Below are 112,060 nucleotides of genomic sequence, written 5' to 3' on the forward strand. Positions count from 1 at the left end.
GCTGCTCTCGCCCGGCATCATCGACTATTTCAACATCGGCCTGGTGGAAACGACCGAGAGCGATCCGGCCTTTGCCGCGGCGCTGCGGGTGCATGGCGGTTATGGCAAGGTCAACTGGGAGCCGATCGACGGCCTCAGCCTTGACCTGGGCGTGCGTTATGAAACGGCGTTGCAGACCGTGAACCCGATCGAGGTGTTCAAGGTACCCAGCAACTCGCTGGCCGGAACCCGGCTCGACAAGGGCTACTGGCTGCCGGCGGGCACGATCACTTGGGAAATCGCCCCGCAGATGCAGCTGCGCGCCAATGCCTCGCAGACCATCGCCCGGCCGCAATTCCGCGAGCTGATCTTCCAGCTCTACTACGATCCCGAATCCGACCGGCTGTTCCGCGGCAACCCGCTGCTGACCGACAGCAAGCTGTTCAATGCCGAAGCCCGCTGGGAATGGTATTTCGCGCGCGAACAGCGCCTCTCGCTGGCCGGGTTCTTCAAGAAGATCGACCGTCCGATCGAAGCCTTCACGGGCTTTTCCGATAACCAGCCGCAGACCAGCTTTGCCAATGCGCCGCGCGCGCGGCTCTATGGCGCGGAACTGGAAGTGCAGAAGTACTTCGATCTGGAATCGCTGGGCGGCTTCTTCGCCCTGCGCCGCCTGGTGACGATCGCGAACTACACCTACACCAAGTCGGAGATCCAGGTGCGCCCCGGCGATACCGTGGCGATTTTCGGCACCAGCGTTCAGCCGGCCAGCAACGTCTTCGTCGACGGCGTGCCGCTGACCGGACAGTCGAACCATCTGGCCAACCTGCAGCTCGGCTTCGAGCATCCAGATCGCCTGTCACAGCAGACGCTGATGCTGACCTATGCCAGCAAGCGCGTGACCAGCCGCGGCCCGGTGGGCCAGCCTGACATCGTCGAGAATCCCGGCCTGCGGCTGGATCTCGTGCTGCGCGAAGGGGTGAAGCTGCTTGGCCGTGAAGTCGATCTGAAGTTCGAAGCGCGCAACCTGACCGGGCGCAAGCGCGAGGAATTCCAGTCAAACGGCACCAACCGCGTCGAAATCAACACCTACGATGTCGGCCGCTCGTTCTCGATCTCGGCTTCGGTGAAGTTCTAGCCAGAGCTGGCCAGAGGGTGGGGCGGCCTCGGTTCGCTGCCCCGCCGTCTGGTCCTCGCGAAAAATGACCCGGCCGGGCCCTGATGGCCTGGCCGGGTCAAGTTCCTTCAGGGAGGACGGGTTCGTAAGGTCGCGGCGCGTTCAGGGCCGGTCGAAGACATAGCCCAGCGAACGCACCGTCCGCAGCAGGTCGCCTGCCCCGGCCGCGCGCAAGGCCCGGCGCAGGCGACCGATCCAGACATCGACCGTGCGTTCATCGACCGGCGGTTCCTGCTTGCCCAGCGCCGCGATCAGCTGGGCGCGGGTAAAGACCCGGCCGGGGTGCTCGGCAAAGAAGCGCAGCAGGCGAAACTCGTTGGGCATCATCGGGATCGGTTTGCCGCGCCAGCTGGCCCGGAACGCCGCCAGATCGACCGCCAGTTCGCCCAGGCTGACCGCGCGGATCGCCCCGGCATCGTAGAGGTTGCCGGCCACTGACATCACCCGGTCAAGCAGCATCGATCGGGTGATCGGCGCGATCATGTAATCATCAGCCCCGGCGCGCAGGGCGCGGCGCTTGGCCTCGGCATCGTCTTCGTCGAGCACGATCGTGATATGAGCGGGAGCCGTCTGCGGCGCGCAGCGGATCTGGCGGCAGATTTCAAGCCCGGATGTGTCGGGCAGCATCCAGTCGACAAAGGCCCAGGTCGATCCCTCCAGCAGCGGTAACTCGCTCAGCCGGTTCAGCTTGTGAAAGACCAGCTGCAATTCACCATGCTCGAAGGGTGCGAGGCCGCCCTCGATCTCACTCGTAACCAGAATATCGATTTTCCGCATGACCATGCCCCGTATTCATGGCCAACGGCTAACCGCCCCATGTGACGCATGCGTGACGATTCGGCGACAAACTCAAAAAAGGTGCGATTCAGGCCACGCTTGTTGGTGCGGCGCCTTGACTGCGAAGCCGCATGCCAGGCCGGCCGCTGCAACCAGCCTGGCGCCGGCTGACCACCTTTACGACGGATCCTGCGGGGTGCGATGCTGGCAGATCGGGCCAGAGCATCCGGTTTGAAGGTCATGGCCCGAATGAAATGCGGGATGACGCAGTCGGTCAGCGATTGCCTTGCGCGCGACGGAGCTAAAGGCCCGCAGGCGAAAATCTATTACCTCGAAAGACTGATTGGTGCGCGACGCAGTGCGAAGGGAGCCACGCTCAAGGGCCGGAATTCCCTGTTAGCAGGGAATTAACAGGGAAATTATCAATTTTTCGAAGCGCCCGAGCCGTCCATTCGGCGCGTTTCGCGCGGATTTCCGCCACTCCGCGTACGAATTCCCTAAGCGCAGAACAGGGAATTCGGCGGCGGCGAACAGGGAATTCTCCTGGCCCGAGCAGCGAATTCAGCGGCGCCGAGCAGTGAAGTCGCATGGGCGGGTGTAACACGCCGCCAGCCTGCTTCGCCGAGCGCTGCGGCCGAAAATACATCCAGCCCGGCACAGTCTGGGGACAGTTTGTTCCCGGTTTGATCTAGACAAATCAGAAGCTTTTTGCTAAGCGAGAGTTCCCCATCGCTGTGACAGCTGACGGAAGGAACACGAAGATGAGCACCACCTACCAGGTGGTCGAACGCGACATCTCTGCGCTTCGGCCATACGCGCGTAACGCGCGCACCCACTCCAAGAAACAGATCAAGCAGATCGCCCGGTCGATCGAGCGGTTCGGGTTCACCAACCCGGTCCTCGTCTCGGACGAGGGCGAGATCATTGCCGGCCATGGCCGGGTCGAGGCAGCCAAGCTGATCGGCTGGAACCAGGTCCCAACGATTGCGCTCTCGCACCTGAGCCCAGTCGAACGCCGGGCCTACGTGCTGGCGGACAACAAGCTCGCGCTGAACGCCGGGTGGGACAAGGAGATCCTTGCGATCGAGCTGCAGGCCCTGGTTGACCTGGAGTTCGATGTCGAACTCACCGGGTTCAGCCTGGCGGAGATCGACCTGGTGCTCGACGAGGCAAGCGAGGCCGATCCGGACAAGATCGAGGCGCCGGAGGATGAAGTGGAGCTGGCGACCGGGACTCCAGTCTCACGGCAGGGCGATCTCTGGCTGCTGGGCCGGCACAAGCTGCTGTGCGGCGATTCGCGCAGCGCGATCGACTTCGAAGCCTTGATGGCGGGCGAGAAGGCCGATCTCGTCTTCAGCGATCCGCCCTATAACGTGAAGATCGACGGTAACGTCTGCGGGCTGGGCTCGGTCAAGCACCGCGAGTTTGCTTTCGCTTCGGGCGAGATGAGCGAGAGCCAGTTTACCCAGTTCCTGCGCGATACGCTCGGCAATGCCGCCTCGGTGATGCGCGACGGTGCCATTGCCTTCGTCTGCATGGACTGGCGCCACATGGGTGAGCTGCTCTGTGCCGGCAGCGCAGTCTTCACCGAGCTCAAGAACCTGGTCGTCTGGAACAAGACCAATGGCGGGATGGGCGCTTTTTATCGCTCCAAGCACGAGCTGATCTTCGTCTTCAAGCAAGGCACAGCCGAGCATACCAACAGCTTCGGTCTTGGTCAGACCGGCCGCTACCGGACCAATGTCTGGGACTATGCCGGGATCAGCAGCATCAGCGGTTCGCGCAGCGAAGAGCTGGCGATGCATCCCACGGTCAAGCCGGTCTCGCTGATTGCGGATGCCATCCGCGACTGCTCGCGCCGCGGCGAGGTGGTGCTGGACTGCTTCGGCGGCTCGGGGTCGACCCTGATCGCGGCCGAGAAGACCGGGCGCTCGGCGCGGCTCATCGAGTACGATCCGCTCTACTGCGACACTATCATCCGCCGCTGGGAAAAGCTGACCGGCAAGCGTGCGACGCTTGCTGTCACCAAAGACTGCTTCGAGGATGTCGCTGAGCAGCGTCTTGGTCTCACCATCGCGGGGGAGGCGGCCTGATGAGCGACGAGCAGCTCCCGGTTCCTTACCAGGTCGGCTACGGTAAGCCGCCAGCCGAACACAAGTTCCAGAAGGGCAGGTCGGGCAACCCCAATGGCCGTCCAAAGCGCAAGAAGCCAAAGCCCGCCGAGGTCGACACCGGCTTTGGGCGCAAGGCGGCTGAGGAATTTCTGCGCAGGGAGGCCTACCGTACCGTCACCATTCGTGAGGGCGACCAGGTCATGGAGCTACCCGCGATCCAGGCCGTCTTCCGGGCGATGGGAGTTGCCGCCATGAAGGGTAATCGATTCGTCCAGAAGACCTTGGCTGAGATGGTCACAAAGATGGAAGCCGATCATCATGCGACCAAGTTCGAGCTCTTCAGCACGATGTTCGACTACAAGCACAAGTGGGACGAGGAGATTGAGCGCTGTCGTCGGTTGGGGCTGCCTGAACCCCAACCAGTGCCGCATCCCGACGATGTAATCCTCGATCCGAATACGGGCGATGTTAAGATTCTTGGACCCAGCACCAAGGAGCAAAAGCAGCGCCTCGATCATGCCCTTGCTCGTCGCTCAGAAGCGCAGGAGCTCGTCAGCGACTATGCTTCAAGATATCGCAGAACACGCGATGCATCCCGTAAAGCTCGCTGGTTAGAGGAATGGCATTACGAGCAGCGGATGTTCGACATCATTAATGACATCGTCGGGCCGCGATACAAGGCGAAGTTGCAGGACCGCTCATATGCGCGAGGCGCATCGCGCGAAGGAAAAGCGCTGGATGAAATCAGGCGCAACAAGGTCATGAGATCCGACTATGTTGAATAGGAAGTTTAGGCTCCTCCCGCCTTGATGAAGAAGGCGCTGAAGCGACTCGGGCGCGTCGAAGCCATCGCTTCTGATGGCCTACGCTCTCATCGCGCTGAGATGGGCGAGCTCGGTAACCGCGCCAAGCAGAAGATTGGTCGCTGGGCTAAGTACGGCGTTGAGAAAAGTCGCCTCCCCTTCCGGCGACGCGAGCGGGCAATGCTGAGGTTCCGGCAGATGAAATCCCTGCAGAAGTTCGCCTCAGTCCACGCCTCGCTCCACAACCACTTTGCTTCCGACCGTCACCTCATTGACCGGCGGACCTTCAAACTGCATCGCTCCGCTGCCCTGGCTGAGTGGCAGTCTCTCGTTGCTTGAGGCACAGCAGCGCAGCGGGACCCGCTTGCTCTGTCGAGACCGGGTCGCATTAAACTGACTGCACCGGAGGGTGCCTATCCTTTGCCTGCATCCATAACACGGAACCCAATGTGATCAGTCCCGAGGCCACGCTCCTGAAACTGGCGGGCAGCGGGGCGATACCGGGCGCAATAGTTGGCGGCGCAGAGGAACGAGCCGCCCTTAATGACCCCCACAGGTTCGCTGGCATCGGGACGGCTTCCGGCGGTTGTCGTCCACTCCCAGACATTGCCGATCATGTCGTAAAGGCCGAAGGCATTGGGCGCGAAGCAGCCGACTGGCGCGCGAGACATGTATCCGTCTGCGCCAGTGTTCTTGATAGGGAATACGCCCTGATAATAATTAGCTTGCGGCTTTCCGGCCTGGTCAATGGGCTCTGGCAGATTGGCACTGCCGGCACGGGCCGCATACTCCCACTGTTCCTCGGTCGGCAAGCTTAGACCTGCCCACCTGGCATAGGCTTGTGCATCGTCGTACGCGACCTGAACCACCGGATCATTGTCGCGGCCCTCGATCGTGCTGCCCGGACCCGTCGGATGCCGCCATTGCGCGCCGGGCACCCAGGCCCACCAGCTGGGATTGTCCGGGGTCGGCACCCTAAAAACTGCTGAACCCGGCTTGAGCATCTCCGGCGGAGCTCCAGGCAGCACCGGCGGCTTGCGTTCGGCCATGGTGACGTAGCCGGTGGCCGCAACAAATCGCGCAAACTGGGCGTTTGTAACTTCGGTGGTTCCAATTCGGAAATCGTCAACGGAAACGCGCTGCGGCGGGCCTTCCTCGGGATAGTGCGGGTCCTCACCCATGACAAAGGTGCCGCCCTGGATCTGCTGCAAGTTTGGCGGAGCGGGTGGCAGGCAAACGGGCGATTGCTGCTGCGGCGGTTTGCCTTCGTCCGTGACCGAACATCCCGCCAGAACTGGAAGCACAACAAGGACCGCGGCGAACAATGATGATCTTGAGCGATCGTATCGGCTGCAAGGCGGAATTTGCATCAAAGTCACCTCTGGGGAGGCTCCACAAAGATGGCTTCCAAGCCGGTCCCTGCAAGCGCGGCGTCAACAAGCTTCCTGTCGGCGCCGCTCAGCGCAGCATATTCGCTTCGCAGCCACCCAAGGCATTTGGCTTGGTAAGGAAAAGTTCTCTGAACCCAAATTTGGTCGTCGATTTGGGCCCTTACCTCTTCCTGCCCAGCTTTCACTGCTGCCTCATTCGCGATTAACAGCGGTGCGTAAACGCGTGCAACCTCGGTTAGCAGAGCCTTGATCGTCAATGGCACGTGCGCGGGATCAAGCCAGTCGGAGTCGATCGGTTCGAGGCCGCTTCGATCTTCCATCGCCCAAGTCCAAGCATAGACCCGCGGAGCACGTCCGTTCACGATCGCCATTGACGTGGGATCAACCGTTGCGAGCTGGGTAAGTTGACCGAAAATTCCAAAGTCGCTTGCTCCTGGCCTTGCACCCATCAGAAATTGATGGGTGCGCAGATGGTTTTCCATAGCGTCCAGAAAGCGCACGTAGCTCGCTTCGATGACGGCCCAGGTTTTCTCGTTTGAACCAACATATTGCAGCCGTGGAATCTGGCGGGCCGATGCCATCTCCGCTGCTCGGAGAAATTCGCCGTCATCGGGCCAGTTTTGCTGCAAGGCAGCCAGAAACTTCGCAGCATGGCGGCTATCCGCCTCAAAATGCCAGCGATAATGGAACATCGCCTTGGTCAGCCATTCGTCACCAAAATCCTCGAGAATTGAGTCGATCAGGGCAAGGGCCGGACTGGCGGGACGGACCGATCGACCAGGCACCATGGTTTCAAGTTGCCGGATGATTGGTGTAGAGTCGGTAACCGCCACGAGTTCGCCCGCTTGGTCGGGGAAATAGAAAGTAGGCAGCAAGCTGACCTTGGGCTGAGGCAAACCCGACACATTGCGTGACGACTGGATGAAGCGGTAGGGAATTCTGCGGTACCGCAGAACACTAAGCATCTTGCGTGTGTAAGGCGAGGCAACACTGCCGCTCAGGGCAACAGGATTGGTTAGGCTCGGTTCCATGTCTTGCATCCTTTTTTGCCGATAGCCATCAGATCGCCGCAAGTGTCCGCTCGATCAGCCAGTAAGACGATAATGTGCCGATAAAATAGGCGGGCGCGAGTGCTGCCCAGCGAGACTTGTAAACTGTGCCTTCGGTAAGGTGACTTGTCACCGATACGACTGCCAGGAGGGCACCGATAAACAGCAACTGGCCGATCTCAACCCCTGCATTGAACATCAGCAATGCTGGCAACTCTGCTTCGGGAGGCAGGCCAATCTCGGCAAGGGCGCCCGCGAAGGCCAAGCCGTGCAGCAAGCCGAAGACAAGCGCGACGAGCCAAGGTCGACGCTGCGTCACTCCGTTCGCCCTGCGGCGTGCTGGCAGCAGCTCGACAGCGACAAACAGGATACTGAGCGCGACCAGAGCTTCGATCGCGTCTGACGGAAAGTGAACGTAGCCCAGTGCGGCTAGGGCCAATGTAATGCTGTGGGCTGCGGTGAAGCCGGTGATCGCCTTGACCAGCTTCCAATTGAAGCCAATCAGAAGCGTAAGACCAAGAACGAACAGCAGGTGATCAAAGCCGATCAGGATGTGTTCAATGCCAAGCAATAGGTATGCCGGCACGGCCATCCCGGCAGACCGCGCTCTGGAAATGGTCATCTGCTGTTTAGTTGGCTTGAGAACCTGGTCGAAGGTTCGCCCATCCCTGAAGGACACCCTGACAACCACGTCGGTTACGGTATCCGATAGGCCTTCTACCTCGAGCGTCTGACCTTCCAGCGCCGCTGAGCCGCGCACTTGCCAGATGCGCGTCACGTAGCCTGGCGCGACCTGCTCAAAGGTGGGAGGTTTATCCAGCGCGCCTCCAGAGAGGTGCGGTTTCAGGCGGAGCGCCATATCGCCAACGACAGGACGCTTCCAAACAACGTCATAGTCGCGAGCGCCAACCTCTCTAATCTGAACCAGGGCAGGTCGAACTTCGTGGGCTGCGGCCCCATGCGCAAATGCGCCAATGGCAAGAAACAGGGCAAGCCATCGCAAGGCAAAGCGCATCATTGCGGCAGGCCCGCTATCTCTACCTTGTACCGCTTGCGCAGGGCCAAGCGAAACTTGCGGTTTTCGTCCTCTCTGCGTTCGGCAAGCCAGGCGGCTTTGACCTGCGATCTCACATCAGCGAACGGCCGGATCTCCGAAGGCATGCGACGCTCCACTCGGATCAAGTGAACGCCAAAAGCCGAGATGACCGGGCCAACCCATTGCCCCAACGGTGCCTTGTCGACAGCTTCGGCGAATTCCTCGCCATAGTCCCTAGCCAGATCTGCAGTTGTGATATCGGCGTATGCGAGCGGCAAGAGCGAGGGGTCGCCTAGTACGGTCTGACCCGCCTTGAGCCTGCGCAAGGCCAAAGTCGATGCCGCCTGGGGGGGCTCACCCAGGCGATCGCGGCTAAAGAAGACATGCTGCACTGCCACCCGGCTGGCGATGGCATAGCCCTCACGATGCTGTTCGAAGTAAGCCTGCAAGGTCCTCTCGTCCGGCTCGGGGATCGCGGCAACATCTTCGCTAGTGAAGGCCATCTTTTGCGCCAACCGTCGGCGTACAATCATGTCCTCCTTGTCCAGGCCTAGGCGAATTGCTTCGCGCGCCAGCAATTCCTCATCGACCCGCTCGTTGATAAGTGCTGCGAGTTCTACGCGGGTCGGAGCGCGTTGGTTCTGGAGCTCCCAATACTTTGCGAGTTGTTCGATGTCCTGGGCGTCGATCGTGACCACAGGCTGGCGAGCCTGACTGGCAAGCGTTATCGCCCCAAACAGCAAGGCTCCAAACAGCAAGAAATGAACCAACGGCTCACGCAGGAAGGGCGAGCGGCGCAGATTGGAAAACCTGATCACCTGCTTGGTTCATACCAGATGGGGGAAGACCAGGCGCGTTCCATGACGGTGGGCAGGAGCTTGGGATTTGGCGGTGTGCCATTGCGAATGGCATCCCAAGTCGACCAGCGGCAGGACGGGTTTTCGAGGATACGGACATAATAGAAGGCGCGCTGGCGAGGGTTGAACTCGGGATCGCGCCATAGGGTCCGAAGCTCGACATCCCCCTTCGTCCGGTCGGGCTCGCAGGTCTTGAGGTTTACTGTGGCGCCATTATCCGGGCAGCGTCCGTTCGCGCCAACCTTGAGGCCGTCCGAACAGGACACATCAAACACCTTTTCCTTCGCCTGGCCGTCTTCGATCCAGCCTTTCACGATCTGGGCCCGTTGAAGATATCCGGCCCGCGGATCGCGTTGGGCCCATACCAGAAACTGAGGTGCTCGGCCCTTTGAAGCCAACAAGTCGCCCCCCATGGGGATACCGTGGGCATAGGCTTGTCGCACCGTGTCGGGGCGGTTCAGCAAGTCCTGCGAAAAAGTGTATCCAGCAAAGAAGCGAACCTTGATGCGCGGACCCGAGGTTGCAAAGGTCTCTTTCCGGCGCAGCGCGGCGAAAATTGCGTCGCGGGAATTTTCTTCGGCCCACACCCCGGCGAGGCCCGACGCCCCCCAAGCCTGATAGGGTCTCTCGGCATTTCTATTATCCGGCGTATCGGCAGGCCAGATCTTGGCACCACCGGGAGGAACCGAGCCGCGCCTGATCGGTTCGCCGTCCGGAAGCCCGGTCTTGGAGAAGTAATTCGGCTCCTCGACGCTCCCCGGGGCACCGTTATGCGTGTCGGACGAGCCGATGAAACCCAGTTTGAACGGGTTCACGCCCAGCTTCTCACGATAGATGATTCCATCGCGCAGGGCCTGACGCACATAGCCGCCGGCAAATCTGGTGATCGGCACACTGGTGCCGATGTATCGTTCCATGATTTCGAAGTTGGCCCATTCATCGTTGGGAGAGAGTGATGGATGGGTCTCGGAGGTTCCCTTTATCTGGGTGATCTCGACAAGCGGCTCGTTCCGTGCACGCAGTTCGGCATAGGCGCGATCGACCGGCGCACCGTTTCTCCTGACCGAGTCGAACATGAGGCCATCCGAGCCATTCGAATTGTGCGGGATCGCCAGCGCATCCATCCCCTTGGCGCGCCACTCATCCATGGCATGCCAAAGACTTTCTGGGTCACCCGATTGAAGGGTGCTGAACGGCAGCGCCGGAACCCTCGCGCCACCGAAGATCACATTGCGATGGAGGTTCTGCCCGGCCGGGCCCGACCCGGTATATTCATAGCCGAGCAGGGTCGTGAAACGGCCAGGACTGTTGTGCAGCGCTGCCGCATCCTGAACTTCGCGCCATGCCCGTGAAGTAATGGCCGGGTCGGCCAATTCTGGGGGGATCGTGTTCGAACGACGAGCTGCAATGAAACGGTTGTAGGCTCTGAGGATCTCCCCGAAGTCGCGCGAGTACATCCCCTGCATCATCGGGAGTTTTGACAAGGGGCTGTTTGGGTCGTTGCCTTCCTTCCATGCACCCAGATATTCGGCGTGGTCGGTCACCGCGGTGAAATCGAGCGGACCTCCCTGAAGCCTGACATCGAACCCGCTGGCATGGCCGATGCTCTCGCCCTTGGCGAAGCGGTAAGCGTCGTTAGGTGTCGCGCGGACATTGAATATGTACGCGTCGAACGACAGGTAAGTATGAACGTGAAGATCACCGAAATAGGCGTTCCGGTCCACATTATGACCTGGCAGACGCGTGCCGCTGCCAGCGCCGCCTGTGGCGCTGCTCGAGGGCGCTGCACGCGCGGCAGCGATCAGTCCACCAGATTGCTGGCCATTGGATGCATTGATCAGGAAAGCGGCAGTCAAGGTGGCCGCGCCCCCCAAGCAAGCAATCGTGCTTGTGCGCCTAACTTTCATCGCTGGCATGGCTGTTTCTCCGCGAGCCCTTGGTCTTGAGATTCGCCAGCACTGTGTTCGTGTCGATCGTCATGACGGCGAATACCAGATGGGCGAGGTGTAGGCCCGCTCCTGCCCCTTGAGGCGCACCGATGGCGGAAGGGTCAGCCGATACTTCACGGCGTCGTAAGCCACCCAGGTTGGCGTCGGGATTTCCAGGACCCGCACGTAATAGAAAGCGCGCAAGGATCGATCGAAGTCTGGATCGGTCCAGACGGTGGTCAGCGTCGGGGCGCCGATCGTGTTGCGGTAACTCGCCCGAGCAAGATCGACTGTATCACCCACTGCCGGCACCTTGCCACTCACCGGCTGGCGCTTTGCCATGTCCGACCAGACGACATCGAAGACCTTTTCCTGAGTCCGTCCGGCCTTGTCGACCCAACCCTTTACCACCTGCACCCGGTCAAGGTTTGCTCCCCTTGAATCCTTTAGAGCGGAGATGATGAAGCGCGGGCGGGCATTGGGCATTGCGTCTAAAAGAGTACCGCCCATCGGTACGCCGCGCTTGTAGCCAGCATGGACCCAGTCACCTTTGAGGTCGCTTTCAGTGAAATCCCAACCGCCAAAGACCCTTACGGTCATGCGCGGCCCTGTGGTTGCGTAGACTTCCTTCTTCATGATGGCATCGAAGATGGCGGCGCGAGTGTTGCCGCGAGCCCAGACCGCCGCATAGCCCGAAGCAAGCGACTGCCAGTTCATCCTGACCTTGTCCAAGCCTGGCACGAACGCATCCGTAGCCCGATGGGCGCTTGGTTCCACCACTGGGCTCTTGCCGAAAAAGTTGTTTTCGTCGGCGGTTGCGAGCGAAGTGTGTGAATCTGTCGAACCAATCACGCCGAACTTGTAGGGATTAGCCCCGACACGCTGCTCGATCGCTAGACCGCGTTTAAGCGCTTCGCGCACATAGCTGCCGGCATAGTCGCCCGGCTTGGTCGGCTGCGAATTGAGCACATTGTTCAAGTCCCAGCCTTCCGTGCCATAACCGGCGAATTCATCGTTCGGTGACAGGAACGGGTGAGCTTCGCTATCGCCCTTGATCTGCGTAATCTCGACGACTGGCTCGCGCGTTGCCCGGCGACGCGCATAGGCCGCGCTCATCGGCCCGCCGCCGGGTGCAATCATTTCCCACATCAACCCGTTGGATAGATTGCCGTTGTGCGGGATGGCCAGTACGCGACCGCCCGTCGCCTTCTCGTAAGCATCCATGTAATCCCACAGTGCTTCCGGCGAGGTGTAATTCGCCTCTTCCAGGGGCACCACAGTCTTCACCCGGTCGGAACCATCGCGGAAGATCACGTTGCGGTGCAGATTGTTCCCACCGTTCATAAGCGTATATTCAAAGCCCAGAAACGCGGTGAACTTGCCCGGTTCATTGTACCGCTCGACCGTGGAAATGTGGTCATCCCAGACCGAACGCAGCCGTTCTGCCGACTTCTCCGGGTCCGGATCACTCATCTGCGCGGGTAATTTGTTGGCCAGCCTAGCCCGGATCAGCTCGCCCATTGCCTTGAGCGAACCTTGCGGACCCTCATGCATCAGATCGTGCCAGCGCCGCATGGTCGGATCGCGGATCAAAAAGCGCGGCGCATCGTAAAGCTCATTGAGCCCGCCCAGACCAGCCGAATGGTCGCTGATCACCAGGAAATCGAGAGGGCGGGCAAGCTGTGCCTCGATACCCGTGGTCGACTTGACCTTTTCCCCCCGTGCGAAACGAAGTGCATCCTCGGGCATGAGGCGATTGCCGTAACCGAAGGCGTCAGCCGAGTTGGCCGTGTGGAGATGAGTGTCGCCCCAGAAGACGCGCTCGGGCACATCGGTGAGCTGAACGTCCTGTTCGTTGGGCTTTGGCTTCATCCAGTTCCGAGCTTGATCGCAACCACCAAGCACCGATGCCATGATGCCCGCAGCCAGCAAACCAGCGCGCAGCGAGGATACTCGTGATCGAGACATTTTCATGAAGCCCGCCGATCACCATTCACCCGAATTGCCAGGCGCTTCTGGACACAAAGTGTCGTTTGAAAAGTCTGCCGGTGGCTTGAATGGCAAAGTGAGCCACCGGCAGCAGGAGTGAGCTCAGATCACATCACCAACGGAATTTGAGTTCGATCCCGTAAGTCCTCGGCAAGCTCAGCCTTTGTTGGGACAACACCGCGACTTGCTGGCCAGTCACAGTATTGGTCCCGTTGGCCGAGAACTGCGCCAGTCGGTGGGTTTCGTTGGTCAGATTACGACCGACGAACGCGATCTCCAGGCCCTCAAACTGAATGCCGGCCCGTAGATCGAGAGTTTCGAAATTGTCCATCGGAAATGCTGGTACCACCGAGACAGTTACATCCTGTCGGCCGCCCCATTGCCCATGGTAATGGAGGTTGATGAAGCCATCGAGCCCCTGGACGATCTCGCGCTTGTAATTGGCGGTTGCGTCAACCAGCCAGCTGGGATTTTGAGCGATCTCGGTATCGACGATCGGCAAGCCGTTCAGTCTCTCCCCATTTGGACCGGTCGTCGGCACGAAACTGAAGCGGGCGCGTTGGTGGGAAACCGACGTGTTGAAGCTGAACTTGCCACCTGCCAGGTTGTAGACGCCCGACACTTGGCCTTCGAGGCCCCAGCCTTTCACCGTGCCGGCGTTGACGACATAGTTCACAACAGTGTTGAGGCAGGCATTGGTCAACGCGCATCCGTCATTGACGCTCGTCAGCGCATCGGTTGTCCTGTTCCAGTAGGCAGCGACGGAGAAGAAGGTCCGTCTTCCCAGTCCGCCCTTGAAGCCCAACTCGTAGCCCATGTTATGCTCTGATCCATAAGACGGAGTTGCAGGGGCATAGGTCAAGGCGGCAACGACCCCAGGCGGATAGGGCGGCAAGATAAGCGGCGGCGAATTTGCCCCCGTGTTAAATCCACCGACGCGATAACCACGCCCTAGCTTCGCGTAGAAGAGGCTTTCGGATCCCGGGATCTTGTAGCTGGCCGTTGCCGAGTAGCTCCACTCACCGGCATCGTAATCGTAGGAGTTGTCCGGAATCGTGCCGCCGCTGAGGAACGGATAGAGCGCGCCGGTGTACAGCTGCCGGGTCTGGCTGGTTGCAGACTTTGTGTCCTTCGAATAGCGCAGCTCGCCGCCAAGATTGAGTCCTTCAACCAGCTCGTATTTGAGCGAGGCATAGGCCGCCCACGACTTGTAGCGATTGCGGTTGTCGTTGATCCGACCATAGGGACTGGCGACTGGGAAGCAGGTCGCCCCGAGCAGCGGAGTGCAAGTGGGGGCGACCGGCGTTCCGCCGCATACTCCACGTCCGATTACCAGAGCAGGCACCGTCCGACTGGCACAAGGATCCTGCGTCGCAGTCGAGTTCGCTTCCTGCGGCTGGCTGAGGTATTCGAAGCCGGCAAGCCAAGTCAGTTTGCCGTTCATCGCAGGCGCGCCAGCCAGGTGCATATCAATATAATAGCTCTTGGTTTCCAGGCGCGATGTGGTTTGCTGGAAAGGCCACAAACCGCGGTTCCCAAGCCGTTGCTGCGCGATCAAGGTTTCGACATCAAGACGATCGACATCCACATTCTGGGTAACGATTGTTTGGCGGTAACTTGCAGTGCCAACCAGATTGGCCCAGCCGAGGTCATAATCTGCCGACAGGTGCAGGTTATTCACGATCTGGCCGGCACTGTCATCGCCATTGGCCGGAATGCGGCGTGGATCCTGGAAGAACCCATTCGGGAAAGCCGGGTTTCCCGGGTAGCCAGTTGTCGTGTTGCGTGGTTCGAAGGTGTAGGATGACCATTGCGCAGGAAGATCCATGTCCTGCCGCTGGGCCAGAAGGTTGACATCGAGATCCCCCGAACGGAAGCGGATTTGCCCCCGCACGATGTATCCTTGGGTCACGTCGTAATAGGTGTCACGGGTGGGATTGTAAGCGAACCCGCCGTTCTGATCGATACCCTGGGCGCTCACCCGAACCGCCAGGCTATCGCTGACCTTGAAATTCGCGATCAAGCTGCCGATCGTTTGGCTCGTTTCAATGGTGTGCGTGCTCGCGACCTCGCCGCTGGTTTCAAATTTCGGTTTGGCCGAGATCAGGTTGATGACGCCGAATTCGGCATTTCGCCCGTAAAGCGCGCTCTGCGGGCCAGTCAGGACCTCGACGCGCTCTACGTCGAATGAGTCAATCGGGGCAAAGTTGCGCCCGCCAGAGCCACTGTAGCCGATATAGACTCCGTTGGCGTAGAGACCCACCGAAGAATCGGCACCAGTCGCGCGCTGGGTGCCCGAACCGCGGATCGAAACTTCGCTCAGTACCTGGTTGGCAAGGTTGTTAAAGCGAACGCCCGGGGTCGAGCTTACAAGATCGGCGGTGTTGGTCACCGGGCCCACAGCGGCGAGTTGCTCGGCAGTGACGACAGTCACCGAGGCGGGCACATCGCGAAGCTTTTCTTCGCGTTTGGTGGCCGTGACGACGATCTCGCCAGCTGCCGCTTGCTGGTCTTCCTCGGCTGCCAGAGCCGGCACGCTGGAAAGCCCGGCGATCATGATCGCCATTCCGGCACAGACCTTGGCAATGCCCCAAGGGGTAGGCGAAGAAAGCGCTGAAGTTGAAAGCGCTGCGATAGTGATGCCCCGGTTCATTTTTTCCTCCCAAATTTTGGGGCCAATCTATGGTTGCGGGCGGGCAAAGTATATTCTAGCTCAGGAATGATATCATGCCCTTTGAGAATGAATATGGGCCAATCCCGAGGTTGAAAAGTGATGCCAGAGCGCCGCAAATCGATAGACGGCTATGCTTTGTTACCGACCTGGAGCGATGACCTGATCGATCTGAGGCAGATCAATCAGGTCATCCAGATATGCGAAACGGGAAGCATTACCGACGCGGCCTCGCTTCTCGGAATGACCCAGCCGGCGCTGAGCAAGAGCATTGCCAAGCTAGAGGCTCAGCTGGGGGTGAAGCTGTTCAAACGCGCGGGTGTCGGCATTCAACCAACCGAGCTGGCCCGCCTGATTGTGGTCAGGGGCAAGGCTCTGCTTAACTCTGCATCGCTGCTTGATGCTGAAATCAAATCTCAAGCCGCTGGTGAAAGCGGCGTTTTGAGGATCGGTTTCACCCCTGCATCACGCATATATCCCTTACGAGCCATACCGGCCGAGATAAGCGCGAAATTTCCAAACCTGCGCCTCAATATCCAGATGCAGAGCGGAAGACGGCTTCTTGACGGCCTGATGGAGAACAGTCTCGATCTCGCCATTGTCTATCACCTCAGTGCATTGCCGTATGAAGACCTTATGAAGGTGAAGCTGATCGAATCCAGGGTGATCTGCGTGGTTCGACCGGGTCATCCGATTCTCGGACTGGAGCGGGGTCAGATGAGCAAGCGGTTGCTTGATTTCCGCATGGCATCGACTGGCCTCAACCCCAAATGGCTCAATCGCCTGTCGCAGCAGCATCGGGCAAATGCCACGGCAATCCATTGCGAAGACTTCATCACGGTCATCGACTGCGCCACGGCCAGCGACGTCATCGGGCTTGGCCCGGCTTTTGCCTTCAAGTCACAGTTGGCCGACAATACGCTGATCGAAGTACCGAATGACTTCACCGAGAAGTTTGCAGCCTGGTTGGTGGGGCGTCCGGAAGTTTGGCAAGCACCCGTGACCCGCGAAATCATCAATATCGCCAAGGCTGCGGCAGCGACTTTGGATTAGCTAGTATGCGCCAGGTTCCAGGGCAGTTCTCGGCTGTCTACCGGCGTTCCAGACCCTTGGCTTCCATCCGCCACTTCATCTGATCAAATCGGTCCTGGCCGAAAAAGGGTTCGCCATCGAACACCATCAGCGGGACGCCCCAGTGACCAGCCTCGCGCTGCGCCAGCTGGCTTTCTTCCACGATCGCCGCATAGTGCGCCGTGTTACCGGCGATAGCAGCGTCGAGTTCGGCCAGGTCCAGGCCTGCCCGTGCGGCAGCTTCAGCCAGATGATCCCCTTCATTCCAACCGTCCACTTCACCGCTCCAGATCAGGTGGCCGACTTCATTGAGGAACGGCAGGCCACGCCCGCGCTCTGCCGCTGCTACGCCGAGATAGGTCAGGCGATGAATGTAGGGCTGCGGTACGCGATAGTTGCCATTTTCCCGGTAAACCGGATCAGGCTGGGGCCAGCGGAACGGCAGGCCGAGATAACCGGCTTCCCGATGCACATCCATCATGAAGTATTGGAACCACTGCGGATCGCGGCCATCGAAGAATTCAGGCGTCCGTATGGCCAGCGGGAAAACCGGCCGAACATGGCAATCCACAGCGTACTGTTCGGTCAAGGCGAACAGCCGCGGCGTGACAAGATACGAATAGGGCGAACGAAATGACCAGTAGAGTTCGAAGCTGAGCGTCATGAACGATTACCTTTCCTGAATCCTGATCTCAGTTGTTCCGACCGGAAGGTCTATCGTCATGCCATCCTGCGCCAGCCGCCAGTCCAGCTTCTCGCCCTGGTCGATGCCGGCGATGAATGTATCGGGAAACCCCGGCATACCCGCCTGTGTCAGATGGGTCAGAACCAGCATCCGCACGTTGGCCTGGCGCGCAAGCTTGACGGCGTCTGCAGGTTCGGTGTGATAGGTTACAGTATCGGCAAGCAGCGCAGACGCTCTGGAAGTGGGGGCCGCCCGCGAGGCCGCCAGCATCATCGGATTGCTTTGCGCTTCGTGAATGAGCAGGTCGGCATCCTTGGCGGCAACCGCTAGCGGCGGCCAGGCCTTGGTATCGCCGCTGATGACAATCGAACGCCCCTTGTAGTCGAAGCGATAGCCAAATGCGGGATCGACCGGCTCATGATTGACACGGATTGCCGTGACCGTCAGATCGCCATCCTTCCAGGCGATCGTGGTTCCATCGGGCTTTGGAATGGTGACCGTTTGTGAACCGAGTCGAGCGGCTTCAAGGGGAAATCTGATCTCTCCATGTTCATGATGCGCTTTGCGGAATACCTGATCGCGCTCGTAAACTAGGTTAAATCCTTGGGCGAGACCGTCGACACCTTCGGGGCCGACAATGATCAAGGGGCTGGCCCGGCCGTTAATCCAACTTTGCTCGGACGCTTCACCCACACCAGCGATGTGATCGCTGTGAAGATGGGTGATGAAAATTGCTTTCATGTTTGCGGTCGGTGCCCCCATACGGCGCAGGTTGTCCCAACCTCCGACCCCAATATCGATCAGGTAGAGCTTGCCTCCCGCAAGGATCGCAGTGCACGATTGGGCCCGACCCGAATTGGGTAGAGGACCGCCGGTGCCGCAGAAAAGCACCTTCATGCCATCAGAGCTTGCTGCTACGGAAGCAGGAGGGGGTGCAACCGGGGCAGCAGGCGAAGGTGCCGGACTTTTAGCGCCGGCCTGACCCATACGAGCCCTCAGGGTATCGATTTCGACCGGCGTGATCTTTCCGTTCCCGTCGACGTCAACCATCCCAAAGCGGTCGGCCGGGCGACCCGCAGCAACCCACTCATCCTTGCTGACCACGCCATCGCCATTAGTGTCAGCCTGCTGCATGATTTGCGAGGTTGGCGGCATCTGTGCTGTTGCGGTCTGCGCCCAGAAACAGGCAAAGAGAGTCGAAGCGAGCAACTTGAGCTTGTTCATTTCTGGCCCTTATCGGTGGCAGGAAAAAATTTCGGAGTGTTGCGACTACGGTGTGGATCAGGGTGGTCGTCGTCTGGCGCAGATTGAATGGCTGAGGGCTGCCTATTCGGGGCCGCCGCCGTAGAGCAGGGGTCTGGGGTTCACAGCAGCGCCGTCAACGTAACCGCGTACCAGCTGCGCATACTTGCCCTTGCTCTCGGGACGCGGGGTCATCATCCAGTTTCCTGGCGGTGCCATCGTCGCCGCCCAGACCGCGAGCGCGGTCTTCATGCGCGCGACCCTTCGGGGGTGAACAGCGGCAAGATCGCGCCGTTCACCAAGATCGGAATGGAGGTCGAACAGGAAGTAGTCACCTTCCGCGCGCACGAGTTTCCATCGTCCTTCGCGCACCGCGCCAAACATCGTCGATTCCCAAAACAATTGGCGATGCGCATCGCCCGATTTTTTGCCGCGCAAATAGGGAAGCAAGTTGACACCATCTAGGCCATCAGTTGGCGCATTGGCCGCTCGCAACGCCGTTGCAGTGATGTCCATGCCGATACCAACGGTTGCCGAGGTTCGACCTTGCGGCACGACACCGGGCCAGGAAAAGATTGTCGGCACCCTGATGCCGCCTTCCAGAGTGGTTACCTTGACGCCATTCAGAGGACCGTTTGTCGAGGTCGTCTGCCAGGTCGGACCGCCGTTGTCGCTGGTGAACACGATCAGCGTATTTTGCCTCAAGCCGTTGCGCTCAAGCGCCTTGACGATCTCGCCTACGCCATCGTCAAGTGCGAGAAGCATGGCCAGATAGGTGCGCCGATCGGGATCCTTGATGCCTTTCACCCTGTCCAGATAAGCTTGGGTCGTCTGTAGCGGCGCGTGAACCGCGTTGTACGACGCATAGATGAAGAACGGCGAGCTCTTGTGCTGGTCGATGAAGTCGACCGCCTCCTTGGTAAAGGCTTCAGTGGTGTGGGCCGGCATGGTTGCGGGTTTACCGTCTCGCAACGCCGCCTTGCTGCCCGAACTCGCGTGTGCCGTATAGGCGAACGCACCCTCGAGAAAACCGAAGAAACTGTCGAAGCCGCGCGCATTGGGCGAAGATGGCGGAGTGTAACCAAGGTGCCACTTGCCCACCATGGCGGTTGCATAGCCCCGTGCCTTAAGCCGTTCCGGCAAGGTCCGCTCTGAACCCGGCAAGCCATAGCTCTCCAGGTTACGGGCGCCGGGGTTTCCGAAGAAGCCAAAGCGCTGCTGATACTTGCCCAGCATCAGCGCGGCGCGGCTGGGCGCGCAGGTAGCTTGGTTGGCGTAAAAATCGGTCATCCTCACGCCGCTTGCTGCCAGGCGGTCAATATTGGGCGTCTGGACATCACGCCCGCCATATGCGCCGACATCCCCATAACCCAGGTCGTCGGCGAGGATGACGATGATGTTCGGGCGAACGGGCGGGCGCGAAGGCGCGGCCGTCACAGGCACTGGTGCAACGATCGCGAGGCACAGCAGAGACCTGCATAGCGCCGCCCAAGCTTGTCGCATCACGCATTCCTCCATAGCTTACGACCCGCGGAGGGCCCGTCGACCCTGGACGCGGACAGAGCCCGATATCGCAGACATAAGTGGCGATTGGGCAAAGCAGCAAATTCTCCGTGGGCATGTATTCAGTCTATGATGGAATGGCTGTCGCTATTGATGACAAGCCGGTCGAGGGCCTATTGCCGAGACGCAAACGCCCAAATTGAGTCCGCACGCTGACTTGAGAATCTGAGAGTCTTGCCGAACGACTGGGCATTGGATCCAAGTTCGTCACGCCGTTCGAGAAGTTTATCGCTTTATAACAATGCATTGAACCAGAGAGATTGCTGAGCCGCAGGTCCATTGGAATGCGAATTTCAAAACCTGAGCATTTCTCACATGTTGATGCAACGAGCCGAGCGCCGTCAATCGAGGATGATGAAGATGCATGATCTGGTAATCAGGGGCGGTACAGTAGTCGATGGCAGCGGCCAGGCGCCGTACCGCGCCGATGTTGCGATTGACGCTGGACTGATCAGTGCTGTTGGCAACGAGGTTGGCAAGGGGCGCGAGGAAATCGACGCAACTGGCAAGTTCGTCACTCCGGGTTTTGTCGATGTCCATACGCACTACGACGGTCAGGCGACGTGGGACAGCGAGATGGCCCCATCGAGCTGGCACGGGGTCACCACGGTTGTCATGGGCAATTGCGGCGTCGGGTTTGCCCCTGCCGCTCCAGACAAGCATGATTGGCTGATCGGCCTGATGGAGGGCGTCGAGGATATTCCGGGAACCGCATTGACCGAGGGCCTGACCTGGGACTGGGAAACTTTCCCGGAATACATGGATGCGCTGGCGCGCAGGCCCCGCACGATCGACATTGCGACGCATGTACCGCACGCTGCGGTTCGCGCCTATGTAATGGGCGAGCGCCAGGCCCGGAACGAAGACCCGACTGAGGCGGACATCGTCCGCATGGCTGAGATTGTCGAAGAAGGCCTGCGGGCTGGCGCGCTCGGGTTTTCCACCTCGCGGACCGCAGTCCACAAGTCGATCAAGGGTGAGCCTGTGCCGGGCACCAGTGCGACCAAGGAAGAACTGATCGCAATCGGGCGGGCGATGGGCCGGGCCGGCCACGGAGTGTTCGAACTTGCATCCGATATGCGACGCGATTGGGACGAGCTTGGCTGGATGGGCGAAGTCAGCCGCGAATTCGGACTGCCCGTAACCTTTAGCGCCGTGAAGACTCCAGGGCAGGAGGTCGATCTCGAAGAGCAATTGGAGGAAATGGCAAAGCAGAACGCCATGGGTGCCAGGATCTTTGCCCAGATCGCCTTGCGCGGTATCGGGGTGATCATGGCCTGGCAGGGCACTGTCCACCCCTTCCGCTTCCGCCCGGCCTGGAAGGAAATTGAAGGCCTGCCGTGGGATCAGCAGCTAGCCCGCCTCAAGGACCCGGCCTTCAGAGCGCGCATGATCAGCGAACCGAACGTCTTCCCCGAGAGCGATGTCGTGATGCTTCTGCACATGATCGCGGGCGGTTGGTTCATGCACTACGAGATGGATCCGGACTTCAACTATGAGCCCGGTGAGGCCGATTCGATAATGGCCCGTGCCGCTGCAGCCGGGGTCACCCCTGAATCGCTGGCTTATGATCTGCTGATGCAGGATGAAGGCACCGGTTTCATCTATTTCCCGATCATCAATTACCAGGACGGCAACCTGGATTTCCTCAAGGAGCTGCAGCTGCGCGACGATACCGTCACCGGTCTTTCCGATGGCGGGGCGCATTGCGGCACGATCTGTGATGCCGCTGCAGGTACCTTCGCGCTCCAGCACTGGGTGCGCGATCGTGCGGCTGGGCGGATCCCGCTCGAGCTTGCGATCAAGCGCCAGTGCCGTGACACGGCGTTGCTTTATGGGATGGAAGATCGCGGCCTTCTCGCGTCGGGCTATCTCGCCGATATCAACGTCATCGATCTGGATGCCCTCAAGCTGGGCAAGCCATGGATGGCCTTCGATCTGCCAGCAGGCGGCAAGCGCCTGCTGCAAAAGGCCGATGGCTATTGCTATACGATCAAGGCTGGCCAAGTGACCTTCAAGGATGGCGCGATGCAAGGCCCGTTGCCGGGCGTGGTCATTCGCGGGCCGCAGGTTGCGTCGACCGCATTGGCCGCTGAATGATGGGCCGATGACACGCAAGGGAAAATGGTTGCTGGCGTTGGCCCTGCTCGGCGGAGCAGGCTATCTGGGCTACAGACACGTCTTTGATATCGCAGCCGCGATTGACCGATGGCGCAATCCGATTGCAGAAAACCGCGAAATAGTCTGGTCGAAGGGGCCGGCGGTCGCGCCTGCGGGCGAGCGGCCGCCGAACGTCATCCTTATTGTCGCCGACGATCTGGGGATGAACGACATTTCGCTTTATGGCGGCGGTGTGGCGGGGGGGGCGGTGCCAACCCCCAACATCAATTCAATTGCCGAACAGGGCGTCAGCTTCGCCAACGGTTATGCCGCCAATGCCACCTGCTCGCCCTCGCGCGCGGCGTTGATGACCGGGCGCTATCCAACCCGCTTCGGGTTCGAGTTCACCGCTGTTCCTGGCGGGACCTGGGCTGTCAAGCTGGCGGCGGGCGGTGACCCATCGCCCTACCCGGTGATCATTCACAAGACGCCTCCAGGCACGCTGGCCTATAAAGATCAGGGCGTTCCCAATTCTGAAATCATGTTGCCCGAGGTGCTCAGGGCCAGGGGCTATCACACCGTGCATATCGGCAAGTGGCATCTGGGAGAGTCCAGCCTACTGCGCCCGACCTCGCAAGGCTTTGACGAAAGCCTTGGCATCCTTGGCGGCGGCGGGCTCTACCTCCCGGAAGACGACCCTCAATCGGTCAATGCCAAGCTGGACTTCCGTCCGCGTGACGCGGTTACTTGGACGATGCTGCCCTATGCCGTGCAGTGGGACGACGATCAGCGCTTCACGCCAAAGGGTCACCTGACCGACTATTTTACCGACAATGCGCTGGCCGCCATAGAAGCCAATCGCAACCGGCCATTCTTCTTGTATCTGGCTTACAATGCCCCGCACACACCATTGCAAGCCACCAAGGCCGACTATGATGCGCTTCCGCAGATCAAGGATCATACCGAACGCGTCTATGGGGCAATGATCCGCCAGCTCGATCGCCGGATCGGGGATATCCTGAAAAAGCTGAAAGATACCGGGCTCGACCAGAACACACTGGTGATTTTCACCAGCGATAACGGTGCGGCCTGGTACACAGGCATCGCCAATTCAAACAAGCCCTATCGCGGATTCAAGGCGACGTTCTTCGAAGGCGGGATCCACGTTCCGCTGCTGATGCGCTGGCCGGGCCAAATCACGCCGGGAACGGTACGCAATGACTTGGCGCAGGGGCTCGATATGTTCGCCACCATCGCCGCGGCAACGGGGGCGCAGATGCCAGGCGACCGCGAAATGGACAGCGTCAACCTGCTTGGCCCCGGACCGCGCCGCGAAGTCACTTTCTGGCGCTCGGGCGATTACCGCGTGGTTCGCGCGGGCGACTGGAAGCTGCAAGTCTCGAAGCGGCCCGACAAGGTCTGGCTGTTCAACCTCTCCACGGATCCCACCGAGCAGGTGAATCTTGCAAGCCGCGAGCCCCAGCGGGTGGCCGCCTTGCGCAAGATGATCGAGGACCAGAACGCGAAGATGCCCCCACCGCTCTGGCCCGGGCTGATCGAGGCGCCGGTTCGCATCGACGTGCCGCTCAACGCACCTTGGAGCAAGGGTCAAGAATACATCTACTGGAGCAACTGACGGCTTCATCCGCAGCCAGGGCTACTCGGCAGCCAACATCCATTTGCCTCGAACAGGAGTGCGACAGTTATGCTGGAAGAAATCACAACGGGCCTGAACGAGCGGGTCGCGAAGGCAGACTTTCCCTATAAGGTGAAGTTCGATTTTCGCGATGATGGCAAGGTCTTCATCAACGGTCCGGCCAAAACCGTGACCAACGACGATGCTGAAGCCGATACGACGATCATCGTGAAGATCGATGATTTCGTGAAAATGGCCCAAGGCCAAATGAACCCAATGATGGCGTTCATGACCGGCAAGCTCAAGGTCTCGGGCGATATGGGAATTGCCGCAAAGATCGGCCCGCTGCTGGGCGACGGCTGATCTAGAAGACTCGGCGTGGATCAGCTTGCCCTGGAGTATAATCGATGAGCGTGTCTCGTACCCCTGAAAACCTTGCCGTTGTTGCCCGGAACATCCGCTTTGATGTTACCGCTGCGAGGGATGGTCACTGGCTTGGTGGAGATCCGGTTGGCACTGCTGTGTTTAACGCAATGTCGCTGACTTTTCCGCTTGGAGAGCGCCTGTTCATGGATGCCGTGCGCGCCTACCGACACAAGCTCTCCGGTCGTCTGGCCCAGCAGGCGAAGGACTTCATCGCCCAGGAATCCATTCACTCGCGCGAGCACCATAATCTCAATGGCACGATCGATCGGTCGCGCTATCCGGTCGAGCGGATCGAGGCGGAAATTGCGGAGCAGATCGGCCTTGCACGGTCGGCCGGACCAATGCGGATGCTGGTTGTCACGATCTGCCTCGAACACTTCACTGCGATGCTGGCAGACATCTTTGCGGCGCACGAAGATCTGTTCACCAAGACCGAAAAGCCGATCAGGGACCTGTGGCGCTGGCACGCCATGGAAGAGAGCGAGCACAAGGCTGTCGCCTATGACGTATTCCTTGTTGCGACAAAGGAGTGGTCGGGCTTGCGCCGCTGGTTCCGCCGGTCGCTCGCACTGTTGCTGATCACCTTCTTCTTCAGCCGCAACATCAGTCGGTGGGCGTCGTGGCTGCTTGAGGCCGATGGATATTCCCCCAATGGGGCGAAGAAGGCGGTGCGCGAATTCCTCTGGCGGAAGCCGGCCCTCTTCGGGTCTGGCCGAAAAATCTGGCTGAGCTGGTTCAAGCCGGGATTTCATCCCTGGGATCACGAAAACCACGAACTGATGACGAAGTGGCAGGCTGAGTTTGATCTGGCTGCGACAAACTAGACTGGGCAGACTGGGAAAGGACTTACAGCCATGATCCGAAAGATCCTGAAATTTTCGACGATCGGTCTCGTCCTTGTCGCGGCCATCGTCGGCCTTGGTCTGCCCCATATTCTCAGATCGCTGGGCTTGCACCCGCACTATGATGTTCCGGCCATCAATCTCGCCGGAATGCGAGCGCTCATCATCACAACCAGCCAAGCGACACTTGGTGAGAACGGCAAACCCACCGGCGTGTTCGCCTCGGAGATGACCGCTCCCTACTATGCGTTCCTCGACTCCGGAATGGAAGTCGACATGGCGAGCATCAAGGGCGGCCAAATTCCGATCGAACCCGCATCGCTGAACTGGCCGGTGGCTTCCGCGCCAGACAAGCGTTACCTCGACGATGCGGCGTTCCAGGCTAAGGTCTCCCATTCATACAAGATCGATCAGATCGACATAAGCAAGTACGATATCGTCTTCCTTGCTGGTGGCTGGGGAGCAGCTTACGACTTTGGGCAGTCTTCGATTTTGGGTAGCAAGATGGCAGCCTTCTATACGAATGGGGCAGTCATCGGTGGCGTTTGCCATGGGCCCTTGGGCTTGCTGCAGGCAAAGGGCGCTGATGGGCAATTGATCATCAAAGGGCGGCGAATTGCTGCCGTAACCGACAAGCAGATCAAGGAACTGGGCATCACTTTCACGCCCATGCACCCTGAGCGTGATCTTCGAGCTGCAGGCGTTGTGTTTGAGGCCAACACGGCGTTCCGAGATCTCTTTGCGAACAAAGTTGTGGTCGATGGCCGGATTGTCACCGGACAGAATCAGAACGGCGGCACGGAGACGGCCGTGAAAATGATGCAGGTCCTTCTGGCCACGCCTCGGCCTGCAGGGCAGGAAAGTAGCCAGCCAGGATAACAATGCAGCAGCCTGCGCAAATGCGAAAGAAGCCCCGGCAGGCGCGTTCTGACGCGACTGTCGAGGCGATCGTCGAGGCGGCAGCGCTGATCCTTGAGAATGATGGGGAGGCCGGGCTTACCACCGCCAGGATCGCTGAACGGGCAGGCGTTTCGATCGGCTCGGTCTATCAGTATTTCCCGAACAAGGACGCGATCGTCCTGACCCTGTTTCGGCAGGAACGCGAAGCGGTTGCTGCAACCATCACACAAACCCTCGCCGACTTTGAGGCGTTGCCCAGCGATGCCGTTATCGAAGCGACGATCGCGGCTTTCGTGGCTTACGCACGCGCAAATCGCAAACGCCGCCGCCTGATCGCATTGGCCCTGGCGCTGTCGATTGGCCTCGATGACCGGGGCTTCGAGCTCCATGATCAAATCAGCGCTCTCGTAGCCAAGTTCTCGCAGCACGACCCCAGTGTTCGACCGCTTTCACCAGCCGCCGCCTTCGTGATCACGCGCGCCATCATCGGCACAATCCGGCTTGCCATCGTCGAGAACGCGGATGTGCTCGACGATCCGGAATTCGAGGCTGAGCTCTGCCGGTTGGTGAATGGATATATCCGCGCTTGAACCGCCGCAGGCGAACCGGGCCAAGAAGCGTTGTTCCCAACACTCTCGGCCCCGATCCGCGAGCCTGCCTGGCAACCGGCAACTACCTGGACGCGGCTGCGATCGCAGCCTTGATCTGCTGCATTGTCAGGTAGCCCCGTTTGGCAGTATCGAGCCGATCGAAATTGGCGTAAACCCGGGGCATTCCTGCTTGCGCCTCAACCTTGGTCAACCTGCCGTCATGGTTGGCGTCAGCGGCTTTGAAGCGGGCCTCGACCTGCTTTTCCTGTTCGGTTGAAGCCATAGCCGCGAACGGAATAGTTGCCAGTGCTGCGGCAATAGCGATATTCAACTTCATTGGATCATCCTTTAAATGTGTTATTAATTCAGAAACTTGGATACCGTTTGTCACCTGACAATAACATGAATGATCATCCGATTGTTGGCGCATTGAAACCGTTGATGCGGTCACTTTGAATTGATACGGCGTCTCTGTCTGCGCCACCAAATAAGCCCAGCAATTACCGCAAAGAGCCCGGCTGCGACTGGCCACAGCCCCAGCAGCCGTGGGATCAGAACTGTACGCCGAACATTGGCCGCAATCTGAGCTGGTGCCGAGTACCCTACAGGCATCGGAAGGACACCATCGGCTCTGGCATATGCCGTGTAGTCCGCCTGCATGGCGGCAACACGATCGGGCTCCATCGCCGCCAGATCGCGCGTTTCACCTGGATCGCGAACGATATTGTAAAGATGCCATGCACCGTCGCCATAGGGCGGCAAGTTCTTGACCAGCTTGTATTCGCCCTTGAACAGGGCAGAATTTCCCGCAAGCTCGTATCCCAGCGGCTGGTCCTGATCATGCACCGTCGGCGCCTCTCCGGTCAGCACCGGAAACAGACTCTCACCTCGCATCGGCTCTACCGTGCGTCCTTCGAAATGGCCGGTGGGCACCTGAGTCCCTGCCATCGCCAGCAAGGTCGGTGCAATGTCGGTGACGTGGGCGAATCCCGGCGCCACGGCTCCACGCTGGAACGCTGGATTTCCCGGCCAGGCGACGATCAACGGAACGCGCAGGCCGCCTTCGCTCGCGGTGAATTTGTATCCCCGAAGCGGCGCGGCGGCCGCGCTGGCAAAACCGGCACCGATGACTGTCAGCGAACCGGGTCTACCCTGTTGCCCGAGGCTTTGATCATAACGCATCTTGACGTTGAACCGGGAAAGGGCCCCCATCGCCATCGGATCGGACGGTTCAGGGCCGTTGTCTGACAGGAACACGAAGACGGTATTGTCATACTCACCCGTCGCCTTGAGATGCGCGATCAGCCGTCCGATTTCGCGGTCCATGGCGGTCGCCATTGCGCCATAGACTGCCATCGCCCCTGCTCGCTGGTTGCGCTCAGCGGGCGAAAGCGATGACCAGTTGGTAGTCGTCGACATCTCTACCATCTGCACATCCCCCGGCATGATGCCGCGGGCGATAGCTCCTTGCCGACGCTGTTCGCGTAGTGCCGTCCACCCCGCTTCATAGCGACCACGATAGGCCGCTATATCAGCGTCCTCCGCCTGAACTGGAATGTGATTGGCGAGGAAGTTGATGGAGGCGAAGAATGGCTTTCCGCTGGAACGACCACTGTCGATATAGGCCACCGCTTTGTCGACAATCAGCGTAGAGGAATAAAACCGCTTTGGCAGCTGTGCCGGTTTGCCATCTTCGGTCCAATCCGCGCGGTCGTAGAGCAACAGGTTGGGCTTGTTTTCAAAGTTGTCGGCACCCGTCTGCGACAGCGCCAGGGACCGATCATAACCGCGTGCGCCAGGCAGGCTGGTCCTTGTGTGCCCCAAATGCCATTTGCCTGTGAAATAGGTCCGGTAGCCGGCACCGCGCAGCAGCTCGGCAATCGTCGCAACGCGATTGTTCAATTCGCCCCCGTAGCCCGGCCTTCCGAGATGCTCTGGGGGAGTGGTTTCCAGCAGGTTGCCAATCCCAGCACGATGGCTGCTCACCCCTGTTTGCAGCATTGCGCGAGTAGGAGAGCAACTGCCGGCCGCGTGGAAATTGGAGAAGCGTACTCCTAAGGCTGCGAGAGCATCCAGATTCGGCGTCGCCATCTCGCCACCGAAGGCCCCCACATCGGTAAAGCCCCAGTCATCGGCCATCAGGACGATTATGTTCGGCTGCTTCCTGGTTTGCGCCAATGCGCCGGGGATGCTGAGGGACAGTGATGACAACGAAACCAGTGCGGTGGTGATAGCCGCCTTCCACAAGGGCCTCGAATTGCGGCTCTGCATCATCATCACATTGCGTCCGGAGCAAATTCACACGATTGGCGAAAAAATATATGAGCATCCCTCAGCTTTGAAAAATCGCATTCTGATGGGTCTGGGATTCACAGATTTCGCCTCTTCAACTCTTTGTCATAACGAAACAAAATACTCGAAAGGCGCGACGAGTATGCGTCCGAAGGCCCAAGCTTCACGCACGACTCTCAGTTAATCAAACTGCCTGCGCGCTCAGACAATCGTTTTCACGAGGCAACAATAGGCCGTCATTCGGCACAACGGCAATAACGACCCTCATTCCCCTGCAGAATGAGTCTATGTCTAAGCAGAATTTGCTGCATCGCCGGGGTGCTCCATAGTGTCTGTGATATCGTTCTTGACGGCATTGACGGCGGCTGGCTCCCTGCATGCCACGAAGTATGGAGGAATGAGTGCCACCAAGACTTTGGGCAGTGCAATTCACACGGTGCTTCAATCATGAAGAAGTGTTGCGATGTCCAAAGCGACCGGCAGCCGGCATCACTCTGGCCGCAGCCTCATGGAGAAGTTGATGGCCGAAACGAGCGCGCCTGAACTGACGAACGCTGTTCGTGGATCTGAAGGATACGGGTCGCCAGGCTATCGAGCCTATGTCCTCGGTACGCTTCTCGTCGTCTATATCTTTAATTTCGTTGACCGAACGATCATCAATATCCTGACGGAGCCAATCAAGCTTAGTTTTGGCCTTGAAGACTGGCAAATGGGGTTGCTCGGCGGACCTGCCTTCGCCGCGCTTTATACCTTCATTGGTATTCCCGTGGCGAGGAGTGCAGAGCGGCATAATCGCGTGCTTATCATAGCGTCGGCCATCGCGATCTGGAGCCTGTTCACGGCGCTTTGCGGGTTTGCGATGTCATTCCTTATGCTTTTTCTCTTCCGGATCGGTGTGAGCATTGGTGAGGCCGGGTGCACTCCTCCGGCTCAGTCGCTTATCGCGGATTACTTCAGGCCATCACGGCGCGCCACGGCAATGTCGATCTACGCACTGGGCGTTCCGCTCGGCAGCATGTTGGCGTCAGTTTTTGGCGGACAGATTGCTGGTCTGGACGGTGCAGCGTTCGGTGCTTGGGTCAATTCGATGAACATGGGGATCCTGTTCGGTAATCTGGATTGGTCGCATGTCGAAGGTTGGCGCGTTGCTTTTGTCGTTGTTGGTCTCCCTGGCTTGCTGCTGTCACTGATTGTATGGCGAAGCGTCAAAGAGCCGCCGCGCGGTTATACCGATCCAGCCGCGCTCCAAGGGTTGGAGAGTGCAAGTTTTCAAGAGGCCCTCCGGGTGCTGAGCAAAAAGCCGGCCTACGTACACGTCATGATCGGCGCGATGCTTGCTTCTTTCGTTGGCTACGGGGTTGCGCAGTTCACCCCATCATTCTTTATCCGGACACACGGCCTTTCGATCCAGGATGCTTCCATGCTCTACGGGATTGTCCTGGGTGTAATGGCTGCGATTGGAGTGTTCACCTCCGGCTGGCTGGCCGACAGGATATCGAAGCGGCACCCTAATGCACTTTCATGGTTGCCCGCATTGGGAATGGCCGCATCCGTCCCGCTTTACGCGTTTGGCTTCCTGGTCGACAATCTATGGCTGGCGATGCCTGCTCTGATGATCGCCGCGATGATCCACTATTTTTATTTGGGGCCAATGTATGCGGTGTCGGGAGGGGTAGTCGACAGCAGGATGCGGGCAACATCGGTCGCGGTCACACTGTTTGTGGTAAATTTGCTAGGGTATGGCCTTGGCCCCCCGCTGATCGGGATCCTCTCAACTTCCTTGAAGACCGCGTTTCTGAACGGGCAAGGACTCGGGCTGACGCTGGATGCGTGCAAGCCACTGCTTTCGCTTGCCCCCGAAGCAAAGTTGCTTCTCGGTGGTCCGGAACTAAAAGCCCATCTCGCCTGTTCCAGCGCAGAAGCGCGCGGTTTGCAGTGGTCCATAGTCATCTTCATTTGCGGCTATGGTTGGGCTGCACTGCATTACCTTCTTGCGGGTCGTACACTCCAACGCGACATGGTCGCCAGCCCTGCGCCCTAAAAGAACGGAAGCGTTTGTAATGTTGCCTGGTTCAGTCAGTCCGCTTCGGGATTGAGAATTCAACGAAGCCAATATTGATGTCGTTGCGAAACCAACATCTGCTTTCGCGAACATAGCCGACGTTCATGTCGCTTCAGTCCGAGCTCGAAACCGGACATCATTCCGAGCGGCACGATTTGACGGCTCCTGGGCCGGAAACCGACTGGCAGCTTTCAGTGCGAGAAAATGGGAAAGCAGCCTCTCAAGTGGGCGAAGGTTTCTAGAATTTACTAGTCAGCAGTTCGTTTCCATTAGCATGAATACGGGCCTGCAAGCTCAATCACCCGGCTCTGCTACTCCCACGAGATCACGCCGTCCGCCGAACGCCAGCTCGCTGGCCGGATCATTTTCTCATGGGCGATTCGGACTGACCTTATCTCCGCCTCGATCTCGCGCCGCCAATGCGCGAGGAAATCGAACAGCACCGGAAAATCCGGTGCTGCATCGTATTCCTGCCAGGCATAAATCTGCAGGAGCGAGGGGTAATCCGGCATGAAATAGCAGATTTCTGCCGTGGTCAGCCCGTATCCTTCCAGCTGAACCAGGAAAGCGCGGTCGGTCATTGCAGTGTGGGCTGGCTGTCTGGGCCGTCGAGCGAGCGCAGTGCCGCGAATACATCGTCAACGGAAACCGGAGCTTTGAGTTCGGGAGGCTGGCGCATTGCAGGATGATTTTCGACGGCATGCCGATCGGACGCCCAGGAAGCCAGGATGGCTCGCTTCACTTCGGGCTCAAGCGAGGGATGATGCGCTACATCGAACGGATGCAGGTAGCGCGCGAATGGTTGCGACATAGGAACATCCTCCTTTCTGCCTTGCCGCTGATCACTCACTGCGGATTGCTCCGCTCACCATATTTTGTGAGTCCATTTCAGACCGTCAAGACCCTGATAAGGCGTACGGAAAGTGCCCATTGGCAGTCGCAATCGGGGAGTGCCAAAAAATTTGGTTTGGACCTCTTGAAGCCGTTTTCAGCAAAACTAGATCGCGCACTGCCTCCTGCCGATCATCCGGGGGAGGCGCTGTAAGTCATTTCGCTTTGTAATGGAGGTTATGCATGCATTTCCGACCTTTGCACGATCGCGTGCTGGTTCGCCGCATCGAGGCCGAAGAAAAGACGGCCGGCGGCATTATCATCCCCGACACCGCCAAGGAAAAGCCGATGGAAGGCGAAGTCGTCGCCGTGGGCCCTGGTGCGCGTGACGATTCCGGGAAGCTGGTGGAACCCGCCGTCAAGGCAGGCGACCGCGTCCTGTTCGGCAAGTGGTCCGGCACCGAAGTGCGGATTGATGGCGAGGACCTGCTCATCATGAAGGAGAGCGACATTCTCGGCATCATCGAAACCACCGCCGAACTCAAGAAGGCGGCGTAAGCAATCAACCCAATCTTCAGTTCAATCGAAAGAAGAGAAAGGAGCAGGCCAAAATGGCTGCGAAGGAAGTAAAGTTTGCGTCTGACGCGCGTGATCGCATGCTGCGCGGCGTGGATACGCTTGCAAATGCGGTCAAGGTAACTCTCGGCCCCAAGGGGCGCAACGTGGTGATCGAGAAGAGCTTCGGCGCTCCCCGCATCACCAAGGATGGCGTCACCGTTGCCAAGGAAATCGAACTCAAGGACAAGTTCGAAAACATGGGCGCGCAGATGCTGCGCGAAGTCGCCAGCAAGCAGAACGACAAGGCGGGTGACGGCACGACCACCGCCACCGTTCTGGCCCAAGCCATCGTGCGCGAAGGTGCCAAGGCGGTTGCTGCCGGCATGAACCCGATGGACCTGAAGCGCGGTATCGACCTCGCCGTCGGCACCGTGGTCAAGGACCTCGAAAGCCATGCTAAGAAGGTGTCGGCCAACAGCGAGATCGCGCAGGTCGCAACCATTTCCGCCAATGGCGACGAAACCGTCGGCCGCATCCTTGCCGAAGCGATGGAGAAGGTCGGCAATGAAGGCGTGATCACGGTCGAGGAAGCCAAGAGCCTCGAGACAGAGCTCGAAACGGTCGAGGGCATGCAGTTCGACCGCGGCTACCTCTCGCCCTATTTCGTGACCAATGCCGAAAAGCTGAAGGTGGAACTCGAGGATCCGTACATCCTCATTCACGAGAAGAAGCTGTCGAACCTGCAGGCGCTGATCCCGCTGCTCGAACAGGTCGTGCAGTCGGGCAAGCCGTTGCTGATCATCGCGGAGGACGTCGAAGGCGAAGCCCTTGCTACCCTTGTGGTCAACAAGTTGCGCGGTGGCCTGAAGGTCGCGGCCGTCAAGGCACCCGGCTTCGGCGATCGCCGCAAAGCCATGCTGGAGGATATTGCCATCCTTACCGCCGGTAATGTGGTCAGCGAGGAACTTGGTACGAAGCTCGAGAACGTCACGATCGGCATGCTCGGCCGGGCCAAGAAGGTCATCATCGACAAGGACAACACTACCATCGTCGATGGTGCCGGCAACAAGGCCGACATCGACGCCCGGGTCAGCCAGATCCGTGCCCAGATCGAGACCACGACCAGCGACTACGACCGCGAAAAGCTGCAGGAACGCGTGGCGAAGCTGGCTGGCGGCGTCGCCGTCATCCGTGTCGGTGGTGCCACCGAGGTCGAGGTCAAGGAGCGCAAGGACCGCGTCGACGATGCGCTGCACGCGACCCGTGCCGCTGTCGAGGAAGGCATCCTGCCGGGTGGCGGTATCGCCCTGCTGCGTGCGCTCAAGTCGCTCGAAGGGCTCAAGGCCGCCAATGACGACCAGCAGTCGGGTATCGACATCGTGCGCCGCGCGCTGCGCGCACCGGCTCGCCAGATCGCCGAAAATGCGGGCGAGGACGGTGCCTATATCGTTGGCAAGCTGCTCGAAGGTGACGATTACAACCACGGCTTCAACGCCGCGACCGGCGAATACGAAGACCTGGTGAAGTCGGGCGTAATCGATCCGGCGAAGGTCGTTCGCACGGCGCTGCAGGATGCAGCTTCAGTCGCCTCGCTGCTGATCACCACCGAGGCATTGGTGGCGGAACTGCCTAAGGACAACGCGCCTGCCCCGATGCCGGCGATGGACTTCTAATCGCGAGAGGAGAGCGCTGTATCGTACCGCGCTCTCCAATCCGCGAACACCAGGCAGTTAGCAATGCCAGTTCGGCACCTGCTCACGCGGCCTGACACCGGGCAGGTTCTGAACGGGGCTTAACGGATCAATCGGTCGAATGAGAGAGGAGGAGTCTATGGCCGACAGGTATCTGGAGTATCTTTCACGCGAACATGCACGGCTGGAGGATAAAATCCGGCAGGAAAGCAAACGACCCCGGCCTGACGAAGTTTTGATTGCCCGCCTTAAGAAGTTGAAACTGGCGCTCAAGGACCAGATGCAATCCTGGGCTGGCACTCGCCCGAGTCCCGATCGGCTGACCGCGTAAAAAGGGGCTGGGCTTACTCATTTTTTCTCCTGGAAGAGGACCAGGCGTGCCTGTGTCGGTGCGCCTGGTCCTTGTTTGCAAGATACTGAAAGAACGATTGAAAAAACTTTTTCGGGAAATCTTGAAACCGATTGAGCGGCTTCTAATTCTATCAGTGCCGGATGCCATAATGGGTCCGGCTGGACAGAGGGCGTCGGCTCTTGGTTCCCGGCGTCTCTCATGCCCAGATTGCTCAACAAGGAGGATTTGGAAATGAGAACTGCATTTGATTTGACCCCCTATCGCCGCTCGACCGTCGGCTTTGATCGCCTGTTCGATGCGCTCGAAAACAGCTTCCGCGCCGAGTCGCAGGACAGCTATCCGCCGTTCGACATCGTTCGCACCGGCGAAGACAGCTACCGGATCACCCTTGCGGTGGCCGGATTCCGTCCGGACGAGATCGACATCACCGCACAGCAAAACCAGCTCGTTATCACTGGTCAGAAGACCGAAAAGGACGAGGAAGGTGTCGAGTTCGTGCATCGCGGTATCGCGGCCCGCGCGTTCGAGCGCCGGTTCCAGCTAGCCGATTATGTCGAGGTGCGCGAGGCCAGCTATGAACACGGCATGTTGACGATCTCGCTCCAGCGGATCGTCCCGGAATCGCTCAAGCCGCGCAAGATCTCCATCGGAAGCCGCGAGCATGTCAACGACGACACGCCGCAGCTGACCGAAGACAAGGCGGCCTAAGCCGCAATAATCGGGCAAATGCTCGGCGGGGTGGGTGTGCGCACCTGCCTCGCTTGATGGGCTGTGCCCCAACCAGTCGGATGAAAGGAGGAATGTCGAGATGGCTATTCGCGATCTCATTCCCTGGAAGATCCAGGGCCAGGACATCGTTCCCCGGCAGGAGGAGCGGGTCGATCATCCGGTGATGTCGCTTCACCGGGATATCAATCGCTTGTTCGACGATATGTTTCGCGGGTTTTCCATGCCCTCGCTGCCGTCCATCGGACGCAGCATTGGCTGGCCGCGTGTGGAGTTGTCGGAGAACGACAAGGAAATCCGTGTCATGGCCGAACTGCCGGGCATGGAGGAAAAAGACATCGAAATCAGCCTAGACGATCATCAACTGGTGATCCGGGGTGAGAAGAAGTCCGAGACCAGCGACGAGGAACGCGGCTATTCCGAACGCAGCTACGGCCGCTTCGAGCGCCGCATCGGTCTTCCCTCGCAGATTGACGAAGGCAAGGTCGAGGCCGCTTTCCGCAACGGTGTTCTGACCGTTAGAATTCCGCGTACCTCAGAAGCGGCAAAAGGCCGCAAGACGATCCCGATCAACGCCAGTTAATGGCAGCCAAGAGGGCCGGTCCTGCCCATGGGACCGGCCCTTCTTTGTGCATCAACTTCCCGGTTCGAGTTCGAGCCTGACCGTTCGCACCTCGCCGCCGCGCATCAACGTCAGTTCAACGCTTTGCCCGACCCGAAAGTCGTCAAGGCGGGCGAGCAGGTCGCCGACCCGCGAAACAGGTTTGCCGTTCATAGCGGTAACGATGTCCCCGGGAGCCACGCCGCGCCTTGTGCGCTGCGCTGCGACCAGACCGGCGCGCTCGGCTACCGACCCGGGATCGACCCGCAGGACAAAAACACCCTCGATCCCTGAAGCGCGCTTGAGCCGGTCGTTGATATCGTCGTCGCTTTCGAGGCCAAGGCTGGGCCGCGTATAGCGCCCCTCGGAAATGAGCTGCGGCACAACGCGCATCACCGTGTCGACCGGCACAGCAAAGCCGATTCCTGCCGATGCCCCGGAGGGACTGTATATCGCGGTATTGATCCCGATTAGTCGGCCAGCGGAGTCGAGTAGCGGGCCACCCGAATTTCCCGGATTGATTGCGGCATCGGTCTGGATCAGGTGCCGAATGTCGGGGCCGTTTTCGTTCGGCAGCGAACGATCCAGTGCCGAGACAATGCCCTTGGTCAAGGTCCAGTCCAGGCCGAACGGATTTCCGATCGCGAAGACATTCTGTCCGACCTGCAGGTCGCTGCTCGTGCCTATGGGCACCCGGGCAGGCGCAGTGAAGCCTGCACCGCCAATTTTTAGGACAGCAAGATCGTGTTGTGGGCTCACACCGACCAGAGTGGCGGAAAACTGGCGACCGTCGGCAAGCTGTATTTGTGCTTCGGATGCACCCTCGATGACATGGAAATTGGTCACAATATGGCCGGCTCCATCCCATACGAGACCGGAGCCAGATCCGCGCGGCACGCTGTAGACATTACGTGTCCAGAAATCGGCAACTCGCTGCCGTGTCGATATGAAGACAACGGACTCTCGGGCATTGCGGAACAGGTCGATAGTGGCGCGTTCATCTGCGCCAAGGTCTCCGCGCGGAGTGACCATGCGTGGCTCGGCCACCGGACCCAATTGGCTGAAGAGTAACGATGCTGTTGCAGCTAGAAGCAGGGCGTTCATTATGATCAAAACCACTATCCACGGACGCGAATTTGACATTGGCTTCGTCAACGTTTGTCTCATCACGGATAAATAGCGCCGGTTGTGCCAGGATCAACGCAATGCCTCGTCATTATTCGATCGACAAGAATGTCGGCAAACCAACCATAATCGGACATTGGCGGTGCGCATAACCAGGGCAAAGCTGCCTGTCCGCTTTCAGGCATCGTTTGGGAGAGCCTGAACGTCCGACATGGGGCGCGTGGCTGCCATCGGACATGGCCGCGACGAAGGGCAGCTATACGCAAACTGCGCCCTAAGACCTGCCGTTCCGGAGTGTCCAACAAAGCGGACATTCCATTGGACTTCGTTCGCCTTCCAAGCATTGGTGCTGTCAGTGAATCGCGGCTGAGTTGATCGGCCGCTGCCCTGACCAGCGCGACTGGCAGGGCCTTGGGTGGTGGGAGCGGCGAAGAGCGCTGCTCCGCCAAGGAGAACCGCCCATGATTGAAGCCAATGAGCAAAAGCCTGCTGCCAAGCGCCCGCGCAAGATGGCCCGAGAGCCCCAGCCTGCCAAAGCTGCTGAAGATTACCTCCTGATCGAGGCGCCCAAACCCAAGACCAAGGCTGCCAAGGTCGAGCTCATGCTCCAGCGCGGAGATGGCGCAACACTCGATGAGCTCTGCGCAGCAACCGGCTGGCAGGCGCATACTTGCCGTGCCTTCCTCACCGGCCAGCGCAAGAAGGGCCGGACGCTGGAGCGTTCAAAGCGCGAGGACGACAAGACCAGCTACCGACTGGCAGCCCCGCTGGCCTGCGACTGATGGGCCGCAAGCCTTACCTCACCCTCGGGCGGCTGGCGGAACTGCCGCCTGAGGAGCTCAAGCATGAGTGGGCGCGCCGCTTTGGTGCGCCGGCGCCCAACCTATCGGCCGAACTGCTGCGGCTTGGAGTTGGCTACAAGCTGCAGGAACAGAAATCGGGCGGCATCAGCCGCTCGACTCGATCGCTGCTGCGACAGGTCGCAGTGCGGGCGGGGGAGGGCGCCGAGAAGAAGCCCATGCCTCGCAAGCTGACCCCAGGCACCAGGCTCGTGCGGGACTGGCGCGGGGAAGGCCACACAGTGACGGTGCTTGATGATGGCTTCGAGTACGATGGCAAGCACTGGAAGTCGCTCACGGCGATTGCCAAGGCCATCACTGGCAACCAGTGGAACGGCCCGCTGTTCTTCGGCCTGGCCGAGCGGAAGAAGAAACCGTGAAGCCGCTGCGCTGCGCGGTCTATACCCGCAAGTCGACCGAGGACGGACTGGAGCAGGAGTTCAACAGCCTCGATGCTCAGCGCGAGGCCTGCGAGGCATACATCCTCAGCCAGCGGCACGAGGGCTGGAGCCTGGTCCCGGGGCGCTACGACGATGGCGGCTACTCAGGTGGCAACATGGAGCGGCCTGGCCTCAAGGCCCTGATGGCAGAGATCGATGCCGGCCAGATCGATGTGATCGTCGTCTACAAGGTCGACCGACTGACCCGCAGTCTCGCGGACTTCGCCAAGATCGTCGAACGGCTCGATGCGAGGCAAGCGAGTTTCGTCTCCGTCACCCAGGCGTTCAACACCACCACGAGCATGGGCCGGCTGACGCTAAACGTCCTCCTGTCCTTCGCCCAGTTCGAGCGTGAGGTCACTGGTGAGCGGATCCGTGACAAGATTGCAGCCTCCAAGAAGAAGGGCATCTGGATGGGTGGGCCGGTGCCGCTCGGCTACCAGGTTATCGACCGGAAGCTGATCCCGGTCCCCGAAGAAGCCGAGCGGGTGCGCATCATCATGCGCCGCTACCTGGAGGTCCGAAACGTCCCCCGACTGATCGAGATCCTGCGCGCCGAGGGTGTAGTCACCAAGGTCCAGCAGCGGGTCAGCGGTCCGCATCGCGGCGGTATTCCGTTTGCGCGCGGCAGCTTGTTCCATCTTCTTAAGAACCCAGTTTACCGCGGCAAGATCGTCCACAAGGGCAAGGTCTACGATGGCGAGCACGAGGCCATCGTCGACGAGGTCTTATGGAACCAAGTGCAATCGCACCTCGCAGCGAAGGCGCCGCCGAGGAAGCGATCAACCAATGAGCCGCAGCAAGCCATGCTGCGCGGTCTCATCACTGACCCGCACGGCCGTCCGATGGTGCCAACCTACGGCTCGAGCAAGGTCAAGCGGTACGCCTACTACGAGACCCGCAAGGACCTGGCCCGGCCAGGTGATCCGCCCGGTATCCGGTTCCAGCGCGGCCAGCTCGAGCAGCATCTCATAGGTCATCTTGAAGAGCTGCTCGGGGATGAGCATGCCCTGCGGCGCTTGTCTGGCATCGAGGAAGCCGGAACGCTGCGGACGATGTTTGCTACCGCCCACCTTCTCGCGGTCGACCTGCGTGAGATTGGCAAGGTCGAGACGGCGCTGCGCTCGCTCGTTGCTGCCATTAGTATTCAAGCGGACTGCATGGAGATCACCCTGAAGCCAGGCGCACTTAGCGTCGAGGCAGACGCCAAATGGACCTGGACCCTGCCTCTCCCGACGCGGCGACCATTCCGCGAAGCCAGGCTGCGGATCGATGCCAGTGGCAATACCACCAGCACCTCAAGCGACCTGCTGGCCCTGATGGCTGATGCCATGGCTGCTCAGCGTCTGGTGCTTGCATCGCCGGAACTCAGTCCTGCCCAATTGGCAAAGCGGGAAGGGCGGTGCCGAACGCAGTTGACCCGGCTGCTGCGGCTCTCGTGGATGAGCCCGAGAATCGTCGATGCCATCGCTGATGGAACTCAGCCCAAGGGGCTGACGCGCCGCGCCCTGCTGATCTGCGACATGCCGATCGACTGGGCCGAGCAGGAACGGCAGTTCGGGTTCGCGGCCTGAGCGCAAATCAATCCAGCAAATCGAGGTGAAGCCGGGTTCTTCGGGGCAGAGAATCCGGCATATTTTTAGCCTCGGCGGCTGGCCAGCCCAGAGTCTCTGGCTTCACTCTGATTTTGATGAGCCGCCAAACCCCGCGGAACTGCGCCACTCAGCAGGCGCAGGGTGCCCGCAGGCGAAAATCCGTTACCTCGAAAGACTGATTGGTGCGGTCGAGAAGACTCGAACTTCCACGGGCTTTCGCCCACAACGACCTCAACGTTGCGCGTCTACCAATTCCGCCACGACCGCTAAATCAACGGGCGGCCGGATCGTTGGGATCGGAGGCTGCCCGGGGGGGGTAGGAGCGCGCCATTAGCAAAGGGGATGGGGGGGTGCAAGCGCGGAAACCGTTAGGGCCGGCGCGGCAGGTTGTACCGGTGCGGGACGGCCGCGAAAGCGCGGTTGCGGGCTTGGTAAACGCGGCGTTTACCTTGGCCGATGTTCGCCGCTGCCGCCCTTCTGCTTGCTGCTGCCACCGTCCAGTCCGGGGCGGCGCTGCCGGTGCAGGATGCGCCGGCCCGGGGGGAACCGCGCGGCGGGGTTCAGGTGGTGGCGCGGGCCGTGGTCGAGATTCTGCCCGCCGCACGGGCGACAGCCGATTTCCGCGCGGACGAGCCCCGGCGGCAGGTGCGACGCAACCCGGCCGGGCAGACCTTGGTTGAATTCGAATAAGCGAGCGGCCTAGTTCGGTTTCCAGCCGAATTCGGCCCGAACACCTGATTTGGGAACGGGAACCAGCGCCTCGCGAATTTCGACTGTTTCACCAGGCGCGAGGACGCGCTTGGGGGGGCGGGCTTCGGCGCTGTGAACGATCCGGCCGCGCGAATCGCGCAGCACGATCAGCACCGACGGCACAGAGCGGGGCTCTGGCGAGACATTGGTGATCGAGCCATTGGCGCCAAAGAACCAGGTGCCGTTGGGCAGCTGGTGCCGATCCTGCTGCCGGACCGGGAAATCAAGCTTCAGGCCGGGCTGGTCCTCGGCAAAGGTCGGCTTGGCGAAGGGCATCCAGTTCGGCAGGCCATACCAGGCCGTCGCCCCGATCGCGGCGACCGAGATCACTGCAAACAGCGCAGCGGCCAGGGTCCACATCCGCGCGGGATTGCGGCGCGGGGCGAGCAGCGGTTCGTGCGCGAACCGCGAATGCTCGCCATCGTCGTAATCGCCATAGGCCGGATCGGCATAGACGGGGGGAACCGGTACCGGTGGTTCGGGTTCGCTCTCGCGCAGCGGCGGCGGGGGCGGCAGACCGGCATCGGCCGCGCGATCAGCCTCGTCGTCCTCAGCCAGCGTTGGCGGCGCACGACCGATCGCTTCGTGAGCGAGGGCTTCCGCAGCGGGGGGCGGGGGAGGCGGAGCGGGCGGAGGTGCGGGTTCCGGCGCAGGGGTCGGTTCGGCCGGTGCGGGGGCAGGACGGAGGGCAAGTTCCGGGCCTTCCTGGAACCAGCTGTGCTTGCACTTGGCGCAGCGTACGGTGCGGCCATCGGTGCCGATGGCATTGTCCGGCACGACATAGCGCGTGGCGCAGGCGGGGCAGGCGATGATCATCGTTCCCCCGTAATGCATGGCGCGCCGCCCCCCGGCAAGCAGCCCCCGGGGAAAGCCGCGCCGCATTGCCCTTTTTTCCACATGGATTGGTCGCTATAGCCGCCCGGTTCGCTCCACTCTTGCCGGATTGACCGCCCTTCGATGACCTTGGGATACCAGCCATGACGGGCGAACATGCCGGGGAAATCGTGCAGTTCGATAATGTCGGCCTGCGTTACGGCACCGATCGCGAGGTGCTGAGCGACGTTTCCTTCACGCTCTATCCCGGCAGTTTCTACTTCCTCACTGGGGCGAGCGGGGCGGGCAAGACCTCGCTGCTCAAGCTGCTGTACCTGGCACAGCGGCCCTCGCGCGGGATGATCCGCATGTTCGGGGCCGATGCGATCACCCTGCCGCGCGAGCGCCTGCCCGCGTTGCGGCGGCGGCTAGGGGTGGTGTTCCAGGACTTCCGCCTGGTCCAGCATCTCTCGGCCTTCGACAATGTCGCCCTGCCGCTGCGGGTGGCCGGGGTGGCCGAGCGCGAGCTGCAGAAGCCGGTCACCGACATGCTGGAATGGGTTGGCCTGGCTGACCGGATGCATGCCCGCCCAGCCACGCTTTCGGGCGGGGAACAGCAGCGCGTCGCCATTGCTCGCGCGGTGATCGGGCGGCCCGACATGCTGGTTGCCGACGAGCCGACCGGCAACGTCGACCCGGAAATGGCGATCAAGCTCTTGCGCCTGTTCGAGGCGCTGAACCGGCTCGGCACGACCGTGGTGGTTGCCACGCACGATATCCACTTGCTGAAGAAAGTGCCGGATTCGCTGATCATGCGGCTTGAAAAGGGCCGCCTGTCCGACCCGACCGGCGCGCTGCGCTATCCGCCGCGCCCCAGCACCGCAGGGCGGGGCTGATGGCGCTGCGGCTGCCTCCGGTATTCGGCGGCTCGCTGGCGCGCGGGCTGCGCACGCTGTCGGGCATGAGCGAGGCCGAACTGGTGCCGAAGGCGCGGCTGGCCGGGCCGATGCCCTGGGTGATCGCGATCATGGTGGCGCTGACGGTGGTGGCCACTGCCGCTGGGCTCGCCCTCAGCAATATTGCCGGTAACGCCGCCGATGAGCTGAGCGGCGGGGTGACGATCCAGATCGTCGAAGCCAATCCCACCACCCGCCTGCAACAGGCCGAGGCGGCGGTGGCCCGGCTGAATCGCACGCCCCGGGTCGAGGCAGCGACGATCGTGTCCGAGGACGAGGTCGAGCGGCTGATCGAACCCTGGCTGAGCGGGCTGTCGGGCGTCCAGCAGGACATTCCCGTGCCCGCCCTGATCGACGTACGGATGCGCGATCCGGTGACCGGTGAAACGCTCGGCGCGCTGCGTCGGCTGGTGCGCGAGGTGGCTCCCGCAGCGCGGGTCGATGCGCAATCGACCTGGTTGGGGCCGGTTTTTGCGACGATCGATTCGTTGCGGCTGCTCAGCTTCGCGCTGGTCGGGATGCTGGCGGCGGCGCTGGCGGCCTCGGTCCTGCTGGCGGTGCGCAATGCGCTCGGGGCCAATCGCGATACGATCGAGATCGTCCACCTGCTGGGCGGGACCGACCACCAGATTGCGCGGGTGTTCCAGCGTTCGGTCGGCTTTGATGCCGCAGGCGGCGGCACGATCGGGCTGGGGCTGGGGTTGATCGCGGTGCTGCTGCTGGGGCGGCAATTTGCCGGGCTTGGCGCGGGGCTGGTCAGCGGCGGAGCCCTTGGCTGGATCGACTGGGTCCTGCTGGCGCTGGTGCCGCTGGCGGGGGTTGCCCTCGCCATGATCACGGCCCGGCTCACCGTGCTGCGCGCGCTGCGCGAAATGCTGTAGGGCAGGGCAGATGTTCCGTCGGCTGATCGCGTTCGTGGTATTGGGCTGGGTGCTGGGCTTTGCCTGGTTTGCCATGACCTTGCCGCAGCCGGCCGCTGACGAGCCGAGTGACGCCGTGGTCGTGCTGACCGGCGGCACCGGGCGGATCGAGCGCGGGCTGGAAGTCTTGTCGCGCGGCTGGTCGCGTCGGCTGCTGGTCTCGGGCGTCGATCGCGACGTAAAGCCGCACGAGTTCGCGCGCGGCTACCGGGTGCGGGCATCCCGGATGGCCTGCTGCATCACCCTGGGCTACCAGGCGGTCGACACACGGTCCAATGCGGTGGAAACGGCGCAATGGCTGGCGCGCGAGAAGGTCAAGGTGGTGCGACTGGTGACGAATGACTGGCATATGCGCCGTGCACGGATGGAACTGAGCCGGACCGCGCCGGCTGGCGTGACGATCATTGCCGATGCTGTCCCCAGCCAGCCGAGCCTTGGCACCCTGCTGCGTGAATACAACAAGTTGCTGGCGCGGGCCGTGCTGGGCGCGGTGAGCGGGAACTGATCATGGCCATTCTGCGCAGCCTGTTGTTCTATCCGGCGTTTTACGTGGGCAGCGTAGGCTATATCCTGCTGGGCGCGCTGCTGCTGGCGCTGCGCCAGTACGCCGCCTTCGAGCGGGTGGTTCGGGGCTGGGCCCGCTACCACCGGGCCTGCGCCCATTACCTGCTGGGGATCCGGCTGATCGTGGAGGGTGAAATGCCCACCGGCCCGGTGCTGATCGCGATGAAGCATGAATCCTTCTACGAAGCGATCGACATGCCCGGCTTTTTCGATCGCCCGGCGGTTTTCGCCAAGGCCGAACTGATGCGGATCCCGGTCTGGGGCCGGATCGGGCAGCGTTATGGCCTGATTGCGGTGCGGCGTGACCAGGGGGCGGCGGCGTTGCGCGCCATGCTGGCCGCGGCGCGCGATTACAGCGCAGCCGGGCGCCCGCTGGTGATCTTTCCCGAAGGAACGCGGATTCGCCACGGCCAGCGCGGCGAACTGCAGGCCGGTTTTGCCGGGCTCTACAAGCTGCTGGGCCTGCCAGTCGTGCCCGTCGCGGCCAACAGCGGCCTGCTCTATCACCGCTGGTGGAAGCGTTCGGGTACGGTCACCTTCAGGATCGGCGAGACGATCCCGCCCGGTCTGCCGCGCGAGGAAATCGAGGCCCGGGTCCAGGATGCGATCAACGCCCTGAACGAGCCTGCCGCGTGACCGCCCCCGAACCGCGCTCGCCGCTCGAGGTGCTGGGACCGGGGCTGGTAACGGGGGCGGCGGACGACGATCCCTCGGGCGTAGGCACCTATAGCCAGGTCGGCGCGCAGTTCGGCTATGGCATGGGCTGGACGCTGATTTTCGGCTTCCCCCTGCTCGCGGCGATCCAGGCGATCTGCGCGCGGATCGGGGCCACGACCGGGCGTGGCATCGCCCAGAACCTGCGCCGCCACTATCCGCCCGCATTGCTACGGCTGGTGGTGATCCTGCTGCTGGTGGCCAACGTGATCAACCTGGGGGCTGACCTGGGAGCGATGGGGGCCGTTCTGGCGCTGATCGTGCCTGGGCCAGTGCTGGCCTATACCGTAGCCTTCGGTATCATCAGCGTGCTGCTGGAAGTGTTCCTGAGCTACAACAGCTATGCCCGGATCCTGAAGTGGGCGACCTTGTCGCTGTTCGCCTATGTCGGCGTGGTGCTGGTGGCCGATGTGCCGGTCGGCGAAATGCTGCACGGCCTGCTGGTTCCGCAATTCACCTTTGACCGTGATCACGCCATGGCGCTGGTGGCGATCTTCGGCACCACGATCAGCCCTTACCTGTTTTTCTGGCAGGCCGGGCAAGAGGTGGAGGAGCAGCACCGCCGCCATATCAAGCCGCTCCACATCAGCCCGCGCACCGCCGGGCCGGAACTGCGCCGGATCCGGCTGGACACGCTGGTTGGCATGGGTTTTTCCCACGTCGTGGCCTTGTGCATCGTGATTGCGACGGCCGCCACGCTGCACGCCAACGGTATCAGGGAAATCGGCAGCGCGGCCCAGGCGGCCGAAGCACTGCGGCCGATCGCCGGTGACCTGGCTTTTGTCCTGTTCGCGGTGGGGATCATCGGCACCGGGCTGCTGGCCGTGCCGGTGCTGGCCGGCAGCGCCGCCTATGCGGTGAGCGAGGCCTTTGGCTGGACCGAGGGCCTGGATCGCAAGCCGCGCGAAGCCAAGGCCTTTTACAGCGTAATCGTGCTGGCCACGGCGGGCGGTATCGCGCTCAACTTCATCGGTATCGATCCGATGAAGGCGCTGTACTGGGCGGCCGTGGTCAACGGCCTGCTGGCGCCGCCGCTGATGGTGGTGACGATGCTGATCGCCACCAATCCGAAGGTGATGGGCAAGCTGGTGCTGGCCCCGCGCCTGCGGGCATTCGGTTGGCTCGCAACGGCGGTGATGTGGGTGATCGCCGGGGTGTTCCTGCTGGCCTAGCCCCAGAAATCAACCAGCGTGATCGCTGCGGCCAAAGTCGGGCCGGGCATCGTCCTGCCCTTGTTCGATGATTGAACGGCGGATGTCGCGGGTGCGGGTGAACAGCTCGAACAGGGTATCGCCATCACCCCAGCGGATTGCACGCTGTAGCGCGGTCAGGTCCTCGCTGAAGCGCTGGAGCATTTCCAGCACCGCGTCCTTGTTGGTCAGGAACACGTCGCGCCACATGGTCGGATCGGAGGCGGCGATGCGGGTGAAGTCGCGGAAACCGCCGGCCGAATACTTGATCACCTCGCTCTGGGTCACGCCTTCAAGGTCGGAGGCCGTACCGACGATGGTATAGGCGATCAGGTGCGGCAGGTGGCTGGTCACGGCGAGCACCAGGTCGTGATGCTGCGGGTCCATCAGTTCGACCTTGGCGCCAAGGCCTTCCCAGAAGGTAGACAGGGCGGCCAGCTTGTCGGCATCCACGCCTTCGGGCGGAGTGATGATGCACCAGCGGTTGTGGAACAGGCTGGCAAAGCCCGCGTCCGGCCCGGACCGCTCGGTCCCGGCAACGGGGTGGGCCGGGATCACGCAATGGCCCGGCAGGGCTTCAGCCAGCGCCTTGGCAACGCTCAGCTTGGATGAACCGACATCGCTGATCACGGCATCGGCCGGGATGGCCGCGGCCAGGTCCGCCGCAACCGCGCCGATTGCGCCAACCGGTACGCAGAAGACCACCAGGTCGGCCCCGGCGACCGCCTCGGCCCCGGTTTCGCAGACCGTGCCAACCAGGCCGCGCTCGGCAGCCCGGGCGCGGGTGGCGGGATCGCGGTCCCAGCCGGTAGTCTCCACCTGCGGCAGATGTTCCTTGACCGCGAGGCCGATCGAACCGCCCAGCAGACCAAGGCCAATGATGGCGACGCGTTCGAACTTCATCGCGCCGCCTCGGCCATTTCGCGCAGGGCGGTGGCGATAGCATCCATCTGATCGGCAGAGCCGATGGTGATGCGCAGCGCATGACCGAGCCCCTGGTTGGGCAGCCAGCGGACGATATAGCCGCGCTCTGCGAGGCCCTGATAAGCCGCCTCGGCACTCAGAGCCCCTTCGAACAGCACCAGCACGAAGTTGGCCTCGCTCGGCACGGGGCGCAGGCCGTGGTTGCCCAGCGCCTCGATCGCGCTCACGAAGCGGGCGCGCTCGGCCCGGTTGTGCTCGCGCGAGGCGATCACGAAGGCCTGGTCGGCCACGGCGGCCAGCGCCATGGCCTGGCCGCTGTTGGTCACATTGAAGGGGCCGCGAATGCGGTTCAGCGTATCGATCAGCCCCGGTGCGCCGGTGGCCCAGCCGATCCGCTCGCCCGCCAGGCCATAGATCTTGGAAAAGGTCCGGGTGACCAGCACGTTCGGATGCGCGGCGGCCAGCGCGAGGCCGTGATCGTCGTCCTCCGGCGTCAGGTATTCGGCATAGGCCTGGTCCAGCACCAGCAGCACGTCACCTGGCAGGCCGGCGTGGAGCCGCGCCACTTCGGAGGCGGGCAGGTAAGTGCCGGTGGGGTTGTTGGGATTGGCCAGGAACACCACCCGCGTCCGTTCGGTCAGCGCGGCCAGCAAGGCATCGACATCGCTGCCATAGTCCTTGTCCGGTGCCTCGACCGGCACCGCGCCGCAGCGCCGCGCGGCAATGTCATAGACCGCGAAACTGAAGCGCGAGAACAGCACCTCGTCACCCTGTCCGGCATAGCCCTGCGCGGCGAGGTTGAGCAATTCGTCCGATCCTGTGCCCAGCACGATCCGGGCCGGATCGATCCCGTGCAAGGTGCCGAGCGCCTCGCGCAGATCGGTGCTGCCCGGATCGGGATAGAGGCTGGGCTGCTGCGCATGGGCCCGCGCCGCCAGCGCCGCCGCGCTGGTGCCCAGCGGGTTCTCGTTGGCGGACAGCTTGACCAGCGGGCGGCCGTCGGCACCGGTGGCCTTGCCGGGGACATAGGCGTGGATCGCTTCGATCCACGGCTTGGGTGCGGGGGCAGGGGCGTTGGTCATGATGGCGAGGCCCTTAGCAGGCTTGCGGGCAATTGACAGCCCGCGCGCGCTGGACCAAGCCCGCCGCGATGGTTGAACCCGCGCTTCATGCCCAAAGCCATGTCCTCGAACTGGCCCAGCCGCTGGCCCTTGATGGCGGGCAGCAGCTTGGCGGCGTGCGGGTGGCTTACGAGACCTATGGTCAGCTGGATGCCGTCCGCTCCAACGCGGTGATGATCTTCCATGCGCTGACCGGCGATCAGTGCGTCGCCAGCCCGCATCCGATCACCGGCAAGCCGGGCTGGTGGGTAAGGATGGTGGGGCCGGGCAAGCCGATCGATACCGACCGGTTCTTCGTGATCTGCGCCAATGTGCTGGGCGGTTGCTATGGCTCGACCGGACCGGCCAGCGCGGGCCCCGATGGCGAGCCCTATGCCATGCGCTTTCCGGTGATCACGATCCGCGACATGGTCCGCGCTCAGGTCGGCGTGCTCGATGCGCTGGGGATCGAGCAGCTTCATGCCGTGGTTGGCGGATCGATGGGGGGCATGCAGGCGCTGTCGTTTGCCGCCAACTGGCCGGAGCGGACCCGCGCCGCGCTGGTCATCGCCTCGACCGCGCGCCATTCGGCCCAGAACATCGCCTTTCACGAAGTGGGCCGCCAGGCCATCATGGCCGATCCCAAATGGAAGGGCGGTGACTATTACGGCAGCGGCAAAGGCCCGGAAAAGGGCCTTTCAGTCGCCCGCATGGCCGCGCACATCACCTACCTCTCGGAAGAGGGGATGCACGAAAAGTTCGGCCGCAAGCTGCAGGACCGCACGGAAAAGACCTTCGGCTTCGATGCCGATTTCCAGGTCGAAAGCTACCTGCGCCACCAGGGGCTGAGCTTCACCGATCGGTTCGATGCGAACTCCTATCTCTATATCACCCGGGCGATGGACTATTTTGACCTGGCCGAAGAGCACGGCGGGCGCCTCGCCGATGCCTTCCGCGCCAGCAAGGCCCGGTTCTGCCTGGTCAGCTTCGATACCGACTGGCTCTATCCAACGGCGGAAAGCCGCACGATCGCCCACGCCCTCAACGCCGCCGGTGCGCCGGTCAGCTTTGTCGAGCTGTCGGCGCCGTTCGGGCATGACAGCTTCCTGCTCGATGTCCCCGCGCTCGACCGGGTCATCGAAGGATTCCTGAAGCAATGAGCGCCTTGCGTCCCGACCTTGCGGTGATTGCCGCCAATGTCGCGCCCGGATCGCGGGTGCTCGATATCGGCTGCGGCGATGGCGCGCTGCTGGCGGCGCTGCGCGATGGCAAGCAGGTCGATGCACGCGGCATGGAGCTCGATCCGCACGACGTGGCCGAATGCGTCGCCAAGGGTCTCTCGGTGATGCAGGGCGATGCCGACACCGACCTGGTCGACTATCCCGACGCCGCCTTCGATTACGCGATCCTCAGCCAGACGCTGCAGACCACCAAGCGCCCGGACAAGGTGCTGGACGAACTGCTGCGCGTGGGCCGCAAGGCCTTTGTCAGCTTTCCCAACTTCGGCCACTGGCGGGTGCGGGCCAGCTTGTTGTGGCACGGACGGATGCCGGTGACGCGGCTGCTGCCGGTCGCCTGGTACGAGACCCCCAATATCCACCACGTGACAGTCAGCGATTTCCGCGACCTGGTGGCGGCCAAGCACCTGACCGTGGAGGGCGCCTGGTTCCTGTCGGGTGACAAGCGGATCAGCGATGCGGCGGCCAGCTGGCGGGCCGAGCACGCGGTATTCCTGCTCTCGCGCTAGGCGACCTTTAGTACCGAGTCATCGCGGGCCAGCGCCCACAGGCTGAGGCCGGCAGTGCTGGCGCGTTCGACCGCGAGTGATGTGGGCAGGGAGATGCAGACCAGGCTGGTTGCCCCGCCGCGCACAGCTTTCTCGACGATTTCGTAGCTGCACCGCGCGGTCGACAGGACGAAGCCTGGCGCCAGAGGCTCGCCCGCGCGGGCCTTGGCACCGATCAGCTTGTCGAGCGCGTTGTGGCGGCCCACGTCCTCGCGCACGGTGGTGATGGTGCCATCGGCGCGGCAATGGGCGGCGGCATGGGCTGCGCCGGTTTCCCGGCCCAGCGGCTGGTGATCGCGCAAGGCAGCCAGCGCCGCGAAGATTGCGACAGGTTCGATCGGTTCATGCCCGGCGACCGGGGGCAGGGGACGGGCGACTTCGGCCAGGTTCTCGATCCCGCACAGGCCGCAGCTCGATTCCGCGACGCGGCGGCGCACCCGGTCTTCCAGCTTGTCGATGCCCAGCCCCGCCAGCCGGGCGCGGACGATCCAGCCCTGCGGCACTTCGGCAATGGCGATGTCGGCAATGTCGGCGGCGCTGCTGGCCAGCCCTTCGCTCAGTGCGAAACCGGTGGCGAAATCTTCGAGGTCCTGCGGGCTCGCCATCATCACCGCATAGGACAGGCCATTGAATTCCAGCGCCACCGGGGCTTCCGGCACCCAGCGCCGCGTGATCGCGCGCCGGGTGCCGTCAGGCCTGACCTCGGTGGTCGAAGTCGTGGCTACATGCGGTGCAGCGCGCACAGCTTGTTGCCATCGGGATCGCGCAGGTAAGCCAGGTACAGCTTCATGCCCGCGCCTTCGCGCACGCCCGGCGGGTCTTCGATCGCCTTGCCGCCAGCGGCCACGCCAGCCGCGTGCCAGGCATCGGCCTGGGCCGGGCTTTCCATCGCAAAGCCGATGGTCATGCCGTTGCCGGGAGTCGCCGCTTCGCCATCGATTGGCTTGGTGACGAGGAACATCGAACCGTTGTGCATGTAGATCAGGCGACCCTTGGGGTCGACGATCCCGGGCTTGCCGCCCACCGCGCCAAACAGCGCGTCATAGAATGCCTTCGAACGATCGATGTCGTTGCTGCCCACCATCATGTGGCTGTACATCGCCCTGGTTCCTCTCTCTTGGGTTGCGGGAAGCGACCTGTTTAAGCGCACGCTTAAGAAGGTCAATCGTTTCGCAAGCCCTATCGCGCAAGGGCAGCAAAGCGGGCGGCAGTGGCAAAGGCGGCGGCGCGGCGGGTGCGGCGGTCCTCGGCCTCGGCATCGCGGCCCCACAGCTCGGCCTGCCATTCCTCCTCAAGCTCGGCGGCGATCCACAGCGCCCCGGCATCGGCATCGGGTTCGAGCGCGGCAAGACCGATCACCAGCGAGGCGGCAAGCGAGGTCAGCGTGTTGAGCGCGGCCAGGGCAAAGGGATCCAGCCCGTTCAGCAAATCCCGCAGGTGGGCCAGGGTCTCGCCTGGCTGGGGGCGGTGGATGATCCCGCTGACCCGCTCGAACCGCACCCCGTACCGTGCTTCGGCCGCCTGCAGCAGCGGCTCCCAGCGCTCCAGCTGCCGGGCGTGCAACGCTTCGCCGGGATCGGCGCGGTAGCACAGCGTATCGGTCTCGGCATAGCGGATCAGGCCCGCAACGGTGGCAACGGGATCCGGGGCCACGACATCCAGTGCATAGTCAGCCATGTCGCGCAGCACGAAGCTGGCGGGAACAATGGTCTCTTCCTGCGCCGCCCATTCGGCGGCCAGCGCCTCGGCCAGGGCGCGGCTGGGCAGCACTTGCGGCCGTCCGCCGACCGTCTTCACCCCGCGGCCATCCAGCTTGACCTGCCAGCCGCTGCCTTCGGCAAGGGCCAGCGCCTCCTTGTAGAACCGCTTCATGGCTTCGGACTTTTCCACTTCCGCGACAGGATCAGCGGCACGACCAGCATTTCGGCCATGCCGACCACGGCCAGCAAATAGCCCGCGGCGACCGGCAGTTCGACCCGTCCGGCAATCGCCAGCAGGCCGAACAGGAACAGACCGAGGCCAGTCAGGCGCACGATCTGGATCACCATGAAGCGGCTGCGGGCGCGGGCTTCATCTTCGGTCATTGCAGCAACTCCAGCAGGTGGGCGGGATCGCGGGCGACGGCGGCAGCGCCGGCGTCGGCCAGTTCGGCCGGGGTGTGATAGCCCCAGTCCACCCCCAGGCCGCGCACCCCGGCATTGACCGCCATGGTCATGTCATAGGCCGTATCGCCGATCATCACCGCCTGATCGGGCATTACGCCGGCTTCGAACAGGGCGGCTTCCAGCATGGCTGGATGCGGCTTTGACGGATGCCGGTCGGCCGTTTGCAGCGAGATGAAGTGGCCGCTGAGACCATGCGTGGCCAGGCAATGCTCCAGCCCGCGATCCGATTTGCCGGTGGCCACCGCCAGCGCCCAGCCGGCGCCGCGCAAGGCGTCCAGCGTTTCACGGATCCCGGCATAGAGCGGCTCGACCAGGTGCCCGGCTTCCCGCGCGGCGCGAAAGGCGCGGCGGTATTCGGCGTCGATCCCCTGGCGAACGACCTCGTCGCCCTCAGGCAGCAACAGCCGGATGGCTTGCGGCAGGCTGAGGCCAACCACGCGGCGGACGATGTGATGATCGGGCGCGGCCAGGCCGTGGGCGGCAAAGGCCGCGTCCATTGCTGCACAGACCCCGGCCTGGCCATCGACCAGCGTGCCATCGCAATCGAAAACGGCGAGCCGCTGGTTCACTTGGCCAGGGTCCGCATCAGCGCCGCTATCGCGCTGGCACCCTGGCTTTCCAGCCCGGCGGCAACCCGCTCGCGTTCGTCGGCCGGCTTGTTCTGGCTGAGCTTCAGCGTCTCGCGCCAGGCCAGCACTTCGAGTTCGAAACCCACGATCCCGGCCATCAGTTTGCGGAGATAGTCCTCCGGGGCCTTGTCCATGGTCCAGGGCGGGCCGTCCAGCCGGGCCTCCTCGCGCGCCGACAGGGCTTCAAGGTGGCCCAACAGGCCATCGCCATCCATCCGCCGCACCCGGCCTTCCAGTTCCAGCGCGACATAGTTCCAGGTCGGGACCTGAACCGGATCGGCATACCAGCGCGGGCTGACATAGCCATCCGGCCCGTTGATTACCGCCAGCACGGTCATGCCGTCGATGTGCCTGGTCAGGGCATTGCCACGCGCCAGGTGGAACTGCAGCGCGCCATCGCCGGTCGACACCAGCGGCACGTGGGCCACGCGCGGGCCATCGGGGGTGGTGGCAAAGACCATACCGAACCCGATCTCGTCGATCAGGGTTTCCAGCAAGGCGCGATCATCGCGGCGGAACGCGGAATTGGGGTGCATCAGCGCTTACCTGTCGGCTTCGGTCCTGTTTTGGGCGCCGGACCTGGCCCTGGCTTCTTCGCGGCCGGTTTGGGACTGCCCTTGCCCTTGGTCGGGCCGCGTTTGGTGGGCGGTTTGCGGGTGGCGACCCGGCCCTCGGCGCGGCCGCGCCGTTCGCCGCGGCGTTCCTTGCGGACCTGTTTGGCATGGGCCTTTGCGGCCTGTTTCTCGTCGGCTTTTCCGGGCTTGTACGGCTCGGGCAGAGCGTCGCCGTCCTCCTCGTCAAAGCCGAGGTTGGCCATGGTATTGGCAAAGTGCTCGGGCAATTCCGCCCGCACATCGATCACGTCGCCATCGGGGTGGTCGATGATCAGGCGGCGCGCGTGAAGGTGCATCTTGCGGCTGATCGAGCCGGACAGGAAGGCTTCCGGCCCGCCATACTTGCCATCGCCGACGATCGGGTGGCCAATCGCGGCCATGTGGACGCGCAGCTGATGGGTGCGCCCGGTCAGCGGTTGCAGCTCGACCCAGCAGGCGCGATTTCCGGCGCGGTCGAGCACGCGGTAGCGGGTCCGGGCCGGCTGGCCTTCGCCAGACTTGTCGACCATCATCTTTTCGCCGCCGGTGCCGGGCTGCTTGGCCAGCGGCAGGTCGATCAGGCCATCCTCGACCGAGGGGACGCCGGCGATGATCGCCCAATAGATCTTGCGCGCGGTGCGCCCCGAAAAGCGCTTGGAAAAGAACGCCGCGCTGCCCGGGGTGCGGGCGATGAGCAGGACGCCAGACGTATCCTTGTCGAGCCGGTGAACCAGCCGCGGGCGCGGCCCGTCATGGGCAAAGGCATCGAGTAGCCCGTCGACATGCTCCTTCATGCCGCTGCCGCCTTGCGTCGCAAGGCCCGGCGGCTTGTTCAGCACGATGGCGGCGCGGTCCTGGGTGATGACCATGGCCTCGGCCCGGGCGATTTCCTCGTCAGAGAGCTCGCGGCGCGGCTTGGCGCCGCCCTTGGCCGGAGTATCGCCGCCGGGGGGGACGCGCACCACTTGCCCGGCCGCAAGGCGGTCGGCCGGATCGGCGCGCTTGCCATCCACCCGGATCTGGCCGGTGCGGGCCCAGCGGCTGACCGTGGCAAACCCGACCTGCGGCAGGTGACGCTTGAACCAGCGGTCAAGCCGCACGCCGTCGTCATCATGCTGGACGGTAAACTGGCGAACTTCCGTGCTCATGCAATTCCTCGCGCCAGGGCCAGCCCGGCAAACAGTCCACCCACGCCGCCAGCCAGCGACAGGGCAATATAGAGCGCGGCCTGCGCCATGGCCCCACGCTGGATCATCAAGGCGATCTCAAGGCTGAAGGCCGAAAAGGTGGTGAACCCGCCCAGCACCCCGACGCCCAGCAGCAGCCGCCAGGTTTCGCCACCCTGACCGTGACGCGCCAGCCAACCGGCCAGCAGCCCCATCGCCAGGCTTCCCAGCACGTTGACGGTCAGCGTGGCATAGGGAAACGGCCCCGCGCCAATCAGCCTGCCCGCCGCAAAGCGCAGCCATGCGCCAAACGCGCCGCCAGCGGCGACGGTCAGCGATGCGGCCACGAATGAGGGCGGGGCGGTCATGCCCGGTGCCTTAGCCGGGGTTTGGCCAATCCGCCACCCTTGCGCATTAGAGGGCGATTCAACCTGCCTTGTCACCCCGGACTTGTTCCGGGGCAGTGCTTTTCTTCTGCGACGCTAGCCCAGAGCCGGACCGCCGCAGGAAGGCAGCACCGCCCCGGAACAAGTCCGGGGTGACTCTTAGCGAGAGGGGCGCGCCTTCCCCGGCGCCAACAAACAGACCAACGCCGCCACCACGGTGCCAAGGCACAGGTGCCAGGGGAAGGCCACGCCCTTGAGCGCGGCGGGCAGCCCCAGCGCGTCGATCACATAGGGCTGGAAAGCCAGCACGGTCAGGAACCCGGCGGCAAAGGCGGCAAGGACGCTGGCGGAAGAGCCCCGCTTTGAAAACAGCGCAACGCCATAGACCCCCAGCAGCCCGGAATAGGCAAAGGCCATTACCCCCAGCACGAAGTCGAGCAGGGCGGTATCGGCATACCGCTGCCAGTAATAGGACAGCACCGCCATGGCGAACAGCGCAAAGCCCAGCATAACCGTGGCAATCCGCCCCATTCGGACATAGTGCGCCTCGCTCCGCTGGCCCGCAAAAGGCCGGTAGAGGTCGTTGACCAGCACGGCCGACATCGAGATCAGCCCCGAATTGATCGCCGCCGCCGCTATTACCCCCACCGTCACCAGCCCGCGCAGGCCCGGCGGCAGCTGGGTGAGAATATAGTGCATGAAAACAGTGACTTTCTCGCCATTGTAGCTGCTAGCAGCGTTCCCCTGGTAATACAGCCACAGCAGCGCGCCGATGGTCAGGAACAGCAGGATTACGGGGAGCGAGGCCCAGGCTGAAACGACCAGCGCCCGCGTCCCCTGCCGGGCATTGCGGCAGGCGAGGACGCGCTGGGTGGTGTCCTGATCCAGCCCGGCATTGGCGAAGTTGAGGAGGACCACCCCGGTCAGCACAGCCCACAGACCGAAGGGGGCCGAGAGGCTGAACGAGGGGTCGACCAATTGCAGCTTGTCTTGCCCGCCGGGCGCGGATTGCAGGGTGTTCAAGGCCTGCTCAAGCGTCATTGGCAGGCCACTCCACAGGTACCAAGCGACCACCAAAGCGGCACCAACATAGAGGACCACCTGCACCAGGTCGCTCCAGATCACCGAATTGAGCCCGCCCATGAAGGTAAAGGCCAATCCGAACACCAACAGGATCAGCATGGCGACCAGCATGTGCCCCGGCGCTACATCCAGGAACAGGATCATCGAGACGGCAATGGCAGCAAGATAGAGTCGCGCCCCGCTCGCCAGGATCCGCCCGACCAGGTACATCGCCGCTGCCGCCCGCCGCGCCGTCGCATCGAAGCGCGCCTCCAGCAGTTCGTAAACCGTGGTCACCCCGGCGGCATAGAAACGCGGCATCAGCCAGTGGCCCACCAGCCAGGCCGCGACCAGCGAGGCGAAGACCCCGCCAATATAAGTGAAGTTGCCGCGATAGGCGAAGTCCGGCACGCCCAGGAACGTTGCGGCTGATTGCACGGTTGAGAGCACCGAGATCGCCACCAGCCAGGTCGGCGCGTGATGTCCGGCGAGGAAGTAGTCCTCGGATCGCATCCCCCGCCGCGTGGTCAGCCACCCGGCCAGCGCCAGCAGCATCACATAAAGTCCCAGCACGGCCCAGTCGGCAGTCGTGAATGTGGTGCGCATTGGTCCCCCTGATTGCGGCGTCTAGCGCGAAAGCGACGCCTGGGACACTGCTTCCTGTTGCCCGACCGGCCTTGTTGTCCCGGTATCCCGCCAGCGCTTGCGACGCTCTGGTGGTTGCCCAAAAAGTCTGGCGCGGGCGCTCGATGGCCAGCTGAGCCACCAGCACCACGCAAGCGGAGCCAAGCGATGATCAGGCATGCCCTTGCTGCCCTTATCTCAGCCTTGCTGCTGAGCGGCTGCGGGCGGGGGGCGATCGAGCCGCAGATCGAACGCAATCCGGCTGCGGCCGATGCCCAGCGGCTCGATTTCCGGTTCGAGGATGCGCCCGGCCCGTTCAGCAAGGTGCGCGCCGAAGCCGTTTACCGGGTGGAGAACGAGACATGCGTCAAGGCCCGGCCGTTCAGCGGGGCCGTTCTGCCGCCCGAATACAAGCTGGACCTGTCGCTAAAGCCGCTCGGCGAGAACCGCTATGAAGCGCTGTTTCACCGCGATGCCTTGCGCGATGCGGACTATTTCGGCCAGGGCCTGTGCCGGTGGCAGTTGCAGCACGTTGCAATCTTCTTTTCGTCCCCGACGACCGATTTCACGGCTGCGCTGTTTTACCCGCAGGACCCGGCGGACAGGATCGAGCCGGTCCAGAGCTTTTTCCTGCACCGTGACTACTTCAGCAAGCCGGAGCCGATGACCCTGGTGTTCGGCGAAAGAGCTGGGTTCTATCCGCCTGGCCAGGGCGCGCAGTTCCGGATCGCGATTTCGGCCGAACCGCTTTAGCGCGGCGCTCAGGCTTCGTCCCGCTCCGCCCAGGCGATCAGGAAGCCGGGCAGGACCAGCGCGGTGGTGAACATCAGCAGGATGAAGTTCTTCAGCACCCCGACCGACAGTTCGAAATTGAACAGCTTGGCGAGGAATTCGGGCACCATGCCACCCAAGACGGTCATCAAGACCAGATACTTGAACGCGCCGAAATAGGCCCGGTTGCGCTCGGCCAGTTCACGTTCGTCCAGCGCGGCATCAGGCGCATTGGCGATCACGCCGTAAGTGCTGATGAAAAACACGATGCTGGCCAGCATGCCGGTGATGGCAGCCACCCCCACGGCGACCTCGGCCGCGCCGCTTTGCGATGGCAGGCCTAGCTTGATCAGGAACCAGCCATGCATGGCAACCAGCGCATAGCTGCCAAGCAGTTTGCTGGTGCGCGGGCTCAGGTTGATCCGGACAAAGCGGGCGGTCTGGGTGTCAGTCATGGTCGGTCTCCTTGGCAGCCCGACGGTCAAGCTGCTCGGCAAGGGAAGGAAAGGGTTCAAGCGCGAACAGCGTTTCGACGCTGACGCCAAAGGCCTGGGCCAGCTTGAGCGCCAGTTCTACGGTGGGCCGGTAATCGCCACGTTCGAGATAGCCGATGGTCTGCGGGTTGACCCCGACCAGTTCGGCCAGCTCCTTGCGCGACAGGCCCCGTTCCTGGCGAAAAAGGTTGATGCGGTTGAACAATATGTTAGGTTCAATATCTGATTCGTTGTACATACACAACAAAAAGTGAAATCACGTGCAATTCGGCGCAGAATGGCTCAGATGGGTGATCTCTGGGCGGTTTGTGGGGCGCCATGCGCGGCAATTGCCCGCAAAAGCTTGCCTTTGGTCCGACTCCTTGCTAACGGCGCGCCACTTCGAGCTGGTCCTGTTCGGATTTGGCCCGGTTTTTCGTTGCTTTTCGTTAGGGTGCATCCCCGCACCAGATTCGCGCGGGGCTCTCATCCTTCGTTTGAGAGGTGTGTCGGTTTATGCAAATTCTCGTCCGCGACAACAATGTCGAACAGGCTCTGCGCGCGCTTAAGAAGAAGCTGCAGCGTGAGGGCGTGTACCGCGAGATGAAGCTGCGCCGCCACTTTGAAAAGCCGTCCGAAAAGCGCGCCCGTGAAAAGGCTGCCGCTGTCCGCCGCGCCCGCAAGATGGAGCGCAAGCGGATGGAGCGTGACGGCGTCAAGTAAGCTTGAACCGACAAGCGCGATAAGCCATGAGGGCGCGGAGCAATCCGCGCCCTTTGCTTTGGCGCCCAACAGGAAGACGTTTCGCATGACCGAGATCACCCGCGTTCCGCTGCAACCGATCGCCAAGGGCGCGCTGGCCAAGCTGTGGCTGGGCGTGGCCGCTGCCGCACTGGCCGCTGGTGGGCTGGCCTGGGCCACGCTGCCCGGTTCGGTCGATATCGAAACGATCAAGGCTGGCACCGGCCCTTCGCCGACGATCGCGGACGTGGTCCAGATCAACTACAAGGGCAGCCTCGAAAACGGCAAGGTGTTCGACCAGGGCGAACGCGCGGTGTTCCCGGTCGAAGGGGTGATCCCTGGCTTCACCCAGGCGCTGGAAAAGATGCAGCGTGGCGGCAAGTACAAGGTCGAGATTCCGGCTGCCCTGGCCTATGGCGCGCAGGAACAGCGCAACCCGCAGACCGGCGCGGTAGAAATCCCCGCCAATTCCGACCTGGTGTTCGAAATCGAACTGATCGATTTCAAGAGCCGGGCCGAGATCGAGGCGCAGATGCGGATGATGCAGCAATTGCAGCAGATGCAGGGCGGGGCCGGTGGCCCGGCTGGCGCCGGAGCTGGGGCCGGCGCGCCGCCCCCGCCGCAGGCGCAATAAGCCGCCTGATCCGCAGGCAAATCGTTGCAGGGCGCGCTGGCCGATGCTAGCGCGCGGGTAATCATTGTAACCAAAGGAATGCCATGTCGGTCGATACCGCCACCGTGGCCAAGATCGCCGCGCTGGCCCGGATCAAGCTGTCCGAGGCCGAGCTTGCGGCGATGGTGCCGGAACTCAACGGGATTCTCGCCTGGGTCGAGCAGCTGGGTGAAGTCGATGTCACCGGGGTCGAACCGATGACCGCGGTGATCGAAAACCACCTGCGCCTGCGCGATGACGTGATCAACGCCGATCCGCTGACCGGCGGCGACAACCGCGACGGCGTGCTGGCCAATGCCCCGGCGGCCGAACACGGCTTCTTCGGCGTGCCCAAGGTGATCGAATAATGAGCAGCGACCTGACCGAACTGGGCGTCGCGGCGATCCGCGATGGCGTGGCCAAGGGCGAGTTTACCGCCGTCGAAGTGGCCGAGGCGTTCAACGCCAATGTCGCCGCTGCGGCGGCGCTCAACGCCTTCATCGTCACTACGCCCGAACAGGCGCTAGAAGCAGCAAAGGCCAACGATGCGAAGCGCGCCGCCGGCCAGCCGCTGGGCAAGATGGGCGGCGTGCCGATCGGCATGAAGGACCTGTTCGCCACCAAGGGCGTGCAGACCACCGCGGCCAGCCACATCCTTGAAGGGTTCACCCCGCAGTACGAAAGCACCGTCAGCCAGAAGCTGTGGGATGCCGGGGCGGGGATGCTGGGCAAGCTCAACCTTGACCAGTTCGCCATGGGTTCGTCGAACGAGACGAGCTATTTCGGCAATGTCATCTCGCCCTGGCGGCGCAATGATGGCGGCAATGCCGCGCTCGCGCCGGGTGGCAGCTCGGGCGGCAGCTCGGCTGCAGTCGCCGCACGGCTTGCTCCGGCGGCGACCGGTACCGATACCGGCGGTTCGATCCGCCAGCCCGCAGCTTTTGTGGGCATTTCAGGCATCAAGCCGACCTATGGCCGCTGCTCGCGCTGGGGCATCGTGGCCTTCGCCAGCTCGCTCGACCAGGCCGGGCCGATGGCCCGCGACGTGCGCGACTGCGCGATCATGCTGGAAGCCATGGCTGGGTTCGATCCCAAGGACGCGACCAGCCTCAACCTGCCGGTGCCCGAATGGGAAGCCGGTCTCAACGGTGACCTTCGCGGCAAGAAGGTGGGCATCCCGCGCGAATACCGCATGGACGGGATGGACGCCGATGTCGCCGCCAGCTGGGATCGCGGGATCGAATGGCTGAAGGATGCCGGCGCGGAAATCGTCGACGTCTCGCTGCCGCATACCAAGTACGCCCTGCCGGCCTATTACATCATCGCCCCGGCCGAAGCCTCGTCGAACCTCGCCCGTTATGATGGCGTGCGCTATGGCCTGCGCGATCTGCCCGATGGGGCGGGCCTGCAGGACATGTACGCCGCCACCCGCGCCGCCGGGTTCGGGGCCGAGGTCAAGCGCCGCATCCTGATCGGCACCTATGTGCTGAGCGCGGGTTTCTATGACGCCTATTACACCCAGGCCCAGAAGGTCCGCACCCTGATCGCACAGGACTTCAAGAACGCGTTCACGCAATGCGACGTGATCCTCGCGCCCACGGCGCCGACCGCCGCCTTTGGCCTCGGCGAAAAGAGCGACGATCCGTTGTCCATGTACCTCAACGACGTCTTCGCCGTCCCGGCCAGCCTCGCTGGCCTGCCGGCCATGTCGGTCCCCGCCGGGCTGAACCGCGAAGGGCTGCCGCTGGGTCTGCAGATCGTCGGCAAGGCCTTTGACGAACAGGGCGTGCTCAACGCTGGCCTCGCGATCGAGGCGCGCGCGCAGTTCTCGGCCAAGCCGGAAAAGTGGTGGTAAGATGAGCAGTTATCGCATTCAGGGCGCAACGGGTGAGTGGGAGGTCGTGATCGGCCTTGAAGTCCATGCCCAGGTCACTTCGCAGTCCAAGCTGTTTTCTGGCGCGGCCACCGCGTTCGGGGCGGAACCGAACACCCAGGTCAGCCTGGTCGACGCGGCCATGCCGGGGATGCTGCCGGTGCCCAACCGCGAATGCATCCGTCAGGCGGTGCGCACCGGCATGGCGATCAATGCCCAGATCAACAAGTGGTCGCGGTTCGATCGCAAGAACTACTTCTATGCCGATCTGCCGCAGGGCTACCAGATCAGCCAGCTTTACCACCCCTTGGTGGGCGAGGGGACGATCGAGGTGATCCTCGACGAGAAGGACCCCGAAGGCAGCACCAAGACCATCGGGATCGAGCGCATCCACGTCGAGCAGGACGCGGGCAAGCTGATGCACGATCAGCACCCGACTATGTCCTATGTCGACCTCAACCGCTCGGGCGTGGCGCTGATGGAAATCGTCAGCCGCCCGGACATGCGCAGCCCGGCCGAGGCCGGAGCCTACCTCGCCAAGCTGCGCCAGATCCTGCGCTATGTCGGCTCGTGCGATGGCAACATGGACCAGGGCTCGATGCGCGCGGACGTCAACGTTTCGGTCCGCCGTCCGGGCGAGCCGTTCGGCACCCGCACCGAAACCAAGAACGTCAACTCGGTCCGCTTCGTCATGGCCGTGGTTGAAAGCGAAGCGCGCCGCCAGGTGGGCGTGATCGAGGATGGCGGCCAGGTCGTTCAGGAAACCCGGCTCTACGATCCGGACAAGAACGAAACCCGCTCGATGCGCAGCAAGGAAGATGCGCACGACTATCGCTATTTCCCCGATCCGGACCTGCTGCCGCTGGAACTGGACGATGCCTTCCTTGAAGAGTGTAAGGCTAGCCTGCCCGAGCTGCCCGATGCCAAGCGGCACCGCTATAAAACGGCGCTTGGGCTTTCGCCCTATGACGCCGCGCAGCTGACGCTGGAGGTCGAAACCTTCCAGCAGTTCGAGGAAATGCTGGACGCCGTGGTCAAGGCCAGTGGCAAGGCCGAGCGGGACCTGGCCAAGCGCGTGGCCAACTGGCTGCTGTCGGAGCGCGCCGGCGTGCTCAAGGGCATCGACCTGGGCGCGGCCCATCCGAAGAACACCGTCGCGGCCAACGTGGCGCTGATCGTCGCGGCCAATGACGGGGTGATCTCCGGCAGCAAGGCCAAGGAGATCTTCGCCGCCTATCTGACCAGCGACATCGACCTTGCGGCCGAGATCGAGGCCAACAAGCAGACCAGCGACACCGGCGCGATCGAAGCTGCGATTGCCCGGATCCTGGCCGACAATGCCGACAAGGTGGCCGAATTCAAGGCCGGCAAGGAGGCGCTGTTCGGGTTCTTCGTGGGCCAGACGATGAAGGCCATGCAGGGCAAGGCCAACCCGCAGGTTGTCAACGAATTGTTGCGCAAGGCGCTCGCCTAAGTACTTGCCTTGGGCGCAGGAATCTGGTCTCCCTCGCGCAGATACCGGGGGAGGCTAATTCCGTGTTTTCCAGACTTGCTTGCGGGTTGCTGGCTGCAGCCCTTGTCCAGACTGTGCCCGCCGCGGCGCAGGATGCCGCTGCGCCGCCGGCCAGCGATGCGGCTGCAGCGCCTGAGCCGGCCGCAGAGGCGGCCACGGTACTGGTCGATTACGAGTTGCCCGATCCGGCCACGCTGACCATGCCGAAGCTGGCCTTCACGCCCACCCCGGCTGACGAGGCCGATTTCGACAAGTACTTCTATTTCCACCGCGCCGACGTGACCTTTGCCGAGGCCTATGCCGACATCCGCGAGTGCGATGCGCTGGCCAGCGGATCGAGCATCTACCTGGGCGGCAACAGCGCCGCACTGGCCGGGGCCACGGCGCAATATGGCGTGCTGGCAGCCGGGATCGGTTCGGCCGTGGGCAGCCTGCTGGCCGATGCGATCTTCGGTTCCGCCGCCCGCCGCCAGCAGCGCCGGGTGAACCTGCGCAACTGCATGGGCTTCAAGGGCTATCAGCGCTACGGCCTGACCGGCGACCTGTGGAAGGACTTCAATTTCGAGGAAGGCCACGGCCGCAAGAAGGAAGGGGAGCGCGACAACGCGCTTGAGCTGCAGGCGCTGGTCGCCTCTGGTCCCAAACCCGTCACGAAGGAGCTGGGGCTGTGAAGATCGCGCTTCGGATCGTTGCGGCCGCCTGCGCCGCGCTCGCCATGCCCTCGCTCGCCTCGGCCGAGGCGGTGGAGGAAAAGAACCTGGCCACGGGCAAGCAGAAGCTTGACCCGGCCTCGGGCTATATCTTCATCCAGTCGCCGGTTCGCACGTTCGGCGCTTTCCTGCGCGTGCCCGACGAAGGGACCCGTGCCGAGCACAAGAAGGACTGGGACGAAGCCTTCGAGAAGGCGAAGAAGAAGTATCCCGAACAGCTGCGCAGCTGGCAGAGCCGCGCCAACATCGCAGTGCAGACCAAGAAGAAGGTCCCCGACAAGCCGGTCGAGCCGAGCGCGGAGAACTTCTCGATCGATCCGATCGAGCTGCGCGACATGGTCAACTTCGGCCCGATGTACATCTTCAGCAAGGACGATGCTGTCGGCCGGTTCAATTACCTCAACCAGGTGAAGCCGGGCACTTACATCTTCTATGGCCCGCTGCTGATGCAGCCCGGCATGGTGTCGGGCGGGCTGTGCTTCTGCATGGGCACGGTAAGGTTCGAGGTGAAGGCGGGGGTCATCACCGATCTTGGCAACTACCTGTTCGCCGCCCCGACCCAGACCAAGAACTGGGATGTCGCCTCGGTCGAGGCCTGGCGCCGGGCCGAGGAAAAGGCCGCGCGCAAGGGTGAGCCGGTCGAGGCGCCGGGCATGGCCCCGCCGGCCCTGGCCTTTGGTGTGCCGAACAGCCTGAAGGGGCTGCCGGTGGTCCAGGCCGAGTTCCACGCTCACGGCAAGCTCAACAACTACTATGCCCTGCCGATTACCCGGATGCAGCCGGTGCCGGGCGTGCTGGGCTATCGCCGCGATACGGTGATCGACCTGCGGACTGGGCAGGACGTGCCGAGCCCGGTGATCAAGGCCCAGGTCAAGATCAAGAAGTAGCCTGCGCGCCGACCGGGCGGGCATAGAAAAGGGCGCCGGAGGAAACCCCTCCGGCGCCCTCTTGCTTGTGCGCTGGCGCGGCCGGTCAGGCCTTGCGCGTGCCGCTCATCGCGAAGGTGCCGAACGCGCCGGCCTTCACGCCGCCGGTGATGGTGTCACCATCGACGGTGGCTTCGCCTTCCAGCGTCATCGGCATCGGCACGGTCATCTTCATCGACCAGGTCAGCTTGTTGCCGTCGATCTTGCCGTTCTCGAGGTCCATCGAGCCCATCGCGCCCTGGTTCTTGCCGGTGAAGGTGTCACCATCGACAACGATCGTGAACTCGCTCTTCTGGTCGCCCATCGGGGTCTTGGTCACGCATTCGTAAGTGCCTGCAATCGACATCGGTTCTCTCCTCTAACTAACCCGGCCACTAACACATTCCGGCCGCTAACTTACAGGGGGGTAAGTAACCTGTTCATTCGCCTTGCGCGGGCCTGCTGTCAACTGCCACCGCTCAGGGTGCGGCGGCAATTTCAACCGGCAGGCCAATGCCCTTGAGCTGCGGTTCGACCTGCTTGCGATCGCCCACCACCACGAAGACCAGGCCATCGGGATGGAGCCACTGCTTGGCCGCGCCGTCAATGGCCTTGGCATCGATCGCACGATAACGGCTGGGCAGGGTGACGATGTAATTGTCCGGTCGGCCCAGCCGCTCGTTGTTGACGATCGCGCCCAGCACCTGGCCGTTGGTTTCGAAGCGGTTGGGCAGGCCGCGCACATTGCCATCGGTCACGCGGTTGAGTTCGGTCGGGTTGACCGGCTTCTTGCCCGGAAAATCGCGCATCTCTTCCAGCAGCAGCCGGATCGAATCCCCGGTGCGGTCGGACTGGACCGGGGCAGCCAGGCTCAGCGTGCGGCGGCCCAACGGGGCGGACACGATGCTGCGCACGCCATAGGACCAGCCCTTGTCCTCACGCAGGTTGAGGTTGAGTCGCGAGAGGAAGCCATTGCCCAGCACTTCGTTGGCCAGGTCCAGCGCTTCCTTGTCCTGGTCGCGCCCGGTCAGGTCGAGCACGCGGCCAGCGACGATCACCGACTGCGGCGAACCCGGCCGGTCGATCAGCACGATCCGCGGCTGGACCGAGGGCACCGGGGCATCGAGCGCCTTGGCCGGGCGCGGCAGGGCCGGGGCGCGCCAGGCGCCGAAGCTCCTTTCGAGCATCGGCTTCAATTCGGCCATGGTCACATCGCCGACCACGGTGATCCGGGCATTGTCGGGCCGGATCCACTGGGCGTGAGCGGTGCGCAGCGCCTCGGGCGTCAGGCTCTTGACCGAAGCCTCGTCGCCCAGCCCGTCGCCGGGCAGGCCATAGGGGTGAGCCTTGCCGAACAGCAGTGTCGGCAGGGTCCGGCTGGCCAGGCCGCGCGGATTGGCTATCGACTGCGCGAGGTTGGCCAGCTGCTGCCCGCGCACCCGCTCCACCTCCGCCGGGGCGAAGGCCGGGTTGATCGCCACATCGGCCATCAGGTCCAGCGAGGGGGCCAGGTTGGCGCTGAGCGCCGCCAGCGTGACCGAGCTGGCATCCAGCCCGGCACCGGTCGACAACCGCGCGCCCAGCCGTTCCTGCTCTTCAGCAATCGCGGTGGCATCGCGGGTGGTCGTGCCTTCATCCAGCAGCGACAGCATCAGCGACTGGGTGCCGGGCTTGTCGGCCAGGTCGGCCGCGAAGCCGGCATCGAAGTTCATCGACACCAGCACGGTCGGCACATTGCCGCGCCGGGCAAGGGTAACGGGTATGCCGTTGGCCAGCGTCGTGCGCTCGATCGCCGGGAAGGTCAGGTCGCCGACCGGGGCGACGGGCGGAAACTCCCGCTTGGGGCCGGTCTTGAGCGGCGGGGCGGGCTTCTTCGCATCGGGCTTGGGCGGGGGCGAGGTGGCTTCATCGCCATAGCCGCCCATCTTCGCGCCGTCCTCGGTCCGCTTGCCCGGCGTCACCCCCAGGGCAAAGACCGGGCGCGACAGCCAGCGCTTGAGCGCGGCCTGGACTTCCGCCGGGGTGAGCGCCGCGATCCGCTCCAGGTCCTGCTTGAACTGCACCGGATTGCCCGAATAGAGCAGCCCTTCGGCCAGCTGCGCGCCCTTGCCGGAAAAGCCGCCGACCTGTTCCAGCGCGAAGAGCTGGCCCGAAACCGCGCTGGTGGCGGCGCGGCGCAGTTCGTCCTCGGTCGGACCCTTTTCGATCAGTTCGGCGATCAGCGCATCGAGCCGGGCTTCGGCCTGGGCGCGATCGACCCCCGGCTTCACGTCCATCGTCGCTTGCAGGAAGCTGGTCTGTTCGAACTGCTGCGCGCTGGCAGTGACCGAGACGGCCAGCTGCTCACCGCGCACCAGGGCATTGTCCAGCCGCGAGCTGGAGAGGCCGCCCAGCACACGCAGGCCGACATCGAGCGCCACGGCATCGGCATCGTTGAGGCCCGGCCCGCTCCACACGCGGTAGATGCGGGTAACCGGCACCTGATCGACCATTTCGCGCTTTACCGGGGCGGGCAGGGTCACCGGCCCGGCTTCGACCTTGCGCACGGCGGGGCCGCGTGGGATGTGGCCGTACCACTTCTGCACCGCGGCGCGGGCCGTGGCGACATCGATATCGCCAGCCAGCGCGATGACCACATTGTTCGGCCCGTAATTGTCGATGAACCACTTGCGCACATCGGGGATGCTGGCGGCATCGAGATCGGCCATCGAACCGATGGTGGAATGGCGATAGGGATGGCCGACCGGGAACAGCCCTTCGCCGATCACATAGTCGGTCAGGCCATAGGGTTCGTTATCGCCCTGGCGCTTCTCGTTCTGGACAACGCCCCGCTGCTTGTCGAGCTTGTCCTGGGTGACCGCGCCGAGGAGGTGGCCCATCCGGTCGCTTTCCATGAACAGCGCCAGGTCCAGCGCGCCCTTGGGCACGGTCTGGACATAATTGGTGCGATCGTACCAGGTGGACCCGTTGGTGCTGGTCGAACCCGCGGCTTCGAGCGGAATGTCGAAGTTCTCGACGTTTTCGGAGCCGCCGAACATCAGGTGTTCGAACAGGTGGGCAAAGCCGGTGCGGCCGCGCGGCTCGTGCTTCGAGCCGACGCGGTAGTAGGTGGTGACGCCGATCAGCGGGGCCTTGCGATCGGTGTGGACCAGCACGGTCAGGCCATTGTCGAGCGTGAAGCTTTCATAGGGAATGTCAACCTTGCTGACGAGCTTGGCCAGCGGGGCCGGTTCGGCCTTGGCGGGGGCCGGGGCTGCAACCGGTGCGGGCGGCGGCGGCGCGGCGGCGGTGCGCGGCGCGGGATTGCCGGCGCAGGCGGCCAGGGCGATGGACAGCAGGGAAACAGGCAGGATGCGACGCATGAATGGACCCCGAAAAATGAGCAGCGCGAAACCTAGCGTGCGCGGGCGGAAAGGCCAGTGGGCAGGGCGCGAAAATCGACCAAGCGCAGATTGTTCCGGTCAATCGTCGGCCCGGGCGATTTCGGCCGTGCGATAGCGCAGCTTCTGCTCGCCATTGGCGGGCACGATCACCACCATCACCTGTTTGCCGGGCTTGCGTTCGGTTGGTGCTGACAGCCTGGAAAAGCGCAGGCCGCGCCCGGTCGGGAACTCCAGTTCGAAGCGGATCGCAAAGGGGTTGGCGTTCTTGACCGTCACCTCGTGATCGGCCCACTTGCCCTTCGGATCGCTGTCCAGTTCCTCGTGCTCCAGCGTCACTTCCTCGCTTGCGCCGATCTCCAGTTCGATCTCTTCGTCCACCGCCTTGTCGGGCAGGGTGCCTTCGCCCATCACCATCGTGCCGAGGTTGCCGTGCTGGTAATAGACCAGCCGTCCGGCGGGCAGCGGCTTGCCCAGGCCATCGCGCTGGTTGTTGGTGAAGCGGAAGAGGATGCGCGGATCTTCCGGCTCGTCCCAGTCCGTCCGTGCGTTGTAAGCCAGCACGCCCTTGATCCGGTCCTTGGCGAGGAATGCGACCTGCTTCTGCGATCGGGCGGCGACCGTGATGGGGATGGGGACGCGATAGAGCTTGAGATCACCCAGACCCTCCATCACCGCAGTGACTGCCACCGGCGCCGCCATCATAGGCACGCGGCGGCGCTGGCCGGTGACGACGATATTGTCCATCTCCATCGACATCATCACCGGGGCGGGGAGCGGGATCAGGTCTGGCACACGCGGAGGCTGTATGCCGCCCACGAAACTGGTCCGCCCTTGCGGCCAGCAGTTCCAGCTCATCCCGTCGTCAAACCGGTCATCATCGTCGCGGGCGAACTCCTCTTCGGCGTTCTCCGATCGCTGGATCTTGCCGGCCACGGCCGCCAGCGTGGCATCGGGAAAGCTGGTTTCATCGGCGCTGGCCATGGTCAGCCAGCCGAGCAGGTCGATCGATTGCCCATCGGGCGCGATGGTCACCACGTAGCTTGCGTCCCAGTCAAACCCGGCGGCGAGGTAAGCGAGGGTGATCGTCACCTGCCCGCCCGGCTGGTCGCGCGTGGTCATGGAGAGAACGGGCTTGGCCGAAAGCGTTGCCGGAACGCCGGGGAACAGCAGCGTCTGGCTGAGGCCGGAGCAGTACATTGCCTCGATCCCGCGCGGGGTCTGCACGACCACCCCATTGGCGGTGGAGCGGATTGACGCGCTTTCCTCCACCGTCTTGCCGGTGGCCGGATCGGTCCGGCGCAGGGTCACGCGCTGGCCTGTAAACGCATCGACCAGCCCGCCCTGTGAGAGCAGCGCGGCATCGCGGTTGCGCTCACGCGGGGCGGCGTTGAACAGGATCGCGGTCTGCGGGACGATTCCGCCCGCCACGCCCTCGAAGCGCACCGTTGCGACGCCTGCTGGCAGGGTGACCGTGCGGGTTTCGACGATCAGCGCCAGCGATGAGGGATCGTCCTTGTCGATCGGATCTTCGCCCCGGTCAGGATCGCGATAGAGCGTCACGGCCACCTTGTCCGGCGCGGCGGAGACCACGATCGGCGCGGGTTCCTGCCCGGCCAGCGGCGCGGCGCAGAGCAGCAGAATCAGGGCGGCCAGCCGGTGCACGGCTTACCAGGGGGTCAGGAAGGTAACGGTCAGTTCGACCTTGCCATTGGCCGGCACGGGCACTTCCCAGCGCCGCTCGTCGACGCTGTCCTGAACGCCCTTGATGCTTTCGGCGGGCACGCGGACATCGCGCCACCACCACCATTGGCCGAGCCCGCCCTGGACCACGTCAACCGTAACCGGCTCAGGCTTGGCATTGGTGACCACGTATTTCATCTGGGTGCGCCAGAACTGCTTGGGCCGCTCGGCATAGCCTTCGCGCACGGCGCCATCGGGCATGGTCACTTTCCAGCGGGCGAACTTTTCCCACTCGTCGGTGGTGATGGCCTCGCGCTTTTCGACCACCGGCTGGACCTTCACGTCAAAGGCATCGCCGGTGCGCAGCGCCAGCGATGATCCGGCCGGGGTGTGGGGAATGTCGCTTTCGCCGATGAACTGGGCCTGGCCGCGGCTGTCGCGCATGTAGACGCGCACCACGCCGGCGGGCAGCGCCTCGCCGATGCCGCCCTGGCGGGCCGAGGAGAACTTGAGGATCGAGGCCGCGCTTTCCGCCTCGTCGGCGCTGGCCTGCCAGCCGTTGCGGAATTCATAGCCGCGCCGCGCTGGTACGCCCACCGCATCAAGAAAGCTGACCTGCTTGGTCTGGGCATTGGCGATCGTGGTCCGCCCGCTGATCGGATAGACGTGGAAATCGCCGAGCCGCTGGCTGCTGCCGCTTTCGGTGCCGGCCACATTCCCGCGCGGGCGGGTGCCGCGGCCGCGATAGACCGCCGGGGCCTGGCTGATCTGCCCGACGCTGCCCGCCACCAGCAGGGCGCGGGCATTGGCAAAGGTCGTCCCGGTCGAATTCGTGAGGGTGATCCAGCCCTGGACATCGATCTTGCCGGCCTTGTCATCGAACAGCGCGACATAGTCCGCCTTCCAGCCAAGGCCGGGGGTCAGGTAGCTGAGCGACAGCGGGCGAGGACCAGCCTTGGCGGCATCGACGGTGACGCTAAGGGTCGGGCGGGCGCGCAGGCCGGGGGGGATCGCATCGAAGATCACCCGCACCGGCAGGCCATCGTCGCGCAGCACCTCGATCCGCTCCCCGATCTTCAGCACCACGCCGCCATTGACCGCCAGCACCGTGGCGCGTTCGCGGGCTTCGGCGCCGGTGGCGGGATTGGTGCGCAGCAGGGTGACCGACTGGCCCACCGCCTTCTGCATCAGCGATTCGGGCGAAAGCAGGTCATAGTCGAAGTTCTGTTCGACAATGCCAAACCCTTCGCCGCCGAGCGTTACTGTTTCCGACCGGATCTGGGCCGAAACGTCGGGGAACTCCTGCCGCGACTTGCCGGCGGGCAGGTTCACCTGCCGCACGTCCTGCACAAGCGCCTGGTCGTTGTTGTAGATGGTGACCGACAGGTCGCCCTGCGCGGTGCGATCTTGCGCTATCGCCCCGGCCGCAATGGCCACCAGCCCGGCCCCCGCCAAAATCCGCCGCATGCCATCCTCCCTCGCCTCGTCCAACGGGGAGCGTGACGCAGTTTCAGCGGCTTGTCACCACCTTGCGGCTGCGGGCGTTGAGTCAACCTGGATGCCCCACTTGCGAATCCCGTAGGGTGGATTACGATTTCTCTCGTGCCTGCTTGTCTGCGGGCCTGGAGGGCGGGGTTTGTTCAAGCTTCCGACGCGGCTGGTTGTCGCAGCCATTGCTGCGGCGGGGGTGGTGCTTATGTTTGCGCCATCGCTGCCCCTGTGGGCGCAGGGCGCGCCCATCCCCGCAGTGTTGGAAGACTTCAAGCCGATCACCGCCGATGACGGCCAGGCTGGCTTCCTGGCGCGCTTCTCGCCCGAATTGCCGAGGCTTGATCCGCAGAATTCCAACCCGACCCGCCCGACCGTGATCGTGCGCGGCACGTTGCGCGCTCCGCGCATTGCACAACGCCAATCAGCCCAGGGACTGGTTCGCTCGATCCAGTTCGAAGTGTCCGGGCGCGATCTGGCGATCCGGTTCGATACCAATGCCCCAGCCCAGGTCAGTGTCGAACCTGCTGGTCCCGGTGTGGTTCAGATCAAGATCCGCAAGGTCAGCGAGGAAGAGGCCGTGGGCAGTCGGCCGGTCGGGTCGGAAGGGGCTGCAGTGGTCCCGGCCAGTGAGCTGCCCACGCTTGCTACCCTGCGTCCGGGGGAGGCGTTCGAGCTTATCCCGCTCAAATACGCTGACGTCAGCGAAGTGGTCGGCTTGCTGGTCGAGGGCGTAACCATAGAGCCGAACAACGTCTTCATCCGCCGCGAACCGGGCTTTGGCTCGCTGGGTTCGGGTAATCAGAACCAGTTCATGCAGCCAAGCCAGCCGCAGCAGCAGGCCGCGCGCCAACTGGGGCAATCGTTCGGCAATGGCCTGGGGATCGACCGGCGGCTCAATGCGGTATGGGTTACCGGAACGCCAGAGCGGATTGCCCAAGTCAAGGCCATGATTGCGCTGATCGACATCCCGGTGGACAGCGTGATCCTGGAAACCCAATTCGTCGAATTGACCGAAAGCGGGGCAAAGAACCTTGGAATCGATCTGAACAATTCGAACGGCCAAATTGCGGTCGGCCGGATCGAGACGGGCACGTACCTGCCGTTCAGCGTCGATCCCAATGATGTGCTGCCATCTGGCGTGATGCAGGCAGCAATCTATGCCCAGGTCGAAAGGGGTGAAGGACGGATCCTTTCTCGCCCGCGAATTTCCGCGCAAAGCGGATCGACCGCCAAGATCATCACCGGCGATGCGTTGCCGATCCTGACCTCGATTACCCTGTCCGGGGTCAACGGTGTATCGCAACAGGTACAATACGTTAATGTCGGCGTCACGCTGCAGATCGCACCGCGCGTTTCGCCCGATGGCTTTGTCACCGCGCAGATCTATGGCGTGGTCTCCTCGGTCACGGGTTATAGTCAGGGCTATCCGACGATCAGCCAGCGCGAAGCCGAGACATCGGTGACCGTGCGCGATAGCGAGACTTTCGTGATCGGCGGGCTAACCCAGGAGAATGTGCTGAAGCGCAAGGGCAAGGTGCCGCTGCTGGGCGATATCCCGCTCGCCGGAGCCCTGTTCAGGACGGAGCGGTCAACCAGCTCGAAGACCGAACTCTATATCGTGATCACGCCACGCATCGTCCGGCATCGCAGGTTCGAACAGCCCCAGGGGGATAAAGCCAGCGATATCGCCGCAGCGTCGCCCGAGCCCTGACCGTTACCTGAGCGCATCCGGTGGCTATTCCTCGGCCGACCGGGATTCGGTCCACCAGATCGGCATCTTTCGTGCTCGACAGTGATCCAATATCCGTTAGTCTCGAGCGCAGTGGCGGGGTGGCAACTGACGGACAGTGCGTTGCCGTTTGGGTCCGTTACCGGTTTGGTTGGAGGGAACATGATCGCGAAGACAATGCTTGGTGCGATGCTCGCCGCGCTTCCGCTGGTGGCTCTGTCAGCCCAGGCCCAGGCCCAGGTGGCGGGCGAGAAAATCGTCAATTCCCATATTTGCGTGTTCAACAAGGGCGTCTCGCGCGGCCAGGTGGAGGCGGAAGCCAACCGTTCGGTCAAGGCCCTGGGCGGGCAGGTGTCGCACGTCTATCGCGTGGCATTGCAAGGCTTTGCGGCCAATTTGCCAGCCCAGGCCGTGCAACAGATGCAGGCTGCCAACCCGAATATCGCCTATTGCGAGCAGGACCAGGTGATGTCTGCTCCGCCGATCCGGATTGAAGCCAAGCCTGGCGGCGGCGGGGGCACCCCACCATCCCAGCAGACGCCGTGGGGTATTGCCCGGGTCAACGGCGCTGCGGCGGCCAATTATGCCACTGCCTGGGTAATCGATAGCGGGATCGACCTGACCCATCCCGATCTCAATGTCGATACTGCCCGCAGCCGCAGCTTCCTCGGTGGCACCACCACACCACAAGACCAGAACGGCCACGGCACCCATGTGGCCGGTACGATTGCCGCCCATGATAACGCGATCGGGGTGGTCGGCGTGGCACCGGGAGCCCCGGTGGTTTCGGTTCGGGTGCTGGATCGTCGCGGTTCGGGCAGCAATTCAGGCGTGATCGCCGGGGTGGAATATGTCGCGGCCAACGGCCTTTCTGGCGATGTCGCGAACATGAGCCTGGGTGGCGGGATCAGCACCGCGCTGGATAGCGCCGTGCTCGCTGCGTCGAACAAGGGAATCCGCTTTGTGCTGGCAGCTGGCAACAGCAGTGCCGATGCCAATACCTCGTCGCCCGCGCGAACCAACGGCCCCAACGTGTTCACCGTTTCGGCCTTTGCACAGGGCGATGGGTTCGCCAGCTTCTCCAACTATGGCAATCCGCCGGTCGACTGGGCTGAACCAGGCGTGTCTATCCGTTCGACCTGGCTCGCCGGCGGTTACAACATCATCTCCGGTACCTCGATGGCGGCGCCGCATCTGGCCGGCATCCTGCTGACCGGGCCGGTTCGTCAGAACGGCGCAGTCTCGGGTGACCGTGACAGCAACCCTGACCCGATCGGTGTGCGGTAAGTCTCGCTGATTTGACCTTTTTTGACAAGTGATCGGGGCGGTCCGTACAGGCGGGCCGCCCCTTTCGGTTCGGGCTGTCTGCAATCGTTGTTCGAATTGTGAGCCCTTCATCCCGCCAGCATGGCCCCTTGTCGAAAATCAGCCCCAATGCCGATCACGCAGCTTGCATTTGGGGCCGCAATTGCGCCATGCCCCACCCATCGGGTGGGGGCCTGTTTCTTGGAGTTCATTCTATGCGCCTGCTCTTGGCCACCACCTGCCTTGCTTCGCTTGCCCTCACCTCCGCTCCGGCGCTGGCGCAGACCCAGGCTGTTCCCGTGATGGGATCGGGCGTTCCCGCCACGACCGCGAAGAACAGCGCCGAACGGCCGATCGGCTTTGCCACCGCCGTGCCGGCCGATGCCGCGCTGGTCCTGCTGATGGCCGACAAGGCCGTTCCCGCCGATGCGCCGCTTTCGGCTGAAGAGCGCAAGGGGCTGGAAGCCGCGCTGAGCGCCGCCGGCTTTGCCGCCAAGGCCAATGAAACGGTCTCGCTGCGCGGGATCGGTGCGCGCCCGCGGATCATGGCGGTTGGCCTGGGCAAGGATGCGGGCAGCAAGGCGGTGATGGAAGCCGCCGGCAAGGCCGCGCAGGACCTGCGCGGGGAAAAGGCCCCGATCGCTATCGTCGGCGCGGGTAATGGCGCGCTGATGGCCGATGCCGCACTGGGCTATGCCCTGGGCCAGTACCGTTTCGATCGCTACAAGGTCACCACCGGCAGCGCGCCTTCGACCGCCCCGGTGACCATCGTCGGCGCTGAAGCGACCGCTGCCCAGGCCGCCTGGATCGGCCGCCATGCTGCCACCGCCGAAGCCGTGCGGTTCAGCCGCGACCTGTCGAACGAGCCGGCCAGCACGATCTATCCTGACAGCTTCATCGCCCGCACCCGCGAAGCCTTTGCCGGGGTGCCCGGTGTCTCGATCGAGGTGCTCGACGAAGCGGCGATGCGCAAGCTCAACATGGGTTCGATCCTGGGCGTCGGCCAGGGCAGCCCGCGCGGCTCGCGCCTGCTGCTGGTGACCTACAAGGGCAGCGAAGCCGCCCCGCTGGCCATGGTCGGCAAGGGCATCACCTTTGACAGCGGCGGGATCTCGATCAAGCCGGGCAATGGCATGTGGCGGATGAAGGGCGATATGTCGGGCGCGGCGGCCGTGGTCGGCGCGGCGCTGAGCCTGGCCAAGAGCAAGGCCCCGGTTCACGTGGTCGCCGTGGCCGCACTGGCCGAGAACATGCCCGATGGCAATGCCCAGCGCCCCGGCGACGTGGTCCGCACGATGAGCGGCAAGACCGCCGAGATCTTCAGCACCGACGCCGAAGGCCGGATGGTGCTGGTTGATGGCATCGAATATGTTGCCTCCACCCGCAAGCCGGCCGCGATCGTCGATGTCGCCACGCTGACCGGCGCCAAGGTGACCGCGCTGGGCGATGAATATGCCGGGCTGTTCGGCCGCCACGAAGGGCTGGTATCGGCTGTCCAGGCCGCTGGCGAGGCGACCGGCGAGGCCGTGTGGCGCCTGCCGCTGCACCCGAACTACGCCGATGACCTGAAGTCCGACGTGGCCGATATCAAGCACGGCACCGAAGGCGTGCCGCCGGGTGCGGGCCACGGCGCGCACTTCATCGGCTTCTTCATCGATCCGGCCACGCCTTGGGCGCACCTCGACATTGCCGGCAACGAAATGAGCGATGCGGCCAAGCCGCTGACCCCCAAGGGGGCGACCGGCTATGGCGTGCGTCTGCTGGACCAGTTGGCCCGCACCTGGAAGCCGTAAGCGACGCCATTGGGGCGGCCAGAAAGCGCCGCCCCGATCTTTTCTGGTCTCACCCTCTTGTGTTGCCGATAAGCAACACTACTTTCGGTGTCACAGGAGGGTGACACACCGATGAACCTCGAGAAATTTACCGACCGCGCCAAGGGTTTCCTGCAGAGCGCGCAGACCGTTGCGATCCGCCTCAACCACCAGCGGATCACCCCCGAACATATCCTGAAGGCCCTGCTGGAAGACAGCGAGGGCATGGCCACCGGGCTGATCCAGCGCGCTGGGGGCAATCCCGCGCTCGCCGTGGCCAAGGTGGACGAGGCGCTGGCCAAAATCCCTGCGGTTTCGGGCAGCGGCGCGCAATCGCCGCCGGGACTGGAAAACGATGCCGTCCGCCTGCTCGACCAGGCCGAACAGCTCGCCGCCAAAGCCGGGGACAGCTTCGTTTCGGTCCAGCGGATGCTCCAGGCGCTGGCGCTGGGCGCCACCAATCCGGCTGGCCAGGCGCTGAAGGCGGCGGGCGTCGATGCCGGCAAGCTCGAAGCCGCGATTCGGGAACTGACCGGCGGGCGCACGGCGGACAATGCCAGCGCCGAAAACGCCTATGAAGCGATGAAGAAATATGCCCGCGACCTCACGGAAGCGGCGCGCGACGGCAAGCTCGATCCGGTGATCGGCCGTGACGAGGAAATCCGCCGCACGGTGCAGATCCTCGCCCGCCGGACCAAGAACAACCCGGCGCTGATCGGTGAACCGGGTGTGGGCAAGACCGCGATTGCCGAGGGCCTCGCGCTGCGTATCGCCAATGGCGATGTGCCCGACAGCCTGAAGGACCGCCGGCTGATGGCGCTCGACATGGGCAGCCTGATTGCGGGCGCGAAGTATCGCGGCGAGTTCGAGGAGCGGCTCAAGGCCGTGCTTGACGAGGTGCGGGGCGCCGAGGGCGAGATCATCCTGTTCATCGACGAGATGCACACCCTGATCGGGGCGGGCAAGGGCGAGGGAGCGATGGACGCCTCCAACCTGCTGAAGCCGGCGCTGGCCCGCGGTGAGCTGCACTGCATCGGCGCGACCACGCTGGATGAATACCAGAAGTACGTCGAAAAGGACCCGGCGCTGCAGCGGCGGTTCCAGCCGGTCTTCGTGGGCGAGCCGACCGTGGAGGACACGATCTCGATCCTGCGCGGGATCAAGGACAAGTACGAATTGCACCACGGCGTGCGGATCGCCGATAACGCCATCGTTGCGGCGGCCACGTTGTCCAATCGCTACATTGCCGACCGCTTCCTGCCCGACAAGGCGATCGACCTGATGGACGAGGCTGCCAGCCGCATCCGCATGGAAGTGGAGAGCAAGCCCGAGGAAATCGAGGTGCTCGACCGGCGGATCATCCAGCTGAAGATCGAGGAGATGGCGCTCGCCAAGGAAACCGACCAGGCCAGCAAGGATCGCCTTGCCGCGCTGAAGGAGGAACTGGCCAACCTTGAGCAGCAATCGGCCGAACTGACCACCCGCTGGCAGAACGAGCGCGACAAGATCGCCGCCGAGGGCAAGATCAAGGAGCAGCTCGACGCTGCCCGGATCGAGCTGGACCAGGCCCAGCGCCAGGGTGACCTGGCCAAGGCGGGCGAGCTGTCATACGGTCGCATCCCCGAACTGGAAAAGCAGCTGGCCGAGGCCCAGGGCGTCTCCGAAAACGCCCTGCTGCGCGAGGAAGTGACCGCCGACGATATTGCCGCCGTGGTCAGCCGCTGGACCGGGGTGCCGGTCGACCGGATGATGGAAGGCGAGCGCGAGAAGCTGCTCAAGATGGAGCAGGTGATCGGCCAGCGCGTGATCGGCCAGCAGGATGCGGTAGTTGCTGTTTCCAAGGCCGTGCGCCGGGCGCGCGCTGGCTTGCAGGACCCGAACCGGCCGCTGGGCAGCTTCCTGTTCCTTGGCCCGACGGGCGTCGGCAAGACCGAGCTAACCAAGGCGCTGGCCGGGTTCCTGTTCGATGATGACACCGCGATGGTCCGCATCGACATGTCGGAGTTCATGGAAAAGCACTCCGTCGCCCGCCTGATCGGCGCGCCTCCGGGCTATGTCGGTTACGAGGAAGGCGGCGTGCTGACCGAGGCAGTGCGGCGGCGGCCCTATCAGGTCGTGCTGTTCGACGAGGTCGAGAAGGCCCACTCGGACGTGTTCAACGTGCTGCTGCAGGTGCTCGACGATGGCCGCCTGACCGATGGCCAGGGCCGCGTGGTGGACTTCACCAACACGCTGATCATCCTGACCAGCAACCTTGGCAGTCAGTACCTTGCCAACCTGGAGGACGGGCAGGATGTCGAGAGCGTTGAACCGCAGGTGATGGAAGTGGTGCGCGGGCATTTCCGCCCCGAATTCCTCAACCGGCTGGACGAGATCATTTTGTTCCACCGCCTCGGCGTGGAGCACATGGCGCCGATCGTGGAGATCCAGGTCGGCCGCGTGGCCAAGCTGCTCAAGGATCGCAAGATCGTGCTCGACCTGACCGACGCGGCCAAGCGCTGGCTGGGCCGGGTCGGCTACGATCCGGTCTATGGCGCGCGGCCACTGAAGCGGGCGGTGCAGCGCTACCTGCAGGATCCGCTGGCTGAAAAGCTGCTGGGCGGGGAAATCCCCGATGGCAGCACGGTGAAGATCGATGAAGGTGACGGCGCGTTGAGCATAGCCGTGGCATAGCGCCCGGCGCTGACCGGACGCTCATCGGGTAAAGGAAAAGGGCGGCGAGACCGAAGTCTCGCCGCCCTCTCTTTTGGTGCCTGTCGGGCCGAGCCTTAGAAGTTGGCGCGGAAACCGGCGTAGAACATCCGGCCGAAGGTGTCGTACGGATCGCCACCGGCGGTGCCAAGCAGGCCGAGCGGCGGCTTGACGTCGGTGAAGTTGTCGACACCGGCATAGAAGCTGAACTTCTTGTCGGCCAGTTGCACGTTCACGCGGAAGTTGTGGTACAGCACGCCCGGATAGAAGACCTGCGGGAACGCATCGAGGTTCTGCGGATCAAGCGTGGCGAGCGTGTTCGGGGTGCAGGTACGGCCGGTGTAACCGGTCGAGCCCGAGGTCGGGCAGAGCCCGATGTAGGGGTTCTGCGTTTCCCATGCACCGATGGTCTGCTTGCCGATGTAGCGCAGGCCATAGGTCACGTCGACCGGGCCGAAGTCATAGTTCAGGCTGAAGTTGGCGGCCCAGCTCGGGTCACCCAGTTCGTCCTTCACACGATCCGGCACTTCCGGGAAGAGCGGGTTGGTGAAGTTTTCACGCTTCAGCACGCGGGTGGCGATACCACGGAACGAGACCCGGTGACCGTTGTCGAAGGTCTTGCGATACGACAGGTCGATATCGATACCGTCAGCCTTCAGCGCGGCGAAGTTGATCCCGCCAGCGATGACCGACGGATCGCGGAAGAAGCCGGTGGCCGGATCGCGATTGACGGTGCCGCAGTACGGATTGGAAATCCCGCCCGCCGTGTCGTAGCACAGGTTGATGATCTGCTGGGCACCCAGCGACGCGATCACGCTTTCAACCTTGATCTTGTACCAGTCGATCGTGAGGTTGAGGCCCGGGATGAACCGCGGCTCGATCACCACGCCGAGCGTGAGGCTCTTGCCCTTTTCCGAGTTCAGCGTCGGGTTGCCGCCCTGGAGGAATGGCTGGCTGACCGACAACGCGGTGCAGTTACGCCACGGGGCGCCGACCGGAGCAGCAAACGCGGTTGCTGCGCAAGCCGCCGACGACGCAGCGTTGTGCGTGGTCGGCACACCGAAGGCGGCGCAGTTCGCGGCGCGGTTCGGGTTGGCGGTGAGGTTGTTGCTGTCGCAGGGGTCGGCGATGAAGGCGAAGCTCTGCGAACCGGCCGCGAACAGGTCGCCTGAGGTCGGCGCGCGGACCGACACGGCGTAAGCCGCACGGAAGCGGATGTCCTCGATCGGAGCCCAGATGCCGTCCACGTTCCAGGCCCAAACGGTGCCGGCGCGGGTGTTGTAGTCCGACACGCGGGCTGCGCCGCGAACCGACAGTTCCTTGGCGAACGGCAGGTCCTTCAGCAGCGGCAGGTCGAGTTCGCCGAAGGCTTCCTTCACGGTCACCTTGGGCGGGAGGAACGGAGCCAGCTTGTTGAGGAAGGTGGCGCCGCTGGCAACCAGCGGATCCCAGATGCTCGAAGCCGTGTCTTCGCGATATTCACCGCCGAGCACGAAGCCGATCGGACCACCCGGCAGCTCGAACAGCTGCGAGCTGTCACCCGAGACGCTGGCGAGGAAGTTCAGCGATTCGGCGCGTTCCTGGCGGATACCCGGCGAGTGGATGAAGTTCAGCGCCTGCGCGGAGTTCTTGCCAAAGCCGAACACGTTGAGCGGGATACAGTCGGGGCGCACGTTGGTGGTGGCGTTGACCGCGCAGATCACGCGCTGGCCTGCGCCGTTGGTGACGAAGTTCGTACCGCTGAAGCCGGCCGGGGCCAGGACCGCATTGGTAGCCAGCAGGAAGCCGTCGAGGTTGCCGTTGATATCGTACAGCCGCAGGTTGTTGGGGCTAAACACATCGGCTTCGAAGCGGCCATAGTTGACCGAAACTTCGTAGTTCCAGTCATCGTTGAAGGTGCCTTCGACCCCGCCGACGACCCGGAAGGTCTTGCGGTTGTGGTCTTCGTTACGGCCACCGAAGTCGACGTTGAAGCGCGACATGGTGAAGGTGGCGGCCGGCGTGGCGCAGCGGCCGTTGGCCTGCAGCACGGTGATGTTCTGCGCGGTCAGGAACGGGTTGCTGCAGCTCAGTTCGCTGATTGCGGCGAACTGGGCATTGGTCGTGGCGAAGAAGCCCTTTAGGCCGCCCTGCCAGAAGCTGGGCTGACCTTCGCCGAAGGCATCGACGTGGACATACTTGGCTTCGACGTAGGGACGGAAGGCGTCGCTCACATCGAAGTGCGCCAGGAAGTTGAATGCGAAGCGCTGCACTCTCGCGGCCATCACACCCGTGTTACGCAGGGTGGAACCATTCCCGCCAACCACGTTGCCGGTGAAGGTGCCCAGGAACTGGGTCGGATTGTCAACGAACAGGTTGCCGGCGTTGTCGAAACGCAGCGCTGCGCCGTTCGGCAGGGTGGTGATCGTGCCGGCATCGCTGATCGACTGGTTGCGGATGCCGCAGAGGAAGGCGTTGTCGGTGATCCCGTCGGTGCCGCCGGGTTCACCTGCGGTCGGCTCGACCGCGTTGAACTGGCAGCGTCCGGTGAGCGCGCCGGTCAGGTAGTCGCGGTCCGAGAAGTAGACCGCTTCGCTCTTGGCATATTCGGCCGAGATGGCGACGTTGCCGCGACCATCGGCGAAATTCTTGCCCCAGGTGCCGGACACGAAATAGTTGCCACGATCCGCGCGCGAGGTGATCGCGCCCTGGCCGCGCAGGGCGAGCCCTTCGAAGTTACGCTTGAGCACGAAGTTCACGACGCCGGCGACGGCATCCGAACCGTAAACGGCCGAGTTACCGCCGGTCACCACGTCGACGCGCTCGAGCAGGTCGACCGGGATGGTGTTGACGTCGACGGTGTAGCTACCCGGCTGCGAGGTGATGTGGCGCTTGCCGTTGACCAGCACCAGGGTACGCGGGGTACCGAGGCCACGCAGGTCGAGGATGTTGAGGCCGGCGGTGCCGATGAAGCGCGACGAGTTGCCGGCGCTGAAGGTCGAGCGGAGCGAAGGCAGGTCGTTCAGGGCATCACCCAGCGAGACGTTGCCCTGGTCGGTCAGTTCGGCGGCGGAAACCGAAGTCAGCGGAACGGGCGAGCTCAGCGTCGGGCGCGCGATGCGCGACCCCGTAACGATGATCTGGCTACCTTCGTCCGAATCGCACACGCCGTTGGCGTTTTCATCGGCGCATTCGGCAGCCTGCGGCGCTGCATCCTGCGCATAGGCCGGAGTGGCGACACCGACCACGCCCAGCATAGCAACCGCGATGGCGGCGCTTTCAAGGCTGGTCGCGCGATAGAGCGCGGACTTGCTCAAAAACTTCATGTGTTAGCCCCTTAATCCTCGCCCCGCTTGATGGCGGGGAAGTGCGACATTGGCGTTCTCCGCAAGAAGAATCACCATCCAGGCCCACGGGGAGCCAGACGAGCAGTACTAAGAAGAACTCGTACATCGTTGCAATTGCAAATCGGAAAAGACGACATTTCCGGGCTTCTTGTTGTCTTTTTACAACACGACCTTTAGGCGTGGTCGGGCCGCTGCCGCCCCGCCGAAGGCTGCGCTTGACGCTGCACGGACTGCGCCTTAATCGATCGGTTAAACGGCTTCCGGAATGAAAAGGAATCGAAATCATGGCGACAGCCTATATCGTTGATGCAGTGCGCACGGCCGGTGGCCGCCGCGGGGGCAAGCTGGCCGGAGTCCATCCGGTCGATCTCGCCGCCGCCTCGCTCGATCACCTGGTCGGCAAGACCGGGATCGATCCCAACGCCGTGGACGATGTGGTGATGGGCTGCGTCAGCCAGGCCGGGCAGCAGGCGATGCAGGTCGGCCGTAATGCCGTGCTGGCCTCCAAGCTGCTGCCGCAATCGACCCCCGCGGTTACGATCGACCGCCAGTGCGGTTCCTCGCAGCAGGCGATCCAGTTTGCCGCCCAGGCGGTGATGAGCGGCATCCAGGACGTGGTGATCGCAGCCGGGATCGAAAGCATGACCCGCGTGCCGATGGGTTCCAACGCCAGCTTCCACATGAAGGAAGGTCTGGGCCACTACAAGTCGCCCGGGCTCGAGGCGAAGTATCCCGGCGTCATGTTCAGCCAGTTCATTGGCGCGGAAATGATCGTCAAGAAGCATGGCTTCTCGAAGGATGACCTCGACCGGTTCGGCCTCTCCAGCCACCAGAAGGCGATTGCCGCGACCAATGCCGGGGCCTTCAAGGACGAGATTGTGCCGATCGAGATAGAAACGGCGGACGGCATGGCCTGGCACACGGTCGATGAAGGCATCCGCTTCGATGCCACGCTGGAAGGCATCGCCGGGGTCAAGTTGATCAGCGAAGGCGGTTCGCTGACCGCCGCGACCTCGAGCCAGATCTGCGATGGTTCGTCGGCGGCGCTGGTCGTTTCTGAAGCGGCGCTCAAGCGCTACAACCTGACCCCGCTGGCCCGGATCCACACCCTGACCGTGACCGCCGGCGATCCGGTGATCATGCTGGAAGAACCGCTGTTCGCCACCGACAAGGCGCTGGCCAAGGCCGGCCTGTCGATCAACGACATCGACCTTTACGAAGTGAACGAGGCCTTTGCCTCGGTGCCGATGGCCTGGCTGAAGCATACCGGCGCCGATCCGGACAAGCTCAACGTCAATGGCGGGGCGATCGCGCTGGGCCACCCGCTGGGCGCCTCGGGCACCAAGCTGATGGCCACGCTGCTCCATGCGCTCAAGGCGCGCGGCAAGAAGTATGGTCTGCAGACGATGTGCGAAGGCGGCGGCGTCGCCAATGTCACCATCGTTGAAATGTGCTGATTTTTGAACGGAGTATCCTGAAATGAAACTCGACAACACTGTTGCCGCCGTGGTTACCGGCGGCGCTTCGGGCCTCGGTGCCGCCACGGCCCGCGCGCTCGCCGCCAAGGGCGTGAAGGTCGCCATCTTCGACCTTCAGGCCGAAAAGGGCGAGACCATGGCAGCCGAGATCGGCGGCGTGTTCTGCGAAGTCAACGTCATGGACGATGCCAGCGTCGATGCCGGTTTCGCCAAGGCCCGCGCCGCCCACGGGCAGGAGCGGATCCTGGTCAACTGCGCCGGTACCGGCAACGCGATCAAGACAGCCAGCCGCAGCAAGGAAGATGGCTCGGTCAAGCACTTCCCGCTCGATGCCTTCAACTGGATCATCCAGATCAACCTGGTCGGCACCTTCCGCTGCATCGCCAAGTCGGCGGCGGGCATGATGACCCTCGATCCGCAGGAAGACGGCGATCGCGGCGCGATCGTGAACACCGCTTCGGTTGCGGCTGAAGACGGCCAGATCGGCCAGGCGGCCTATTCGGCGTCGAAGGCGGGCGTCGTCGGCATGACCCTGCCGATCGCGCGCGACCTGTCGAGCGAAGGCATCCGCGTCAACACCATCCTGCCGGGCATCTTCAACACCCCGCTGCTGGCCGCCGCGCCGCAGCCGGTGAAGGACGCGCTGGGTGCCTCGGTGCCCTATCCCAAGCGCCTGGGCGATCCGGTGGAATATGCCAACCTTGCCATGTGCATGATCGAGAACGGCTATTTCAACGGCGAGGACGTGCGCCTCGACGGTGCCATCCGCATGGCGCCGCGCTGAGTAAAGCAAGACATGTGCAGGGAGCGCCCGTCGCGGCGCTCCCGCATTAACCGGGAGACTTGGGCATGGGTTATTCGCAGATCGATCTTCACATTGGCGAAGGGATCGCCACGCTCACGCTCAACCGCCCGGAAAAGATGAATGCCTTTACCGGCACGATGATGAACGAGATCATCGATGCCATGGACCGTACCGACGCCGACGACAGCGTGCGGGCGGTGATTTTCACCGGGGCCGGCGATCGGGCATTCTGCGCCGGGGCTGACCTGACCCCGGAAGATGGCCGCGCGGTCTTTGCCGATTCCGCACCGGTTGAAAGCCTGTCCGATCCGCGCGTGCGCGACGGCGGCGGCTTGCTGACCCTGCGCCTCTACCAGTCGAAAAAGCCGCTGATCTCCGCCTGCAACGGCGCGGCGGTGGGCGTGGGCGTGACCATGCAGCTGCCGATGGATATCCGCCTGGCGAGCGAGAACGCCCGCTATGGCTTCGTCTTCGCCCGCCGCGGGATCGTGCCCGAAGCCTGCTCCAGCTGGTTCCTGCCCAAGATCGTGGGGATCAACCAGGCGCTGGAATGGTGCATGACGGGCCGCATCTTCGGGGCCGAGGAAGCGCTGAAGGGCGGGCTGATCCGCTCGATCCACGCGCCGGGCGAGCTTGTTGATGCCGCGCGCGGCCTGGCCCGCGAGATCGCCGACAACACCTCGGCCGTGTCGGTCGCCATGACCCGCGCGATGCTCTGGCGGATCCCCTCGGGCGATCACCCGATGGAAGCCCACAAGGTCGACAGCCGCGCGATCTATCGCCTGTCCAAGGGGCTGGACGCGAAGGAAGGTGTGCAAAGCTTCCTCGAGAAGCGGCCCCCGGCCTTCCCCGCGAAGGTTTCGAGCGATATGCCTGACTTTTATCCGTGGTGGGGAGAGGAGCCGCCCTTCGCATGAGTTCGAAGCCGCTTGCCGCCGAAGCCGATGCGCCCCCCGGTGCGCGCGAACTGCTGCTGCAAACCGCGTCGGACATCATGCGCGAAGGGGATATCGTCGATATCTCGCTCTCCGAACTGTCGCTGCGTTCGGGGCTGAACTCGGCCCTGGTGAAGTACTACTTCGGCAACAAGGCCGGGCTGATGAAGGCCCTGCTTGACCGCGACATGGAAGACATCGTCCATGCGGTCGACGCGCTGATGGCCAAGGACATGAGCCCCGAGGCGCGGCTGCGTCGCCACATCGGGGCCATGGTCGATACCTATTTCAAGACCCCCTATCTCAACCGGCTGCTGATGCGGCTGGTGCGCGAAAGCGATGCCGAGGAAGCCCAGCGGATCGCCGATTCCCACCTGCTGCCGCTCCACCGCGCCTATGACCGGCTGATCCGCGAAGGGGTGAAGGCGGGCGTGTTCCGCGATGTCGACCCGCAGCTGTTCTATTTCACTGCGACCGGCGCGGCCGATCGGTTCTTTTCCGCGCGGCTGGTGCTGAAGCACTGCTTCGACCGCGACACCCTGACCGAGGAACTGCGCGATCGCTATCGCGATCACTGCATCGACTTCATCATGGCCGGCATCCTCGCGCACAACTGACGGGAAGGCCCCCATGGACGGGCAGTGGCATATCGGGGTGATCGGTGGCTCGGGCCTGGCGGCGGGCGTGGGGATTGAACAGGCCCAGGAAATCCCGGTCGAAAGCCCGTTCGGCGATGCTTCCGCCCCGGTCACCACCGGCACGATCGGCGGGGTGCGCGTCACTTTCCTGCCGCGCCATGGGATCGGCCACGCGATCCCGCCGAACATGGTCAATTACCGCGCCAATATCGACGTGCTGAAGCGCTGCGGCGTGACCGATGTGATTGCGCTTTCGGCGATCGGTTCGCTCAATCAGGCAATGGCTCCCGGCCACCTGGTGGCGGTCGACCAGTTGATCGACCGCACGGTCAGCCGCCCGGCCAGTTTCTTCGGCCCCGGTCTCGTCGCCCATGTCAGCCTGGCCGATCCGGTCTGCCCGCGCCTAGCCGCCGGACTGGCCGATGCGGCCGAGGCGGAGGAGGCCAGGGTCCATCGCGGTGGCTGCTACCTCGCCATGGAAGGCCCGCAGTTTTCGACCCGCGCGGAAAGCCGCCTCTATCGCCAGTGGGGCGGGGACGTGATCGGGATGACCGCGATACCCGAAGCCCGCCTCGCGCGGGAGGCCGAGCTGCCCTATGCCCTGCTTGGCATGGTCACCGATTACGACAGCTGGCGCGAAACCGAGGCGGGGGTCGAGGCCAGCGAAGTGCTCGAGGTGATGCGCGCCAATGTCGCGCTGGCCCAGCGGGTGCTGCGCCGGTTCCTGGCCAGCCTGCCCCGGCGGCGCAGTTCCAGCCCGATCGACACCGCGCTCGAACACGCGATCATGACCGCCCCGGCCCAGCGCGATCCGGTGCTGGTGGCGAAGCTGGGCGCCGTGGCGGGAAGGGTACTGCAATGAGCGAGCTGGTGCTGCACGATTACTGGCGCTCGTCGGCATCCTATCGGGTGCGGATCGCGCTCAGCCTCAAAGGCCTGTCATGGACCTCGCACCAGGTCGACCTCGTGACCGGTGAGCAGTCCGGGGAAGACCACCGGGCCCGCAACCCGCTGGGCCTGGTGCCGGTGCTGGAAGTCGATGGCGAGGCCATCGCCCAGTCGCTGGCGATCATTGACTATCTCGACGCGCGCTGGCCCGAACCGCGTTTGCTGCCGGCCGATCCGCTGGCGCGGGCGCTGGTACTGGGCCGGGCCATGACGATCATTTCCGAAATCCACCCGCTGCAGAACCTGCGCGTGCTAAATTACCTGCGCGGGCCGCTGGGCCAGGACGAGGCCGGGGTGACGGCCTGGCTGCACCGCTGGCTGGGGCAGGGGCTGGCCGCGCTTGAGGCTGTCGCTCCAGAACACGGCCTGTTTGGCGGGGCGGAGCCGAACCTGATCGATGTCTGCCTGGTCCCGCAGATGTACAGCGCCCGCCGCTTCGCCCTGCCGCTCGAGCCGCTGCCCCGGCTGGTGCGGATCGACGAGGCGCTGCGCGCCCGGCCCGATTTCGCCGCCGCCGCGCCGGAAGCGGTCAAACCGGCGTAACTGTGCTTGGCCTGACAAACCGGTTGCACTAGAAACCGATTCGATGGCCCAGAACCTTTCCCGGCTGGCAGATTTCCTGCCCTACCTGATGTCGGTCACGACCAATGCGGTCAGCGACATGATCGCCGGGGAATATCGCGCGCGCTTTGGCCTGAAGATCCCCGAATGGCGGGTCATGGCGGTACTGGGCGATGCCGGGGCGCAGACCCAGCGAATGCTGGTGGGCGCAACCCGGATGGACAAGGTGGCGGTCAACCGGGCCTGCAAGGTGCTGGAAGAGCGCGGGCTGGTGGGGCGCAGCCCCAATTCGGCCGATGGCCGATCGCATCACATCGAACTGACCACGGCGGGCCACGCCGTTCATGCCGAGATCATGCCGCTGGCGCTCGACATGGAAAAGCGCATCTTCGCCTCGCTGTCCGCCGCCGAAGTGGCGCAACTGAAAGACCTGCTGGCGCGGATCAATGCGCGGGTAAACGAACTCGAACAGGCGTGATCAGCGCCGGAATGGAGCATTCACGATGAAGCTAGCCAGCCTTCCCGGAGGGCGCGACGGTCGCCTGGTGGTGGTGAGCCGGGACCTCGCCTGGTATGCCGAGGCCGGCCATGTCTGCCCGACGCTGCAGGCCGCGCTGGATGACTGGGATCGGCACGAGCCAGTGCTGCGCGCGCTGGCGCAGGAACTGGAATATGGCGCGATCCCGCGCGAACGGTTCCATGAACGCGAAGCCCTGGCGCCGCTGCCGCGCGCTTACCAGTGGGCCGATGGTTCGGCCTACGTCAATCACGTCGAACTGGTGCGCAAGGCGCGCGGGGCGGTGCTGCCTGACAGCTTCTGGCACGATCCGCTGATGTACCAGGGCGGCAGCGACGATCTGCGTGGACCCCGCGCACCGATCACCCTAGCCGACGAGGCCTGGGGCTGCGACATGGAGGCCGAGATCTGCGTGGTGACCGGCGACGTGCCGCAGGGCGTGACCCCGGCGGCTGCGCTCGATCACATTCGTCTGGTCGGGCTGGTCAACGACGTATCGCTGCGCAACCTGATCCCGGACGAGCTTGCCAAGGGCTTTGGCTTTGTCCAGTCGAAGCCGGCCAGCCATTTCTCGCCGGTCTTGGTCACCCCTGACGAACTGGGCGAGGCCTGGGCGGGTGGCCGCCTCAACCTGGTGCTCAGTGTCGATCTCAACGGTGAGCCGTTCGGCCGGGCCGAGGCGGGCGAGGAATGCACCTTCGATTTCGGCACGCTGATCGCGCACCTGGCCAAGACCCGCCGGGTGATGGCCGGTTCGATCATCGGTTCGGGTACCGTTTCCAACCGTGATCCCGATGGTTCGCCGGGCCGCCCCTGCAAGAATGGCGGGCGCGGCTATTCGTGCATTGCCGAACAGCGGATGATCGAAACGATTGCCACCGGCGCGCCGGTCACCCCGTTCCTGCACCACGGCGATACCGTGCGGATCGAGATGCGCGACCGGGCCGGGCATTCGGTGTTCGGCGCGATCGAGCACAGCGTGGTGCCAGCCTGAACGCGAAGCGGGGCGGCTTCCATTCGGAAACCGCCCCGCCCCGGGTACCCCATCCCGACTGAGACTTACCCGCCGCCCTTGGCGGGGCCATCGCTGCTGAAGGCATCGGCGATCGAGCAGGCCGCCGGGCCAAGGATCACCACGAACAGCACCGGCAGGATGAACAGGATCAGCGGCACGGTCATGATCGCGGGCAGGCGTGCGGCCTTTTCCTCAGCGCGCATCATGCGCTCGTTGCGGAATTCGGCGGACAGCACGCGCAGGGCCGAGGCCAGCGGCGTACCGTAGCGTTCGGTCTGGACCATGGTGGTGGTCACGCCCTTGACCGCTTCGAGATCGACGCGCCAGGCGAGGTTTTCGAAGGCCTGGCGGCGTTCGCTGAGGAACGACAGCTCGATCGCGGTCAGGGCAAATTCGTCGCCCAGTTCCGGATAGGCCCGGCCCAGTTCGCGGGCCACGCGGTTGAAGGCGGCGTCCACGGTCAGGCCCGCTTCGGCGCAGATCACCAGCAGGTCGAGCGCGTCGGGCAGACCCTTGCGGATCGCGTCGGTGCGCTTCGAGATCATGTTCTGGATGTAGATTTCCGGGCCCTTGTAGCCGATGCCGACGGCAGCGGCGAAAGCCATGAGCTTCTTTACCCCGCCCCAATCCGGGAAGTAGTTGACGCCATAGATCATGAAGCCGGCAAAGCCGCCCAGCACGATTGGCAGCACGGCCCGGGCGAAGATCACCACGATGCCGAGTTCCTTCTTGCGCACCCCCGCCTGAGCAAGCTTATGCTGAACTGTTTCTAGTTGGCTTTGCTGCAGGACTTTTAGAGTTGAGAGTGCTTCCTGCAGTTTGTCTGTCGTCTCGCTTTTGCGAACGATTTTTGCTCGCTTTTGGGCTGTCTGAGTAATCATACCCGTTTTAAGCTGATCGCGCCGCTCGTTGAGCGCCTTGACCCGCTTGGTCATGGGATCGCGGATAGTGACCGCGGTATAGATCGCGAACATCACCGCAATGGCGGCAAGACCCGCAAGGATCGAGCCGACCCAGACGACATCGACGCCGAGGAGCGTGGGACCGGGAGGGGTGTTCATCATTGTCCGTGCCTGTCCCTGCTCAGATTTCGAAACTGACCATCTTGGCCATGATGAAGGCGCCGATGCCCATCCACACCAGCCCGCCAAGGCCGGTCACGATCAGGCGATCGTCGGTGAAGAAGCCGCCCAGGTAATTCGGATTGATCCAGTAGATCATCGCGAAGACGATGAAGGGCAGGGCGCCGACGATATAGGCCGAAGCCTTGGATTCCGAGCTCATCGCGCGGATCTTGAGCTTCATCTGGGCGCGCTTGCGCAGCACGTCGGCCAGGTTCGACAGCGTTTCCGCCAGGTTGCCCCCGGTTTCGCGCTGGATCGCCAGCGTAATGCAAAAGAAGCTGAACTCGGGCGTGTTTAGCCGGTCGGCAGTGTCCTGAAGGGCATCCTCCATGGTCTTGCCGATCTTGATCCGTTCGGTAATCAGCTTGAATTCCTCGCCCACCGGGCCGGGAACTTCGCTGGCCACCACGCCCAGGGTCTCGGTCACTGGCAAGCCGGAGCGCAGGCCGCGGACCAGCAGTTCGATCGCATCGGGGAACTTGGTGGTGAAAGCGTTGGAACGCTTGCCGATGAAATAGCCGACGACCATGTGCGGCAGGCCGGCGCCGACCAGCAGGCCCACGCCCAGGGCCAGCGCGGGCGCCCCGCTGCGCAGGAAGACGAGCACCGCGATGCCCAGGGCAAGGCCGCCCGAGGCATAGAGATACTGGCTTAGCGTCCAGTCCTTGCCGGTGCGGTGCAACCGCATTTCCAGCGCGGCAATCCGGCTTTCGGACCCCGCGATCTGGTGCATCTTGGGCTTGCGTGCCGCAACGGCCTTCTTGAGCTGGGCCTCGACCTTGTCGGTCGTGCTTTCAGAGTGGCGATAGCGCACCCCTTCGAGCCGCCGTGCCGCTTCCTTGGCCGGTGAAGGGCCGCTGAAGGCCATGTAGCCCAGCACCATGAACGCCATCAGGCCCACGGCGATCAGAAGCAGTTGGGTCGGGTCCATGGTGCGCTAGAGCCTTGTTGCAGTTGGGTGGCGGACGGCTTCAGGCCTGAACCTTGGCCGGGGCGGCAGCTTCCTTGCCCTTCTTGGGCAGCAGCGACTTGAGGTCGAACTTGCCGAGCAGCGAGGACTTGGCCTTGACCGCTTCCTCGGCCGGTTCGCCTTCGCCGACCCCCTGCACCGCCTTGGCGATGTCGCGGATCACCACGCCGGCCTTGGCCGAACGGTTGGCATCGGCAAAGGTCTGGCCAAGCTTGGCGGCATTGGCCGCGGCCTTGGCATCGAACGGGATGGTGAAACCGATCTTGCGCTCGATCGAGGCTTCGAAATCGGCCTTGCTGATCTCGCCGGAGCCGGGCTGGACCTTGTTGGCGACAACGATCGTCTGCAGATGCCCGGCGTTACCCTTCAACCACGACAGGATCCGGATCGCATCGCGCGCGCCGGCCAGGGTCATTTCCGTGACCAGCAGCACGACATTCACATCGTTCAGCAGGTGCGGGAAATTGATCAGCATGTTGCGTGGCAGGTCGATCACCGTCATCTCGAAGGCCTGGCGGAACTCTTCCTGCAACTGCACGAAGGCCGCGCCGTCGGTCATCAGCGGCGAATTGATCGGTGCTTCGGCGGAGAGAATCGCGAGGTGATCGTTGGCCCGGATCATGGCGCGTTCGATGAACAGCCCGTCGATCCGGCCCGGGTTCTCGATCGCATCGGTCAGGCCGCGGCCCGGCTCGAGGTCGAGCGCCAGCGCGCCGGTGCCGAAATGGATGTCGAGATCGAGCAGCGCGGTCGGCTGCTTTTCATCGCCGCTGTAAAGCCAGGCCAGCGAGGTCGCGATGGTCGATGCGCCGACCCCGCCGCGGGTGCCGATCACGGCAACCGAGACATGCTTCTTGGCGGTGGACGGATCGTGGTTCTTCGGCGCAGCGAACACTGCCTGGGCGGCAACCAGGGCATCGCGCACCTGGACCGGCGACAGCGGCTTCAGCAGGTAATCGTGAATGCCGCTGGCCAGCAGGTCGCGGTAGAGGCGTACGTCGTTGACCTGGCCGACCGCGATCACCACCGTGCCGGGTTCGCAAACCTCGGCCAGGGCGTTGATGTCGCTCAGCGGATCGCCGCTTTCCGACAGGTCGACCAGCAGGATGTTGGGGCTGGCCGAGATTGACAGCGATTGCACCGCGTTGCGCAGGCCGCCCTTGTTGCACTTCTCGGGCGCCCAGCCCATTTCGATCACGACGGGGCGCAGCACATCGAGCGCGGCATCGTCGCAGATGAAGGCGCTGAAGGTGTCGCGGCTGCCGGCTGGGCCGGGTTTCCAGGGAGCATTCATGGCTTACTTCCCGCTCTGCGTGTTGTTCTGCTTCAGCCCGCCTTCACCGGTCGGCTTGGCTTCGCGATAGGAGTCGATTGCTTTGGTCGAGCTCATCGTCACGGTCGCACCCTTGCCGGTGGCACCCTTGAGCAGGTGCTCCGGATCGGCGACCATCGCCGCCAGGTTCGAATTCGAGGCGCAACCGTAATTGCTGCTCGTGGCGTTATAGACATTCGCGTCGGACTTGGCCGACCAGTCGGGGCAGCCAGGCACCGCGGCCGAAGAGCGCGTTACCACGATCCGGGCCGTGCCGGCGTTGACCGCGCCCGGCGTAACCGGGGCATCGGCGCTGACCAGCATGCCAAAGCGACCGGCGACGGCTTCGACCGCCGCCAGGGTTGCCCCGTTGGACAGGGGATCGTCGATCGAGATGCGATCGCCGTAGCGCAGGTCCATCGCCTCGAACCAGCCGGACAGGCGCCGGGCTTCGGGCAGCGACAGCCCGCCCGGACCGGTCGTCACGTCAAGCGTGTAGTTGGTGCGGGTCACCACCGGTTGGTGGACGCTTTCCAGGCTGGGGTTGGTCGGCATGCTGCCGCAACCGGCCAGGGCGAGCCACAGCGTGACCGAGAGTGCGGCGCCAAACGCCTTGCGGGAGTTCACCTTGTGCATCGTCGTTCCCCTCTCAGTTCAGGCTGAAGCCGGGTGCTGCGTCCTTGGTGGTCGCGGCGGTCCGGGTCTTCTTCGGGCTGCGCTTGTCGGCAGGCTGCGGAGCGGCCGGGGGCAGGTCGAGATCGCCCACCTTCGGAGCCGGCGCGCCATTGGGGGCAGCGCTCGGCTTGGGCCGGTCACCGCCGGTCTTGCCGTTGTTTTCCATGTTGCCGAAGTAACGCTGGATATCGTCAGGGTTCTGGAACCCGTCAGTCGGCAGCTTGATGTCGTTTGCATCGACCGGATTGACGAGGTAAGGCGTCACCACGATCACCAACTCGGTCTCGCCGCGCTGGAAATTGGTCGAGCGGAACAGCGAGCCGAGGATCGGCAGATCGCCGGCGCCGGGCATCTTCTTCACCGTGTTCTGGGCGCTGTTGCCCATCAGTCCGGCGATCATGAAGCTTTGCCCCGAACCCAGTTCGATCGTGGTTTCGGCGCGGCGCACGGTCAGCGCGGGCACCTGGAAGCCATTGAGCGTGATCGAACCCTGGCTCGACAGTTCCGACACTTCCGGGCGAACCCGCAGCGAAATCCGGCCATTGGCCAGCACGGTCGGCGTATAGGCCAGGCTGACCCCGAACTTCTTGTATTCGACCGAGGTGGTGCCCAGGCCCTGGCTGACCGGAATGGGATATTCACCGCCCGCGAGGAAATCGGCCGTTTCGCCCGACAGGGCGGTCAGGTTCGGTTCCGACAGGCTGGTCACCAGGCCCAGCTGTTCGCCGATGTCGAGCGCACCCAGCAGGTTCATCCCGAACAGCTTGGTCTGGGCGGCCAGCGTGGTGCCGATGGTGGCGGGGTTGATGGCCGAACCGTCAACCGTGATCAGCTTGGTCGGGTCGGTCGGATCGGGCAGCTGGATCTTGACCTTGCTACCCACGCCCAGCGCCTGGCCGGGGCCGGCGTACATGCTCGGCGCAAAGCCGGTGCGGCCCTGGCCTATGCCGAACTGGAAGCCGCCGGAACTATCGATCGTGGTCAGGTTGACGCCCAGCGTCTTGACCAGCGAACGGCTGACCTCGGCGAACTTGACGCGCAGGTTGACCTGCAGCGGCGTGGCCATCCGCAGCCGGGAAATGACATTGGTTTCCTTGCCCATGAAGGCCTCGACCAGGCGGGTCGCTTCGGCACCGTCTTCGGGCGAGGCGATCGTGCCGGTTAGCAGCACGGTATTGGTGCCCATGGTCGAAACCGCGATCTTCGCATCGGGCATGGCAACGCGCAGCATCTGGTCGACGCTGTCGATGTTCGAGCCGACGCGGATATTGGCCGACCAGATCACTTCGCCCGCCGCGTTGCTGGCATAGACGGTGGTCGTGCCACCGGCCTTGCCGAAGACATAGAGCTGGCGCTGCGACTTGACCTGGACATCGGCAATCGAATCGTTGGCGACAAAAACGTCGGCCATCGTCCCGTTGACGGTGATCAGCTGCCCGCGCCCGATCGACAGGGCGATGTCATTGGCCGGCCGGCTGACCGACTGGGCCTGGGCCGGGGCGGCAGTGACGATGGCCAGGGAGGCCACCGCGCAGGTCGCGCCGAGCAGGGTGGAGAGCAGGCGTTTCATCGGCTTGCCTTTCATCGCATCGCGATTGGCGGGGATGGGGTTGATGGTCATTTCAGCGGGCTCCGACCTGTTCGGCGACGGTTTCCTTGCCGCGCGTCACGCGGACCACCGGACCGACGCGGACCACGGCGTCACGGCCGGCGGGGCCAGCGGCGGGAGCCGGAGCACGGCTCGCCAGCTGGCGGGCGATCTGTTCGGGGCTGGGCGGCAGGTTGCGGGTCTGGAAGCGCGACACGTCGCCGCCGGTCACGAAAGTGGTGCCGCCATCGAGCGGGCGGTTCATCGCCTGGCCGAGCAGCTTTTCTTCCTGCTCGCGGCTGGCGCCGGCCGGAACCTTGACCGTGCCGCTGGCAATCGCCTGGTCAAGCTCGGCCTGGTTGTCGGCCAGGCTGCGCAGCGAGAGGCTGATCGTGCCGATGGTCTGGGCCACGGCCACCTTCTCGGCGATCTTCGGCGTCACTTCGACCGTGACGGTGCGGAAGGCGCGGACCACGGTCTTGCCTTCGACGGTCTCGCTTTCGGTCGACTGGTCAGTGGCGAGCACGCGGACATTGCGCAGGATCGTCTCGGCGGTCTTCAGCGATTCGGAGGAACCCTGCGAACGCACCGTCTGGGTCAGGACGAGGTCGACCCGGTCACCCGGGAAGACGAAGCCGCCAACACCCGTCTTCTGCGAAACGGGGATGGTGACGGCGCGCATGCCCGGGCCAAGCGCGGCGGCAAGGAAGCCGCGGTCACCAGGCGAGACGAGCGCGCCCTGGGTAACCGGCTGGCCGGCGGTAACCGGATAGCGCACCACCGTGCCGAGCAGCTTGTTCATGTCGGCTTCGCCGTCGATGAAATAGGCGTCCTGCACCATTTCCTTCGGCCATTGCTGGAACGAAACCGAGTCGGCCGTGATGATCGTGCCGACCGGCAAGGCGCGTTGCGCCACCAGAACCTTGGGGCCCCGCGGGACCTGCTGGGCCGCTTCGGCCTTGGGAGCGGAACCCCCGGTCAGCAGGCTCCTTGCGGCCATGGCCGTGCCGATCGCAATAACCAGCGCGCCAAGCAGCAGCATCAGCTTCTTCTTATCCATGGCTTTGCGAGCCCCCTAGAAAGATCCTGTCAATTGGATCGCTTGATCGCCCAAAGTGGTTAAAATCCGGTTCACCCCAGCCCGCCTGTCAGGACGGAAGCCTGGGCGGCGGGAAGAAAGTGGCTGGCCAGCACCCACAGCCCGGCTGCGGAGATTGCGACGCCGTAGGGCACCGCCAGTCGCTCGGGCCGCCGCCGGGCCTTGTGCCAGACGGCCAAGACCAGGGTCAGCACCCCGCCCAGCAGCGCCATGATCACCACCAGCTTGAGGAAGACCGCCGGGCTGAGCCACAGCGCCAGCGCCGTCAGCAGCTTGACATCGCCGCCACCCATCGCGCGGATCGCGAACAGGCCGGCACAGATTGCGAAGGTCAGCACTGCAACGCCCAGCTGCCAGGCCACGTCCGGCCACAGCGCCAGGCCACTGGCCCACCAGAAAAGCGGGGCGGTGGCGGCAATGGCGAGATTGAGCCAGTTGTCGATCTGGCGGCGGCGGATGTCGGTAAAGGCGGCAACCAGCAGCGCGATTGCCAAGGCCCCCAGCAGTACGTATTGAAAATCGACGTTCGGCATTGCCCGCCCCCTGCTATCAGGGGCTTGGATACAGGGCAGGGCTTACCAAAAAGTAACCAACGCCAAGAGGCTGGAATTAGCCAAATGCCCGCTCCGTTCGATCGCCGGTCCATTCCCGAGGGCGCCGTGGAGGGATTGTGGAAGGCCGCCGATGGCCAGGCCATCCGCCGGATCGACTGGGCCGGTTCCGCCCCGCGCGGCAGCGTGCTGTTCCTCGGCGGGCGGGCGGACTTCTATGAAAAGTACCTCGAAGCCCTGGCCCACTGGCAGGGCCGGGGCTGGAACGTGACCAGCTTCGATTGGCGCGGGCAGGGCGGATCGGGCCGGCTGGGGTTTGATCCCTATACCGGCCATATAGACGATTACGCCACCTGGGTGGCCGATCTCGGGGCCTTCTGGCGTGAGTGGTGCGCGGGCGCGCCGAGGCCGCGGATCGTGATCGGCCATTCGATGGGCGGGCATCTCGCCTTGCGGGCCGCCGCCGAGGGCGTGATCGATCCGGCACGGCTGGTGCTGTGCGCGCCGATGCTGGGGCTGCGCGATGGCAACATGCCCGACGGGCTGCTGCACTGGGTGGCGAAGGCCATGTGCCGGATCGGCGATCCGCGGCGTCCGGCCTGGAAATGGAGCGAAAAGCCCGGTCAGCCGCCAGAAAGCCGCGGCGATCTGCTGACCCACGATCCGGAGCGATATGCCGATGAACTGTGGTGGCGCGCTGCCCGGCCTGAGCTGGTCATGGGGCCGGGCAGCTGGGGCTGGGTTGAGCGGGCCTATGCCTCGATGCGCTGGCTGGCGCACGCCGGCGTGCTGGCCCGGGTGCGCCAGCCGGTGCTGATCCTGGCAACCGAGCGCGACCAGCTGGTCAGCTTCAAGGCGATCGTCCGCGCCGCCCAGCGCTTGCCAGCCTGCGAGCTGGTGCGCCATGGCGAAGAAGCGCGGCATGAGATCCTGCGCGAGGCCGATCCGGTGCGCCTCGCCGCCCTCGCGCGGATCGATGCCTTCATCGATGGAGCCGGGGTTTGAACGAAGGGTTCGATTTCGCGATTGTTGGTGCCGGGATCGCGGGGGCCTCGCTGGCGGCCGGGCTCGCGCCGCATGGCCGCGTCCTGCTGCTCGAGGCGGAGGACCAGCCCGGGTACCACTCGACCGGGCGCTCGGCCGCGTTCTGGACCGAGAGCTATGGCGGGCCGATGGTCCAGCCGCTTACGACCGCCTCCGGCCCGTTCCTGCACCGGCATGGCTTCCTCCAACCGCGCGGCGCGCTGACCCTGGCGCGGCGGACCGAGCTGGCCGCGCTTGAGGCCTTCGCCAGCGAATTCCGCGCCTTGGGCGTGCAGGTGGACGACCTGGACCGGGCGGCGCTGGAACAGCGCTTGCCAGGGCTGAAGGACGAATGGGTGCGCGGCGCCTTCGAACCTGAATGCTGCGATATCGACGTCGCCGGGCTGCACCAGCACTGGCTCGCCGCCGCGCGCCAGGGCGGGGCCGAACTGTGGACCCGCGCACGGCTGGAACGCGCCGGGCAGGCTGCGGGCGGCTGGACGCTGACCCTGGCCGATGGACGGACGGCCCAGGCCGCGATCCTGGTCAATGCCGCCGGGGCCTGGGCCGATCCGGTGGCCGAATGCGCTGGGGTGCGGCCGCTCGGCGTGCAGCCCTATCGCCGCACCGTCGCGCAATTGCGGCTGGCCGATGGCCCGCCCGCAGACCTGCCGCTGGTGCTGGGGATCGACGGTTCGTTCTATTTCAAGCCCGAGGCCGGCCGGCTGTGGCTCAGCCCGCACGACGAAACCCCGTCGCCCCCCTGCGATGCTGCGCCCGAGGAGCTGGACGTGGCGATCGCGATTGACCGGTTCGAAGCGGTGGTGGACTGGCCGATCACCCGGATCGAGCACCGCTGGGCGGGCCTGCGCTCGTTCGCCCCGGATCGCCTGCCGGTCTATGGCTTTGACCCCGACCGGGCCGGGTTCTTCTGGTTTGCCGGGCAGGGCGGCTTCGGCATTCAGACCGCCCCGGCGGCGGCGGACCTGGCCGTGGGCCTGCTGCTCGGCCAGCCCCATGGCGCGGTTGACCCGGCGCCCTATGCACCGGGCAGGTTTTGCTAGCGAATCGTTTTGTTTAACGTAGTCTCAGGTGTTTATCGCGACCACCAAGGAGTCCGTGCGATGGCCCACAAGTTCGAGATCTACAAGGACAAGGCGGGCGAATTCCGCGTCCGCTTCAAGTACAATTCGGAAGTGATGTTCTCGACCGAAGGCTATGCCAGCAAGGCAAGCGCCGAGAATGCCATTGCCTCGATCAAGAAGAACGGGCCCGACGCGCCGATCGAAGACAACAGCTAGGCTTTCAGGCCCCGCCCAGCCGCAGCGCGGCATCGCTGGCGAGGCGATCGGCCCGCTCGTTCTCGGGATGGCCGTCATGGCCCTTGACCCAGATCCAGTCGATCCGGTGCCGGGCCTTGGCCGACCATAGCTCCTGCCAGAGGTCGGCATTGAGCACCGGCTTCTTGGCGGCGTTCTTCCAGCCGTTCTTCTGCCAGCCGAAGATCCACTTGGTGATCCCGTCGATCACATAGCGGCTGTCGGTGTGGAGGGCGACGTGGCAGGGTTCCTTCAGCGCGGTCAGCGCGCGGATCACCGCGGTCAGTTCCATCCGGTTATTGGTGGTCTGTGGCTCGTGCCCGGACAGTTCCTTCTCGTGCTGGCCCATGCGCAGCACCGCGCCCCAGCCGCCGGGGCCGGGATTGCCTTTGCAGGCTCCGTCAGTGAAAATCTCCACCCGCTTCATGGTGCGGCGAAGAGCCCGGCATTGGCGGGATCGCCGTAGAAGGCCAGTCGCCGGGCATAGGCCAGCGGATCCTTGCGGGTCACCAGCGCATCGGCCGGGGTATTCACCCAGTCCCAGGCGCGGGTCATGGCAAAGCGCAGCGAGGCCCCTTGGGCGAGCAGCGGCAAGGCCGCCCGCTCGGCCGGTTCGAGCGGACGCACCGCCTCGTATCCGGCCAGCAGCGCCGCCGACAGCGCGGGATCGAACTGTTTGCCATCGTTCGAGAAACACCAGGCCGCGTGGGTCACGGCGAGGTCATAGGCGAGCAGATCGGTGCAGGCGAAGTAGAAGTCGATCAGCCCCGCAACGCGGTTGCCCAGCATCAGGACGTTGTCGGGAAACAGGTCAGCGTGGATCGTGCCGCTTGGCAGGTCGGCCGGCCAGGCCGCGACCACGGCCGGCAGCTCGCGCGCTACCTGTGCGGCAAAGCCCTGGTCGATCGCGGCGAGGCCGCTTGGCCCCAGGGCATCGGCCAGCCGCTGCCATTCTGCCGGACCCATGCCATTGGCGCGGGTCGCCGGGAAATCGGCGGCGGCGAGGTGCAGCTGGGCCAATGCCCGGCCCACCGCCTCGGCCTGGCCCGGCGTTGGCGCGCTCACCGAAACGCCCGGCAGGAACTCGATCAGGGCAATCGCCTTGCCATCGAGCAGGCGAAAGCGCTGGCCTGCGCGGTCATGGATCGTGCGCGGCACCGGGCAGCCCTTGTCGGCCAGGTGATCGAGCAGGGCCAGGAAGAACGGCAGGTCTTCCAGCTCGATCCGGTATTCGTACATCGTCAGGATGAAGCGCGCGCCGGATCCATCGGCCCCGGTGGTCTCGACCAGCCAGTTGCTGTTCGAAATCCCCTCGGCGATCCCCTTGACCGAGGTCAGCTCGCCCACGTCGTATTCGGCCACCAGCGCGGCCAGAACCTCGGCGCCAAGGTGGGTATAGACCGCCACTCCCGCGCGCCTATTCGGCCAGCTGGCGCGGCAGCTTGAAGGTGATCTTTTCCTCGGCGGTGACGACCTGTTCCATCGCGACATTGCGGAAGCTGGCGATCCGGTCGATCACTTCCTGGACCAGTGTTTCCGGGGCGGAGGCGCCGGCGGTCAGCCCCATGGTGGTCACGCCATCCAGCCAGGCCTCGTCGATTTCCGCGCCGCGCTGGATCAGTCGAGCGGCCGCGCCGCAGCGCTCCGCCACTTCGACCAGCCGCAGCGAGTTCGAGCTGTTGGGCGCGCCGATCACCAGCACCAGCTGGCATTCCCCGGCAATCGCCTTGACCGCCGATTGGCGGTTCGAGGTGGCATAGCAGATGTCCTCGGCCTTGGGGGCGACGACCTGCGGGAAACGGGCCTTGATCGCCTTGACGATCTCGGCTGTGTCGTCGACCGACAGGGTCGTCTGGGTCAGGAAGGACAGCGGGGCATCGGCGGGGAAATCCAGCCCGGCCACATCTTCCAACGTTTCCACCAGGGTCATGTTGCCATCGGGCACCTGGCCGAAAGTGCCGATCACTTCCGGATGGCCCTTGTGGCCGATGAACAGGATGTGCCGCCCGGCCTCGATCTGCCGTTCGGCCTGGCGATGGACCTTGCTGACCAGCGGACAGGTGGCATCGAGCCAGTCCAGCCCGCGCAAGGTGGCTTCGGCCGGGACGCTCTTGGGCACGCCGTGGGCGCTGAACACCACCGGTGCGCCATCGGGCACCTCGTCCAGTTCCTCGACGAAGATCGCGCCTTTGGCCCGCAGGCCATCGACCACGTAGCGGTTATGCACGATCTCGTGCCGGACATAGACCGGCGCGCCATAGCGGGCCAGCGCCCGTTCGACGATCTCGATGGCACGGTCGACCCCGGCACAGAAGCCGCGCGGGGCGGCCAGCAGCAGGCGAAGGTCGGGCTTGTCGGGCTTTGAAAAGGGCGCGTTCATGTTCGCCCCCCTAGCGCTTTGGCTTTCACGCCGCTAGGGCAAGTTCAGCTCTTGCCGAGGGACCAGCCAGAATGATGCTTCGTAACCGCCTGATCACCACCGTAGCCCTTGCCGCCGCGTTGGCCGGGTGCCGAGGCACCGGGGACCTGGTGGTGGATGAAGGCGTGGGGATCACCGCCGTGCGCAGCGCCTGCCCGGCCGTGGGCGTGCCCGACTATACGGGCGATATCACCCTGTTCCGCACTCCCGGCGTAACCACGGCGGACAATATCGACTTGGTGGCCGCGCTCACCAATGTCCGCCCGGCCTGTAACGATACCGGTGAAAAGGTCTTCACCTCGGCCACGTTCGATGTCCTGGCCCGGCGCACCGACACGCGCAGCGCGCGCCAGGTGACCCTGCCCTATTTCGTCACCGTCCTGCGTGGCGGCAGCGCGGTGGTGACCAAGCGGGTCGGCTCGGTCACGCTCAACTTCGCCGACGGACAGGAACGCGCCCAGGCGAGCGGCCAAGCCAGTTCCTATGTCGACAAGGCCGAAGCCAGCCTGCCGCCAGAGATTCGCGAGCTGATCACCCGCAAGCGCAAGGCTGGCGATGCCGATGCGGCGGTCGATCCGCTCTCGCGCCCCGAAGTGAAGGCCGCGGTGAATCGCGCCACCTTCGAAATGCTGGTCGGCTTCCAGCTGACGCAGGACCAGCTGACCTACAACGCCACCCGCTGATCGTCGGCCTTCCGCTGGAAGGTTCCATTTCCGGCACAAACCGTCTAACCGGCGCGCCATGACTGCCGCCCAGACCCTGCACGCCGCCTTTGTTGGCCACGTTTCCGCCGCGCTCGATGCGCTTGAGGCCGCCGGTACCCTGCCGGGCGGGCTGAGCCGCGCCGCCGTTACGGTCGAGCCGCCGCGCGATACCGCCCACGGCGATCTTGCGACGAATGCGGCGATGGTGCTGGCCAAGCCTGCCGGCATGAACCCGCGCGCCCTAGCCGAGGCGCTGGTGGCCGAACTGGCCAAGGCGCCAGGCGTTTCTGCGGCCGAGATCGCCGGGCCGGGCTTCATCAACCTGAAGGTCGATGCCGCCGCCTGGCTCGCCGAACTGCGCGCGATCGCCGCGTTGGGGACGGATTATGGCCGCTCGGCGCTGGGGCAGGGCAGCACGGTCAATGTCGAATATGTCTCGGCCAACCCGACCGGGCCGATGCATATGGGCCATTGCCGCGGCGCGGTGGTGGGCGATGCACTGGCGGCCTTGCTGGAATTCGCCGGGCACAAGGTGATCCGGGAATACTACGTCAACGATGCCGGCGGCCAGGTCGATGTCCTCGCCCGCTCGGTTCACCTGCGTTACCGCGAAGCGCTGGGCGAGGACGTGGGCGAGATTCCCGAAGGCCTCTATCCGGGCGATTACCTGGTCCCGACCGGGCACCGCCTTGCCACCCATTACGGCAGCAAGTTCGTCGGCGCCCCGGAAAGCGAATGGCTGGCCCTGTTCCGCAAGGAAGCCGTGGCCGACATGCTGGCAATGATCAAGGACGACCTTGGTCTGCTGGGCATTCACCATGACCTGTTCAGTTCCGAGGCCGAACTGCAGGCCGCGGGCAAGCCCGAAGAGGCGGAAAAGTGGCTCCGCGCGCACGACCTGGTCTATGACGGCCATCTTGAGGCCCCCAAGGGCAAGACGCCCGAGGACTGGGAGCCGGTCGAACTGCCGCTGTTCCGTTCGACCAAGTTCGGCGACGATCAGGACCGTCCGATCAAGAAGAGCGATGGCAGCTGGACCTATTTCGGGGCCGACCTCGCCTATCACTTCCAGAAAGCGCAGAGCGCCGATGCCCTGGTCGATATCTGGGGCGCGGACCATGCCGGCACGGTCAAGCGGATCAAGGCTGCCGTTGCGGCGATGACCGGGGCCGAGGGCAAGGCCACCCCGTTCGAGGTCAAGCTGGTGCAGATGGTTCAGCTGCTGCGCGATGGCGAACCGGTCAAGATGTCGAAGCGCAGCGGCAATTTCATCACGCTGGCGGATGTTGTGCGCGAAGTGGGCAAGGACGTCGTCCGCTTCACCATGCTGACCCGCAAGCCCGAAGCCCAGATGGACTTCGACTTTGCCAAGGTGGTCGAAGCCTCGAAGGACAACCCGGTCTTCTACGTGCAGTATGCCCATGCCCGGATCTGCTCGACCCTGCGCAAGGCCGCGGCCGAAGGCTTTGGTCCCGGCGATGCGGCACTGGACCGGCTGGGCGAAGAGGAGTTGGCGCTGGTCAAGCTGGCCGCGCAGTTCCCGCGCCTGGTCGAGGCCGCCGCCGCCGCGCGCGAGCCGCACCGGATCGCCTTCTTCCTCCATGATCTGGCCGCCGCGTTCCATGGCTACTGGAACCTGGGCAACGACCGCCCCGAAAAGCGCTTCATCGTGGCACGGGATGGGGAACTGACTGCGGCAAGGCTTTATCTCGCTACGCAAATCGGGCAACTTGTCCGTAATGGCCTGGGCCTGCTTGGCGTGGAGGCAGTGGAGGAAATGTGATCATGGTGGGGGCAAGCGACGATCGCAGGTTCGATAACGATGGCGACGCCTGGGATGATGGCGACGACCGGCTGGAAACGGCCCAGCTTGAACTGACCGGCGATGAAGAGCGCCTGCCCTGGCTGGAATCGGCCGAGGATGACGAGCCTTCGACCTATGAAGGCTATGACACCGGGCGGATGCTGCTGCTGTTCGTGCTGGGCATCGTCGCGCTTGGCGCGGTGGTCGGCGGGATCTGGTGGGCCAGCAATCGCGGGGCCGATCCGGAACTGGTGGCCGATGGCAGCGTGATCCCGGCCCCGGCCGAACCTTACAAGACCCCGCCCGAAAACCCCGGTGGCAAGACCTTCGACGGCACCGGCGATTCGAGCTTTGCCGTCTCCGAAGGGCAGAACCGGCCAGCCCAGCTTGCCAGTGCCGCGCCCAGTGCGGCGCCTGCCGCTGCCCCGGCTCCGGCGGCCACCGCTGCCCCGGCTGGCCCTGCTGCGCCCAAGGCGGCGGCAACGGGCGGCGTCGGTGTCCAGGTGGGGGCCTTCTCGTCGCAGGCTTCGGCCGAGGCAGGCTGGCAGAAGCTGGTGGCCCAGGCCAACGGCGTGTTGACCGGCGTGCCCCACCGGGTGATCGCGGGCAGCGCCGATATCGGCACGGTCTACCGGCTCCAGGCGGTTGCACCAGATGCCGGTGCGGCCAGTGCGCTGTGCGGCAAGCTCAAGGCGGCGGGCATTTCCTGCACGGTCAAGTAAGCCGGTAATCCACACCATCTGCCCGCCGGGCGCTTGCGCCGGGGCAGGCTTGCTGCAACGCTTCATGCCATGACTCCCGCCATTTTCGGCCTTTCCGGATTGACGTTGACCGCCGATGAGCGGGCCTTCTTCCGCGAGGCCGATCCGGCGGGCTACATCCTGTTCGGCCGCAATATCGAAAGCCGCGAACAGGTCCGCGCGCTGACCGATGACCTGCGTTCGATCCACGGGCGCGAGAAGCTGCTGATCTCGATCGACCAGGAAGGCGGCCGGGTCGCGCGGATGAAGCCGCCGGTCTGGCCGGCCTATCCGGCAGGCGCCATGTTCGACCGGCTGTTCGATCTGGCCCCGGCCTCGGCGATCGAGGCTGCTCGTGCCAATGCCGAGGCACTGGGGCATGACCTGTTCGAGGTCGGGATTACCTGCACCCACGCCCCCGTGCTCGACGTGCGCCAGCACGGCGCACATGACGTGATCGGGGACCGTGCCTATGGGTTCGAGCCACTGCGGGTGGCCGCGATCGGCCGGGCCGTGCTCGATGGCCTGGCCCGCGCCGGGGTGGCGGGTACGATCAAGCATATGCCGGGGCACGGCCGATCGCAGGTCGATACCCACAAGGAACTGCCGACGGTCACCGCCACGGCCGAGGAACTGGGAGCGGACATTGCCCCGTTCCGTGCGCTCCGCGATGCGCCGATGGGGATGACCGGGCACCTCGTCTTCACCGCCTGGGATGCCAGCCGTCCCGCCACCCAGTCCCCCATCGTGATCGAACAGGTGATCCGCGGCGCCATCGGCTTCGACGGGCTGCTGATGACCGACGATCTCGACATGGAAGCGCTGTCCGGCACGGTGCCGGAACGCGCCGAAGCGGCGATCCGGGCCGGGTGCGATATCGCGCTCAATTGCTGGGCAAAGCTGGACGACATGGCCGGGATCTGCGCGCGCCTGGGCGCGATGAGCGCGGCCACCACCGCTCGCCACGCCCGCGCCCTGGCCTCGTTCGGCAAGCCGCAGCGCAGCGCCGACCAGGCCGAACTGGTGGCCAGGCGCGATGCGCTGTTCGCCCTGCTCGACGGGGCGGAGGTGCGGGCATGACCCGGCGACAGGCTCAGGGCAATAGGCATGGATGAGCTGACCGACAGCCCGGCAATCAGCCTGCCTGGCGACGAGTGGGACGGTCCGGCCGTCGCCGCGACCGAGGACGTTGCGCTCTACCTCGAGCTCGATGGCTGGGAAGGTCCGCTCGACCTCCTGCTCGACCTTGCTCGGCGGCAGAAGGTGGACCTGCGCACGATCTCGATCCTGGCGCTGGTCGACCAGTACCTGAATTACATCGAGCGGGCCGAGGCGCTGCGGCTGGAACTGGCGGCGGATTACCTCGTGATGGCGGCCTGGCTGGCCTACCTCAAGTCAGCGCTGCTGCTCCCGCGCGAGGAACAGCCGGATCCCAGCCCTGAGGAACTGGCGCTTCGCCTGCAATTGCGGCTCCAGCGGCTGGCGGCGATGCGCGATGCCGCGGCGCGGCTGATGGGGCGCGACCGGCTGGGCCGCGATGTCTTCCTGCGCGGCGCGCCCGAAGGCCTGCGGGTCGATCGCAAGGCGAAATGGCAGTGTGACTGGTTCGCGTTGGTCCAGGCCTATGGCCAGGTGAAGGCCCGCACCCAACCGGTGGTGCACATGGTGCGCGACCGGATGGTGATGACGCTGGACAGCGCCCTGTCGCGGGTTTCGGCCATGCTGGGGGTCAACCTCGACTGGATGGAATTGCGGGATTTCCTGCCCCCCCATGCTGATCCGAAACTGCGTCGTTCGGCCATGGCCTCCAGCTTCGTCGCGGCGCTGGAGCTGGCACGGCTGGGCAAGGCCGAATTGCAGCAGGACCAGGTCTTTGGCCCGCTGATGCTGCGGGGGATCAAGGCGTGAATCGCCCTGACGACCTGGCCCGCGCGGTTGAGGCGACATTGTTCGCGGCAGAAGAGCCGATGAGCGTCGAGGCGATTTCGGCGCACCTGGGAGGAGCTGATGTCAGGGCGGCACTGGCCGAACTGGCGGAGACCTATGCCCAGCGCGGCATCCATCTGGTCGAGCGGGGCAAGCGCTGGCATTTCCAGACCGCGCCGGATCTCGCGCACCTGCTGCGGCGCGAGCGTGAGGAGGTGCGGCGGCTCTCGCGCGCAGCGACCGAGGTGCTGGCGATTGTGGCTTATCACGAGCCCGTCAGCCGCGCGGAAATCGAGGCAATCCGCGGGGTCCAGACTGCCAAGGGTACGCTCGACGTGCTGATGGAGGCGGGCTGGGTGCGGATCGTCGGGCGGCGCGAGGTACCAGGGCGACCGGTGATCTATGCCACCACGCCCGAATTCCTGACCCATTTCGGCCTCGAAAGCCGCCGTGATCTGCCGGGGCTGGACGAGCTCAAGGCCGCCGGCCTGCTCGATCCGGTCGAGGATGCCCTGGCCGAAGCGATGGAAACTGCCGGTGAAGCGAACGAAAGCGGTGAGGGCGGGCTGGCAAGCGAGGATGAAAGCGCCTAGATAGGCGCCAGCGGGGCAAGGGTCCTCGAAACGGAGTCGGTTACATGGGCGGTTTTTCTATCTGGCACTGGCTGATCGTGCTGCTGGTCGTGCTGATCCTGTTCGGGCGCGGCCGGGTCTCGGAAATCATGGGTGATTTCGGCAAGGGCATCAAAAGCTTCAAGCAGGGCATGACCGACGAAGAAACCAAGCCGGCGGCCCCTCCGGCGCAGATTCCCGCGCCTCCGGCCGAGGCTGCGCCGACCACCGAGGCGAGCAAGACCGAGCAGAAATAAGCCGGCAGGACCAGTCGTTTGTTCGATATCGGCGCCTCCGAGCTGCTGCTGATCGTGATCGTGGCGGTGGTGGTGATCGGTCCCAAGGACCTGCCACTGGCGCTGCGCACCGCGGGGCGCTGGATCGGCAAGGTCCGGCGGGTGTCCGGCCATTTCCGCGCGGGCGTGGAAACCATGATCCGCGAGGCCGAGCTGGCCGAGATGGAAAAGAAGTGGCGCGAGCAGAACGAGGCGATCATGCGCGAGTTTCCGGCCGAATCCGCCACGGCGGAAGCCGGGCTGGTCGGGCAGGATCCCGGCACAGTAAAATCGGCGGAAATCAGCGCATCAGCGGCCCCCACGGCGGCGCCACCAGCGGCACCGGCGGGCACTGAACCGGCACCAAAGCGGCGCACCAGGGCCACTAAGAAGGCACCAAAGCGCACCACCACGCAAAGCGGGGCGGATTGACGCCATGGTGCTGAAGATCAAGGACATCGACGAGACCCAGGCCCCGCTGCTCGACCACCTGGTCGAACTGCGCACCCGGCTGATGCGCTGCATCCTGGCGCTGGTCCTGGCCTTCTTCGTCTGCTTCTATTTCGCGAACGACATTTTCGGTTTTCTGGTCCGTCCGCTGACCCAGGCCTTTCCGCCGGGGCAGGGCAAGCTGATCTACACCCAGCTTTACGGAGCCTTCTTCGTCGAGATCAAGGTGGCGCTGTTCGCTGCCTTCATGGTCTGCTTCCCGATCATCGCCAACCAGCTGTGGGCCTTCGTTGCGCCGGGGCTCTATGCCAAAGAGAAGAAGGCCTTCCTGCCCTTCCTGCTGGCAACGCCGGTGCTGTTCACGCTGGGCGCGGCCATGGCCTATTACCTGGTCATGCCCACGGCGTTCCACTTCTTCCTGGGGTTCGAGGGTGAGCGCGGCGGGCTGTCGCTGGAAGCCTTGCCGGAGACCGGCGCCTATCTGACGCTGGTGATGCAGTTCATCATGGCCTTCGGGATCAGCTTCCTGCTGCCGGTCCTGCTGCTGCTGCTCAACACCGCCGGGATCGTCAGCCGCCAGCAGCTGATTACCGCGCGGCGCTATGTGATCGTGGCGATCACCGTGGTGGCCGCGATCGTCACGCCGCCGGACGTGATCTCGCAGCTGATGCTCGCGATCCCGCTGTGGCTGCTCTACGAAAGCGCCCTGCTGGTGATGCGCTTTACCGAGGCGAAGGAAACCGGGACCGAGATTGCCCCGGTTCCGCCCGAAACCCTGGGTTAGCGGCCGCCGCCCTGCTGATGCACCAGCTTGCCGCCGACCCACACCTGCAAGACCTGGGTGGCGCGCAGCTGTGACGGGCTGGCGAGCAGCGGATCGCGGTCAACCAGCAGGAAGTCCGCCCGTTCGCCCTTGACCAGCCGGCCAAAGCGACCCTCGGCAAAGCCGGCATAGGCCCCGCCGGCGGTATAGGCGGTGAGGGCCAGTTCGCGGCTGACCCGTTCCTGCGGCTGCCAGCCGCCAACCGGCTCGCCATCGGGGCCAGTGCGGCTGATCGCCGCGGCAAGGCCCGTCCAGGGATCGGCCAGCTCCACCGGCACGTCGGACCCGAAGGCCAGCTTCGCGCCACTCTCGGCCAGGCTGTGCCAGGCATATGCTCCGCTCAGCCGGTTCGGGCCCAGCCGCGCTTCGGCCATCAGCCGGTCGGAGGTCTGGTGGACCGGCTGCATCGAGGCGATCACCCCGGCCTTGGCAAAGCGAGGGATATCCGCCGGATCGACCACCTGGGCGTGTTCGATCCGCCAGCGCCGGTCGCCGGTATAGGTGGCGGTCATGTCCTCGATCGCGGTCAGCGCCGAGGCATTGGCTTCGTCCCCGATGGCGTGGACGGCCACCTGGAACTTGTCCAGTGCGGCCCGGCTGATCATGTTCTTGAGCTGGGTGTCGTTCGTTACCCGCAGGCCCTTGGTGGCGGCATCGGCATAGGGCGCCTTCAGGCTGGCTCCGCGCGAACCCAGCGCACCATCGGAATAGAGCTTCACCCCGTTCAAGCGCAGCTTGTCGTCATAAAGCCAGGGTGAGGGGCCGGGGCCGCCGATCAGCACCATGTTGTCGGTGCCCATGGCATAGGCCATGATCCGCACGTTGAGCGTACCGTTGTCGCCCGCGCGGCGGAACGCCTGCCAGTCCTCGATCGTGGTGCCCATGTCGGCAATCGCGGTCACGCCGCGGGCCAGCAGGATCTGCTGCGCCTTGGCCAGCGCCAGGTCGCGGTCTTCCGGGCGCGGGGCGGGCACGACCTTGCTGACCAGTTCCATCGCGTTATCGACCAGCACCCCGGCGGGCTTGCCCCCGGCCAGGCGCTCGATCGAACCCCCGGCGGGCGCCTTGGTCAGCGCGGTGATCCCGGCGGCTTCAAGCGCCCGGCCATTGGCCCAGCCGGCATGGCCATCGACCCGTTCGAGCCAGACCGGCCGGTCGCCGACCACGGCATCGAGCTCGGCGGCGGTGGGAAAGCGCTTTTCCGGCCACAGTTCCTGGTTCCAGCCGCGCCCCAGGATCCACGGGCGATCGGGGTTGGCGCGGGCATAGTCACCGATCTTCGCCAGCGCTTCGGTCAGCGATTTCGTTTCCGACAGGTCCAGCGTCAGCGCCGAGAAGCCCAGGCTCATCACGTGGCCGTGGCTGTCGATCATGCCGGGCACCATGACCTGGCCTTGCCCGTCGAGCTTGTAATCGATCCGGGCCGGGCGGGCATCGCCACGCTTCAGCACCTGCGCCACGCGGCCATCGGTGCCGATCACCAGCCCGGTAAAGCGGGAGACGCCACCGGTATCGTCGATGGTCACGCCATCGACATTGTCGATCAGCGTATCGGCCAGTGCCGGGGCGGAGAGGGCCAGCGCCGCTGTGGCGGCCAGCAGCGCGCGGATCATGCTCCACCCCGCTTGGGCAGGCGCCGCACCAGCGCCGAGGTATCCTGCCGGCCACCGCCGAGCGCCTGCACTTCGGCATAGAACTGGTCGATCAGCGCGGTCACGCCCAGCGATACGCCCAGCGAGCGCCCTTCATCCAGCGTCAGGCCCAGGTCCTTGCGCATCCAGTCCACCGCGAAGCCAAAATCGAATTCGTCTTTCGCCATGGTGTGCCAGCGGTTGTCCATCTGCCAGCTCTGCGATGCCCCGCCGGAGATGGCTTCGTAGACCTTGTCGAGATCGAGGTGCGCGGCCTGGGCAAAGCGCATGGCTTCGGACAGGCTGGCCAATACTCCGGCGAAGGCGATCTGGTTGACCATCTTGGTGGTCTGCCCCGCGCCGGCCTTGCCGACATGGACGATCCGCTTGGTATAGGCTTCCATGATCGGGCGGGCCGCCTCGATCGCCTCGGCGCGGCCACCGCACATCACGGTCAGCGTGCCGTTTTCCGCGCCGGCCTGCCCGCCGGTAACGGGAGCATCGACGCAGTGGACCTGCAGGTCGCGCGCTTCGACCGCGATCTGGCGGGCGATCTTGGCCGAAACCGTGGTGTGATCGATGAACACCGCGCCCTTGCGCAGTGCGGCGAAGATCCCGGTGGGGCCAAGGACCACATCGGCCAGGTCATCGTCGTTGCCAACACAGGTCAGCACCACCTGCGCGCCTTCGGCCGCCTCGGCCGGGGTCTGCGCCACCCGCACGGCCAGCCCCGGATTGGCGGCCTGCCATTTTTCGAGCCGCTGCGGGCTGCGGTTGTAGATGGTCAGCTTGTGCCCGGCCTGGCCGATGTGGCGCGCGATCGCGCCGCCCATCACGCCCAGGCCCAGGAACGATACGTGTTTCGGTTCGCTCATGCCCCGGTCATAGCGGGCTTTGCGCGCTTTGCCAGCAGCCAGCGCTACGGGCTTTAGTGGTATTCGAGGTAGACCGTGAAATCGCCGGCATAGACGCCGGGGGCCTGCCCGGCATTGATGAACAGCCGCGCCCCGAAATTGACCACGGTTTCGCCGCCCGAAATCGTGACGACCGCGCCCGGGCCGCCCGGAAACAGCGGCTCGGCCATGATCGGATCGCCCGGGCCGGTCAGCTGGAACGTTGGATCGAAGTTGACCTGCACATTGGCGTCCGAGCCGGTCAGGCGCAGTTCCGACATGGCAAAGCCGCTGACGCAGACCAGCGTGGGATCGCAGCTGCGGGTGCCGCTGCCGGGGTTGAGTTCGATCACCCCGGCCGTGCCGGTGGTGGCCACGCGGCCGAAATCCATGTCGAGCAGGACGGCATACTGGATGTTTTCCAGCACCTGGGCCTGGGCCGTGGCGGTCTGGGCCGTGGCGGCCAGGGCCGGGGCGGGCAGGGCCAGCAGGGCGGCGGCCACACTGGCCAGTCCGGCTGCGGTCATCCTTGCGCGCATCGTCATCCCTCCCGGTGGCCGCACTGCGAGCCGGAGACGAGGTTACCGCGCCGCTGGTCGCCAAAGCCACAACCGGGATGGTTAACCCGGCAACAATTCGTGCTTGACCAACCGGCAGCATTTCTTGGGGCGCGGGCCGTTTGCATGGCGCGGCCCTTTCCGTTACGGCCCGTGGGGTCATGACTACCCAGACCCTGACCGCTGCGGATCCCGCCCTGTTGACCCTTGAAGACGTGCGCGCCGCCGCCGCCCGGATTGCCGGGTCGGTGGTGCGGACCGACATCGATCATTCCAAGACGCTGAGCGAGATTACTGGCGCCGAAGTCTGGCTGAAGTTCGAAAACCTCCAGTTCACCGCCGCTTACAAGGAGCGCGGCGCATTGAACGCCATGCTGCAGATGGCGCCGGAACGGCTGGCGCGTGGGGTGATCGCCGCCTCGGCCGGCAACCATGCCCAGGGCCTGTCCTATCACGGCACGCGCCTTGGCGTGCCGGTCACCATCGTCATGCCGCGCACCACGCCGTCGGTGAAGGTGATGCAGACCGAGGCAGTGGGCGGCAAGGTGGTGCTGCACGGCGAGACCTTTGACGATGCCTATGCCCATGCCCGCGAGCTGGAAGAAAGCCTGGGGCTGACCTTCGTTCACCCCTTCGACGATCCGCATGTCGCCGCCGGACAGGGCACGGTGGCGCTCGAAATGCTGGAAGACGTGCCCGACCTCGACATGCTGGTGATCCCGGTTGGCGGGGGTGGCCTCGCCTCGGGCATGGGCACGGCGGCGCGCGCGCTGAAGCCGGGCATTGGCCTGATCGGGGTAGAAGCCGAACTGTTCCCCTCGATGTACAACCGGCTCAAGGGCACCGATCTGCCCTCGGGCGGCGATACCCTGGCCGAAGGGATCGCGGTCAAGGAGCCGGGAACCTTTACCAGCAAGGTGCTGGCCGGCCTGCTCGACGATCTGGTGCTGGTCAGCGAACCGCAGATGGAAAGCGCGCTGGCGCTGCTGGTGCAGATCGAAAAGACCGTGGTCGAAGGGGCCGGCGCGGCGGGCCTGGCCGCGGTGATGGCCTATCCGGAACTGTTCAAGGGCCGCAAGGTAGGCATCGTGCTGACCGGCGGGAACATCGACACGCGCCTGCTGGCCAACGTGCTGCTGCGCGATCTCGCCCGTTCGGGCCGCCTCGCGCGGTTGCGGCTGACGCTGCAGGACCGGCCCGGCGCGCTGTTCAAGGTGATGCGCGAGTTCGACAAGCACTCGGTCAACATCATCGAGATCTATCACCAGCGGATCTTTACCACGCTGCCGGCCAAGGGCCTGATCACCGACATCGAGTGCGAGGCGCGCGATGCCG

Annotated in this window: 109 protein-coding genes and 1 tRNA gene (2 of these 110 only partly in view); 61 read left to right on the forward strand and 49 right to left on the reverse strand. The window is 64.0% G+C overall.

What is annotated here, in order from left to right; translation table 11 throughout:
* Positions 1 to 1,117, forward strand: the final stretch of a protein-coding gene (locus O9281_RS13955; RefSeq protein WP_298187052.1) for a TonB-dependent receptor. 1,544 nt of this gene lie to the left of the window's left edge; 1,117 of the gene's 2,661 nt are visible here — the last part of the coding sequence; its start codon lies beyond the left edge, outside the window; it ends in the stop codon at positions 1,115 to 1,117.
* Between the two features lie 141 nt (positions 1,118 to 1,258).
* On the opposite strand, the gene O9281_RS13960 is transcribed toward O9281_RS13955, so the two are convergent.
* Positions 1,259 to 1,933 (reverse strand): response regulator transcription factor, encoded by a 675-nt coding sequence (locus O9281_RS13960; protein WP_298187055.1) that lies wholly within the window; start codon positions 1,931 to 1,933, stop codon positions 1,259 to 1,261.
* 761 nt (positions 1,934 to 2,694) lie between these two features.
* Between O9281_RS13960 and O9281_RS13965 the strand changes: the two genes are divergently transcribed.
* The 3 genes from O9281_RS13965 to O9281_RS13975 are packed head-to-tail and all read left to right on the forward strand — an operon-like array spanning position 2,695 to position 5,189.
* A complete protein-coding gene (locus O9281_RS13965) occupies positions 2,695 to 4,026 on the forward strand; it encodes a DNA methyltransferase (protein ID WP_298187057.1) in 1,332 nt (443 codons plus the stop codon).
* Positions 4,026 to 4,832, forward strand: a complete 807-nt coding sequence (locus O9281_RS13970) for a DUF5681 domain-containing protein (protein WP_298187059.1) — start codon at positions 4,026 to 4,028, stop codon at positions 4,830 to 4,832. Before O9281_RS13965 ends, O9281_RS13970 begins: the two co-directional genes overlap by 1 nt.
* 24 nt (positions 4,833 to 4,856) lie before the next feature.
* The gene (locus O9281_RS13975) at positions 4,857 to 5,189 is read left to right on the forward strand and encodes a hypothetical protein (protein ID WP_298187061.1); all 333 of its coding nucleotides are present in this window, start codon (positions 4,857 to 4,859) and stop codon (positions 5,187 to 5,189) included.
* Between the two features lie 74 nt (positions 5,190 to 5,263).
* Here the strand turns inward: O9281_RS13975 and O9281_RS13980 are convergent, their stop codons facing one another.
* The 7 genes from O9281_RS13980 to O9281_RS14010 form a co-directional block, all read right to left on the reverse strand.
* Positions 5,264 to 6,061, reverse strand: a complete 798-nt coding sequence (locus tag O9281_RS13980; protein WP_298187063.1) for a formylglycine-generating enzyme family protein — start codon at positions 6,059 to 6,061, stop codon at positions 5,264 to 5,266.
* Positions 6,062 to 6,225: 164 nt separating this feature from the next.
* Complete coding sequence (locus O9281_RS13985) at positions 6,226 to 7,272, reverse strand: glutathione S-transferase N-terminal domain-containing protein (protein ID WP_298187066.1); 1,047 nt, start codon at positions 7,270 to 7,272, stop codon at positions 6,226 to 6,228.
* Positions 7,273 to 7,300: 28 nt separating this feature from the next.
* Positions 7,301 to 8,308: a HupE/UreJ family protein gene (locus O9281_RS13990; protein WP_298187068.1), complete on the reverse strand. Its 1,008-nt coding sequence runs from the start codon at positions 8,306 to 8,308 to the stop codon at positions 7,301 to 7,303.
* Positions 8,305 to 9,144, reverse strand: coding sequence for a peptidylprolyl isomerase (locus tag O9281_RS13995; protein ID WP_298187070.1), 840 nt, complete (start codon positions 9,142 to 9,144; stop codon positions 8,305 to 8,307). The genes O9281_RS13990 and O9281_RS13995 overlap by 4 nt, the downstream gene beginning before the upstream one ends.
* Complete coding sequence (locus tag O9281_RS14000) at positions 9,141 to 11,039, reverse strand: DUF3604 domain-containing protein (RefSeq protein WP_298187072.1); 1,899 nt, start codon at positions 11,037 to 11,039, stop codon at positions 9,141 to 9,143. Before O9281_RS14000 ends, O9281_RS13995 begins: the two co-directional genes overlap by 4 nt.
* A gap of 120 nt (positions 11,040 to 11,159) precedes the next feature.
* Positions 11,160 to 13,025: a DUF3604 domain-containing protein gene (locus O9281_RS14005; protein ID WP_298187075.1), complete on the reverse strand. Its 1,866-nt coding sequence runs from the start codon at positions 13,023 to 13,025 to the stop codon at positions 11,160 to 11,162.
* Between the two features lie 187 nt (positions 13,026 to 13,212).
* Positions 13,213 to 15,753 carry a TonB-dependent receptor gene (locus O9281_RS14010; protein WP_298187077.1) on the reverse strand — a complete coding sequence of 847 codons (2,541 nt, stop codon included), beginning with the start codon at positions 15,751 to 15,753 and terminating at the stop codon, positions 13,213 to 13,215.
* Positions 15,754 to 15,873: 120 nt separating this feature from the next.
* On the opposite strand from O9281_RS14010, the gene O9281_RS14015 reads away from it, so the two are divergent.
* On the forward strand, positions 15,874 to 16,824 hold the full coding sequence (locus O9281_RS14015; protein ID WP_298187079.1) for a LysR family transcriptional regulator: 951 nt from the start codon (positions 15,874 to 15,876) through the stop codon (positions 16,822 to 16,824).
* A 37-nt stretch (positions 16,825 to 16,861) separates the two neighbouring features.
* Here the strand turns inward: O9281_RS14015 and O9281_RS14020 are convergent, their stop codons facing one another.
* From O9281_RS14020 to O9281_RS14030, 3 genes are all read right to left on the reverse strand, one after another.
* On the reverse strand, positions 16,862 to 17,506 hold the full coding sequence (locus tag O9281_RS14020; protein ID WP_298187082.1) for a 2-hydroxychromene-2-carboxylate isomerase: 645 nt from the start codon (positions 17,504 to 17,506) through the stop codon (positions 16,862 to 16,864).
* 6 nt (positions 17,507 to 17,512) lie between these two features.
* Entirely contained in the window at positions 17,513 to 18,751 is a 1,239-nt protein-coding gene (locus O9281_RS14025; RefSeq protein WP_298187084.1) for an MBL fold metallo-hydrolase, read from the reverse strand.
* A 102-nt stretch (positions 18,752 to 18,853) separates the two neighbouring features.
* Positions 18,854 to 20,212, reverse strand: coding sequence for a sulfatase-like hydrolase/transferase (locus O9281_RS14030; protein WP_298187087.1), 1,359 nt, complete (start codon positions 20,210 to 20,212; stop codon positions 18,854 to 18,856).
* 474 nt (positions 20,213 to 20,686) lie between these two features.
* Here O9281_RS14030 and O9281_RS14035 point away from each other — a divergent pair, with 474 nt between their 5' ends.
* The 6 genes from O9281_RS14035 to O9281_RS14060 all read left to right on the forward strand — a co-directional run bounded on the left by O9281_RS14035 (position 20,687) and on the right by O9281_RS14060 (position 26,826).
* Positions 20,687 to 22,432 carry an amidohydrolase family protein gene (locus O9281_RS14035; protein WP_298187357.1) on the forward strand — a complete coding sequence of 582 codons (1,746 nt, stop codon included), beginning with the start codon at positions 20,687 to 20,689 and terminating at the stop codon, positions 22,430 to 22,432.
* Between the two features lie 7 nt (positions 22,433 to 22,439).
* Positions 22,440 to 24,068: a sulfatase-like hydrolase/transferase gene (locus O9281_RS14040; protein ID WP_298187089.1), complete on the forward strand. Its 1,629-nt coding sequence runs from the start codon at positions 22,440 to 22,442 to the stop codon at positions 24,066 to 24,068.
* A gap of 69 nt (positions 24,069 to 24,137) precedes the next feature.
* The gene (locus tag O9281_RS14045) at positions 24,138 to 24,431 is read left to right on the forward strand and encodes an SCP2 sterol-binding domain-containing protein (RefSeq protein WP_298187090.1); all 294 of its coding nucleotides are present in this window, start codon (positions 24,138 to 24,140) and stop codon (positions 24,429 to 24,431) included.
* 44 nt (positions 24,432 to 24,475) lie between these two features.
* Positions 24,476 to 25,318 (forward strand): metal-dependent hydrolase, encoded by an 843-nt coding sequence (locus O9281_RS14050; protein ID WP_298187094.1) that lies wholly within the window; start codon positions 24,476 to 24,478, stop codon positions 25,316 to 25,318.
* A gap of 30 nt (positions 25,319 to 25,348) precedes the next feature.
* Positions 25,349 to 26,215 carry a type 1 glutamine amidotransferase domain-containing protein gene (locus O9281_RS14055; protein ID WP_298187096.1) on the forward strand — a complete coding sequence of 289 codons (867 nt, stop codon included), beginning with the start codon at positions 25,349 to 25,351 and terminating at the stop codon, positions 26,213 to 26,215.
* Positions 26,216 to 26,217: 2 nt separating this feature from the next.
* Positions 26,218 to 26,826, forward strand: a complete 609-nt coding sequence (locus tag O9281_RS14060) for a TetR/AcrR family transcriptional regulator (RefSeq protein WP_298187099.1) — start codon at positions 26,218 to 26,220, stop codon at positions 26,824 to 26,826.
* Between the two features lie 82 nt (positions 26,827 to 26,908).
* Here O9281_RS14060 and O9281_RS14065 read toward each other — a convergent pair whose 3' ends face one another.
* Both O9281_RS14065 and O9281_RS14070 read right to left on the reverse strand, forming a co-directional pair.
* The gene (locus O9281_RS14065) at positions 26,909 to 27,163 is read right to left on the reverse strand and encodes a hypothetical protein (RefSeq protein ID WP_298187101.1); all 255 of its coding nucleotides are present in this window, start codon (positions 27,161 to 27,163) and stop codon (positions 26,909 to 26,911) included.
* Positions 27,164 to 27,273: 110 nt separating this feature from the next.
* Positions 27,274 to 29,103, reverse strand: coding sequence for an arylsulfatase (locus tag O9281_RS14070; protein ID WP_298187103.1), 1,830 nt, complete (start codon positions 29,101 to 29,103; stop codon positions 27,274 to 27,276).
* A 478-nt stretch (positions 29,104 to 29,581) separates the two neighbouring features.
* Between O9281_RS14070 and O9281_RS14075 the strand changes: the two genes are divergently transcribed.
* Complete coding sequence (locus tag O9281_RS14075) at positions 29,582 to 31,159, forward strand: MFS transporter (RefSeq protein WP_298187106.1); 1,578 nt, start codon at positions 29,582 to 29,584, stop codon at positions 31,157 to 31,159.
* Between the two features lie 332 nt (positions 31,160 to 31,491).
* Here the strand turns inward: O9281_RS14075 and O9281_RS14080 are convergent, their stop codons facing one another.
* Together O9281_RS14080 and O9281_RS14085 are read right to left on the reverse strand one after the other, a co-directional pair.
* Positions 31,492 to 31,761 (reverse strand): usg protein, encoded by a 270-nt coding sequence (locus tag O9281_RS14080; protein WP_100868481.1) that lies wholly within the window; start codon positions 31,759 to 31,761, stop codon positions 31,492 to 31,494.
* Positions 31,758 to 31,991: a hypothetical protein gene (locus O9281_RS14085; protein ID WP_100868480.1), complete on the reverse strand. Its 234-nt coding sequence runs from the start codon at positions 31,989 to 31,991 to the stop codon at positions 31,758 to 31,760. The genes O9281_RS14080 and O9281_RS14085 overlap by 4 nt, the downstream gene beginning before the upstream one ends.
* A gap of 263 nt (positions 31,992 to 32,254) precedes the next feature.
* Between O9281_RS14085 and groES the strand changes: the two genes are divergently transcribed.
* From groES to O9281_RS14110, 5 genes are all read left to right on the forward strand, one after another.
* Positions 32,255 to 32,569: a co-chaperone GroES gene (groES, locus tag O9281_RS14090; RefSeq protein ID WP_188822545.1), complete on the forward strand. Its 315-nt coding sequence runs from the start codon at positions 32,255 to 32,257 to the stop codon at positions 32,567 to 32,569.
* A 53-nt stretch (positions 32,570 to 32,622) separates the two neighbouring features.
* A complete protein-coding gene (gene groL / locus O9281_RS14095) occupies positions 32,623 to 34,242 on the forward strand; it encodes a chaperonin GroEL (protein WP_039337605.1) in 1,620 nt (539 codons plus the stop codon).
* Positions 34,243 to 34,399: 157 nt separating this feature from the next.
* On the forward strand, positions 34,400 to 34,591 hold the full coding sequence (locus tag O9281_RS14100; RefSeq protein ID WP_039337623.1) for a DUF465 domain-containing protein: 192 nt from the start codon (positions 34,400 to 34,402) through the stop codon (positions 34,589 to 34,591).
* Between the two features lie 219 nt (positions 34,592 to 34,810).
* Positions 34,811 to 35,320, forward strand: coding sequence for an Hsp20 family protein (locus tag O9281_RS14105; RefSeq protein ID WP_298187125.1), 510 nt, complete (start codon positions 34,811 to 34,813; stop codon positions 35,318 to 35,320).
* 100 nt (positions 35,321 to 35,420) lie between these two features.
* Complete coding sequence (locus O9281_RS14110; RefSeq protein WP_298187127.1) at positions 35,421 to 35,921, forward strand: Hsp20/alpha crystallin family protein; 501 nt, start codon at positions 35,421 to 35,423, stop codon at positions 35,919 to 35,921.
* 51 nt (positions 35,922 to 35,972) lie between these two features.
* Here the strand turns inward: O9281_RS14110 and O9281_RS14115 are convergent, their stop codons facing one another.
* Positions 35,973 to 37,106 carry a trypsin-like peptidase domain-containing protein gene (locus O9281_RS14115; RefSeq protein WP_100868475.1) on the reverse strand — a complete coding sequence of 378 codons (1,134 nt, stop codon included), beginning with the start codon at positions 37,104 to 37,106 and terminating at the stop codon, positions 35,973 to 35,975.
* Positions 37,107 to 37,525: 419 nt separating this feature from the next.
* Between O9281_RS14115 and O9281_RS14120 the strand changes: the two genes are divergently transcribed.
* Genes O9281_RS14120 through O9281_RS14130 form a run of 3 tightly spaced genes read left to right on the forward strand, consistent with a single transcriptional unit; the run spans position 37,526 to position 39,917 of the window.
* Positions 37,526 to 37,846 (forward strand): DUF3489 domain-containing protein, encoded by a 321-nt coding sequence (locus tag O9281_RS14120; protein ID WP_298187135.1) that lies wholly within the window; start codon positions 37,526 to 37,528, stop codon positions 37,844 to 37,846.
* A complete protein-coding gene (locus tag O9281_RS14125) occupies positions 37,846 to 38,283 on the forward strand; it encodes a DUF2924 domain-containing protein (protein ID WP_298187136.1) in 438 nt (145 codons plus the stop codon). The genes O9281_RS14120 and O9281_RS14125 overlap by 1 nt, the downstream gene beginning before the upstream one ends.
* On the forward strand, positions 38,280 to 39,917 hold the full coding sequence (locus tag O9281_RS14130) for a recombinase family protein (protein WP_298187137.1): 1,638 nt from the start codon (positions 38,280 to 38,282) through the stop codon (positions 39,915 to 39,917). Before O9281_RS14125 ends, O9281_RS14130 begins: the two co-directional genes overlap by 4 nt.
* A gap of 201 nt (positions 39,918 to 40,118) precedes the next feature.
* Here O9281_RS14130 and O9281_RS14135 read toward each other — a convergent pair.
* Positions 40,119 to 40,205, reverse strand: a tRNA-Leu gene (locus O9281_RS14135).
* A gap of 189 nt (positions 40,206 to 40,394) precedes the next feature.
* On the opposite strand from O9281_RS14135, the gene O9281_RS14140 reads away from it, so the two are divergent.
* On the forward strand, positions 40,395 to 40,628 hold the full coding sequence (locus O9281_RS14140; RefSeq protein ID WP_298187138.1) for a hypothetical protein: 234 nt from the start codon (positions 40,395 to 40,397) through the stop codon (positions 40,626 to 40,628).
* Positions 40,629 to 40,637: 9 nt separating this feature from the next.
* On the opposite strand, the gene O9281_RS14145 is transcribed toward O9281_RS14140, so the two are convergent.
* Positions 40,638 to 41,522 carry a zinc-ribbon domain-containing protein gene (locus O9281_RS14145; protein ID WP_366521477.1) on the reverse strand — a complete coding sequence of 295 codons (885 nt, stop codon included), beginning with the start codon at positions 41,520 to 41,522 and terminating at the stop codon, positions 40,638 to 40,640.
* 143 nt (positions 41,523 to 41,665) lie between these two features.
* On the opposite strand from O9281_RS14145, the gene ftsE reads away from it, so the two are divergent.
* Genes ftsE through O9281_RS14170 form a run of 5 tightly spaced genes read left to right on the forward strand, consistent with a single transcriptional unit; the run spans position 41,666 to position 45,827 of the window.
* Positions 41,666 to 42,397 carry a cell division ATP-binding protein FtsE gene (gene ftsE, locus O9281_RS14150; RefSeq protein ID WP_298187140.1) on the forward strand — a complete coding sequence of 244 codons (732 nt, stop codon included), beginning with the start codon at positions 41,666 to 41,668 and terminating at the stop codon, positions 42,395 to 42,397.
* Complete coding sequence (locus O9281_RS14155) at positions 42,397 to 43,338, forward strand: cell division protein (RefSeq protein ID WP_298187142.1); 942 nt, start codon at positions 42,397 to 42,399, stop codon at positions 43,336 to 43,338. Before ftsE ends, O9281_RS14155 begins: the two co-directional genes overlap by 1 nt.
* A gap of 10 nt (positions 43,339 to 43,348) precedes the next feature.
* The gene (locus tag O9281_RS14160; protein WP_298187144.1) at positions 43,349 to 43,882 is read left to right on the forward strand and encodes a YdcF family protein; all 534 of its coding nucleotides are present in this window, start codon (positions 43,349 to 43,351) and stop codon (positions 43,880 to 43,882) included.
* A gap of 2 nt (positions 43,883 to 43,884) precedes the next feature.
* Complete coding sequence (locus O9281_RS14165) at positions 43,885 to 44,577, forward strand: 1-acyl-sn-glycerol-3-phosphate acyltransferase (RefSeq protein WP_298187145.1); 693 nt, start codon at positions 43,885 to 43,887, stop codon at positions 44,575 to 44,577.
* Positions 44,574 to 45,827 carry an NRAMP family divalent metal transporter gene (locus O9281_RS14170; RefSeq protein WP_298187146.1) on the forward strand — a complete coding sequence of 418 codons (1,254 nt, stop codon included), beginning with the start codon at positions 44,574 to 44,576 and terminating at the stop codon, positions 45,825 to 45,827. The genes O9281_RS14165 and O9281_RS14170 overlap by 4 nt, the downstream gene beginning before the upstream one ends.
* Before the next feature lie 9 nt (positions 45,828 to 45,836).
* Here O9281_RS14170 and O9281_RS14175 read toward each other — a convergent pair whose 3' ends face one another.
* Both O9281_RS14175 and hisC read right to left on the reverse strand, forming a co-directional pair.
* Entirely contained in the window at positions 45,837 to 46,748 is a 912-nt protein-coding gene (locus tag O9281_RS14175; protein WP_298187147.1) for a prephenate/arogenate dehydrogenase family protein, read from the reverse strand.
* On the reverse strand, positions 46,745 to 47,851 hold the full coding sequence (gene hisC / locus O9281_RS14180; protein WP_298187148.1) for a histidinol-phosphate transaminase: 1,107 nt from the start codon (positions 47,849 to 47,851) through the stop codon (positions 46,745 to 46,747). Before hisC ends, O9281_RS14175 begins: the two co-directional genes overlap by 4 nt.
* Positions 47,852 to 47,919: 68 nt before the next feature.
* Here hisC and O9281_RS14185 point away from each other — a divergent pair, with 68 nt between their 5' ends.
* Both O9281_RS14185 and metW read left to right on the forward strand, forming a co-directional pair.
* A complete protein-coding gene (locus O9281_RS14185) occupies positions 47,920 to 49,029 on the forward strand; it encodes a homoserine O-acetyltransferase (protein ID WP_298187149.1) in 1,110 nt (369 codons plus the stop codon).
* Positions 49,026 to 49,616, forward strand: coding sequence for a methionine biosynthesis protein MetW (gene metW, locus O9281_RS14190; RefSeq protein ID WP_298187151.1), 591 nt, complete (start codon positions 49,026 to 49,028; stop codon positions 49,614 to 49,616). The genes O9281_RS14185 and metW overlap by 4 nt, the downstream gene beginning before the upstream one ends.
* On the opposite strand, the gene fdhD is transcribed toward metW, so the two are convergent.
* From fdhD to O9281_RS14235, 9 genes are all read right to left on the reverse strand, one after another.
* Positions 49,613 to 50,398: a formate dehydrogenase accessory sulfurtransferase FdhD gene (gene fdhD / locus O9281_RS14195; protein ID WP_298187152.1), complete on the reverse strand. Its 786-nt coding sequence runs from the start codon at positions 50,396 to 50,398 to the stop codon at positions 49,613 to 49,615. The two genes, metW and fdhD, sit on opposite strands and share 4 nt — an antisense overlap.
* Positions 50,377 to 50,754, reverse strand: coding sequence for a VOC family protein (locus O9281_RS14200; protein WP_298187155.1), 378 nt, complete (start codon positions 50,752 to 50,754; stop codon positions 50,377 to 50,379). The genes fdhD and O9281_RS14200 overlap by 22 nt, the downstream gene beginning before the upstream one ends.
* Positions 50,755 to 50,834: 80 nt before the next feature.
* The gene (locus O9281_RS14205) at positions 50,835 to 51,527 is read right to left on the reverse strand and encodes an ATP12 family chaperone protein (RefSeq protein ID WP_298187363.1); all 693 of its coding nucleotides are present in this window, start codon (positions 51,525 to 51,527) and stop codon (positions 50,835 to 50,837) included.
* A complete protein-coding gene (locus O9281_RS14210) occupies positions 51,524 to 51,739 on the reverse strand; it encodes a hypothetical protein (RefSeq protein ID WP_298187156.1) in 216 nt (71 codons plus the stop codon). Before O9281_RS14210 ends, O9281_RS14205 begins: the two co-directional genes overlap by 4 nt.
* Entirely contained in the window at positions 51,736 to 52,389 is a 654-nt protein-coding gene (locus tag O9281_RS14215; RefSeq protein ID WP_298187158.1) for an HAD-IA family hydrolase, read from the reverse strand. The genes O9281_RS14210 and O9281_RS14215 overlap by 4 nt, the downstream gene beginning before the upstream one ends.
* Complete coding sequence (locus O9281_RS14220) at positions 52,386 to 52,985, reverse strand: FMN-binding negative transcriptional regulator (protein ID WP_298187159.1); 600 nt, start codon at positions 52,983 to 52,985, stop codon at positions 52,386 to 52,388. Before O9281_RS14220 ends, O9281_RS14215 begins: the two co-directional genes overlap by 4 nt.
* The gene (locus O9281_RS14225) at positions 52,985 to 54,190 is read right to left on the reverse strand and encodes an RluA family pseudouridine synthase (protein ID WP_298187161.1); all 1,206 of its coding nucleotides are present in this window, start codon (positions 54,188 to 54,190) and stop codon (positions 52,985 to 52,987) included. The genes O9281_RS14220 and O9281_RS14225 overlap by 1 nt, the downstream gene beginning before the upstream one ends.
* A complete protein-coding gene (crcB, locus tag O9281_RS14230; protein ID WP_298187162.1) occupies positions 54,187 to 54,576 on the reverse strand; it encodes a fluoride efflux transporter CrcB in 390 nt (129 codons plus the stop codon). Before crcB ends, O9281_RS14225 begins: the two co-directional genes overlap by 4 nt.
* A gap of 177 nt (positions 54,577 to 54,753) precedes the next feature.
* Positions 54,754 to 56,262 (reverse strand): sodium:solute symporter, encoded by a 1,509-nt coding sequence (locus O9281_RS14235; RefSeq protein ID WP_298187163.1) that lies wholly within the window; start codon positions 56,260 to 56,262, stop codon positions 54,754 to 54,756.
* A 186-nt stretch (positions 56,263 to 56,448) separates the two neighbouring features.
* Here O9281_RS14235 and O9281_RS14240 point away from each other — a divergent pair, with 186 nt between their 5' ends.
* Positions 56,449 to 57,033 carry a hypothetical protein gene (locus O9281_RS14240; RefSeq protein WP_298187164.1) on the forward strand — a complete coding sequence of 195 codons (585 nt, stop codon included), beginning with the start codon at positions 56,449 to 56,451 and terminating at the stop codon, positions 57,031 to 57,033.
* Positions 57,034 to 57,041: 8 nt separating this feature from the next.
* On the opposite strand, the gene O9281_RS14245 is transcribed toward O9281_RS14240, so the two are convergent.
* Both O9281_RS14245 and O9281_RS14250 read right to left on the reverse strand, forming a co-directional pair.
* Positions 57,042 to 57,506, reverse strand: coding sequence for a hypothetical protein (locus O9281_RS14245; protein WP_298187165.1), 465 nt, complete (start codon positions 57,504 to 57,506; stop codon positions 57,042 to 57,044).
* Positions 57,499 to 57,750, reverse strand: a complete 252-nt coding sequence (locus O9281_RS14250; protein ID WP_298187167.1) for a helix-turn-helix transcriptional regulator — start codon at positions 57,748 to 57,750, stop codon at positions 57,499 to 57,501. Before O9281_RS14250 ends, O9281_RS14245 begins: the two co-directional genes overlap by 8 nt.
* Positions 57,751 to 58,040: 290 nt before the next feature.
* Here O9281_RS14250 and rpsU point away from each other — a divergent pair, with 290 nt between their 5' ends.
* From rpsU to O9281_RS14285, 7 genes are all read left to right on the forward strand, one after another.
* The gene (gene rpsU / locus O9281_RS14255; protein ID WP_147088947.1) at positions 58,041 to 58,247 is read left to right on the forward strand and encodes a 30S ribosomal protein S21; all 207 of its coding nucleotides are present in this window, start codon (positions 58,041 to 58,043) and stop codon (positions 58,245 to 58,247) included.
* Between the two features lie 85 nt (positions 58,248 to 58,332).
* On the forward strand, positions 58,333 to 58,899 hold the full coding sequence (locus tag O9281_RS14260) for an FKBP-type peptidyl-prolyl cis-trans isomerase (protein ID WP_298187169.1): 567 nt from the start codon (positions 58,333 to 58,335) through the stop codon (positions 58,897 to 58,899).
* An 83-nt stretch (positions 58,900 to 58,982) separates the two neighbouring features.
* Positions 58,983 to 59,285 (forward strand): Asp-tRNA(Asn)/Glu-tRNA(Gln) amidotransferase subunit GatC, encoded by a 303-nt coding sequence (gene gatC, locus O9281_RS14265; protein ID WP_298187170.1) that lies wholly within the window; start codon positions 58,983 to 58,985, stop codon positions 59,283 to 59,285.
* Positions 59,285 to 60,772: an Asp-tRNA(Asn)/Glu-tRNA(Gln) amidotransferase subunit GatA gene (gene gatA / locus O9281_RS14270; protein ID WP_298187172.1), complete on the forward strand. Its 1,488-nt coding sequence runs from the start codon at positions 59,285 to 59,287 to the stop codon at positions 60,770 to 60,772. The genes gatC and gatA overlap by 1 nt, the downstream gene beginning before the upstream one ends.
* Before the next feature lies 1 nt (position 60,773).
* Positions 60,774 to 62,264, forward strand: coding sequence for an Asp-tRNA(Asn)/Glu-tRNA(Gln) amidotransferase subunit GatB (gatB, locus tag O9281_RS14275; RefSeq protein ID WP_298187174.1), 1,491 nt, complete (start codon positions 60,774 to 60,776; stop codon positions 62,262 to 62,264).
* Between the two features lie 86 nt (positions 62,265 to 62,350).
* Complete coding sequence (locus O9281_RS14280; protein WP_298187176.1) at positions 62,351 to 62,974, forward strand: hypothetical protein; 624 nt, start codon at positions 62,351 to 62,353, stop codon at positions 62,972 to 62,974.
* Positions 62,971 to 63,900: a hypothetical protein gene (locus O9281_RS14285; RefSeq protein ID WP_298187177.1), complete on the forward strand. Its 930-nt coding sequence runs from the start codon at positions 62,971 to 62,973 to the stop codon at positions 63,898 to 63,900. Before O9281_RS14280 ends, O9281_RS14285 begins: the two co-directional genes overlap by 4 nt.
* Before the next feature lie 85 nt (positions 63,901 to 63,985).
* Here O9281_RS14285 and O9281_RS14290 read toward each other — a convergent pair whose 3' ends face one another.
* The 4 genes from O9281_RS14290 to O9281_RS14305 all read right to left on the reverse strand — a co-directional run bounded on the left by O9281_RS14290 (position 63,986) and on the right by O9281_RS14305 (position 70,448).
* Entirely contained in the window at positions 63,986 to 64,285 is a 300-nt protein-coding gene (locus O9281_RS14290; protein WP_298187179.1) for a hypothetical protein, read from the reverse strand.
* A gap of 112 nt (positions 64,286 to 64,397) precedes the next feature.
* Positions 64,398 to 67,280 carry a pitrilysin family protein gene (locus tag O9281_RS14295; RefSeq protein ID WP_298187181.1) on the reverse strand — a complete coding sequence of 961 codons (2,883 nt, stop codon included), beginning with the start codon at positions 67,278 to 67,280 and terminating at the stop codon, positions 64,398 to 64,400.
* A gap of 99 nt (positions 67,281 to 67,379) precedes the next feature.
* Complete coding sequence (locus O9281_RS14300; protein WP_298187182.1) at positions 67,380 to 68,963, reverse strand: hypothetical protein; 1,584 nt, start codon at positions 68,961 to 68,963, stop codon at positions 67,380 to 67,382.
* A 3-nt stretch (positions 68,964 to 68,966) separates the two neighbouring features.
* Positions 68,967 to 70,448, reverse strand: coding sequence for a DUF4139 domain-containing protein (locus O9281_RS14305; protein WP_298187184.1), 1,482 nt, complete (start codon positions 70,446 to 70,448; stop codon positions 68,967 to 68,969).
* A 169-nt stretch (positions 70,449 to 70,617) separates the two neighbouring features.
* On the opposite strand from O9281_RS14305, the gene O9281_RS14310 reads away from it, so the two are divergent.
* The 4 genes from O9281_RS14310 (at position 70,618) to clpB (ending at position 77,990) form a co-directional block, all read left to right on the forward strand.
* A complete protein-coding gene (locus O9281_RS14310; RefSeq protein ID WP_298187187.1) occupies positions 70,618 to 72,183 on the forward strand; it encodes a type II secretion system protein GspD in 1,566 nt (521 codons plus the stop codon).
* A 180-nt stretch (positions 72,184 to 72,363) separates the two neighbouring features.
* Positions 72,364 to 73,488 carry a S8 family serine peptidase gene (locus tag O9281_RS14315; protein ID WP_298187190.1) on the forward strand — a complete coding sequence of 375 codons (1,125 nt, stop codon included), beginning with the start codon at positions 72,364 to 72,366 and terminating at the stop codon, positions 73,486 to 73,488.
* A gap of 233 nt (positions 73,489 to 73,721) precedes the next feature.
* A complete protein-coding gene (locus tag O9281_RS14320) occupies positions 73,722 to 75,299 on the forward strand; it encodes a M17 family metallopeptidase (protein ID WP_298187193.1) in 1,578 nt (525 codons plus the stop codon).
* A 111-nt stretch (positions 75,300 to 75,410) separates the two neighbouring features.
* The gene (gene clpB, locus O9281_RS14325) at positions 75,411 to 77,990 is read left to right on the forward strand and encodes an ATP-dependent chaperone ClpB (protein WP_298187196.1); all 2,580 of its coding nucleotides are present in this window, start codon (positions 75,411 to 75,413) and stop codon (positions 77,988 to 77,990) included.
* Between the two features lie 95 nt (positions 77,991 to 78,085).
* On the opposite strand, the gene O9281_RS14330 is transcribed toward clpB, so the two are convergent.
* Complete coding sequence (locus tag O9281_RS14330) at positions 78,086 to 81,313, reverse strand: TonB-dependent receptor (protein WP_298187199.1); 3,228 nt, start codon at positions 81,311 to 81,313, stop codon at positions 78,086 to 78,088.
* Positions 81,314 to 81,618: 305 nt separating this feature from the next.
* On the opposite strand from O9281_RS14330, the gene O9281_RS14335 reads away from it, so the two are divergent.
* From O9281_RS14335 to O9281_RS14370, 8 genes are all read left to right on the forward strand, one after another.
* On the forward strand, positions 81,619 to 82,791 hold the full coding sequence (locus O9281_RS14335) for an acetyl-CoA C-acetyltransferase (protein ID WP_298187202.1): 1,173 nt from the start codon (positions 81,619 to 81,621) through the stop codon (positions 82,789 to 82,791).
* A 22-nt stretch (positions 82,792 to 82,813) separates the two neighbouring features.
* Positions 82,814 to 83,596 (forward strand): SDR family NAD(P)-dependent oxidoreductase, encoded by a 783-nt coding sequence (locus tag O9281_RS14340; RefSeq protein ID WP_298187204.1) that lies wholly within the window; start codon positions 82,814 to 82,816, stop codon positions 83,594 to 83,596.
* A gap of 65 nt (positions 83,597 to 83,661) precedes the next feature.
* A complete protein-coding gene (locus tag O9281_RS14345) occupies positions 83,662 to 84,534 on the forward strand; it encodes a crotonase/enoyl-CoA hydratase family protein (protein ID WP_298187206.1) in 873 nt (290 codons plus the stop codon).
* Positions 84,531 to 85,169, forward strand: coding sequence for a TetR family transcriptional regulator (locus tag O9281_RS14350; protein WP_298187209.1), 639 nt, complete (start codon positions 84,531 to 84,533; stop codon positions 85,167 to 85,169). Before O9281_RS14345 ends, O9281_RS14350 begins: the two co-directional genes overlap by 4 nt.
* A 13-nt stretch (positions 85,170 to 85,182) precedes the next feature.
* Positions 85,183 to 86,052, forward strand: a complete 870-nt coding sequence (gene mtnP, locus O9281_RS14355; RefSeq protein WP_298187211.1) for an S-methyl-5'-thioadenosine phosphorylase — start codon at positions 85,183 to 85,185, stop codon at positions 86,050 to 86,052.
* On the forward strand, positions 86,049 to 86,681 hold the full coding sequence (gene maiA / locus O9281_RS14360; RefSeq protein ID WP_298187213.1) for a maleylacetoacetate isomerase: 633 nt from the start codon (positions 86,049 to 86,051) through the stop codon (positions 86,679 to 86,681). The genes mtnP and maiA overlap by 4 nt, the downstream gene beginning before the upstream one ends.
* 43 nt (positions 86,682 to 86,724) lie before the next feature.
* Complete coding sequence (locus tag O9281_RS14365; RefSeq protein ID WP_298187215.1) at positions 86,725 to 87,177, forward strand: MarR family winged helix-turn-helix transcriptional regulator; 453 nt, start codon at positions 86,725 to 86,727, stop codon at positions 87,175 to 87,177.
* 25 nt (positions 87,178 to 87,202) lie between these two features.
* Positions 87,203 to 88,210: a fumarylacetoacetate hydrolase family protein gene (locus O9281_RS14370; RefSeq protein WP_298187217.1), complete on the forward strand. Its 1,008-nt coding sequence runs from the start codon at positions 87,203 to 87,205 to the stop codon at positions 88,208 to 88,210.
* Between the two features lie 65 nt (positions 88,211 to 88,275).
* Here O9281_RS14370 and O9281_RS14375 read toward each other — a convergent pair whose 3' ends face one another.
* From O9281_RS14375 to O9281_RS14405, 7 genes are all read right to left on the reverse strand, one after another.
* Complete coding sequence (locus O9281_RS14375) at positions 88,276 to 89,295, reverse strand: type II secretion system F family protein (protein WP_298187220.1); 1,020 nt, start codon at positions 89,293 to 89,295, stop codon at positions 88,276 to 88,278.
* 19 nt (positions 89,296 to 89,314) lie between these two features.
* The gene (locus O9281_RS14380; protein ID WP_298187222.1) at positions 89,315 to 90,286 is read right to left on the reverse strand and encodes a type II secretion system F family protein; all 972 of its coding nucleotides are present in this window, start codon (positions 90,284 to 90,286) and stop codon (positions 89,315 to 89,317) included.
* Between the two features lie 40 nt (positions 90,287 to 90,326).
* Positions 90,327 to 91,619, reverse strand: a complete 1,293-nt coding sequence (locus tag O9281_RS14385) for a pilus assembly protein CpaE (RefSeq protein WP_298187225.1) — start codon at positions 91,617 to 91,619, stop codon at positions 90,327 to 90,329.
* A gap of 3 nt (positions 91,620 to 91,622) precedes the next feature.
* Positions 91,623 to 92,273, reverse strand: a complete 651-nt coding sequence (locus O9281_RS14390) for a CpaD family pilus assembly protein (protein ID WP_298187227.1) — start codon at positions 92,271 to 92,273, stop codon at positions 91,623 to 91,625.
* A gap of 13 nt (positions 92,274 to 92,286) precedes the next feature.
* A complete protein-coding gene (locus O9281_RS14395) occupies positions 92,287 to 93,933 on the reverse strand; it encodes a type II and III secretion system protein family protein (RefSeq protein WP_298187230.1) in 1,647 nt (548 codons plus the stop codon).
* A 1-nt stretch (position 93,934) separates the two neighbouring features.
* On the reverse strand, positions 93,935 to 94,960 hold the full coding sequence (gene cpaB / locus O9281_RS14400) for a Flp pilus assembly protein CpaB (protein ID WP_298187232.1): 1,026 nt from the start codon (positions 94,958 to 94,960) through the stop codon (positions 93,935 to 93,937).
* A 71-nt stretch (positions 94,961 to 95,031) separates the two neighbouring features.
* Positions 95,032 to 95,532: a prepilin peptidase gene (locus O9281_RS14405; protein ID WP_298187235.1), complete on the reverse strand. Its 501-nt coding sequence runs from the start codon at positions 95,530 to 95,532 to the stop codon at positions 95,032 to 95,034.
* Between the two features lie 84 nt (positions 95,533 to 95,616).
* Here O9281_RS14405 and O9281_RS14410 point away from each other — a divergent pair, with 84 nt between their 5' ends.
* The 3 genes from O9281_RS14410 to O9281_RS14420 are packed head-to-tail and all read left to right on the forward strand — an operon-like array spanning position 95,617 to position 97,874.
* Entirely contained in the window at positions 95,617 to 96,555 is a 939-nt protein-coding gene (locus O9281_RS14410; RefSeq protein ID WP_298187238.1) for an alpha/beta fold hydrolase, read from the forward strand.
* Positions 96,552 to 97,637 carry an FAD-binding oxidoreductase gene (locus tag O9281_RS14415; protein ID WP_298187241.1) on the forward strand — a complete coding sequence of 362 codons (1,086 nt, stop codon included), beginning with the start codon at positions 96,552 to 96,554 and terminating at the stop codon, positions 97,635 to 97,637. The genes O9281_RS14410 and O9281_RS14415 overlap by 4 nt, the downstream gene beginning before the upstream one ends.
* Before the next feature lie 60 nt (positions 97,638 to 97,697).
* Positions 97,698 to 97,874 carry a YegP family protein gene (locus O9281_RS14420; protein WP_298187244.1) on the forward strand — a complete coding sequence of 59 codons (177 nt, stop codon included), beginning with the start codon at positions 97,698 to 97,700 and terminating at the stop codon, positions 97,872 to 97,874.
* 4 nt (positions 97,875 to 97,878) lie between these two features.
* On the opposite strand, the gene rnhA is transcribed toward O9281_RS14420, so the two are convergent.
* Genes rnhA through ispH form a run of 3 tightly spaced genes read right to left on the reverse strand, consistent with a single transcriptional unit; the run spans position 97,879 to position 100,272 of the window.
* Positions 97,879 to 98,319: a ribonuclease HI gene (gene rnhA, locus O9281_RS14425; protein WP_298187246.1), complete on the reverse strand. Its 441-nt coding sequence runs from the start codon at positions 98,317 to 98,319 to the stop codon at positions 97,879 to 97,881.
* Entirely contained in the window at positions 98,316 to 99,299 is a 984-nt protein-coding gene (gene thrB, locus O9281_RS14430) for a homoserine kinase (protein WP_298187250.1), read from the reverse strand. The genes rnhA and thrB overlap by 4 nt, the downstream gene beginning before the upstream one ends.
* 10 nt (positions 99,300 to 99,309) lie before the next feature.
* A complete protein-coding gene (gene ispH / locus O9281_RS14435; RefSeq protein WP_298187251.1) occupies positions 99,310 to 100,272 on the reverse strand; it encodes a 4-hydroxy-3-methylbut-2-enyl diphosphate reductase in 963 nt (320 codons plus the stop codon).
* A 71-nt stretch (positions 100,273 to 100,343) separates the two neighbouring features.
* On the opposite strand from ispH, the gene O9281_RS14440 reads away from it, so the two are divergent.
* The 9 genes from O9281_RS14440 (at position 100,344) to tatC (ending at position 107,605) form a co-directional block, all read left to right on the forward strand.
* Entirely contained in the window at positions 100,344 to 100,994 is a 651-nt protein-coding gene (locus O9281_RS14440; RefSeq protein WP_298187253.1) for a hypothetical protein, read from the forward strand.
* A gap of 58 nt (positions 100,995 to 101,052) precedes the next feature.
* Positions 101,053 to 102,798: an arginine--tRNA ligase gene (gene argS / locus O9281_RS14445; RefSeq protein ID WP_298187256.1), complete on the forward strand. Its 1,746-nt coding sequence runs from the start codon at positions 101,053 to 101,055 to the stop codon at positions 102,796 to 102,798.
* 2 nt (positions 102,799 to 102,800) lie between these two features.
* A complete protein-coding gene (locus tag O9281_RS14450) occupies positions 102,801 to 103,541 on the forward strand; it encodes an SPOR domain-containing protein (protein WP_298187259.1) in 741 nt (246 codons plus the stop codon).
* Between the two features lie 69 nt (positions 103,542 to 103,610).
* Entirely contained in the window at positions 103,611 to 104,639 is a 1,029-nt protein-coding gene (gene nagZ, locus O9281_RS14455; protein WP_298187261.1) for a beta-N-acetylhexosaminidase, read from the forward strand.
* Positions 104,640 to 104,666: 27 nt separating this feature from the next.
* On the forward strand, positions 104,667 to 105,467 hold the full coding sequence (locus O9281_RS14460) for a ScpA family protein (protein WP_298187264.1): 801 nt from the start codon (positions 104,667 to 104,669) through the stop codon (positions 105,465 to 105,467).
* Positions 105,464 to 106,078 carry an SMC-Scp complex subunit ScpB gene (gene scpB, locus O9281_RS14465; RefSeq protein ID WP_298187266.1) on the forward strand — a complete coding sequence of 205 codons (615 nt, stop codon included), beginning with the start codon at positions 105,464 to 105,466 and terminating at the stop codon, positions 106,076 to 106,078. The genes O9281_RS14460 and scpB overlap by 4 nt, the downstream gene beginning before the upstream one ends.
* A 44-nt stretch (positions 106,079 to 106,122) precedes the next feature.
* A complete protein-coding gene (locus tag O9281_RS14470) occupies positions 106,123 to 106,353 on the forward strand; it encodes a twin-arginine translocase TatA/TatE family subunit (protein ID WP_298187269.1) in 231 nt (76 codons plus the stop codon).
* Between the two features lie 18 nt (positions 106,354 to 106,371).
* Entirely contained in the window at positions 106,372 to 106,803 is a 432-nt protein-coding gene (gene tatB, locus O9281_RS14475) for a Sec-independent protein translocase protein TatB (RefSeq protein ID WP_298187272.1), read from the forward strand.
* A 4-nt stretch (positions 106,804 to 106,807) separates the two neighbouring features.
* Complete coding sequence (gene tatC / locus O9281_RS14480; protein WP_298187275.1) at positions 106,808 to 107,605, forward strand: twin-arginine translocase subunit TatC; 798 nt, start codon at positions 106,808 to 106,810, stop codon at positions 107,603 to 107,605.
* Here tatC and O9281_RS14485 read toward each other — a convergent pair.
* Genes O9281_RS14485 through O9281_RS14495 form a run of 3 tightly spaced genes read right to left on the reverse strand, consistent with a single transcriptional unit; the run spans position 107,602 to position 110,695 of the window.
* Entirely contained in the window at positions 107,602 to 109,257 is a 1,656-nt protein-coding gene (locus O9281_RS14485) for an amidohydrolase (protein WP_298187277.1), read from the reverse strand. The genes tatC and O9281_RS14485 overlap by 4 nt on opposite strands.
* Positions 109,254 to 110,150, reverse strand: a complete 897-nt coding sequence (locus O9281_RS14490; protein ID WP_298187280.1) for an NAD(P)-dependent oxidoreductase — start codon at positions 110,148 to 110,150, stop codon at positions 109,254 to 109,256. The genes O9281_RS14485 and O9281_RS14490 overlap by 4 nt, the downstream gene beginning before the upstream one ends.
* A gap of 53 nt (positions 110,151 to 110,203) precedes the next feature.
* Positions 110,204 to 110,695, reverse strand: a complete 492-nt coding sequence (locus O9281_RS14495; protein ID WP_298187285.1) for a DUF4402 domain-containing protein — start codon at positions 110,693 to 110,695, stop codon at positions 110,204 to 110,206.
* A 191-nt stretch (positions 110,696 to 110,886) separates the two neighbouring features.
* Between O9281_RS14495 and O9281_RS14500 the strand changes: the two genes are divergently transcribed.
* On the forward strand, positions 110,887 to 112,060 hold the 5' portion of the coding sequence (locus O9281_RS14500; protein ID WP_298187288.1) for a threonine ammonia-lyase. 71 nt of this gene lie beyond the right edge of the window; only the first 1,174 of its 1,245 coding nucleotides appear in the window; its start codon is at positions 110,887 to 110,889; the stop codon falls past the right edge of the window.

The organism is Novosphingobium sp., assembly GCF_027531025.1.
Lineage (GTDB): Bacteria > Pseudomonadota > Alphaproteobacteria > Sphingomonadales > Sphingomonadaceae > Novosphingobium.

Excerpts from the sequence above, each read along its gene's own strand:
- O9281_RS13960 (WP_298187055.1), bottom strand. The coding sequence starts at position 1,933 with ATGCGGAAAATCGATATTCTGGTTACGAGTGAGATCGAGGGCGGCCTC.
- O9281_RS13965 (WP_298187057.1), top strand. The coding sequence starts at position 2,695 with ATGAGCACCACCTACCAGGTGGTCGAACGCGACATCTCTGCGCTTCGG.
- O9281_RS13970 (WP_298187059.1), top strand. The coding sequence starts at position 4,026 with ATGAGCGACGAGCAGCTCCCGGTTCCTTACCAGGTCGGCTACGGTAAG.
- O9281_RS13975 (WP_298187061.1), top strand. The coding sequence starts at position 4,857 with ATGAAGAAGGCGCTGAAGCGACTCGGGCGCGTCGAAGCCATCGCTTCT.
- O9281_RS13985 (WP_298187066.1), bottom strand. The coding sequence starts at position 7,272 with ATGGAACCGAGCCTAACCAATCCTGTTGCCCTGAGCGGCAGTGTTGCC.
- O9281_RS13990 (WP_298187068.1), bottom strand. The coding sequence starts at position 8,308 with ATGATGCGCTTTGCCTTGCGATGGCTTGCCCTGTTTCTTGCCATTGGC.
- O9281_RS14005 (WP_298187075.1), bottom strand. The coding sequence starts at position 13,025 with ATGGCATCGGTGCTTGGTGGTTGCGATCAAGCTCGGAACTGGATGAAG.
- O9281_RS14010 (WP_298187077.1), bottom strand. The coding sequence starts at position 15,753 with ATGAACCGGGGCATCACTATCGCAGCGCTTTCAACTTCAGCGCTTTCT.
- O9281_RS14015 (WP_298187079.1), top strand. The coding sequence starts at position 15,874 with ATGCCAGAGCGCCGCAAATCGATAGACGGCTATGCTTTGTTACCGACC.
- O9281_RS14020 (WP_298187082.1), bottom strand. The coding sequence starts at position 17,506 with ATGACGCTCAGCTTCGAACTCTACTGGTCATTTCGTTCGCCCTATTCG.
- O9281_RS14025 (WP_298187084.1), bottom strand. The coding sequence starts at position 18,751 with ATGAACAAGCTCAAGTTGCTCGCTTCGACTCTCTTTGCCTGTTTCTGG.
- O9281_RS14035 (WP_298187357.1), top strand. The coding sequence starts at position 20,687 with ATGAAGATGCATGATCTGGTAATCAGGGGCGGTACAGTAGTCGATGGC.
- O9281_RS14040 (WP_298187089.1), top strand. The coding sequence starts at position 22,440 with ATGACACGCAAGGGAAAATGGTTGCTGGCGTTGGCCCTGCTCGGCGGA.
- O9281_RS14045 (WP_298187090.1), top strand. The coding sequence starts at position 24,138 with ATGCTGGAAGAAATCACAACGGGCCTGAACGAGCGGGTCGCGAAGGCA.
- O9281_RS14050 (WP_298187094.1), top strand. The coding sequence starts at position 24,476 with ATGAGCGTGTCTCGTACCCCTGAAAACCTTGCCGTTGTTGCCCGGAAC.
- O9281_RS14055 (WP_298187096.1), top strand. The coding sequence starts at position 25,349 with ATGATCCGAAAGATCCTGAAATTTTCGACGATCGGTCTCGTCCTTGTC.
- O9281_RS14060 (WP_298187099.1), top strand. The coding sequence starts at position 26,218 with ATGCAGCAGCCTGCGCAAATGCGAAAGAAGCCCCGGCAGGCGCGTTCT.
- O9281_RS14065 (WP_298187101.1), bottom strand. The coding sequence starts at position 27,163 with ATGAAGTTGAATATCGCTATTGCCGCAGCACTGGCAACTATTCCGTTC.
- O9281_RS14070 (WP_298187103.1), bottom strand. The coding sequence starts at position 29,103 with ATGATGATGCAGAGCCGCAATTCGAGGCCCTTGTGGAAGGCGGCTATC.
- O9281_RS14075 (WP_298187106.1), top strand. The coding sequence starts at position 29,582 with ATGTCCAAAGCGACCGGCAGCCGGCATCACTCTGGCCGCAGCCTCATG.
- O9281_RS14080 (WP_100868481.1), bottom strand. The coding sequence starts at position 31,761 with ATGACCGACCGCGCTTTCCTGGTTCAGCTGGAAGGATACGGGCTGACC.
- O9281_RS14085 (WP_100868480.1), bottom strand. The coding sequence starts at position 31,991 with ATGTCGCAACCATTCGCGCGCTACCTGCATCCGTTCGATGTAGCGCAT.
- groES (WP_188822545.1), top strand. The coding sequence starts at position 32,255 with ATGCATTTCCGACCTTTGCACGATCGCGTGCTGGTTCGCCGCATCGAG.
- groL (WP_039337605.1), top strand. The coding sequence starts at position 32,623 with ATGGCTGCGAAGGAAGTAAAGTTTGCGTCTGACGCGCGTGATCGCATG.
- O9281_RS14100 (WP_039337623.1), top strand. The coding sequence starts at position 34,400 with ATGGCCGACAGGTATCTGGAGTATCTTTCACGCGAACATGCACGGCTG.
- O9281_RS14105 (WP_298187125.1), top strand. The coding sequence starts at position 34,811 with ATGCCCAGATTGCTCAACAAGGAGGATTTGGAAATGAGAACTGCATTT.
- O9281_RS14110 (WP_298187127.1), top strand. The coding sequence starts at position 35,421 with ATGGCTATTCGCGATCTCATTCCCTGGAAGATCCAGGGCCAGGACATC.
- O9281_RS14115 (WP_100868475.1), bottom strand. The coding sequence starts at position 37,106 with ATGAGACAAACGTTGACGAAGCCAATGTCAAATTCGCGTCCGTGGATA.
- O9281_RS14120 (WP_298187135.1), top strand. The coding sequence starts at position 37,526 with ATGATTGAAGCCAATGAGCAAAAGCCTGCTGCCAAGCGCCCGCGCAAG.
- O9281_RS14125 (WP_298187136.1), top strand. The coding sequence starts at position 37,846 with ATGGGCCGCAAGCCTTACCTCACCCTCGGGCGGCTGGCGGAACTGCCG.
- O9281_RS14140 (WP_298187138.1), top strand. The coding sequence starts at position 40,395 with ATGTTCGCCGCTGCCGCCCTTCTGCTTGCTGCTGCCACCGTCCAGTCC.
- O9281_RS14145 (WP_366521477.1), bottom strand. The coding sequence starts at position 41,522 with ATGCATTACGGGGGAACGATGATCATCGCCTGCCCCGCCTGCGCCACG.
- ftsE (WP_298187140.1), top strand. The coding sequence starts at position 41,666 with ATGACGGGCGAACATGCCGGGGAAATCGTGCAGTTCGATAATGTCGGC.
- O9281_RS14155 (WP_298187142.1), top strand. The coding sequence starts at position 42,397 with ATGGCGCTGCGGCTGCCTCCGGTATTCGGCGGCTCGCTGGCGCGCGGG.
- O9281_RS14160 (WP_298187144.1), top strand. The coding sequence starts at position 43,349 with ATGTTCCGTCGGCTGATCGCGTTCGTGGTATTGGGCTGGGTGCTGGGC.
- O9281_RS14165 (WP_298187145.1), top strand. The coding sequence starts at position 43,885 with ATGGCCATTCTGCGCAGCCTGTTGTTCTATCCGGCGTTTTACGTGGGC.
- O9281_RS14175 (WP_298187147.1), bottom strand. The coding sequence starts at position 46,748 with ATGAAGTTCGAACGCGTCGCCATCATTGGCCTTGGTCTGCTGGGCGGT.
- hisC (WP_298187148.1), bottom strand. The coding sequence starts at position 47,851 with ATGACCAACGCCCCTGCCCCCGCACCCAAGCCGTGGATCGAAGCGATC.
- O9281_RS14185 (WP_298187149.1), top strand. The coding sequence starts at position 47,920 with ATGGTTGAACCCGCGCTTCATGCCCAAAGCCATGTCCTCGAACTGGCC.
- metW (WP_298187151.1), top strand. The coding sequence starts at position 49,026 with ATGAGCGCCTTGCGTCCCGACCTTGCGGTGATTGCCGCCAATGTCGCG.
- O9281_RS14200 (WP_298187155.1), bottom strand. The coding sequence starts at position 50,754 with ATGTACAGCCACATGATGGTGGGCAGCAACGACATCGATCGTTCGAAG.
- O9281_RS14205 (WP_298187363.1), bottom strand. The coding sequence starts at position 51,527 with ATGAAGCGGTTCTACAAGGAGGCGCTGGCCCTTGCCGAAGGCAGCGGC.
- O9281_RS14210 (WP_298187156.1), bottom strand. The coding sequence starts at position 51,739 with ATGACCGAAGATGAAGCCCGCGCCCGCAGCCGCTTCATGGTGATCCAG.
- O9281_RS14220 (WP_298187159.1), bottom strand. The coding sequence starts at position 52,985 with ATGCACCCCAATTCCGCGTTCCGCCGCGATGATCGCGCCTTGCTGGAA.
- O9281_RS14225 (WP_298187161.1), bottom strand. The coding sequence starts at position 54,190 with ATGAGCACGGAAGTTCGCCAGTTTACCGTCCAGCATGATGACGACGGC.
- crcB (WP_298187162.1), bottom strand. The coding sequence starts at position 54,576 with ATGACCGCCCCGCCCTCATTCGTGGCCGCATCGCTGACCGTCGCCGCT.
- O9281_RS14235 (WP_298187163.1), bottom strand. The coding sequence starts at position 56,262 with ATGCGCACCACATTCACGACTGCCGACTGGGCCGTGCTGGGACTTTAT.
- O9281_RS14240 (WP_298187164.1), top strand. The coding sequence starts at position 56,449 with ATGATCAGGCATGCCCTTGCTGCCCTTATCTCAGCCTTGCTGCTGAGC.
- O9281_RS14245 (WP_298187165.1), bottom strand. The coding sequence starts at position 57,506 with ATGACTGACACCCAGACCGCCCGCTTTGTCCGGATCAACCTGAGCCCG.
- rpsU (WP_147088947.1), top strand. The coding sequence starts at position 58,041 with ATGCAAATTCTCGTCCGCGACAACAATGTCGAACAGGCTCTGCGCGCG.
- O9281_RS14260 (WP_298187169.1), top strand. The coding sequence starts at position 58,333 with ATGACCGAGATCACCCGCGTTCCGCTGCAACCGATCGCCAAGGGCGCG.
- gatC (WP_298187170.1), top strand. The coding sequence starts at position 58,983 with ATGTCGGTCGATACCGCCACCGTGGCCAAGATCGCCGCGCTGGCCCGG.
- gatA (WP_298187172.1), top strand. The coding sequence starts at position 59,285 with ATGAGCAGCGACCTGACCGAACTGGGCGTCGCGGCGATCCGCGATGGC.
- gatB (WP_298187174.1), top strand. The coding sequence starts at position 60,774 with ATGAGCAGTTATCGCATTCAGGGCGCAACGGGTGAGTGGGAGGTCGTG.
- O9281_RS14290 (WP_298187179.1), bottom strand. The coding sequence starts at position 64,285 with ATGTCGATTGCAGGCACTTACGAATGCGTGACCAAGACCCCGATGGGC.
- O9281_RS14295 (WP_298187181.1), bottom strand. The coding sequence starts at position 67,280 with ATGCGTCGCATCCTGCCTGTTTCCCTGCTGTCCATCGCCCTGGCCGCC.
- O9281_RS14305 (WP_298187184.1), bottom strand. The coding sequence starts at position 70,448 with ATGCGGCGGATTTTGGCGGGGGCCGGGCTGGTGGCCATTGCGGCCGGG.
- O9281_RS14315 (WP_298187190.1), top strand. The coding sequence starts at position 72,364 with ATGATCGCGAAGACAATGCTTGGTGCGATGCTCGCCGCGCTTCCGCTG.
- O9281_RS14320 (WP_298187193.1), top strand. The coding sequence starts at position 73,722 with ATGCGCCTGCTCTTGGCCACCACCTGCCTTGCTTCGCTTGCCCTCACC.
- clpB (WP_298187196.1), top strand. The coding sequence starts at position 75,411 with ATGAACCTCGAGAAATTTACCGACCGCGCCAAGGGTTTCCTGCAGAGC.
- O9281_RS14330 (WP_298187199.1), bottom strand. The coding sequence starts at position 81,313 with ATGAAGTTTTTGAGCAAGTCCGCGCTCTATCGCGCGACCAGCCTTGAA.
- O9281_RS14335 (WP_298187202.1), top strand. The coding sequence starts at position 81,619 with ATGGCGACAGCCTATATCGTTGATGCAGTGCGCACGGCCGGTGGCCGC.
- O9281_RS14340 (WP_298187204.1), top strand. The coding sequence starts at position 82,814 with ATGAAACTCGACAACACTGTTGCCGCCGTGGTTACCGGCGGCGCTTCG.
- O9281_RS14345 (WP_298187206.1), top strand. The coding sequence starts at position 83,662 with ATGGGTTATTCGCAGATCGATCTTCACATTGGCGAAGGGATCGCCACG.
- O9281_RS14350 (WP_298187209.1), top strand. The coding sequence starts at position 84,531 with ATGAGTTCGAAGCCGCTTGCCGCCGAAGCCGATGCGCCCCCCGGTGCG.
- mtnP (WP_298187211.1), top strand. The coding sequence starts at position 85,183 with ATGGACGGGCAGTGGCATATCGGGGTGATCGGTGGCTCGGGCCTGGCG.
- maiA (WP_298187213.1), top strand. The coding sequence starts at position 86,049 with ATGAGCGAGCTGGTGCTGCACGATTACTGGCGCTCGTCGGCATCCTAT.
- O9281_RS14365 (WP_298187215.1), top strand. The coding sequence starts at position 86,725 with ATGGCCCAGAACCTTTCCCGGCTGGCAGATTTCCTGCCCTACCTGATG.
- O9281_RS14370 (WP_298187217.1), top strand. The coding sequence starts at position 87,203 with ATGAAGCTAGCCAGCCTTCCCGGAGGGCGCGACGGTCGCCTGGTGGTG.
- O9281_RS14375 (WP_298187220.1), bottom strand. The coding sequence starts at position 89,295 with ATGATGAACACCCCTCCCGGTCCCACGCTCCTCGGCGTCGATGTCGTC.
- O9281_RS14380 (WP_298187222.1), bottom strand. The coding sequence starts at position 90,286 with ATGGACCCGACCCAACTGCTTCTGATCGCCGTGGGCCTGATGGCGTTC.
- O9281_RS14385 (WP_298187225.1), bottom strand. The coding sequence starts at position 91,619 with ATGAATGCTCCCTGGAAACCCGGCCCAGCCGGCAGCCGCGACACCTTC.
- O9281_RS14390 (WP_298187227.1), bottom strand. The coding sequence starts at position 92,273 with ATGCACAAGGTGAACTCCCGCAAGGCGTTTGGCGCCGCACTCTCGGTC.
- O9281_RS14395 (WP_298187230.1), bottom strand. The coding sequence starts at position 93,933 with ATGACCATCAACCCCATCCCCGCCAATCGCGATGCGATGAAAGGCAAG.
- cpaB (WP_298187232.1), bottom strand. The coding sequence starts at position 94,960 with ATGGATAAGAAGAAGCTGATGCTGCTGCTTGGCGCGCTGGTTATTGCG.
- O9281_RS14405 (WP_298187235.1), bottom strand. The coding sequence starts at position 95,532 with ATGCCGAACGTCGATTTTCAATACGTACTGCTGGGGGCCTTGGCAATC.
- O9281_RS14410 (WP_298187238.1), top strand. The coding sequence starts at position 95,617 with ATGCCCGCTCCGTTCGATCGCCGGTCCATTCCCGAGGGCGCCGTGGAG.
- O9281_RS14420 (WP_298187244.1), top strand. The coding sequence starts at position 97,698 with ATGGCCCACAAGTTCGAGATCTACAAGGACAAGGCGGGCGAATTCCGC.
- rnhA (WP_298187246.1), bottom strand. The coding sequence starts at position 98,319 with ATGAAGCGGGTGGAGATTTTCACTGACGGAGCCTGCAAAGGCAATCCC.
- ispH (WP_298187251.1), bottom strand. The coding sequence starts at position 100,272 with ATGAACGCGCCCTTTTCAAAGCCCGACAAGCCCGACCTTCGCCTGCTG.
- O9281_RS14440 (WP_298187253.1), top strand. The coding sequence starts at position 100,344 with ATGATGCTTCGTAACCGCCTGATCACCACCGTAGCCCTTGCCGCCGCG.
- argS (WP_298187256.1), top strand. The coding sequence starts at position 101,053 with ATGACTGCCGCCCAGACCCTGCACGCCGCCTTTGTTGGCCACGTTTCC.
- O9281_RS14450 (WP_298187259.1), top strand. The coding sequence starts at position 102,801 with ATGGTGGGGGCAAGCGACGATCGCAGGTTCGATAACGATGGCGACGCC.
- nagZ (WP_298187261.1), top strand. The coding sequence starts at position 103,611 with ATGACTCCCGCCATTTTCGGCCTTTCCGGATTGACGTTGACCGCCGAT.
- O9281_RS14460 (WP_298187264.1), top strand. The coding sequence starts at position 104,667 with ATGGATGAGCTGACCGACAGCCCGGCAATCAGCCTGCCTGGCGACGAG.
- O9281_RS14470 (WP_298187269.1), top strand. The coding sequence starts at position 106,123 with ATGGGCGGTTTTTCTATCTGGCACTGGCTGATCGTGCTGCTGGTCGTG.
- tatC (WP_298187275.1), top strand. The coding sequence starts at position 106,808 with ATGGTGCTGAAGATCAAGGACATCGACGAGACCCAGGCCCCGCTGCTC.
- O9281_RS14485 (WP_298187277.1), bottom strand. The coding sequence starts at position 109,257 with ATGATCCGCGCGCTGCTGGCCGCCACAGCGGCGCTGGCCCTCTCCGCC.
- O9281_RS14490 (WP_298187280.1), bottom strand. The coding sequence starts at position 110,150 with ATGAGCGAACCGAAACACGTATCGTTCCTGGGCCTGGGCGTGATGGGC.
- O9281_RS14495 (WP_298187285.1), bottom strand. The coding sequence starts at position 110,695 with ATGACCGCAGCCGGACTGGCCAGTGTGGCCGCCGCCCTGCTGGCCCTG.